General features: G+C 63.6%; 112 protein-coding genes and 3 tRNA genes (2 of these 115 cut by a window edge). 66 read left to right on the forward strand and 49 right to left on the reverse strand.

Annotated elements, in window-relative coordinates:
• The 7 genes from L6637_RS22650 to L6637_RS22680 form a co-directional block, all read right to left on the reverse strand.
• Positions 1-352 carry the 5' end (the start) of a non-canonical purine NTP pyrophosphatase gene (locus tag L6637_RS22650; protein WP_237864450.1) on the reverse strand. Its footprint begins 1,229 nt before the window's first position, so only the first 352 of its 1,581 coding nucleotides appear in the window; the start codon lies at positions 350-352; the stop codon falls past the left edge of the window.
• The gene (locus tag L6637_RS22655; RefSeq protein WP_276575763.1) at positions 349-1,323 is read right to left on the reverse strand and encodes a beta-ribofuranosylaminobenzene 5'-phosphate synthase family protein; all 975 of its coding nucleotides are present in this window, start codon (positions 1,321-1,323) and stop codon (positions 349-351) included. Before L6637_RS22655 ends, L6637_RS22650 begins: the two co-directional genes overlap by 4 nt.
• 9 nt (positions 1,324-1,332) lie before the next feature.
• Complete coding sequence (locus L6637_RS22660) at positions 1,333-2,088, reverse strand: hypothetical protein (protein WP_237864448.1); 756 nt, start codon at positions 2,086-2,088, stop codon at positions 1,333-1,335.
• Positions 2,089-2,163: 75 nt separating this feature from the next.
• Positions 2,164-5,139, reverse strand: a complete 2,976-nt coding sequence (gene uvrB, locus L6637_RS22665; protein WP_237864447.1) for an excinuclease ABC subunit UvrB — start codon at positions 5,137-5,139, stop codon at positions 2,164-2,166.
• A gap of 91 nt (positions 5,140-5,230) precedes the next feature.
• Complete coding sequence (locus L6637_RS22670; protein WP_237864446.1) at positions 5,231-5,461, reverse strand: hypothetical protein; 231 nt, start codon at positions 5,459-5,461, stop codon at positions 5,231-5,233.
• A gap of 59 nt (positions 5,462-5,520) precedes the next feature.
• The gene (locus tag L6637_RS22675; protein WP_194464357.1) at positions 5,521-5,748 is read right to left on the reverse strand and encodes a hypothetical protein; all 228 of its coding nucleotides are present in this window, start codon (positions 5,746-5,748) and stop codon (positions 5,521-5,523) included.
• A 173-nt stretch (positions 5,749-5,921) separates the two neighbouring features.
• Entirely contained in the window at positions 5,922-6,833 is a 912-nt protein-coding gene (locus tag L6637_RS22680; RefSeq protein WP_237864445.1) for a LysR substrate-binding domain-containing protein, read from the reverse strand.
• 182 nt (positions 6,834-7,015) lie between these two features.
• Between L6637_RS22680 and L6637_RS22685 the strand changes: the two genes are divergently transcribed.
• The 3 genes from L6637_RS22685 to L6637_RS22695 all read left to right on the forward strand — a co-directional run bounded on the left by L6637_RS22685 (position 7,016) and on the right by L6637_RS22695 (position 8,858).
• Positions 7,016-7,795 carry a TSUP family transporter gene (locus L6637_RS22685; RefSeq protein ID WP_237864444.1) on the forward strand — a complete coding sequence of 260 codons (780 nt, stop codon included), beginning with the start codon at positions 7,016-7,018 and terminating at the stop codon, positions 7,793-7,795.
• A complete protein-coding gene (locus L6637_RS22690; RefSeq protein WP_237864443.1) occupies positions 7,792-8,022 on the forward strand; it encodes a hypothetical protein in 231 nt (76 codons plus the stop codon). The genes L6637_RS22685 and L6637_RS22690 overlap by 4 nt, the downstream gene beginning before the upstream one ends.
• Positions 8,023-8,159: 137 nt before the next feature.
• The gene (locus L6637_RS22695) at positions 8,160-8,858 is read left to right on the forward strand and encodes a glutathione S-transferase family protein (protein ID WP_237864442.1); all 699 of its coding nucleotides are present in this window, start codon (positions 8,160-8,162) and stop codon (positions 8,856-8,858) included.
• A 78-nt stretch (positions 8,859-8,936) separates the two neighbouring features.
• Here the strand turns inward: L6637_RS22695 and L6637_RS22700 are convergent, their stop codons facing one another.
• Positions 8,937-9,137 (reverse strand): cysteine-rich CWC family protein, encoded by a 201-nt coding sequence (locus tag L6637_RS22700; protein ID WP_237864441.1) that lies wholly within the window; start codon positions 9,135-9,137, stop codon positions 8,937-8,939.
• A 114-nt stretch (positions 9,138-9,251) separates the two neighbouring features.
• Between L6637_RS22700 and L6637_RS22705 the strand changes: the two genes are divergently transcribed.
• From L6637_RS22705 to hmuQ, 3 genes are all read left to right on the forward strand, one after another.
• Positions 9,252-10,832: a DUF1800 domain-containing protein gene (locus tag L6637_RS22705; protein ID WP_237864440.1), complete on the forward strand. Its 1,581-nt coding sequence runs from the start codon at positions 9,252-9,254 to the stop codon at positions 10,830-10,832.
• Between the two features lie 2 nt (positions 10,833-10,834).
• Positions 10,835-12,052 carry a DUF1501 domain-containing protein gene (locus tag L6637_RS22710; protein ID WP_237871990.1) on the forward strand — a complete coding sequence of 406 codons (1,218 nt, stop codon included), beginning with the start codon at positions 10,835-10,837 and terminating at the stop codon, positions 12,050-12,052.
• 80 nt (positions 12,053-12,132) lie between these two features.
• Complete coding sequence (hmuQ, locus tag L6637_RS22715; RefSeq protein WP_237864438.1) at positions 12,133-12,456, forward strand: heme-degrading protein HmuQ; 324 nt, start codon at positions 12,133-12,135, stop codon at positions 12,454-12,456.
• Positions 12,457-12,474: 18 nt separating this feature from the next.
• On the opposite strand, the gene L6637_RS22720 is transcribed toward hmuQ, so the two are convergent.
• The 6 genes from L6637_RS22720 to L6637_RS22745 all read right to left on the reverse strand — a co-directional run bounded on the left by L6637_RS22720 (position 12,475) and on the right by L6637_RS22745 (position 16,368).
• Positions 12,475-13,416 carry an aldo/keto reductase gene (locus L6637_RS22720; RefSeq protein ID WP_237864437.1) on the reverse strand — a complete coding sequence of 314 codons (942 nt, stop codon included), beginning with the start codon at positions 13,414-13,416 and terminating at the stop codon, positions 12,475-12,477.
• 253 nt (positions 13,417-13,669) lie between these two features.
• Positions 13,670-14,125 (reverse strand): GNAT family N-acetyltransferase, encoded by a 456-nt coding sequence (locus tag L6637_RS22725; RefSeq protein WP_237864436.1) that lies wholly within the window; start codon positions 14,123-14,125, stop codon positions 13,670-13,672.
• A gap of 84 nt (positions 14,126-14,209) precedes the next feature.
• A complete protein-coding gene (locus tag L6637_RS22730; protein WP_237864435.1) occupies positions 14,210-15,022 on the reverse strand; it encodes a PAS domain-containing protein in 813 nt (270 codons plus the stop codon).
• Positions 15,023-15,152: 130 nt separating this feature from the next.
• A complete protein-coding gene (locus L6637_RS22735) occupies positions 15,153-15,311 on the reverse strand; it encodes a hypothetical protein (protein WP_237864434.1) in 159 nt (52 codons plus the stop codon).
• Positions 15,312-15,384: 73 nt separating this feature from the next.
• Entirely contained in the window at positions 15,385-15,561 is a 177-nt protein-coding gene (locus L6637_RS22740) for a hypothetical protein (protein ID WP_164933646.1), read from the reverse strand.
• A gap of 156 nt (positions 15,562-15,717) precedes the next feature.
• A complete protein-coding gene (locus L6637_RS22745) occupies positions 15,718-16,368 on the reverse strand; it encodes a glutathione S-transferase family protein (RefSeq protein ID WP_237864433.1) in 651 nt (216 codons plus the stop codon).
• Between the two features lie 546 nt (positions 16,369-16,914).
• Here L6637_RS22745 and L6637_RS22750 point away from each other — a divergent pair.
• The 8 genes from L6637_RS22750 to L6637_RS22785 all read left to right on the forward strand — a co-directional run bounded on the left by L6637_RS22750 (position 16,915) and on the right by L6637_RS22785 (position 25,659).
• Positions 16,915-18,117 carry a pyridoxal phosphate-dependent aminotransferase gene (locus tag L6637_RS22750; RefSeq protein WP_209960265.1) on the forward strand — a complete coding sequence of 401 codons (1,203 nt, stop codon included), beginning with the start codon at positions 16,915-16,917 and terminating at the stop codon, positions 18,115-18,117.
• Positions 18,118-18,280: 163 nt separating this feature from the next.
• Complete coding sequence (locus L6637_RS22755) at positions 18,281-18,763, forward strand: DUF992 domain-containing protein (protein ID WP_237864432.1); 483 nt, start codon at positions 18,281-18,283, stop codon at positions 18,761-18,763.
• Positions 18,764-18,951: 188 nt separating this feature from the next.
• Positions 18,952-21,000, forward strand: coding sequence for an elongation factor G (locus tag L6637_RS22760; protein ID WP_237864431.1), 2,049 nt, complete (start codon positions 18,952-18,954; stop codon positions 20,998-21,000).
• A gap of 155 nt (positions 21,001-21,155) precedes the next feature.
• Entirely contained in the window at positions 21,156-21,428 is a 273-nt protein-coding gene (locus L6637_RS22765) for a helix-turn-helix domain-containing protein (RefSeq protein WP_237864430.1), read from the forward strand.
• Positions 21,429-21,508: 80 nt separating this feature from the next.
• On the forward strand, positions 21,509-23,266 hold the full coding sequence (locus tag L6637_RS22770; RefSeq protein ID WP_237864429.1) for a SulP family inorganic anion transporter: 1,758 nt from the start codon (positions 21,509-21,511) through the stop codon (positions 23,264-23,266).
• A gap of 88 nt (positions 23,267-23,354) precedes the next feature.
• Positions 23,355-24,194, forward strand: a complete 840-nt coding sequence (locus L6637_RS22775) for a shikimate dehydrogenase (RefSeq protein WP_237864428.1) — start codon at positions 23,355-23,357, stop codon at positions 24,192-24,194.
• 55 nt (positions 24,195-24,249) lie between these two features.
• Complete coding sequence (locus L6637_RS22780) at positions 24,250-24,876, forward strand: hypothetical protein (protein WP_237864427.1); 627 nt, start codon at positions 24,250-24,252, stop codon at positions 24,874-24,876.
• A gap of 162 nt (positions 24,877-25,038) precedes the next feature.
• The gene (locus L6637_RS22785; RefSeq protein ID WP_377803110.1) at positions 25,039-25,659 is read left to right on the forward strand and encodes a single stranded DNA-binding domain-containing protein; all 621 of its coding nucleotides are present in this window, start codon (positions 25,039-25,041) and stop codon (positions 25,657-25,659) included.
• A gap of 122 nt (positions 25,660-25,781) precedes the next feature.
• On the opposite strand, the gene L6637_RS22790 is transcribed toward L6637_RS22785, so the two are convergent.
• Positions 25,782-26,918, reverse strand: a complete 1,137-nt coding sequence (locus tag L6637_RS22790) for an alpha-hydroxy acid oxidase (protein WP_237864426.1) — start codon at positions 26,916-26,918, stop codon at positions 25,782-25,784.
• Between the two features lie 104 nt (positions 26,919-27,022).
• Between L6637_RS22790 and L6637_RS22795 the strand changes: the two genes are divergently transcribed.
• The 13 genes from L6637_RS22795 to L6637_RS22855 all read left to right on the forward strand — a co-directional run bounded on the left by L6637_RS22795 (position 27,023) and on the right by L6637_RS22855 (position 42,064).
• Positions 27,023-27,190, forward strand: a complete 168-nt coding sequence (locus tag L6637_RS22795; RefSeq protein ID WP_237864425.1) for a hypothetical protein — start codon at positions 27,023-27,025, stop codon at positions 27,188-27,190.
• Between the two features lie 222 nt (positions 27,191-27,412).
• Positions 27,413-28,756 (forward strand): phosphoglucosamine mutase, encoded by a 1,344-nt coding sequence (gene glmM, locus L6637_RS22800; protein WP_237864424.1) that lies wholly within the window; start codon positions 27,413-27,415, stop codon positions 28,754-28,756.
• A 164-nt stretch (positions 28,757-28,920) separates the two neighbouring features.
• A complete protein-coding gene (locus L6637_RS22805) occupies positions 28,921-30,171 on the forward strand; it encodes an MFS transporter (protein WP_237864423.1) in 1,251 nt (416 codons plus the stop codon).
• A gap of 227 nt (positions 30,172-30,398) precedes the next feature.
• On the forward strand, positions 30,399-31,241 hold the full coding sequence (locus L6637_RS22810; RefSeq protein WP_237864422.1) for an outer membrane protein: 843 nt from the start codon (positions 30,399-30,401) through the stop codon (positions 31,239-31,241).
• A gap of 169 nt (positions 31,242-31,410) precedes the next feature.
• Positions 31,411-32,295 (forward strand): outer membrane protein, encoded by an 885-nt coding sequence (locus L6637_RS22815; RefSeq protein WP_237864421.1) that lies wholly within the window; start codon positions 31,411-31,413, stop codon positions 32,293-32,295.
• Between the two features lie 74 nt (positions 32,296-32,369).
• Positions 32,370-32,960, forward strand: a complete 591-nt coding sequence (locus tag L6637_RS22820) for a glutathione S-transferase family protein (RefSeq protein WP_237864420.1) — start codon at positions 32,370-32,372, stop codon at positions 32,958-32,960.
• Between the two features lie 17 nt (positions 32,961-32,977).
• Positions 32,978-33,442, forward strand: a complete 465-nt coding sequence (locus L6637_RS22825) for a GNAT family N-acetyltransferase (protein ID WP_237864419.1) — start codon at positions 32,978-32,980, stop codon at positions 33,440-33,442.
• Positions 33,443-33,600: 158 nt separating this feature from the next.
• Complete coding sequence (locus L6637_RS22830) at positions 33,601-33,807, forward strand: hypothetical protein (RefSeq protein ID WP_237864418.1); 207 nt, start codon at positions 33,601-33,603, stop codon at positions 33,805-33,807.
• A 79-nt stretch (positions 33,808-33,886) separates the two neighbouring features.
• Positions 33,887-35,059: a phosphoserine transaminase gene (locus L6637_RS22835; RefSeq protein ID WP_237864417.1), complete on the forward strand. Its 1,173-nt coding sequence runs from the start codon at positions 33,887-33,889 to the stop codon at positions 35,057-35,059.
• Positions 35,060-35,176: 117 nt separating this feature from the next.
• Positions 35,177-36,766, forward strand: coding sequence for a phosphoglycerate dehydrogenase (serA, locus tag L6637_RS22840; protein WP_237871993.1), 1,590 nt, complete (start codon positions 35,177-35,179; stop codon positions 36,764-36,766).
• A gap of 195 nt (positions 36,767-36,961) precedes the next feature.
• Complete coding sequence (locus tag L6637_RS22845) at positions 36,962-38,134, forward strand: thiolase family protein (RefSeq protein WP_237864415.1); 1,173 nt, start codon at positions 36,962-36,964, stop codon at positions 38,132-38,134.
• A gap of 275 nt (positions 38,135-38,409) precedes the next feature.
• Positions 38,410-39,960: an FAD-dependent monooxygenase gene (locus L6637_RS22850; RefSeq protein WP_237864414.1), complete on the forward strand. Its 1,551-nt coding sequence runs from the start codon at positions 38,410-38,412 to the stop codon at positions 39,958-39,960.
• 130 nt (positions 39,961-40,090) lie between these two features.
• Positions 40,091-42,064: a methyl-accepting chemotaxis protein gene (locus tag L6637_RS22855; protein WP_237871995.1), complete on the forward strand. Its 1,974-nt coding sequence runs from the start codon at positions 40,091-40,093 to the stop codon at positions 42,062-42,064.
• Here L6637_RS22855 and L6637_RS22860 read toward each other — a convergent pair.
• Positions 42,061-45,591 (reverse strand): PAS domain-containing sensor histidine kinase, encoded by a 3,531-nt coding sequence (locus L6637_RS22860; protein WP_237871997.1) that lies wholly within the window; start codon positions 45,589-45,591, stop codon positions 42,061-42,063. The two genes, L6637_RS22855 and L6637_RS22860, sit on opposite strands and share 4 nt — an antisense overlap.
• 303 nt (positions 45,592-45,894) lie before the next feature.
• Between L6637_RS22860 and L6637_RS22865 the strand changes: the two genes are divergently transcribed.
• The 3 genes from L6637_RS22865 (at position 45,895) to L6637_RS22875 (ending at position 47,742) form a co-directional block, all read left to right on the forward strand.
• Positions 45,895-46,275, forward strand: a complete 381-nt coding sequence (locus tag L6637_RS22865) for a phasin family protein (protein WP_237871999.1) — start codon at positions 45,895-45,897, stop codon at positions 46,273-46,275.
• A 580-nt stretch (positions 46,276-46,855) separates the two neighbouring features.
• On the forward strand, positions 46,856-47,287 hold the full coding sequence (locus tag L6637_RS22870) for a phasin (RefSeq protein WP_237864410.1): 432 nt from the start codon (positions 46,856-46,858) through the stop codon (positions 47,285-47,287).
• Positions 47,288-47,665: 378 nt separating this feature from the next.
• Positions 47,666-47,742 (forward strand) — tRNA-His (locus L6637_RS22875).
• Between the two features lie 89 nt (positions 47,743-47,831).
• Here L6637_RS22875 and L6637_RS22880 read toward each other — a convergent pair.
• Positions 47,832-48,215 (reverse strand): helix-turn-helix domain-containing protein, encoded by a 384-nt coding sequence (locus tag L6637_RS22880; protein WP_338076862.1) that lies wholly within the window; start codon positions 48,213-48,215, stop codon positions 47,832-47,834.
• Complete coding sequence (locus L6637_RS22885) at positions 48,215-48,511, reverse strand: type II toxin-antitoxin system HigB family toxin (RefSeq protein WP_237864658.1); 297 nt, start codon at positions 48,509-48,511, stop codon at positions 48,215-48,217. Before L6637_RS22885 ends, L6637_RS22880 begins: the two co-directional genes overlap by 1 nt.
• 204 nt (positions 48,512-48,715) lie before the next feature.
• Here L6637_RS22885 and L6637_RS22890 point away from each other — a divergent pair, with 204 nt between their 5' ends.
• Positions 48,716-49,600, forward strand: coding sequence for a hypothetical protein (locus L6637_RS22890; RefSeq protein WP_237872001.1), 885 nt, complete (start codon positions 48,716-48,718; stop codon positions 49,598-49,600).
• An 80-nt stretch (positions 49,601-49,680) separates the two neighbouring features.
• The gene (locus L6637_RS22895) at positions 49,681-50,205 is read left to right on the forward strand and encodes a hypothetical protein (RefSeq protein ID WP_237872003.1); all 525 of its coding nucleotides are present in this window, start codon (positions 49,681-49,683) and stop codon (positions 50,203-50,205) included.
• Positions 50,206-50,591: 386 nt separating this feature from the next.
• On the opposite strand, the gene L6637_RS22900 is transcribed toward L6637_RS22895, so the two are convergent.
• The 3 genes from L6637_RS22900 to L6637_RS22910 form a co-directional block, all read right to left on the reverse strand.
• Complete coding sequence (locus L6637_RS22900) at positions 50,592-50,870, reverse strand: hypothetical protein (protein WP_237872005.1); 279 nt, start codon at positions 50,868-50,870, stop codon at positions 50,592-50,594.
• 104 nt (positions 50,871-50,974) lie between these two features.
• The gene (locus L6637_RS22905; protein ID WP_237872007.1) at positions 50,975-51,826 is read right to left on the reverse strand and encodes a hypothetical protein; all 852 of its coding nucleotides are present in this window, start codon (positions 51,824-51,826) and stop codon (positions 50,975-50,977) included.
• A 237-nt stretch (positions 51,827-52,063) separates the two neighbouring features.
• Entirely contained in the window at positions 52,064-52,420 is a 357-nt protein-coding gene (locus L6637_RS22910; RefSeq protein ID WP_237872009.1) for a hypothetical protein, read from the reverse strand.
• Positions 52,421-52,660: 240 nt separating this feature from the next.
• Between L6637_RS22910 and tenA the strand changes: the two genes are divergently transcribed.
• Positions 52,661-53,335: a thiaminase II gene (gene tenA, locus L6637_RS22915; protein WP_237872137.1), complete on the forward strand. Its 675-nt coding sequence runs from the start codon at positions 52,661-52,663 to the stop codon at positions 53,333-53,335.
• A 15-nt stretch (positions 53,336-53,350) separates the two neighbouring features.
• On the opposite strand, the gene L6637_RS22920 is transcribed toward tenA, so the two are convergent.
• A complete protein-coding gene (locus L6637_RS22920; protein WP_237872011.1) occupies positions 53,351-54,304 on the reverse strand; it encodes an AEC family transporter in 954 nt (317 codons plus the stop codon).
• A 454-nt stretch (positions 54,305-54,758) separates the two neighbouring features.
• Here L6637_RS22920 and L6637_RS22925 point away from each other — a divergent pair, with 454 nt between their 5' ends.
• Entirely contained in the window at positions 54,759-55,115 is a 357-nt protein-coding gene (locus tag L6637_RS22925; protein ID WP_237872013.1) for a hypothetical protein, read from the forward strand.
• Between the two features lie 402 nt (positions 55,116-55,517).
• Positions 55,518-56,195, forward strand: a complete 678-nt coding sequence (locus L6637_RS22930) for a ParA family protein (RefSeq protein WP_148751612.1) — start codon at positions 55,518-55,520, stop codon at positions 56,193-56,195.
• 75 nt (positions 56,196-56,270) lie between these two features.
• Here the strand turns inward: L6637_RS22930 and L6637_RS22935 are convergent, their stop codons facing one another.
• From L6637_RS22935 to trxB, 5 genes are all read right to left on the reverse strand, one after another.
• Positions 56,271-56,438, reverse strand: a complete 168-nt coding sequence (locus L6637_RS22935) for a hypothetical protein (protein WP_237864402.1) — start codon at positions 56,436-56,438, stop codon at positions 56,271-56,273.
• 132 nt (positions 56,439-56,570) lie between these two features.
• On the reverse strand, positions 56,571-56,717 hold the full coding sequence (locus L6637_RS22940; protein ID WP_237864401.1) for a hypothetical protein: 147 nt from the start codon (positions 56,715-56,717) through the stop codon (positions 56,571-56,573).
• Positions 56,718-56,871: 154 nt separating this feature from the next.
• Positions 56,872-57,780 carry a 4-hydroxy-tetrahydrodipicolinate synthase family protein gene (locus tag L6637_RS22945; protein WP_237872015.1) on the reverse strand — a complete coding sequence of 303 codons (909 nt, stop codon included), beginning with the start codon at positions 57,778-57,780 and terminating at the stop codon, positions 56,872-56,874.
• Between the two features lie 446 nt (positions 57,781-58,226).
• A complete protein-coding gene (locus L6637_RS22950) occupies positions 58,227-59,150 on the reverse strand; it encodes a LysR family transcriptional regulator (RefSeq protein ID WP_177234815.1) in 924 nt (307 codons plus the stop codon).
• 5 nt (positions 59,151-59,155) lie between these two features.
• Positions 59,156-60,121 carry a thioredoxin-disulfide reductase gene (gene trxB / locus L6637_RS22955; protein WP_237864399.1) on the reverse strand — a complete coding sequence of 322 codons (966 nt, stop codon included), beginning with the start codon at positions 60,119-60,121 and terminating at the stop codon, positions 59,156-59,158.
• Between the two features lie 267 nt (positions 60,122-60,388).
• On the opposite strand from trxB, the gene L6637_RS22960 reads away from it, so the two are divergent.
• Positions 60,389-60,868 (forward strand): Lrp/AsnC family transcriptional regulator, encoded by a 480-nt coding sequence (locus tag L6637_RS22960; protein ID WP_057741909.1) that lies wholly within the window; start codon positions 60,389-60,391, stop codon positions 60,866-60,868.
• Between the two features lie 10 nt (positions 60,869-60,878).
• On the opposite strand, the gene L6637_RS22965 is transcribed toward L6637_RS22960, so the two are convergent.
• From L6637_RS22965 to L6637_RS22980, 4 genes are all read right to left on the reverse strand, one after another.
• Positions 60,879-61,274, reverse strand: coding sequence for a DoxX family protein (locus tag L6637_RS22965; protein WP_249798351.1), 396 nt, complete (start codon positions 61,272-61,274; stop codon positions 60,879-60,881).
• Between the two features lie 136 nt (positions 61,275-61,410).
• Positions 61,411-61,884, reverse strand: coding sequence for a transcription elongation factor GreA (gene greA, locus L6637_RS22970; RefSeq protein ID WP_018318257.1), 474 nt, complete (start codon positions 61,882-61,884; stop codon positions 61,411-61,413).
• A gap of 224 nt (positions 61,885-62,108) precedes the next feature.
• Positions 62,109-65,573, reverse strand: coding sequence for a carbamoyl-phosphate synthase large subunit (carB, locus tag L6637_RS22975; protein WP_237864398.1), 3,465 nt, complete (start codon positions 65,571-65,573; stop codon positions 62,109-62,111).
• Positions 65,574-65,715: 142 nt separating this feature from the next.
• Complete coding sequence (locus tag L6637_RS22980) at positions 65,716-66,885, reverse strand: MFS transporter (RefSeq protein ID WP_237872017.1); 1,170 nt, start codon at positions 66,883-66,885, stop codon at positions 65,716-65,718.
• Positions 66,886-66,999: 114 nt separating this feature from the next.
• Between L6637_RS22980 and L6637_RS22985 the strand changes: the two genes are divergently transcribed.
• Positions 67,000-67,371, forward strand: a complete 372-nt coding sequence (locus tag L6637_RS22985; protein WP_237864396.1) for an ArsR/SmtB family transcription factor — start codon at positions 67,000-67,002, stop codon at positions 67,369-67,371.
• A 98-nt stretch (positions 67,372-67,469) separates the two neighbouring features.
• Here the strand turns inward: L6637_RS22985 and L6637_RS22990 are convergent.
• Together L6637_RS22990 and L6637_RS22995 are read right to left on the reverse strand one after the other, a co-directional pair.
• Positions 67,470-67,545 (reverse strand) — tRNA-His (locus L6637_RS22990).
• A gap of 54 nt (positions 67,546-67,599) precedes the next feature.
• Positions 67,600-68,301, reverse strand: coding sequence for a class I SAM-dependent methyltransferase (locus tag L6637_RS22995; protein WP_237864395.1), 702 nt, complete (start codon positions 68,299-68,301; stop codon positions 67,600-67,602).
• A 104-nt stretch (positions 68,302-68,405) separates the two neighbouring features.
• Between L6637_RS22995 and L6637_RS23000 the strand changes: the two genes are divergently transcribed.
• Positions 68,406-68,930 (forward strand): Dps family protein, encoded by a 525-nt coding sequence (locus L6637_RS23000; protein ID WP_237864394.1) that lies wholly within the window; start codon positions 68,406-68,408, stop codon positions 68,928-68,930.
• A gap of 116 nt (positions 68,931-69,046) precedes the next feature.
• On the opposite strand, the gene L6637_RS23005 is transcribed toward L6637_RS23000, so the two are convergent.
• Complete coding sequence (locus L6637_RS23005; RefSeq protein WP_237872019.1) at positions 69,047-69,568, reverse strand: cupin domain-containing protein; 522 nt, start codon at positions 69,566-69,568, stop codon at positions 69,047-69,049.
• Between the two features lie 150 nt (positions 69,569-69,718).
• Between L6637_RS23005 and L6637_RS23010 the strand changes: the two genes are divergently transcribed.
• Positions 69,719-69,934 carry a hypothetical protein gene (locus tag L6637_RS23010; RefSeq protein ID WP_237864392.1) on the forward strand — a complete coding sequence of 72 codons (216 nt, stop codon included), beginning with the start codon at positions 69,719-69,721 and terminating at the stop codon, positions 69,932-69,934.
• A 44-nt stretch (positions 69,935-69,978) separates the two neighbouring features.
• Here the strand turns inward: L6637_RS23010 and carA are convergent, their stop codons facing one another.
• A complete protein-coding gene (gene carA / locus L6637_RS23015) occupies positions 69,979-71,169 on the reverse strand; it encodes a glutamine-hydrolyzing carbamoyl-phosphate synthase small subunit (RefSeq protein ID WP_237872021.1) in 1,191 nt (396 codons plus the stop codon).
• A gap of 229 nt (positions 71,170-71,398) precedes the next feature.
• Between carA and L6637_RS23020 the strand changes: the two genes are divergently transcribed.
• From L6637_RS23020 to L6637_RS23040, 5 genes are all read left to right on the forward strand, one after another.
• Positions 71,399-71,854, forward strand: a complete 456-nt coding sequence (locus L6637_RS23020) for a GatB/YqeY domain-containing protein (protein WP_237864390.1) — start codon at positions 71,399-71,401, stop codon at positions 71,852-71,854.
• 89 nt (positions 71,855-71,943) lie between these two features.
• The gene (locus tag L6637_RS23025) at positions 71,944-73,080 is read left to right on the forward strand and encodes an epoxide hydrolase family protein (protein ID WP_237872023.1); all 1,137 of its coding nucleotides are present in this window, start codon (positions 71,944-71,946) and stop codon (positions 73,078-73,080) included.
• Between the two features lie 3 nt (positions 73,081-73,083).
• A complete protein-coding gene (locus L6637_RS23030) occupies positions 73,084-74,694 on the forward strand; it encodes an acyl-CoA synthetase (RefSeq protein WP_237872025.1) in 1,611 nt (536 codons plus the stop codon).
• A 9-nt stretch (positions 74,695-74,703) separates the two neighbouring features.
• On the forward strand, positions 74,704-75,171 hold the full coding sequence (locus tag L6637_RS23035) for a MarR family winged helix-turn-helix transcriptional regulator (protein ID WP_237864387.1): 468 nt from the start codon (positions 74,704-74,706) through the stop codon (positions 75,169-75,171).
• Between the two features lie 88 nt (positions 75,172-75,259).
• Positions 75,260-75,700, forward strand: a complete 441-nt coding sequence (locus L6637_RS23040) for a hypothetical protein (RefSeq protein ID WP_237864386.1) — start codon at positions 75,260-75,262, stop codon at positions 75,698-75,700.
• On the opposite strand, the gene L6637_RS23045 is transcribed toward L6637_RS23040, so the two are convergent.
• Positions 75,697-77,928: an ATP-binding protein gene (locus L6637_RS23045; RefSeq protein WP_237864385.1), complete on the reverse strand. Its 2,232-nt coding sequence runs from the start codon at positions 77,926-77,928 to the stop codon at positions 75,697-75,699. The genes L6637_RS23040 and L6637_RS23045 overlap by 4 nt on opposite strands.
• A 228-nt stretch (positions 77,929-78,156) precedes the next feature.
• Between L6637_RS23045 and L6637_RS23050 the strand changes: the two genes are divergently transcribed.
• Together L6637_RS23050 and L6637_RS23055 are read left to right on the forward strand one after the other, a co-directional pair.
• Positions 78,157-78,930: a DUF2189 domain-containing protein gene (locus L6637_RS23050; RefSeq protein WP_237864384.1), complete on the forward strand. Its 774-nt coding sequence runs from the start codon at positions 78,157-78,159 to the stop codon at positions 78,928-78,930.
• 307 nt (positions 78,931-79,237) lie between these two features.
• Entirely contained in the window at positions 79,238-79,417 is a 180-nt protein-coding gene (locus tag L6637_RS23055) for a hypothetical protein (RefSeq protein ID WP_237872027.1), read from the forward strand.
• An 18-nt stretch (positions 79,418-79,435) separates the two neighbouring features.
• Here L6637_RS23055 and L6637_RS23060 read toward each other — a convergent pair whose 3' ends face one another.
• From L6637_RS23060 to L6637_RS23070, 3 genes are read right to left on the reverse strand one after another with little or no spacing between them, the layout of a single operon-like run.
• Positions 79,436-79,948, reverse strand: a complete 513-nt coding sequence (locus L6637_RS23060; RefSeq protein WP_237864382.1) for an SRPBCC family protein — start codon at positions 79,946-79,948, stop codon at positions 79,436-79,438.
• Entirely contained in the window at positions 79,945-80,415 is a 471-nt protein-coding gene (locus L6637_RS23065) for an SRPBCC family protein (protein ID WP_237864381.1), read from the reverse strand. Before L6637_RS23065 ends, L6637_RS23060 begins: the two co-directional genes overlap by 4 nt.
• Positions 80,408-80,722, reverse strand: a complete 315-nt coding sequence (locus L6637_RS23070; RefSeq protein WP_237864380.1) for an ArsR/SmtB family transcription factor — start codon at positions 80,720-80,722, stop codon at positions 80,408-80,410. The genes L6637_RS23065 and L6637_RS23070 overlap by 8 nt, the downstream gene beginning before the upstream one ends.
• Positions 80,723-80,839: 117 nt before the next feature.
• On the opposite strand from L6637_RS23070, the gene L6637_RS23075 reads away from it, so the two are divergent.
• Genes L6637_RS23075 through L6637_RS23085 form a run of 3 tightly spaced genes read left to right on the forward strand, consistent with a single transcriptional unit; the run spans position 80,840 to position 83,503 of the window.
• Complete coding sequence (locus L6637_RS23075; RefSeq protein ID WP_237864379.1) at positions 80,840-82,285, forward strand: LVIVD repeat-containing protein; 1,446 nt, start codon at positions 80,840-80,842, stop codon at positions 82,283-82,285.
• A gap of 2 nt (positions 82,286-82,287) precedes the next feature.
• On the forward strand, positions 82,288-82,833 hold the full coding sequence (locus L6637_RS23080) for a hypothetical protein (RefSeq protein WP_237864378.1): 546 nt from the start codon (positions 82,288-82,290) through the stop codon (positions 82,831-82,833).
• Positions 82,834-82,885: 52 nt separating this feature from the next.
• Positions 82,886-83,503 carry a LysE family translocator gene (locus tag L6637_RS23085; protein WP_237864655.1) on the forward strand — a complete coding sequence of 206 codons (618 nt, stop codon included), beginning with the start codon at positions 82,886-82,888 and terminating at the stop codon, positions 83,501-83,503.
• 47 nt (positions 83,504-83,550) lie between these two features.
• Here the strand turns inward: L6637_RS23085 and L6637_RS23090 are convergent, their stop codons facing one another.
• Positions 83,551-84,357 (reverse strand): N-formylglutamate amidohydrolase, encoded by an 807-nt coding sequence (locus L6637_RS23090; RefSeq protein WP_237864377.1) that lies wholly within the window; start codon positions 84,355-84,357, stop codon positions 83,551-83,553.
• Positions 84,358-84,448: 91 nt separating this feature from the next.
• On the opposite strand from L6637_RS23090, the gene L6637_RS23095 reads away from it, so the two are divergent.
• Complete coding sequence (locus tag L6637_RS23095; RefSeq protein WP_237864376.1) at positions 84,449-85,357, forward strand: transglutaminase family protein; 909 nt, start codon at positions 84,449-84,451, stop codon at positions 85,355-85,357.
• A gap of 76 nt (positions 85,358-85,433) precedes the next feature.
• Positions 85,434-85,832: a gamma-glutamylcyclotransferase family protein gene (locus L6637_RS23100; RefSeq protein ID WP_237864375.1), complete on the forward strand. Its 399-nt coding sequence runs from the start codon at positions 85,434-85,436 to the stop codon at positions 85,830-85,832.
• Here the strand turns inward: L6637_RS23100 and L6637_RS23105 are convergent.
• Positions 85,829-86,392, reverse strand: coding sequence for a chlorite dismutase family protein (locus tag L6637_RS23105; protein WP_237864374.1), 564 nt, complete (start codon positions 86,390-86,392; stop codon positions 85,829-85,831). The genes L6637_RS23100 and L6637_RS23105 overlap by 4 nt on opposite strands.
• A gap of 259 nt (positions 86,393-86,651) precedes the next feature.
• On the opposite strand from L6637_RS23105, the gene dnaG reads away from it, so the two are divergent.
• The 4 genes from dnaG to L6637_RS23125 all read left to right on the forward strand — a co-directional run bounded on the left by dnaG (position 86,652) and on the right by L6637_RS23125 (position 93,622).
• Positions 86,652-88,685, forward strand: coding sequence for a DNA primase (gene dnaG / locus L6637_RS23110; protein WP_237872139.1), 2,034 nt, complete (start codon positions 86,652-86,654; stop codon positions 88,683-88,685).
• A 370-nt stretch (positions 88,686-89,055) separates the two neighbouring features.
• Complete coding sequence (gene rpoD, locus L6637_RS23115) at positions 89,056-91,197, forward strand: RNA polymerase sigma factor RpoD (protein WP_237864373.1); 2,142 nt, start codon at positions 89,056-89,058, stop codon at positions 91,195-91,197.
• Positions 91,198-91,599: 402 nt separating this feature from the next.
• Positions 91,600-92,955: a hypothetical protein gene (locus tag L6637_RS23120; protein WP_237865943.1), complete on the forward strand. Its 1,356-nt coding sequence runs from the start codon at positions 91,600-91,602 to the stop codon at positions 92,953-92,955.
• A gap of 289 nt (positions 92,956-93,244) precedes the next feature.
• Positions 93,245-93,622 (forward strand): thiol-disulfide oxidoreductase DCC family protein, encoded by a 378-nt coding sequence (locus L6637_RS23125; protein ID WP_237865944.1) that lies wholly within the window; start codon positions 93,245-93,247, stop codon positions 93,620-93,622.
• A 276-nt stretch (positions 93,623-93,898) separates the two neighbouring features.
• Here the strand turns inward: L6637_RS23125 and L6637_RS23130 are convergent, their stop codons facing one another.
• The 4 genes from L6637_RS23130 to L6637_RS23145 form a co-directional block, all read right to left on the reverse strand.
• The gene (locus tag L6637_RS23130) at positions 93,899-94,135 is read right to left on the reverse strand and encodes a hypothetical protein (protein ID WP_237865945.1); all 237 of its coding nucleotides are present in this window, start codon (positions 94,133-94,135) and stop codon (positions 93,899-93,901) included.
• 446 nt (positions 94,136-94,581) lie between these two features.
• Positions 94,582-94,956, reverse strand: a complete 375-nt coding sequence (locus L6637_RS23135; protein ID WP_237865946.1) for a hypothetical protein — start codon at positions 94,954-94,956, stop codon at positions 94,582-94,584.
• A 132-nt stretch (positions 94,957-95,088) separates the two neighbouring features.
• Entirely contained in the window at positions 95,089-96,027 is a 939-nt protein-coding gene (locus L6637_RS23140; RefSeq protein ID WP_237865947.1) for an OmpA family protein, read from the reverse strand.
• A 111-nt stretch (positions 96,028-96,138) separates the two neighbouring features.
• A complete protein-coding gene (locus L6637_RS23145) occupies positions 96,139-96,678 on the reverse strand; it encodes a hypothetical protein (RefSeq protein WP_237865948.1) in 540 nt (179 codons plus the stop codon).
• Positions 96,679-97,062: 384 nt separating this feature from the next.
• On the opposite strand from L6637_RS23145, the gene L6637_RS23150 reads away from it, so the two are divergent.
• The gene (locus tag L6637_RS23150) at positions 97,063-97,869 is read left to right on the forward strand and encodes a lytic murein transglycosylase (protein WP_237865949.1); all 807 of its coding nucleotides are present in this window, start codon (positions 97,063-97,065) and stop codon (positions 97,867-97,869) included.
• A 130-nt stretch (positions 97,870-97,999) separates the two neighbouring features.
• Here the strand turns inward: L6637_RS23150 and L6637_RS23155 are convergent, their stop codons facing one another.
• Positions 98,000-98,851 (reverse strand): SDR family NAD(P)-dependent oxidoreductase, encoded by an 852-nt coding sequence (locus L6637_RS23155; protein WP_237865950.1) that lies wholly within the window; start codon positions 98,849-98,851, stop codon positions 98,000-98,002.
• A gap of 125 nt (positions 98,852-98,976) precedes the next feature.
• On the opposite strand from L6637_RS23155, the gene L6637_RS23160 reads away from it, so the two are divergent.
• From L6637_RS23160 to L6637_RS23175, 4 genes are all read left to right on the forward strand, one after another.
• Positions 98,977-99,351 (forward strand): response regulator, encoded by a 375-nt coding sequence (locus L6637_RS23160; protein WP_237865951.1) that lies wholly within the window; start codon positions 98,977-98,979, stop codon positions 99,349-99,351.
• Positions 99,352-99,408: 57 nt separating this feature from the next.
• The gene (locus L6637_RS23165) at positions 99,409-100,020 is read left to right on the forward strand and encodes a LysE family translocator (RefSeq protein WP_237865952.1); all 612 of its coding nucleotides are present in this window, start codon (positions 99,409-99,411) and stop codon (positions 100,018-100,020) included.
• A gap of 589 nt (positions 100,021-100,609) precedes the next feature.
• Positions 100,610-101,812 carry a GGDEF domain-containing protein gene (locus tag L6637_RS23170; RefSeq protein WP_237865953.1) on the forward strand — a complete coding sequence of 401 codons (1,203 nt, stop codon included), beginning with the start codon at positions 100,610-100,612 and terminating at the stop codon, positions 101,810-101,812.
• A 36-nt stretch (positions 101,813-101,848) separates the two neighbouring features.
• Positions 101,849-102,469 carry a peptidoglycan recognition protein family protein gene (locus L6637_RS23175; RefSeq protein WP_237865954.1) on the forward strand — a complete coding sequence of 207 codons (621 nt, stop codon included), beginning with the start codon at positions 101,849-101,851 and terminating at the stop codon, positions 102,467-102,469.
• A 10-nt stretch (positions 102,470-102,479) separates the two neighbouring features.
• Here L6637_RS23175 and L6637_RS23180 read toward each other — a convergent pair whose 3' ends face one another.
• From L6637_RS23180 to L6637_RS23190, 3 genes are all read right to left on the reverse strand, one after another.
• Positions 102,480-102,821 carry a hypothetical protein gene (locus L6637_RS23180; protein ID WP_237865955.1) on the reverse strand — a complete coding sequence of 114 codons (342 nt, stop codon included), beginning with the start codon at positions 102,819-102,821 and terminating at the stop codon, positions 102,480-102,482.
• Positions 102,822-103,004: 183 nt separating this feature from the next.
• Complete coding sequence (rpoH, locus tag L6637_RS23185) at positions 103,005-103,904, reverse strand: RNA polymerase sigma factor RpoH (RefSeq protein WP_100178250.1); 900 nt, start codon at positions 103,902-103,904, stop codon at positions 103,005-103,007.
• A 219-nt stretch (positions 103,905-104,123) separates the two neighbouring features.
• Positions 104,124-105,131: an RluA family pseudouridine synthase gene (locus L6637_RS23190; RefSeq protein WP_237865956.1), complete on the reverse strand. Its 1,008-nt coding sequence runs from the start codon at positions 105,129-105,131 to the stop codon at positions 104,124-104,126.
• Here L6637_RS23190 and L6637_RS23195 point away from each other — a divergent pair.
• The 6 genes from L6637_RS23195 to L6637_RS23220 all read left to right on the forward strand — a co-directional run.
• On the forward strand, positions 105,130-105,474 hold the full coding sequence (locus tag L6637_RS23195; RefSeq protein WP_237865957.1) for a hypothetical protein: 345 nt from the start codon (positions 105,130-105,132) through the stop codon (positions 105,472-105,474). The two genes, L6637_RS23190 and L6637_RS23195, sit on opposite strands and share 2 nt — an antisense overlap.
• A gap of 208 nt (positions 105,475-105,682) precedes the next feature.
• Positions 105,683-105,757 (forward strand) — tRNA-Glu (locus L6637_RS23200).
• Between the two features lie 159 nt (positions 105,758-105,916).
• Positions 105,917-108,310, forward strand: a complete 2,394-nt coding sequence (locus L6637_RS23205) for an ATP-binding protein (protein WP_237865958.1) — start codon at positions 105,917-105,919, stop codon at positions 108,308-108,310.
• A gap of 69 nt (positions 108,311-108,379) precedes the next feature.
• The gene (locus L6637_RS23210; protein ID WP_237865959.1) at positions 108,380-109,165 is read left to right on the forward strand and encodes a substrate-binding periplasmic protein; all 786 of its coding nucleotides are present in this window, start codon (positions 108,380-108,382) and stop codon (positions 109,163-109,165) included.
• Positions 109,166-109,362: 197 nt separating this feature from the next.
• On the forward strand, positions 109,363-110,328 hold the full coding sequence (locus L6637_RS23215) for a 3-oxoacyl-ACP synthase III family protein (protein WP_237865960.1): 966 nt from the start codon (positions 109,363-109,365) through the stop codon (positions 110,326-110,328).
• Positions 110,329-111,086 carry the 5' portion of an NAD-dependent epimerase/dehydratase family protein gene (locus L6637_RS23220; RefSeq protein ID WP_237865961.1) on the forward strand. Its footprint extends 217 nt past the window's final position, so 758 of the gene's 975 nt are visible here — the first part of the coding sequence; the start codon lies at positions 110,329-110,331; the stop codon falls past the right edge of the window.

Raw genomic sequence — 111,086 nt, forward strand, 5'->3', positions numbered from 1 at the left:
CTTGTTCAAACGTTACCTGCGGAAACCACTCCTTAACGGCGAGTCCTGGGAAGTCGTTTGGACCGCTGAATGCTTCGATCCTGACTGATGTATCTTCCACAAAGAAGATCGATCGAACGCCAAATTCTGCCTTCACCTGATCGATAGCGCGCGATAGGAGGCCAGTGGTTCCTAATTCGTAATCCTCGTTGTAGGGTTCTCGTTTGCCTCGAAAGTTTCGCAGCTCATATCCATGCCGCATGAAGAGGAGCCTAGCCTGCAAAAGCTTCTCCGTATTGGAAGTGTAAAAGAACACATTTAGCACGCGGTCGTACTCGAATGCATTTCCGTAGTGGGGTCGAGGACGTTTCATAGGGGAGTTACTCCGAAGCCGACATTGCAGCCCGGAAATGTGCCGAGATAGCTTAGGCCAAGTTTATTGGACGTCTCTTCAAGTAGACGCTCGCCGTTAGTGTCGCGATGAAAGATGCAATAAATCAGGGGTCCAAGGCTGCTCATGCCAACAGCAATGCTAGGCAGCGCTTGGAGTTTGCGAAAGGCGTCTTTTGTTCTGTTGGATTGGGCGCGAAGTTCTTCGCATTTGAAGCCCACTGTATGTATCTCATCCAACGAGAGCTTCATGAGTTGAATGTCAGCGGTCGCAAAAGCCGGTACGACTCCGTGGTAGAGTGACGACATCGTTAGCAGGGCTTGCTCGTCAGGAATTGGGGTCTTTTCCTGAAAAAAGCTGACCTCTTGAACTCCGTGGAAGGTGGTCTCGTCGGGTATGATAAGTCCAACGAGCCAGGATTCTGGAAAAAGCCATCTGGCAAGTACGGGAGGGGTCTCCACCGGAGCGCTCACGCTAGATGGGCTAAATCGCAAGCCTGGTTGTTTCGCGTGTCCCCCGTCCCAAATTACCCCGCCGGTGAAAAATAGGCTAACTCCGACGCCCGAGGCTCCTCCTCGACCCGAAAGCTTTTTGATTTGATCGTTGGTTAGATTCATCCTTTTCAATCGATCGACGGCAGTTATCAAGGACAGTAACAGCGAAGTCTTTGTTCCGAAGCCAACGTGCTGTGGCGGACTGCATTCCAAGTGGGCCGAGAAACCGCCCTTTGCGCGATCTGCCAGGTTTTTGGCAGTCTTGTTTATTTCGTCGAAGGCGAATTTGTCTAAATGGGAAACGCCGGTCAATGAGACGGTGGAAGCGTCCTCGACTCGCCAAATGGTGGGAGGTCCAGAGAGGGAGAATCCAATGCCGCAGAAACTTCGAGCGGAGACGCCTGCGAGGTCCACTAGCCCCATGTGAATTCGCGGCCGCGCTAGAATTTGTAAGCGCATATTGTGGGCCTAGCTCTGCGTAGGTCTGCTAAATTGATCGTTGGTCCAAAGCTGATCAAAGTGGTTTCGAAGTTGGTCGTAAAGAAAGCCTCCTCGCTTAACCAAGAGTGTCGGCATATTTCGGCTTTGATCAGCGATTAAATAGGGGCCCCAAAATATCTCGTCATCGACGCGAAAGATGTTGATCGATGGCAAGGCCATCAGTCGTCGAATCTGAAAATTCTTCTCGATCAAGCCGGAAGCTCTTTGAATAGCGGCCTCGAATGCCTCGACGTCTCGCCGTATGTCGCCGTCGTTATGGCCCTCCTCGCGATCTCGAATCGAGGCAATGCTATTCTCTGGTGAGGGAAATGTTGGATCGAGCAGCAGTATCCTGAATGTGGTCTTTAGCGAGAGCTCGCTGAACTTGTTGCCGTAATCCTCTCTAAAACTGGCCAATCCAAAGCCCAGAATGTCGACCTCTTTTGCGTTGCTGAGACGGGAGTGATACTCGTCGCGAATGCTGACCGAACGGGTTGCAAAAATTCGCTGCAAGCCTGCAGCGGAAATGAGGTCGAGCCTATCTTTCGTTTGCTGCGATGCCGCTACGTAGAGGAATAGGATTTCTCCCGCGATTCCGGCCGCGATTAACGATCCGCCGACCCCAAGGAAAACGTCCTTGTAGAGCGACTGTGGGCCGATCACCGTGAGAAAAATTCCCAAGGCGAGCATTGCAATATGACCGACAATCCAAAAAATGTTGGTCGGATTTAATCCCCACTTCATAGGCAACCCCCAAATTGCCCGAGGGTATACTAAAAGTAGAAGAGCTTGCTAGCGTCCAATTTGCGATAGTCTAGACTACCTCTTCTTCCACCCACCCCGTCGTCCCGGCATCCCGCCCGTCGACTTCGGCGCGGGCCCGAACTCCGGGCCTGACTGCCGTGAGTCCGTCGGCTGAATGATCCGGCTCGTGCTGCCGAACGGCTTTGCCGGCAGGTTCGGGCTCTCACGATACGGCAGCGATTCCGGGCCGTGCATCTCGTCGAGATGCGGCTTGTGCACTTTCGAGCCGCTGCCGCCGCCGCTCGCCTTCAGCGCGGAGCCCACGGTCTTTTTCTTCATCGCGCTGACCGGCAAATTGGCGGCATCGCCGTATTTCCTGGTGCCGGCATAGGCGCCGGCCTTGCCCGCCACAGTGCGCTGCTTGGCGGTGGGGTCGTCGACCACGGCGAGTTCGGTGGCGCGCAGGCGCTTGACTTCGTCGCGCAGGCGGGCGGCTTCCTCGAAGTTCAGATCGGCAGCGGCTTCGCGCATCCTTGTTTCGAGATCGGCGAGCACGGCTTCGAAATTATGGCCGATCGAGATGACGTCGTCGGTCATGTCGTGGCCGCCGACCTCGACCAGCACGTGGTCGCGCTCGTAGACGGAGTTGAGGATGTCGCCGATGTGCTTCTTCACGCTCTCCGGCGTGATGCCATGCTCCGTGTTGTACTCGACCTGTTTTTCGCGGCGGCGGTTGGTCTCGGCGATGGCGCGCTCCATCGATCCCGTCATCTGGTCGGCATAGAGGATCACCTTGCCGTCGACGTTGCGCGCGGCGCGGCCGATGGTCTGGATCAGCGAGGTCTCGCTGCGCAGAAAGCCTTCCTTGTCGGCATCGAGGATGGCGACCAGGGCGCATTCGGGAATGTCGAGGCCTTCGCGCAACAGGTTGATGCCCACCAGCGCGTCGAACGCGCCGAGGCGAAGATCCCTGATGATCTCGATGCGCTCGATGGTGTCGATATCGCTGTGCATGTAGCGGACGCGAATGCCCTGCTCATGCAGATATTCGGTGAGGTCCTCCGCCATGCGTTTTGTCAGTACTGTTATCAGCGAGCGATAGCCGGCCTGGGCTGTGGCGCGCACTTCGCCGACGAGATCGTCGACCTGGGTACGGGCTGGGCGGATATTGACCGGAGGATCAATAAGTCCGGTCGGGCGAATGACCTGCTCGACGAACACGCCGCCGCTCTCGTTCAGTTCCCAGGCGCCCGGCGTGGCCGACACCGCGACCGTCTGCGGCCGCATCATGTCCCACTCCTCGAAGCGCAGCGGGCGGTTGTCCATACAGGAGGGAAGACGGAAGCCGTATTCGGCCAGTGTCGCCTTGCGGCGGAAGTCGCCGCGGAACATGCCGCCGATCTGCGGCACCGTGACGTGGCTTTCGTCGGCGAACACCAGCGCGTTGTCGGGCACGTATTCGAACAGCGTCGGCGGCGGCTCGCCGGGCAGGCGCCCCGTGAGATAGCGCGAATAGTTCTCGATGCCGGCGCAGCTTCCCGTCGCTTCCATCATCTCGAGGTCGAACGTGGTGCGCTGCTCCAGCCGCTGCGCCTCCAGAAGGCGCCCCTGGTTGTTGAGCTGGTCGAGCCGCATCTTCAGCTCGGACTTGATCGACTTGATCGCCTGCACCAGCGTCGGGCGCGGCGTCACATAGTGCGAATTGGCGTACATCTTGATGAATTCGAGCTCGTCCTGCTTGTGGCCGGTGAGCGGATCGAATTCCTCGATATTCTCGATGGTGTCGCCGAACAAATTGACGCGCCAGGCGCGGTCTTCATAGTGCGCCGGAAAAATGTCGATGACGTCGCCGCGGACACGGAACGTGCCGCGGGTGAAATCGGCTTGCGTCCGCTTGTACTGAAGCGCGACGAGGTCGGCGATCAGCTGGCGCTGGTCGATGCGCTCGCCCTTCTTCAGCGCGAAGGTCATCGCGGTGTAGGTTTCGACCGAGCCGATACCGTAGATGCAGGACACCGAGGCGACGATGATGACGTCGTCGCGTTCGAGCAGCGCGCGCGTCGCCGAGTGGCGCATGCGGTCGATCTGCTCGTTGATCGAGGAGTCCTTTTCGATGTAGGTGTCCGTGCGCGGGACATAGGCTTCCGGCTGGTAGTAGTCGTAGTAGCTGACGAAATACTCGACTGCATTGTCCGGGAAGAAGCTCTTGAACTCGCCGTAGAGCTGGGCGGCGAGCGTCTTGTTCGGCGCCAGGATAATGGCGGGGCGCTGCGTCGCCTCGATCACCTTGGCCATGGTGTAGGTCTTGCCCGAGCCGGTGACGCCGAGCAGCACCTGCGAACGGTCGTTGCGCTCGATGCCCTCGACCAGCTCCTTGATCGCGGTCGGCTGGTCGCCGCGCGGCTCGTAGGCCGACTTGATCTCGAAGCGCACGCCGCCTTCGGACTTTTCCGGGCGCGGCGGCCGGTGTGGGGTCCACACTTTCGTGGAGCCGTCGTCCTTGCGGAACTCGGGGCGGCCCTCGCGGATCAGCGATTCCAGCGCGTCGGCCGTGGCCTTGACGCCGAGCGCCTCCATCTTGCTGCGCGGCGGCCGCGCCAGCGCCTCGGCATCGTCCTCCTCGGTGGGAAGGCCGAGCTGCCGCGCCAGTTCCGGATCGAGCGTCGGAATCGTCGCCGCAGTTCCGTAATTGGCCTGCGGCGCTTCTTCCAGCCCACTGGCCTCTCCGCTCCCTCCCCCCTTGTGGGGGAGGGTCGGGGAGAGGGGTAAGCCACGAGTCGCGCTGTTCGATGCCGCGTCCTGCGGAAACTCCTTCGGCGTCGACGCGCGCGCCCGATGCGCGGCGGCCTCGCCACCGGCACGGCGGTCGCGCGAATTGTCCGGCGGCGGCTGTAGCCCGGTGCCTGATCCAAGCCCGGCATCGCCGCGATTGATCGCGGGATTCAGCAGTTCGGCCAGCGCCGGCCCAATCGGCTGCACGTCAGGCCGATGTGCCTTCGAATTCGGAGCCTTGGTTTTCGGGGATTTTGGGGGAGCAGGTTTCTTCGCCATGTGGCGAATATGGGACGAGTCCGCCCTTCAGAAAAGGGCGAAGGCACGTCCTTGAGCAGGCTGCTGACAGCAGGTTGGCAGCAGCGCCGGATTACGCCGCCGGCAGCGGTCCGTCGCCGTCCACGACCGTCAGGCGCGGCTCGAGGATGTCGAGATGGATCCCGCCGCAATCGGTGCAGCGCATGGTCCAGTACTCACAGCCGGCGCGGCCGCCGATCACGCGGAGCACCGTGAGATCGCCGTCGCATTCCGGGCAAATGGCCAGCACCTTGCGCGAATAAATCCGCGGACGCCCACCGTCGTCGAATTCGATCACTGACATGAACCGGCGTTCCCCTGCTGTGCCGCGATGTCCTTCAGTCCTGTTGCCGTGTCGCCGGCCTATTCGTCGTCGCTGTCGTCGGCATGCCGGCGGAAGCGGTCGATGTGATGCTTGGCGTCTGCGATCGCAGCGTCGGGATCGGGCCAGGCGAAGCCGACCTCCATGGTCGGAAACAGCACGCCGTCGATGGCAAGCGGGCTCAAATCGGCGCGCCGGATACGGGCGTGCCACAGTCCCTTGCCAGCTTCGAAAGATTCGATGTCAAAGCCGTCGTAAAGGGTCGTCATTGGTAGTCCCCAAATGCTCAGATGTCGGAGGGTTAGAGGACCACGTTTGCGGATTTCGATCTGTGAAGCGGTTCACAAGCGGCCGGCTTTTTCAGCCGAACGGCTGATACGCCAAGGGATTTTCAAGCGACGCGGATACCGCTCGCGTCAAGAAAACGCATCAAAACAAGAATTTAGTTCCGTGCTGCGCGCCCCGACCGCCGCGGCCGGGCCGCGGGTTCCGCCGCCGCCCGCATGATCCAGCGGCGGAACGCGGCAAAATCGCGCTGCTCGGTCTGAAAGCTGCGGTAGAGCAGGTACCAGCGCATGCCCTTGGGCACCGAGAGGTCGAACGGCGCCACCAGGCGTCCGGCGGCGATGTCGTCGTCGATATAGGGCCGGATGCCCATGGCAATGCCGAGCCCGTCGGCGGCGGCCTGCAGCGCCTGGCCGTAGAACTGGAACTCGGGTCCGCGTGCATTGATGCGGGTGAGGCCCGCCGCCTTCAGCCAGATCGGCCAGTCCTCCGGCGAATGGGTGACGCGGATCAGGCCGGGCCCCTTGAGGTCGGCCGGCCGCTTCAGGCCGCTGGCGAGGCGGGGCACGCACACCGGCGTCAAATCGCCTGCGAACAGCGGCTCGGCGACGAGGCCCGGCCAGTCGCCGGTGCCGAGCTTGATGCCGCAGCTCCAGTCCTCTCCGAACGGCACCTCGGCGCCGCCGGTGGTGAAGCGCACCTCGATGTCGGGCTCTTCGCTGCGAAACTCCGACAGCCGCGGGATCAGCCAGCGCATCGCAAAGGTGTGGCCGACACCGATGGTGAGCACGCGCACGCTTGCAGGCGCCGTCACCTGCGCGGTGAGGCTGGCGAGCGCATCGAAGATCGGCGTCAGGCCGCTCTGGTAGGCGCGGCCCGCCTGCGTCAGCACGAGCTTGTTGGCCTTGCGTTCGAACAGCGCGACGCCGAGCCGCTCTTCCAACAGATGCACCATGCGGCTGACGGCGGCCGCCGACACGTTCAGCTCGATTCCGGCGGAGGCAAAGCTGCCGGTCCGGGCCGCCGCCTCGAATGCCTTGATGCCGTTGAGAAAGAGCAGCCGCCGCAAACGATGGACCCTCAGGAAAGCTGATGCCAGGCCAAGATAACTCAGTTTGCGCGAATGGGGCAAGCGAGGCAGAAATATCAGCGTAATTCATGCTGATTTGTTTCTTTCGCCTCTCCCCGCAAGCCGGGCGAGGGGGAATGTGCAGCTTGCGTCCCTCACCGTCCTAGCAGGAGCTTCCCCACGTGACGCCCATCATGATCGCTGCCCTTGGATTGCTGATGGTCGGCACCGCGTTCCTGTCGGGGCTGTTCGGCATGGCGGGCGGGCTGATCCTGATCGGCGTGCTGCTGGCCTTGATGCCGCTGCCGACGGCGATGGTGCTGCATGCGATCACGCAGATGGCCTCGAATGGCTGGCGCGCGTTGCTGTGGCGCGCGCATATCCGCTGGCGGCCGGTCGCGAATTACATGGTCGGCGCCGCCATCGCGCTCGGTGCGTGGTCGCTCACGCGCTACGTGCCTGACAAGCCGACGGCGCTTTTGATGCTGGGCGCCACGCCGTTCATGGCGCGGCTGCTGCCGAGGGATATCAAGCCAGACCCTGATCGCCTCTGGCAAGGCACCGTCTATGGCACGATCTGCATGGGCCTGATGCTGATGACGGGCGTCTCCGGGCCGCTGCTCGACACCTTCTTCCTCGGCGGCGATTTCGGCCGGCGCGAGAAGGTGGCGACCAAGGCGATGTGCCAGCTCGTCAGCCATTTCACCAAGCTGATCTATTTCGGCGGCATCATCGACCAGGCCGCCTCGCTCGATCCGGTTCTTGCCGGCGTCGCAATTCTCGCCTCGATGCTCGGCACCACGCTGGCGCGGCGCATTCTCGAAGCCATGACCGACCAGCAGTTCATCGCCTGGTCGAACAAGCTGATCACCACCATCGCCTGCTACTACATCGCCTATGGCGGCTGGCTGCTGGTTCGCACGCCGGTGCTGGCCGCTTTCGACAAGGGAGGTTTGCAATGAGCGAGACGGCCGACCCGCTGGTGCTAGATTTCGTCGAATGGATCGCGCGCGAGCCGCGCGCCTATGCCGAGGTGATCTCGACCTGGAAGACCTCGTGCCCGCGCCTCACCATCTGGGAGGACGCCGCCGATCGCGGCTTCGTCGCGCGCGAGACGCGGCCCGGCCTCGGCCTGGTCATCGCGGTGACGGAAGACGGCGAGAAGCTGCTGCGAACCAACGGGCGGTAGCGACACATCGTCATTGCGAGCGTCAGCGAAGCAATCCAGAATGCTTCCGCGGCGGCAGTCTGGATTGCTTCGTCGCACCTGTGCAAAATTGCCTCGCAATTTTGTCACGGGCTCCTCGCAATGACGGAACACCATTCATGTCGCTCAAGCTCTATGAACTCGTCGGCACTGATGCCTCGCGTCCCTTCAGCCCGTATTGCTGGCGCACGCGGATGGCGCTGGCGCATAAGGGGCTGACGGCGGAATCGCTGCCCTGGCGCTTCACCGAGAAGAGCGTGATCGCGCCGCACGGCTCGGAGCGTGTGCCGGTGCTGCTAGATCACGACAGGCCGGTGGTCGATTCCTGGGCGATCGCGAACTACCTCGAAGACAATTTTCCGGATCGTCCGTCGCTCTTCGGCGGCGCGGGCGGCCGCGCCATGGCGCGCATGATCAATGCGTGGGGCGACATCGCCATCGTCGGCGGCATCTTTCCGCTCATCATCGCCGACATCCCGAACAATCTCGCCGAGGTCGATGCCGCCTATTTCCGCCAATCGCGCGAAGCACGCTTCGGCGGCAAGAAGCTGGAAGAGATCATGGCGAGCCGCGACAGCGGCGTCGTCGCATTCCGCAAATCGCTGGAGATCATGCGGCAGACGTTCAAGACGCAAGCTTATCTCGGCGGAGCCGCGCCGAACTATGCCGATTACATCGTGTTTGGCGGTTTTCAATGGGCGCGCGTGGTGAGCCCGTTCAAGCTGATCGAGGCCGACGATCCCGTCTATGCCTGGCGCGAAAGACTGCTCGATGCATTCGACGGCATGGCGCGGAAGTCGCCGGGATTTGCGGTGTAGACTTCGTAGGGTGGGCAAAGGCGCAAAGCGCCGTGCCCACGCAATGGAATTGGTGGGCACGCTTTCGCTTTGCTCACCCTACGATACTGCCGTAGCCGCCTTCCGCAAGCACTCCCGGCACAAGCAATCCTCGCCCTTCACCGGCATCGGCAGCTTGGCCGTTTCCTCCGCGCACCAGCAATTGCCCGAGAGATCGCAGCCGAACTCGGCGCCGCATCGGGAACAGGCAAGGCGGCGCGGGGCCGGTTGCGGAATCGTGATTTCTTTCGGATTTGTCATGATTTACGTCGAAGCTTTGCCGTCATTTTCATGTCGGGTTCATCTGTCGCCGCAGTATATTAGGCGCCGCGCAGAGACCATGGAAGCGGTTGGCAAGGCGCGGAGGACAAATCGATGGCCCGCGATTCGCAAGCCGCTCTCGTCGCGCTGAACCGCTTCGGCTTCGGGCCGCGCGGCGGCGCATCCGGCGATCTCATCAATGCGGCCTCCGATCCCCGCGGCTTCGTGAAGGCGGAACTGGCGCGTCCCCTGGGCGCGCTGCTGGAGGCGCCCGGCCTGCAAGCGACGCCGCAACTCGGCCAGGCCGTGTTCGCCTATCAGGACCAGGTCAAGCAGGCGCGCGAGGCCGCCAAGGCCGCAACGCCGACCGAAGCGCCGGCGCCGCCGCCTGCGAACCAGAAGCCCGACAATCAATTACGGCGCAATCTCTCGCTCAACACGGTGGCGAGCGAGATATCAGGTCAGCAGGTGGCTGAGGCCAAATCTGCCGACAACAAGCCCGCCGACGGTGCGATGAAGCCCGACGCCATGCAGCCCAACGCTGCAGCACCACCGGCTGCAAAGCAGCCGCAGCAGCCCCTCAACGTGATCCAGAAGACGTTTCGCACCGAAGCGCTGGCGCGGTTGCAGCGCGCGATGCTGGTCGATTGCGGCTTCACCGAGCGCCTGGTGGTGTTCTGGTCAAATCATTTCTGCATCTCCGCGAGCAAGGGCGAGCTGGCGCGGATGTGGGCCGGCGCGTTCGAGCGCGAGGCGATCCGCCCGCACGTGCTCGGGCGCTTCGCCGACATGCTGAAGGCGGTCGAGCAGCATCCGGCGATGCTGTTCTTCCTCGACAACCAGCAATCGCTCGGACCGGATTCGCGCGCGGGCCAGAACCGCAAGCGCGGGCTGAACGAAAATCTCGCGCGCGAGATCATGGAGCTGCATACGCTCGGCGTCGGCGGCGGCTATACGCAGGAGGACGTCACCTCGCTTGCGCGCATCATCACCGGCTGGACCTTTGCCGGCCGCAAGGGGCAGCTCGGCGCGCCCGGCTCTTTCGCCTTCAATGCCAATGCGCATCAGCCCGGGCCGCAGGTGCTGCTTGGCAAGACCTACGAGGCCAATGGTCTGGCGCAGGGCGAGGCCGCGCTTGCCGACATCGCGCGCCATCCCTCGACCGCGAATTTCATCGCCACCAAATTCGTCAGGCATTTCGTTGCCGACGATCCGCCGCCGGCGCTGGTGGCGCGGCTGCGCGATGTCTTCGTCAGGACCGACGGCGACCTCAAGGCGCTGGCGACGGCTCTGGTCGATTCCGACGAAGCCTGGAAGGCGCCGCTTACCAAGATGCGCTCGCCTTACGACTTCCTGGTCGCGAGCGGGCGGCTGCTTGCGCGGGTGCCGGAGGATCCCGGTCTCTATCTGGGCAGTCTGAACCTGCTCGGCCAGCCGCTGTGGACGCCGGCCGGACCCAACGGCTTCCCCGACACGGCTGCGGCGTGGGCCGCGCCCGAGGGCATGAAGCTCCGGCTCGACATCGCCTCGCAGATGGGTGCACGGCTCGGGCCCAACATCGATCCGCTCGACCTTCTTGAATTCGCGGCCGCCGACGCGGCATCCGTCGAAACGCGCAAAACCATCGAGCGCGCGGAATCGCGCCAGCAGGCCCTGGCGCTGCTGTTGATGTCGCCGGAAATCCAGAGGAGATGATGATGATCGACTGCGTCGAAAACCGGCTCCTCACCTCGCGCCGCGGTCTTCTGCTCGGCGGCGCCGCTTTCGCGGCCTGGGCTTACCTGCCGAAATTCGCGCGCGCCGCCGACGGGCGCGACCCGCGCCTGGTCGTGGTGATCCTGCGCGGTGCCCTCGACGGGCTCGCAACCGTCGCGCCGCTCGGCGACCCCGACTATGCCGCCCTGCACGGCTCGATCGCGCTTACGGCGGACGGTGCGCATCCTGCGACCAGGCTGGACGGCTTCTTCGCGCTGCATCCGGCGATGCCGGAATTTGCGCGCATGTACCGCGACCAGCATGCCGCGGTGATCCACGCGGTCTCGACGCCTTATCGTGACCGCTCGCATTTCGACGGACAGGACGTGCTCGAGAGCGGCTATGCCGGACCGGGCCGCGTGCAGTCGGGCTGGCTCAATCGCGCGCTCGAAGCGCTGCCGCGCGGCGAGCGCGTGTCGAGCGGGCTAGCTGTCGGCCCCACCACGCCGCTGGTGCTGCGCGGCGCGGCACCGACCGTCGGCTGGGCGCCGGTCGCGCTGCCGCAGGCCGATGACGACACCGCGATGCGGCTGGTCGATCTCTACCGTCATCGCGATCCCGCGCTCGCCTCGGCGCTGACGCAGGGACTGCAGCTCGAGAAGGCTGCAAGCGGCGACGACATGAAGCCGAAGCCCGGCAACCAGGTCGCGCAGATGCGGCAGGTCGCGCGTGGCGCGGCCAAGCTGATGGCTGCCGATGACGGTCCGCGCATCGCAGCGCTCGCCTTCGACGGCTGGGATACGCACGCGAACGAAGGCGGCCCAGTGGGGCGCCTCGCCTTCCTGCTCGGCGGTTTCGATAGTGCGCTGGCCGAATTCGAAAGCGGCCTCGGCGATCGCTGGCGCGACACCGTCGTCGTCGTCGCCACTGAATTCGGCCGCACCGCGCGCATCAACGGCACCGACGGCACCGATCACGGCACCGGCACCATCGCGCTGCTCGCCGGCGGCGCGGTGAAAGGTGGACGCGTCATCTCCGACTGGCCCGGCCTCAAGCCCGCCAATCTCTACGAAGGCCGCGACCTCAAGCCGACCACCGATTTGCGCTCCGTCATCAAGGGCGTGCTGCAAGGCCAGTTCGGCCTGTCGGATCAGGTGCTGGCCCAGACCGTGTTCCCGGATAGCGCCAGCGCAAGGCCGATGAAGGGATTGGTGGCTTGACAGCCGCCGCCGTCATGCTGCGCCTTGCGGCGCGTCGCGGAATGTCGACATGATTGCCTGAGCATCAGGAGACCTCGCCCATGTACATCGCCATGAACCGCTTCCGCGTCACCAAGGGATCGGAAGCCGCCTTCGAGCAGGTCTGGCTGTCGCGCGACACGCACCTGGACAAGGTGCCCGGCTTCGTCGAATTCCATCTGCTGCGCGGGCCCGAGCTCGAGGACCACACGCTGTATGCGTCGCACACCGTGTGGGCGAACCACGCGGCGTTCGACGCCTGGACCAAGTCGGAAGCGTTTCGCGCGGCGCATGCCCGCGCCGGCGACAACAAGCCGCTCTACCTCGGTCATCCCCAGTTCGAGGGTTTTGAGGTGATGCAGACGGTCGGACGCGGCGCCAAATAGCGCGCCGTACCCGGAACGTCAGCCCTTCGTAATCTTGTCGATCTCGGCGAGATCCTCGGCCGTGAGCTGCCAGGCGATCGCCTTGACGTTCTGCTCGACCTGCTCGACGCGGGTGGCGCCGGCGATCACGCTCGACACTTGCGGACGCCCGGCAAGCCAGGAGAAGGCGAGCTCGAGCATCGAATGGCCGCGCGCCCCGGCAAAGGCCTGAAGCTTTTGGACGACGTCCTCGTTGCGCGGCGTGACATAGCGGTCGCGCAGCGCCGGCACCTTGCCGAAGCGCGTGTCGGCGGGCGCTGTTGCGCCGCGCTGATACTTGCCGGTGAGCAGGCCGCTCGCCAGCGGGAAGAACGGCAACAGGCCGAGCTTGTACTCCTGCGCGGCGGGCAGCAGATCCTTCTCGATGTCGCGGACCACGAGACTGTATTCGTCCTGCGCCGAGACGAAGCGGCTGACATTCATCGCGCGCGCGGTGAACTCGGCTTCCGCGATCCGCCACGCCGGAAAGTTGGAATGGCCGATGTAGCGGACCTTGCCCTGGCGGACGAGATCGTCGAGCGCGCGCAGCGTCTCGTCCAGCGGCGTCAGCGGATCGTAATCATGCTGCTGGTAGAGATCGATGTAGTCGGTCTTGAGCCGTGTCAGGCTGGCCTCGACCGCGCTCATGATGTAGCGGCGCGAAGCGCCCTGCTTGGTGCCGTCGGTCGCCATGGGCTTGGAATATTTGGTGGCGAGCACGATGTCCTTGCGGCGGTCGCCGAGCACCGTGCCCAGCACCGTCTCCGAGCCGCCCATGCCGGCATAGATGTCGGCGGTATCGAACAGCGTGATGCCGAGGTCGATCGCCCGATGGATCACCCTGCGCGAGGTTTCCAGATCGGTGCGCTGGCCGAAATTGTTGCAGCCGAGCCCGACCGCGGACACGCGCAGGCCGGAGCCGCCGAGATTACGAATTTCCATGGGAGATCCTGTCAGACGAGAGCAGGCGGCCATTGTGACCGCGGTGCACTGCAGCGGCAAGCGCCTGCCTGCGTTGCAGCCATGCCGATAGGGAGCGGCAGGCAAAAAAATGCGGCCCCTGTCAGACGCGGCGACTGACGGGGACCGCTTGGGCGCTTGATCGGTGACGGGGGGCCTGATCAGACGCAGCTACACCCTAATCCCGGTGTGTTACGCGCCGGTGACAGCTGGAGTTATCCACAGGCCCGAAAAATCAGAAGATCTTGCGATAGACGATGAAGCCGGAGCGTTCCGCGACCTTGTCGTACAGGCTCTGCGCGGTGGTGTTGGTCTCGTGCGTCTGCCAGTAGACGCGCGGCGAGCCCGCGAGTTTTGCGCGCTCGTAGACGCCGTAGATCAACGCCGAGGCGACGCCCTTGCCGCGCGCGGCCTCCAGCGTGAACAGGTCCTGCAGATAGCACGATGGCTCGATCGCGGTGGTGCTGCGGTGGAACAGATAGTTGGTTATGCCCAGCAGCTTGCCGTCGCTCTCGGCGACCAATCCATGCACCGGCTCATAGGCATCGAAGAAGCGCTGCCAGGTCATTGCAGTAATTGCCGGCGCAAGCGCGGTCGGACCGGAGCGGCCGTAGAAGGCGTTGTAGCCGTCCCACAGCGGCAGCCATTGATCGTAGTCCTGCCGGGTGACGAAGCGAATGGTGAGCGACATCTGGGAAATCCGCGGGTCGATGATGCGATGAGGCATCCTTCATACGGGATGATGGCGGTGCGGATCAATCGTGCTGCCAGGCGATCACTCCGCGACGCGCAAATAGCGGATCAGCTTGCGTCCGGTGGGATCGCGCAGCGAGCGATAGTAATCGGCGCGGGCGGGCGCGTCGGTGTGGCGCACGAGGTCGGTGACCGGCGTGTAGCTCAGCATGCGGCCGCCATCGGGCAGCGCGGCGCAGACGAAGCGCAGCACCTCGCCATTGCGCAAGGCGATATTGATCGGCGTGGCGTCGCCGGTCCGCACCATCTCCATGCGCTGCGCGATGAAGACGCCGAGCTCGTCCTCCGGCAATTCGAACGCGCCGGTGTCGCGGCCGTGATACATCAGCGCGATGAAGGGCGGCTTGTCGTCGGCCATCTCGTCCGGCAGCGCGAAATAATCGCGGAATGCGCGGTTGATGAATTCGGCACGGGTCTCGGCGTCGAGCAGCACGATGCCGATATCGACCTGGTCGAGCGCGGCCGATAGCCGCCCTGCGGTGGCGTGGTTGCGTCGCTCGGCCGCGAAGGCATCGAGTAGCCGCTCGCGCATCAATCCGGTGATGGCCGCGGTGCCGGTGGTCGTCAGCGCGAGCAGGCAAAGCTCCACAAGATCGCTTGCGGCAAAGCCTGGCGCGGTGCGATGGCTGAGCGCGAGCAGCACGGCGCCGATCACGGCGATGATGGCGCTGCCGAGTGCGGATGCAAAGCCGGAGAGCGAACCGGCCAACGCCACGATGCCAACGAACAGCGGCGCAAGCGAGAGAGCGGCAGCATGGCGATCGAGCAGGATCGCCAGCAATGCGATCGCTGCCGTCAGCACGGGACCGGACATGGCACGCCATCCGAACCGCATGGGGCCTCGCTCATTCCTCCCTGAACGAGATAAGGCCGTCAGACTGTCCCATGGTTGCACAAGCGCAATCCGGTTTCGCGCAATGCGCTTAAGCGGCGCTTGCGGGCGTGCGCAAAGCTTTCGGATGATTTTAGACCAAATGCGCGTGCTCGATGCGCTGCTGCAGCGCGGGCGCGTTCAGGGTCGATGTCCCCGGACTCCTGCGGGTGCCGACGAAAATCAACAGTGACGCCGCGACCAGGATGGCCGCCGTCAGGGTGATTGCAACGATGACCACAGGCGATTTCATCGGCGTCCCGTCACGATGCCGTCAGGCGCGGGGCCGCGCGGCACCTTGAAGACATTCCGCGATGAAACGGGGATCAGACCGGTAGACCCATCGCCATGGTCGCCTTGGTCGACAGCACTGTCAGGGTGACGATCAGGCAAAGCGAGACGGCGGCGACGGCGAGCGAGGCCGCAACCGCGTTGGTCAGCCGGGAAGACGAGACGGTATCGGTTTGGCCCTGAAAGCCGACCGTGCCGGACGCCCGCATCATGGGTCTAAATCCTTCAACGTGCGAGCGAATCACCCGCGACGCCGAACAATCTCACAATTTCAACCGGCAATATTGGGGCGGCAATTGCGACGAACATGGCGGGATTTGGGCAAAGGTTAACGCCATGCCCGCTATTTCTTAACGCTCCCCTGGTTTTCAGGCCCCGGCGGCGATGCTGGCGGGGTCGTCGATGTCGGCGGGACGCCAATCCATAGCGACGAAGCCGGGCGCGGCCTCGACGCGCTTCAGCCAGTCCCGGATCGCCGGGAAGGGTTGAAGGTCGAAGTCGCAGCGGTCGGCGAGATGGGTGTAGCCGTACAGCGCGATGTCGGCGACTGTGAGCTGGCGGGCGGCGAAATAGTCGCTGGTCTTGAGGTGGTTCTCCATCACCTGGAGCGCGCCATAGCCGCGCTCCATCCAGTCCTCCAGCGCGTGGGTCTGCAGGTCGCGGCCGCCCTTGACCAGCGACAGCCAGAAATAGGCGGCGCCGATGTTCGGCTCGAGCGCGTGCTGCTCGAAGAACATCCATTGCAGCGCCTCGGCGCGATCGATCCGGTTCTCCGGCGCGAGCGGCGTGCCGACGGCGACATACCAGAGGATGGCGTTGGACTCGGCGAGATAGCGGCTGTCGCCGACCTCGAGCAGCGGCACTTGTCCGGACGGATTCTTTGCCAGGAAGTCCGGCGTCTTGCTCTCGCCGCGCAGAATGTCCACCTCGATCGCTTCGTAAGGTACGTTCAGCAGCGCCAGCGCAAGGCGGACCTTGTAGCTGTTGCCCGAACGTTGCATCGAATAGAGTTTGTACATTCTGGGAGGTCGATTCCGAAGGATGGGCAAAGGACGAAAAGGCGCAGCGCTTGTTGCCCCGCACCGCGGCTAAACAATGATGCCGATGCGAATCCGCCGCAAGGGCTCGGCAATAGAAAAACTCGAAAACCCTACCGCACTGCAACGGCAGGAAAGATCATGTTCGCGCGGCGCTGCAAATCAGGTCACGCTTGCGTCAACATGCACGACTCATCGCATCGCGCAATCGTGGTGCAAAGCGGGTGATGGGGCACGACCTCGCTCCGCGCTAACCGCGGGTCTCGCGCGTCAGGACGCCGTCAGTCTTGTGGCGCCTGCGCGGCTCCAAAATTGCTCCGAGGACAAGCCTTTTCGGATATGAGGGGTTTGCCCGGCAAAGTTGCGGAAAATTGCGAAAATCGAGGCCTCGGCCGCGCGAAATTCGTAAACTTTCCGGAGATCGGACCGAAGTTTCTTGCGGTGCAGCGGCACACGTTTTAGGGTGTCTCCATTCCCACAATCAGAGTCGTGAGCCAAAGGGTTCACGACGCTTGTCAGGAGATGACGATGTCCTTCCTTGCCGCTGCGCTCGACCGTGTGAAGCCGTCCGCGACCATCGCGGTCACGGATAAAGCACGCGCGCTGAAAGCGGCGGGCCGCAACGTCATCGGCCTCGGCGCCGGCGAGCCCGACTTCGACACACCCGCCAACATCAAGCTGGCGGCGATCCGCGCCATCGAAGCCGGCAAGACCAAGTACACCGCGGTCGACGGCATCCCCGAGCTGAAGGACGCGATCATCGCGAAGTTTCAGCGCGAGAACGGCGTCGCCTACAAGCCGAACCAGATCATCGTCGGCACCGGCGGCAAGCAGGTGCTCTACAACGCGCTGATGGCGACCATCAATCCGGGCGACGAGGTGATCATCCCCGCGCCGTACTGGGTCAGCTATCCTGAAATGGTGGCGCTCGCCGGCGGTGAGCCGGTGCCGGTTGTCTGCACCGCGGCGACCGGTTTCAAGCTCGGAGCCGAGGCGCTCGAGCGCGCGATCACGCCGAAGACCAAATGGGTGATCCTGTGCTCGCCGTCGAACCCGACTGGCGCGGCCTATACGCGTGCCGAGCTGAAGGCGCTCACCGATGTCCTCGTCAAGCATCCGCATGTCTGGGTGATGACCGACGACATGTACGAGCATCTCGTCTATGACGACTTCCAGTTCACCACCGTCGCGCAGGTCGAGCCCAGCCTTTACGATCGCACGCTCACCGTGAACGGCGTGTCGAAAGCCTATTGCATGACCGGCTGGCGCATCGGCTACGCCGGCGGCCCGGCCCAGCTCATCAAGGCGATGTCGACCATCCAGTCGCAATCGACCTCGAACCCGTGCTCGATCGCGCAATGGGCTTCGGTGGAAGCGCTGAACGGTCCACAGGATTTCATCCCCGCCAACAACAAGGTGTTCAAGGAGCGCCGCGACCTCGTCGTCTCCATGCTCAACCAGGCCAACGGCATCGAGTGCCCGCGCCCCGAGGGTGCGTTCTACGTCTATCCGTCCTGCGCCGGTACGATCGGCAAGAAAGCGCCGTCGGGCAATGTGATTGGAAACGACGAGCAGTTCGTCACCGAGCTGCTGGAGACCGAAGGCGTTGCCGTCGTGCAAGGTTCCGCCTTTGGCCTCGGTCCGGCATTCCGCATCTCCTACGCCACCAAGACCTCGGACCTCGAGGATGCCTGCAAACGCATCCAGCGCTTTTGCGGCAATCTCCGCTAAGCTTGCAGGTACGATCCGGTATGAAAGGGCCCGCGCAAAGCGGGCCCTTTTTCTTTCACATCCGCGCGATCTGGCACGCCTACAACTATTGTGGCATAGAACGCCGAGCGGTTTCCTGCCGCTCCCTCCCTGCTCGCATCACATTCATCGCCGGAGACATTTCATGCGCCGCTCACTCCTTCTCGCCGGGCTCACCGCAGCGAGCCTCGTTGCCTCCGTCGTGGGCGCCAGCGCACAGTCGTCACGGCTGGTGCAGGTCGGCGTGCTCGAATGCCGCGGCGGCGCCAGCATCGGCTTCGTGGTGGGATCGGTCACCAATCTCGGCTGCGTGTTGCGCGTCGATGGCATGCCCGAGGATCGCTACGTCGCGACGATCCGCAAAGTGGGAATCGATCTCGGCATCACCCAGGAGACGGCGCTCGCCTGGGGCGTATTCGCGCCGGTCAACCGGCTCGGCCCCGGCGATCTCTCCGGCAATTACGCGGGCGCGCAGGGCAGCGCCTCGGTCGGCGTCGGCCTCGGCGGCAACGTGCTGGTCGGCGGCTCCAACAATTCGATCGCGCTTCAGCCGCTCAGCGTGCAGGGCCAGGTCGGCCTCAACGTCGCGGCCGGACTCGAAAGCCTGGAACTCCGTCCGGGCCGTTAAGTCGCGCCAGCGGAGGTGTTGCGTTCACCTCTCCCGCTGGGGAGAGGTGGAACACCAACCGCTAAGCCTTGATCGAACTAACGACGCACCGCAGCGACGTTTGACGCTTGCCAAATCTCGGGGACGGGCAGAGCATCTGCGTTTGCCGACCCAATCATGGGCCGAGCTCCAACCAAGGAGGCGGCGAAATGGGACAAGACGTCAGAAGTCCCCGAGGTCCACGGTGCATTGCGCTGGTGGGCCCTTTCCAATCAGGTAAAACCACACTGCTCGAAGCGATCCTGGCGCGGACGGGCGCAATCCCACGCGCCGGCAGCGTCGACGCCGGTACGTCGGTGGGCGACGCCACACCTGAGGCCCGTCATCACAAGATGACCGTCGGGCTCACTGCTGCCACCACGAGTTTCATGGGCGACAGCTATACCTTCCTGGATTGTCCCGGTTCCGTCGAGTTCGCCCATGACATGCGCGCCGCGCTTCCCGCGGTCGACGCCGCCATCGTGGTCTGCGAGGCCGACGAGAAGAAGCTGCCGCAGCTTCAGATCATCCTGCGTGAGCTGGAGGAGCTGAAGATCCCGCGTTTCCTGTTCCTCAACAAGATCGACCGCGCCAACAAGCGCATCCGCGAGTCGCTCGCAATGCTCCAGCCCGCCTCGCGCGTGCCGCTGGTGCTGCGCCAGATTCCGATCTGGAAGGGCGAGCTGATCGAGGGCTTTGTCGATCTCGCGCTGGAACGTGCGTTCATCTATCGCGAGCACAAGGCCTCCGAAGTCATTGCGCTCGACGGCGGCAATCTCGATCGCGAGAAGGAGGCCCGCTTCTCGATGCTGGAGAAGCTCGCCGATCATGACGACGCGCTGATGGAGCAATTGCTGGAGGACATCCAGCCGCCGCGCGATGCGGTGTTCGATGACCTCGCCCGCGAATTGCGGGATGGGCTGATCTGTCCTGTGCTGCTGGGTGCGGCCGCGCGAGAAAACGGCGTGTTGCGTCTGATGAAGGCGTTGCGTCACGAGGCGCCTGATATCACCGAGACCGCAAAACGTCTTGGTGCGCCGGAAAGCAAGGACGCGCTCGGCTTCGTCTTCAAGACGCTGCATTCGCAGCACGGCGGCAAGCTGTCGCTGACGCGGTTGCTCGCCGGCCATCTCGACGACGGCGCCACGCTGCAATCCTCCTCCGGCGGTGCGAGCCGCATCTCCGGCATTCTCGCCGTCAGCGGCGCTTACGACAGCAAGCGTGCATCGGCCGAAGCCGGCGACACCGTTGCGCTCGCCAAGCTCGACGCAGTCAAGACCGGCGACACCGTCTCGAGCGGCAAGACCGCGCCGGCTGCGCTGAAAGCCTCGGAGCCGACGCCGCCGGTGCTTGCCATCTCGGTTGCGGCCACCGACCGCAAGGACGATGTCAAGCTCGGCCAGGCCTTGATGCGATTGCACGAGGAGGATCCGTCCCTCGTCATCGTGCAGAATGCCCAGACCCACGACACCGTGCTGTGGGGACAGGGCGAGATGCACCTGCGTGTCGCCAGCGAGCGGTTGAGCGACCGCTTCGGCGTCAAGATCACCTCGCATCCGCCCGCGATCGGTTACCAGGAGACCATCCGCAAACCGATCACCCAGCGCGGCCGCCACAAGAAGCAGTCCGGCGGTCACGGCCAGTTCGGCGATGTCGTGCTCGACATCAGGCCGCTGCCGCGCGGCGAGGGCTTCAAGTTCGCCGAGAAGGTCGTCGGCGGCGCGGTGCCGCGCAATTATATTGGCGCGGTGGAAGAGGGCGTCGTCGACGGGCTCGCCCGCGGCCCGCTCGGCTTCCCCGTCACCGATTTGCAGGTGACGCTGACGGACGGCTCCTATCACAGCGTCGATTCCTCCGACCTTGCCTTCCGCACGGCAGCGCGCGTCGGGCTCAACGAGGGTCTGCCGCAGTGCCAGTCGGTCTTGCTGGAGCCGATTCACGTGGTCGAGATCGTCTGTCCGACCGATGCCACCGCCAAGATCAACGCGATCCTGTCGGCGCGGCGCGGCCAGATTCTCGGCTTCGACACCCGCGACGGCTGGAGCGGCTGGGACTGCGTCCGCGCTATGATGCCGGAAGCCGAGATCGGCGAACTGATCGTCGAACTCCGTTCCGCCACGGCCGGCGCCGGCAGCTTCACGCGCCAGTTCGACCACATGGCCGAAGTCACCGGCCGCGCCGCCGACCAGATCATCGCCGCGCATCAGCACGCGGCGTGACACCCCTACCGAAGTAAGGATCACCCCTCTCTCCGTCCCTCTCCCCGCAAAAAAAGCGCGGAGAGGGAGTGTTTTTGCTTGACTATATTTGATGTATTTTACATCATTGTATATGTTCAAGATATCACTTATAAGCGTTGATACGTGAGGCCGAGGTGATCACGTCATTTCAGATGCGGGCAGCCCGGGCGCTGCTCGGCATTGACCAGAAAACCTTGGCGGAACTCGCAGGCGTTTCGCTGCCGACCATCCAGCGGATGGAGGCGAGCACCGGCAACGTTCGCGGCGTCGTTGAGACCTTGATGAAGGTCGTCGAGGCGTTCGACCGGGCCGGCGTCGAGCTGATCGGCGAGCAGGCGCGCAGCGAAAGCGGCGGACGTGGCGTTCGGCTCAAGGAACCTGGGCCGCCGCGTCTGGTGGGAGCGTGATCCCGCGATGATCATGCTCGAGAGCAGGTTGAACTAGCGCATCGTTGCGGCCCGCACGATGCATCGGAGCGTTGTGGGGCATGAGCATCACAGGCGAACACGCAGGCAAGCTGCAACAGCTTCGTCGACCGACCTTTACCGAACTCTATCTGCCGAAGCTCGTGACCGTGTGGCGCGAGGGCTATGGCTTGGCGGATCTCCGCGCCGATGTGTTCGCAGGCCTTACCGTCGCGATCGTCGCGCTGCCGCTGTCGATGGCAATCGCGATCGCCTCGGGCGTCACGCCGGACCGCGGCCTCTACACCGCGGTGGTTGGCGGCTTCATCGCGTCGCTGCTCGGCGGCAGCCGGTTCCAGATCGGTGGACCGGCCGGCGCCTTCATTGTGCTGGTTGCAGCGACCGCCGATCGACACGGCGTCGACGGCGTCATCCTCGCCACCCTGATGGCGGGGCTTTTCCTGATCGCCGCCGGCTTCCTGCGCATCGGCACCTATATCAAGTTCATTCCCTATCCCGTGACGGTCGGCTTCACGGCCGGCATCGCCGTGATCATCTTCGCAAGCCAGCTCCGCGATCTCTCAGGGATCACGCTGGCGGGCAAGGAGCCCAGCGAATTCGTTTCGAAACTCGCGGCGCTGGCCGGAGGCCTGCACACCGTCAATCCGTCGGCGCTTGTAGTCGCACTCGTCAGCATTGGCATCATCGCTTTCTTGCGGCGCTGGCGGCCGTCCTGGCCCGGCATCCTGATCGCAGTCGTGCTCGCGGCGATCGCGAGCGCCGTGCTGTCGCTGCCGGTCGAGACCGTCGGATCGCGCTTTGGCGGCATTCCGCGCGAATTGCCGTTCCCGGCACTGCCGGCATTTTCGCTTGCGAAGGCACAGGCGGTGCTGCCGGATGCGATCGCGTTCGCGCTGCTGGCCGCGATTGAATCGCTGCTTTCCGCGGTGGTCGCCGACGGCATGACCGGACGCCGACACCGCTCCAATTGCGAGCTCGTCGCGCAAGGCGCGGCCAATATCGGCTCGGCGCTGTTCGGCGGCATCTGCGTCACCGGCCTGATCGCGCGCACCGCGACCAACATCCGCGCCGGCGCACGGGGGCCGCTGGCGGGCATGCTGCATTCCGTCTTCCTGCTGCTGTTCATGCTGATCGCGGCTCCGCTCGCAAGCTACATCCCGCTGGCCGCGCTCGCCGCCGTGCTGGTGGTGGTGGCCTGGACCATGGCGGAGAAGCACGAATTCGCCACGCTCCTGCGCTCGTCCTGGGGCGACGCCGTCGTGCTGCTCGCAACCTTCCTGCTCACGATCTTCCGCGACCTGACCGAAGGCATTCTGGTCGGATTCGCGCTCGGCGCGGTGTTGTTCATTCATCGCATGTCGGAGATGACTGATATCGAGGAGCGCGCGCCGCTGGTGGCCGCCGACCGTCCCGATGACGGCAATGGCGAGCGCGTTCCTTACGATCCCGCGCTTGCGGTCGATCGCGACGTGCTGGTCTATCGCATCACCGGCGCGTTCTTCTTCGGCGCGGCCGCGGCAATCGGCAACGTGCTCGACGGCGTCGCCGACACGCGCAAGGGCATCGTGGTCGATTTCGCCGCGGTGCCGTTCCTGGATTCGACCGCGGCAAACGTGCTCGGCCGCGTCGCCGCCAAGGCGCACCGCCAGGGCATCAGGCTGTTCATCACCGGCGCCTCACCCGCCGTCCGACGTGCGCTGCTCACCCACGGCGTCACGCCGCCTCGCGCGCGCTATCGCGCAACCATCGAGCGCGCGGTCGCCGATATCAAGGGCGTGCGAGGTGCAGTTGCCCCCGTCGCCGACGAGACCGTGAGCTAGCAGCCTGATCATCACTGTGGCGCCGGCGCGCTTGACAGGACCGGCCGGACGCGAAATGGATCGCCCTCGAACACGACCCGAGGGAAGGATGACCACGCCCAAGGCTCCCGCAGCCTGTTTGATCGGATGGCCGGCCGCGCATTCGCGCTCGCCGCTGATCCATCATTATTGGCTGCGCACGCTCGGCATCGAAGGCGGCTATGTCATCGAGGCCGTGCCGCCGGATGATTTGCGCGATTTCGTGCTTCGGCTGTCGCTGCGCGGCTTTGTCGGCGCCAATGTCACCATTCCGCACAAGGTCGGCGTGCTCGAACTGTCGACCCCCGATGCGCGCGCCAAGGCCGTGGGCGCCGCCAACACGCTGTGGTTCGAAGACGGCGAACTGCGTTCGACCAATACCGATGTCGAGGGCTTTCTCGGCAATCTCGACGCCAGCGCGCCTGGCTGGGACAAGGCCGGGGAGGCGCTGGTGCTGGGGGCGGGCGGCTCCTCGCGCGCGGTCGTGTTCGGCCTGCTCGAACGCGGCTTCACCAATGTCCATCTTGCCAACCGCACCCTGGCGCACGCCGAGGCCCTTGCGACGCAGTTCGGACCGAACGTGCTTCCGCTGGCCTGGGATGGGATCAGCGACGTCCTGCCGCGGGCCAAGCTTCTCGTGAACACGACCTCGCTCGGCATGCATGGCCAGCCTGCGCTCGCGGTCGATGTGGCGCGGCTGCCGGAAGCCGCCGTCGTCGCCGACCTCGTCTATGTTCCCCTGGTGACGCCGTTGCTCGCGGCCGCCAGGGCCCGCGGGCTGAGGACCGCCGATGGGCTCGGCATGCTCCTGCACCAGGCGGTGCGCGGCTTCGAGCTCTGGTTCGGCCAGCGGCCTGAAGTGACCGCCGAGCTCCGCGCGCTGGTCGAGGCCGATCTCACAAAGACTTGAGAGAATAGTGCGTCGTCTCCGGCGTTCTATCCCGCGGGGACAATCGGAGACATCAATGACGATCCAACGTGCCAATTTCACGCGCCCGCTCATCGCCGTCGCGATGGTGGCTGCTTCAACCTTTGCCGCCGTGGCGCAAAAGGCGCCGGTGCCGACCCGCGTTCGCGGCACGATCGAGAGCGTCGACGGCGACACGCTGCAGGTCAAGTCGCGCAGCGGCGAGGACGTCAAGCTGCATATCGCCTCCGACGCACGCGTCGTCGGCGTCACCAAGATCTCGCTGGCCGACATCAAGGTCGGCTCCTTCGTCGGCGCCACCACCGTGCCGGGGCCGGATGGCGGCAACAATGCCGTCGAGGTGCACGTGTTTCCGGAGAGCATGCGCGGCACCGGCGAGGGCTCGCGGCCCTATGATCTCAAGCCCAATTCCAGCATGACCAACGCCACGGTGTCGGAGAGCGTGGTCGGCAATGACGGCCATACGCTGCTGGTGAAGTACAAGGACGGCGAGAAGAAGGTGTTCGTCTCCGATATGACACCGGTCGTGACCTTCGTTCCCGGCGACAAATCGGAACTCAAAGCCGGCGCCCAGGTCATCGCCTTCATGAAGCAATTACCCGACGGCTCGTTCGAAACCAACCGCGTCAGCGTCGGCCGTGACGGCCTGACCCCGCCGATGTGAATCGGGCGAGCATGATCCGGAAAAGTGTGCAGCGGTTTTCCCTCGCGACAAACGCGGAACGCGTTTGCGCGGAGATCATGCTCAAAAAATTGAGGGAATAGCGGCGGTCAGACGGGGTTTGCCGTGTGATCGTCGCAAACCCTGAAGGGGACAATCATGGAAATGCTGAACAACTGGATGCCGCGCACCGTCGCGGCTGCGTTCGTCGCCTGTATTCTGACATCAGCGGTCTCGGCGCAGCAGGCGCCGACCGTCCGCATCCGCGGCACCATCGAGAGCGTCGACGGCAACATGCTCGGCATCAAGACGCGCGAGGGCAGCGATGTGAAGGTGAAGATGACCGACAACGTCGCCGTCTTCGCCGTGGTTAAGACGGAGCTCTCCGAGATCAAGGAAGGCTCCTATATCGGCGTCACCGCCATGCCCGAGCCCGACGGCACCCAGAAGGCCATTGCCGTCCACATCTTTCCGGAGAACCAGCGCGGCGTCGCCGAGGGCTTCCGTCCCTGGGACGCCCGCGCCAATTCCACCATGACCAACGCCACCGTGGCGCAGACGGTGAAGGGCACCGACGGCCAGAACATCACGGTGAAATACAAGGACGGCGAAAAGAAAGTCGTGGTGCCGCCTGACACTCCGATCGTCACCTTCGTCGCCAGCGACAAGTCGGAAGTGAAGCCGGGCGCCAAGCTGATCATTTTCGGCGCGGCGAAGAAGGACGACGGCACGCTGGAAGCCAACCGGGTGAATGTCGGCCGCGACGGCGTGACGCCGCCGATGTGAGCGAGCACTGAACTTGTAGGGTGGGCAAAGGCGCACTTGCGCCGTGCCCACCATCCTTATCTATTACGCGGAGTTGGTGGGCACGCTTCGCTTTGCCCGCCCTACCGCACCGCCGTTGCGTCTCACACCGCAATCACGTGATCGTCGATCTCGTCGATCCGGTTGACGCCGCACAGGCCCATCGTGGTCAGCAACTCTTTCTGGATGATGTCGATTGCCTTGGCGACGCCGGCCTGGCCGCCGGCGCCCAGGCCATACGCATAAGCGCGGCCGATCATGCACGACTTGGCACCGAGCGCGAGCGCGCGCATCACGTCCTGGCCGGAGCGGATGCCGCCGTCGAACATGATCTCCATCTTGTCGCCGACCGCGTCCGCGATCTCGGGCAGCACCTCGATCGACGACGGCGCGCCGTCGAGCTGGCGACCGCCATGGTTCGACACCACCAGCGCCTGCGCGCCGGTCTTGGCGGCTTCCTCGGCGTCCTCGACGTCGAGAATGCCCTTGATGATGAGCTTGCCCGGCCAGATGCTGCGGACCCACTCGACGTCCTTCCAGTTCAACGACGTGTCGAACTGCGAAGCGGTCCACTCGGCGAGGCGGTTGAGATCCTCGGTGTTCTTCACGTGACCGGCGATGTTGCCGAAGGTGCGGCGCTTGCCCTGCAGCACACCCGAGACCCAGGCCGGCTTGCTGGCGAAATCCAGGAGCTTCGACAGCGACCATTCGGGAGGCACCGTCATGCCGTTCTTGATGTCGGCGTGGCGCTGGCCGATCACCTGCAGATCGACGGTCAGCACCAGCGCGCTGCATTTGGCCGCCATCGCGCGCTGGATCAGGTCCTTGATGAAGCCGCGGTCTCTCATCACGTAGAGCTGGAACCAGAACGGCTTGTCGACGGCGCCCGCGATGTCCTCGATCGAGCAGATCGACATCGTCGATTGGGTGAACGGGATGCCGGCGGCCTGTGCCGCGCGACAAGCGTGAATCTCGCCGTCGCCATGTTGCATGCCGAGCAGGCCGACAGGGGCGAGCATCAGCGGCATGGTCGAGGGCTCGCCGAGGATCGTGGTCGAGGTGTCGCGCCTGGAGACGTCGACCAGGATGCGCTGGCGGAACTTGATCTGCTGCATGTCCTCGCGATTGGCGCGCAGCGTTTCCTCGGCATAGGAGCCGCGGTCGCAATAGTCGAAGAATGCCTTCGGCACGCGGCGCTTATGCAGCGCGCGTAGATCGTCGATACAGGTAATATGCTTCATGAACGTTCCCCGGCCCGTCTTGTCTTGGGAGTCTTGCGTCGGAAGATTTAGAGGTCATCTAGCATGGTTGGATGCACAGCCAAATCGTTTGCGAGGAGGGCGCCATGACCAAGCCGCACCCGGGGCCTTCGCCTGATAAGATCAAGGAGAAGCAGGCCCTCGACGACGCGCTCGAAGAGGGCCTCGAGGAGACCTTCCCAGCCTCCGATCCCGTCAACGTCACCCAGCCGGCGCCGAGCCGCGAGGACGGTCATGTGAAGCGGAAGGGGTGAGGAGGGTTCCGCCCCATTCCGGCGCCAAAACCGGAAATATAATGTTAACAGTCAGTTACCGGGAACAGGAGTTCCCGGTTCCGTAATGATTCATCATATTTTTTGAAGCCAATTTAGCCGTCCAGGCATTATAAGACCCCCAGCAAATCAGGGATACGGGGCCTGTTCGGGCACCCGGAGGTTGTCGTGGGGATCCCTGGTTGTTGCGCGTGGGGGACGATGATGAGCCGCAAATATTTCGGGACGGACGGGATCCGGGGCCGCGCCAACGGACTGATCACGCCGGAGCTCGCGCTCAAGGTCGGCCAGGCCGCCGGCCTTGCGTTTCAGCGCGGTGACCACCGCCACCGGGTCGTGATCGGCAAGGACACGCGGCTGTCAGGCTACATGATCGAATACGCGATGGTCGCGGGCTTCACCTCGGTCGGCATGGACGTGCTGCTGGTCGGCCCGATGCCGACGCCGGCGGTGGCGATGCTGACCAAGTCGATGCGCGCCGATCTCGGCGTCATGATCTCGGCCTCGCACAATCTGTTCGAGGACAACGGCATCAAGCTGTTCGGCCCGCAGGGTTTTAAACTTTCCGACGACGTCGAGAAGCAGATCGAGCAGCTGCTCGACGAGCCGATCGAGAAGCGGCTGGCGCAGAGCGCGAGCCTCGGCCGTGCCCGCCGTATCGACGGCGTGCATGATCGCTACATCGAATTCGCCAAGCGCACGCTGCCGCGCGATCTCTCGCTCGAGGGCCTTCGTGTCGTGATCGATTGCGCCAACGGCGCCGCCTACAAGGTGGTGCCGGAAGCGCTGTGGGAATTGGGCGCCGACGTGGTGCCGATCGGCGTCGAGCCAGACGGTTTCAACATCAACAAGGATTGCGGCTCGACCTCGCCGGAGGCGCTGTCGAAGAAGGTGCGCGAGATGCGCGCCGACATCGGCATTGCGCTCGATGGCGACGCCGATCGCGTCATCCTGGTCGACGAGCGCGGCCATGTCGTCGACGGCGACCAGCTGCTGGCGGTGATCGCGCAGAGCTGGAAGGAAGACGGCCGCCTCTCGCGTCCCGGCATCGTCGCCACCGTGATGTCCAATCTTGGCCTCGAGCGCTTCCTGAAAGGGCACGGGCTCGATCTCGTGCGCACGCCGGTCGGCGACCGCTACGTGCTCGAGCAGATGCTGAGCGGCGGCTACAATCTCGGCGGCGAGCAGTCCGGCCACATCATCCTGTCCGACTACGCCACCACAGGCGACGGCTTTGTCGCCGCGCTGCAGGTGCTCGCGGTGGTGCAGAAGCTGCGCCGCCCGGTCTCCGAGGTCTGCCACCGCTTCGATCCGCTGCCGCAGATCCTCAAGAACGTCCGCCACAAGGGCGGCAAGCCGCTCGACGATTCCGACGTCAAGTCGGCGATCTCCGACGGCGAGAAGCGCCTCAACGGCCATGGCCGTTTGCTGATCCGCTCCTCCGGCACCGAGCCCGTGATCCGCGTCATGGGCGAAGGCGAGGACCGCATCCTGGTCGAGGACGTCGTCGACACCATCGTCTCGGCGCTGGGCCAGGCCGCGGCGTAGCGGCCTTTCAAACGCGACTGGGGTGGGGTGATCTCACCCCACGATTCCGGACCGGTGGAGAGGGGCCGCGCATCCCAGCCATTTGCGATTGGCAGTGGCCTGTCCGCCGCCATCATCGTACCTAGCAACTCGTGGCAGTCTGCCGCGCCTGCCGGGATGCTGAATTGAACAAGCCTGTCGTCGTCTCAGAGGAAACGCTGACCGAGCCCGTCGTCGTCAGCGACGTCGCTCCCGCTGCCGCCAAAGCCGCGGGGCCGGCTTATATCGTGCTCGCCGGCATCAGCTTCTCGCACTTCCTCAACGACACCATGCAGTCGCTGATCGCCTCGGTGTATCCGATCCTGAAGGACACCTACGCGCTCGACTTCGCGCAGATCGGCATGATCACGCTGGCGTTCCAGTTCACGGCCTCGCTGCTGCAGCCGGTGGTCGGCCACTACACCGACAAGAAAGCGCAGCCTTACTCGCTCTCGATCGGGATGGCCTCGACCTTCTTTGGCCTGCTTCTGCTGAGTGCCGCGCACCAATATCTCGTCATCCTCGTCGCCGCCGCGCTGGTCGGTCTCGGCTCGGCGGTGTTTCACCCGGAATCGGCGCGCATCGCGCGGCTCGCCTCCGGCGGGCGCTATGGCTTTGCGCAATCGGTGTTTCAACTCGGCGGCAGTTTCGGCACCTCGATGGGGCCGGTGCTCGCCGCCCTCATCGTGGTGCCGTTCGGGCAGGGCAGCATCGCCTGGTTCTCCTCGATCGCGTTTCTTGCGATCGTCATCCTCTGGCGCATCGGCCGCTGGTACGCGCCGCAGATCACGACCAAGAAGGCCGCGCCGCTTCAGGCTCATCCCGATGCGCCGAGCTCACGCCGCGTCGCCGTTGCGCTCATCGTGCTCGTCGCGCTGCTGTTCTCGAAGCAGCTCTACGTCTCGAGCCTGTCGAGCTATTACATCTTCTATCTGATCGACCGTTTCGGCGTGTCGACGCAGACAGCGCAGATCTATCTCTTCATCTTTCTCGCCGCCAACGCGGTCGGCGCGTTCTTCGGCGGTCCCTTAGGCGATCGCTTTGGCCGCAAGATCGTGATCTGGATCTCGATCCTGGGCGCGCTGCCGTTCACGCTGGCGCTGCCCTATGCCGGTCTTTACGCGAGTGCGGTGCTGTCTGTGATCATCGGCCTGATCATCTCCTCGACGACGTCGTCGATCATCGTGTTCGCGCAGGAGCTGGTGCCGCACCGCTTCGGCATGATCTCGGGCGTGTTCTTCGGCGTCGCCTTCGGCATTGGCGGCCTGGGCGCCGCCGTGCTCGGCAAGCTCGCCGATCACACCTCCATCGCCTTCGTCTACCAGGTCTGCGCCTATCTGCCGGCGATCGGGCTGCTTGCGGTATTCCTGCCCAAGCTGCCGCAGCACAGGCGTTAACAAACCTTCTTTCGCTGCGCTGCGGCTTCATCAATCGTTAGCAATTGCGGCGCTCACCTGCCGCATTTTTGCAACGCTTGCGCCGCATCCACGTGTGCGCTCAGAAAAAATCAACCTTAAAAATTAGGGTTAAGTGGCGCTTAAGCATTTGCTGCCATCGTCCGCCTGTGAGTTTCCAGAACGTGAGGCATCTGCATTTTGTCTCACCGGCCATAAGGACGAAGCCAATGCGTAGCGTTAAGTCTCTCCTTGCCGCGGGTGCGGCATCACTGATCTCGTCGATGGCGTTTGCCGCCGATATGCCGATCGCGGCTCCGCCCCCCATGTACGCGCCGCCCGCCCCGCCCGCCGATTTCGGCGGCTGGTATCTGCGCGGCGACGTCGGCATGACCAACCAGAGCGCCAAGAGCATCGACGGCAACGTCGCGCCCGGGTTTACGAAGACCACGCAGGGTCTCGGCTTCGACTCGTCCCCGCTGTTCGACGTCGGTGTCGGCTATCGCTTCAACAACTGGTTCCGCACGGACGTGATCGGCCAGTACCGTGGCAAGGCCAATCTGCATGGTGCAGACCAGGTCATTGGGCCCGGCTTCGTCGGTTCCGACAACTACAGCGGCAGCAAGTCCGAGTGGGTCGTCATGGCCAACGCCTATGTCGATCTCGGCACCTGGTGGTGCATCACCCCGTTCATCGGTGCCGGTGTCGGCGGCTCCTACAACAAGATCAGCGGCTTCCGTGACGACGGGATTGCGTATCTCGCCGCGCTCACCCCGACCCCGAGTGCCAGCGTCGCTTACTTCGCCGACAACGGAAAATGGAACCTCGCCTGGGCCGCCCACGCCGGTCTTGCCTACAAGGTCAACCCCGGCTTCACCGTCGAACTGGCCTACAGCTACATGAACCTCGGCGACGCGGCGCCCGGCAACTTCCGCCTGTTCGACAACAGCGCGTCCGGCCCGACCTCGATCAAGCTCAGGGATCTGACCTCGCACGACGTGAAGCTCGGCGTGCGTTGGGATCTCAGCAGCCCGCCGGCTTACGTGCCGCCGCCGCTCGTCACCAAGGGCTGATCGCAAGCCTCAATCGCTTAACGTCTCTTAACGGCGCGGGATCATCCCGCGCCGTTTTGCTTTGCATTTTTTTCATGGCGCGCGGCGGCGAAAACGTCAGACGCAACCATTGGTTAAGGTTAACGAGCCATGATCACGCTGAAAAGTTCGAGTTCGATGGAGCGTTGCAATGCGTAGGCTTTGGTTGGTGGCGGCGGTGTTCGGATCTGTGTCCGCCGCACACGCGGCCGACATGCCGGATCTGCCCGTCCTGCGCGGCGGCTTCACCGACGGTCTGTCCAAGACGACCCACAATTGGGACGGCGCCTATGTCGGCGTCAACGGCGGCTACACGACCGACGCGACCGATTTCAGCCAAAGCGTGGTCGGTCTGACCAACTTCATCTTCCGCGACAGCGTGCTGCAGCAGCCGACTGCGAGTTGGTCGCTCATGAACAAGACCAACACGCAGAGCACGAATTTCGGTGCTTTCGTCGGCCGCAACTGGCAATGGTACGATGCGATCATGGGTCTCGAGGGCACGTACAGTTATTTCAACAATCTCGCCACGTCGACGACTGGCTCGAACTCGCTCGTCATCACCAATCCGGCCGGCGACAATCCGCCCACGGGCACGACCGACAATTATAACGTGACTTTGACCGGCACTGCTGCAGCGAAGGTCAAGGACATGATCTCGCTCCGCGGTCGTGTGGGCTGGGACGGCGGCGACTTCATGCCGTATGCGTTCTTCGGCGCTGCCGTCGGACGAATGGACGTCTCCCGCACGGTCACGAGCAACGTGACGCTGACCCAGGTCGTGACGACCACGGGTGTTGGTGGCGCCACATCGACCACGAGCACGACCTATGATGTGCCTTCGCAATCGCAAACTCAGAGCCAGCACCGGACCAACGCCTTCGCGGTGGGCTGGACCGCGGGTCTCGGCGTCGAATATTGCATCTGGGACGGTCTGTTCGCCCGCGTCGAATACGAATATGTGAGATTCTCGCCGGTCATGAACACCTCGGTGACGCTGAACAATGCGCGCGTCGGGCTCGGCTACAAGTTCTGACACGGCCTCGCTGCGTCGCGGTTGACAGGTTCGCTGCGGCCTGATGCTCTGTCGCCTCTTATGGGGCGGCGGCAATGCAGATTTACGGCGACAGCAATTCCGGCAATTGCCTGAAGGTGAAATGGGTGTGCGATCGTCTCGCATTGCCCTATCGCTGGATCGAGACCGACACGCGCAAGGGCGAGACGCGCACGCCGCAATTTTTGGCGATGAACGGCGCCGGCCAGGTGCCGACCGTGGCCTTCGACGACGGCCGCACGCTCGCGCAGTCCAACGCCATCATCCGCTATCTCGCCCGCGATAGCGCACTCATTCCGCGCGACGCCTTTGCCGCCGCCAAGATGGACGAATGGCTGTTCTGGGAGCAGTACAGCCACGAGCCCTATATCGCGGTGTGCCGTTTCCAGATGATCTATCTCGGCAAGTCAGTCTCCGAGCTCGATCCTGACAAGGTCAAGCGCGGCTATGTGGCGCTTGACCGCATGGAGGCGCATCTTGCCGCGAGCCGCTTCTTTGCCGGTGAGGAGGTTTCGCTCGCGGACGTCTCGCTGCTCGCCTATACGCGTGTCGCGCATGAAGGCGGCTTCGATCTCGACCGTTATGCGGCCATCCGCCGCTGGGTCGGCGAGGCCGAGGCGTTTCTCGGCCTTCCGTCTGCGCGCTGAGCCCGGAGCGTTCGTCGATGAATGACAAGTCAGTTTCCATCCGCCCCGCACGCCGCGAGGACGTCGCGGCGATGATCGCCATGCTCGCCGATGATCATCTCGGCCGCGCCCGCGAGCGGTTGGCGAATCCGTTGCCCGAGATCTATTACGAAGCGTTCGAACGGGTCGAACGCAACCCCAATCTCCAGCTTGTGGTCGCCGAGAGCGAGGGCAGGGTGGTCGGCTGCCTGCAACTCGCACTTCTGCCTGGCATCAGCTCGCAAGGTGGCATCCGCGGATTGCTCGAAGATGTCCGCGTCGCCTCTGATTGCCGCAGCCGCGGCATCGGCGAAAAGCTGGTGCAATGGGCGGTCGCCGAAGCCAAGGCACGCGGCTGTGTTCTGGTTGAATTGCTGACGCATTCGAGCCGCGTCGATGCGCAGCGCTTCTACAAGCGGCTCGGATTTTCGGCCAGTCATGTCGGCATGACTGTGCGGTTTTGATGCAGCTCGCAATGACCATTGTGCGATCAACGAAATCCGATCGCGCGTTCGTTCATCTTAACAGCTGATAAACTAACCCTTGGTCGTTCACGTGGATCGAGGAACGAACGGTGCTACGCCCGCGTCGGACACCGGGCTCGGTCGGTTCGGGGATTTCAATGACAAGCTATTCCATGATCAAGGTCGGCAACGATTACGTTGTGCAGGCCAATGACAAATGCATTTTGAAAGTCGGCAGCCGCCGCCGCGCTGCGCAATTGATCAGCGAGGCCACGGACTTGCTGAACGCGCTGGCGCCTGTCGTATCCCCAGATATTGCCCCGGACGAACCATCACTCCCCCGTGAGGCTCCTGAACTTTCTTGACTGACCTTCCCGATTCCCGTATCAGCCGCGGCGGGACACCTCCCCCCAACGGGAGGCTTACTATCTGGAAGGGTAGATCATGACTGTAGCGAAGCCCGCTTCGCGGCCGACCGTGCCGCATTTCTCCTCCGGCCCCTGCGCCAAGCGCCCCGGCTGGAACGCCCAAAATCTCAAAGACGCAGCGCTCGGCCGTTCGCATCGCGCGAAGGTCGGCAAGACCAAGCTCAAGCTCGCGATCGATCTGACGCGCGAAGTGCTTGAAGTCCCGGCCGATTATCGCATCGGCATCGTGCCGGCGTCCGATACCGGCGCGGTCGAGATGGCGCTGTGGTCGCTGCTCGGGGCGCGGCCCGTCACCACGCTCGCCTGGGAATCCTTCGGCGAGGGCTGGGTCAGCGATATCGTCAAGGAATTGAAGCTCAAGGACGTCACCAAGCTCAACGCTGCTTATGGTGAGATTCCCGACCTTTCCAAGGTCGATCCCAAGAGCGACGTCGTCTTCACCTGGAATGGCACCACCTCAGGCGTCCGCGTGCCGAACGCCGATTGGATCAGCGCGACCCGCGAAGGCCTGACCATTTGCGACGCCACCTCGGCCGCGTTTGCGCAGCCGCTCGACTGGGCCAAGCTCGATGTCGTCACCTTCTCCTGGCAGAAAGCGCTCGGCGGTGAAGCCGCGCACGGCATGCTGATCCTGTCGCCCCGCGCGGTGGAACGGCTCGAGACCTACAAGCCGGCCTGGCCGCTGCCGAAGATCTTCCGCATGACCAAGGGCGGCAAGATCAACGAAGGCATCTTCGTCGGCGAGACCATCAACACGCCGTCGATGCTCTGCGTCGAGGATTATCTCGATGCGCTGAACTGGGCCAAGTCGATCGGCGGCCTCAAGGCGCTGATCGCGCGCGCCGACGCCAACACCAAGGTGCTGGCCGACTGGAAGGCGAAGACGCCGTGGATCGACTTCCTGGCCAAGGACGCGGCGATCCGTTCCAACACCTCGGTGTGCCTGAAGTTCACCGATCCCGCGATCACATCGCTCTCCGACGACGCACAGGCCGAGTTCTCCAAGAAGCTCGTCGCCCTCGTCGAGAAGGAAGGTGCCGGCTATGACTTCGCGTATTATCGCGACGCGCCGGCGGGGCTGCGGATCTGGTGCGGGGCCACCGTCGAGGCCAGGGACGTCGAGCTGCTGACGCAGTGGATCGACTGGGCCTTCGCCGAGACCAAGGCGCAGCTCGCCAAGGCAGCGTAAGCTTTCTTTCTTCGCCTCTTCCCGTTCTTGCGGGGAGAGGCAGAATTCGCTCCCAGACATCACCCTATTCCGGTCGAACGCCGTCCCTTCCATCGGGGAAGGTAGAGGATCATTCCCATGACCAAGCCCAAAGTTCTCATTTCCGACGCGCTCTCGCCCGCCGCCGTGCAGATCTTCAAAGACCGCGGCGTCGAGGTCGACTTCCAGCCCAATCTCGGCAAGGACAAGGACAAGCTCGCCGAGATCATCTGCAATTACGACGGCCTTGCGATCCGCTCCGCGACCAAGGCGACCGCCAAGATCCTGGAGAAGGCGACCAACCTCAAGGTGATTGGCCGCGCCGGCATCGGCGTCGACAATGTCGAGATTCCCGCCGCAACGGCCAAGGGCATCATCGTGATGAACACGCCGTTCGGCAATTCCATCACGACCGCCGAGCACGCGATTACGCTCATGCTGGCACTGGCCCGCGAGATCCCGCAGGCCGACGCCTCGACCCAGGCCGGCAAATGGGAGAAGAACCGCTTCATGGGCGTCGAGATCACCGGCAAGGTGCTCGGCGTCGTCGGCTGCGGCAATATCGGCTCGATCGTTGCCGACCGCGCCCTCGGCCTGCGCATGAAGGTGGTCGCGTTCGATCCGTTCCTGTCGCCCGAGCGCGCCAAGGACATCGGCGTGGAGAAGGTCGAGCTCGATGACCTCCTGAAGCGCGCCGACTTCATCACGCTGCACACGCCGCTGACCGAGAAGACCAAGAACATCATCGACGCGGCCGCGATCGCCAAGATGAAGAAGGGCGTGCGCCTGATCAACTGTGCCCGCGGCGGTCTTGTCGACGAGCAGGCCGTGGTCGATGCGCTCAATTCCAAGCATATCGCCGGCGCCGCCTTCGACGTCTTCGTCGAGGAGCCTGCGAACACCAACGTGCTGTTCGGCCATCCCAACGTGATCTGCACGCCGCATCTCGGCGCCTCCACCACGGAAGCGCAGGAGAACGTCGCGCTGCAGGTCGCCGAGCAGATGTCGGACTATTTGCTCACCGGCGCGATCTCCAACGCGGTGAACTTCCCCTCGATCACGGCGGAAGAAGCGCCGAAGCTGAAGCCGTTCATTGCGCTTGCCGAGAAGCTCGGCTCGTTCGCCGGTCAGCTCACCGAGTCAGGCATCCTCAAGGTCGAGATCACCTATGAGGGCCACGTCGCCGAGATGAAGATCAAGGCGATCACCTCCGCAGTCTTGTCCGGCCTGCTTCGCCCGATGCTGGGCGAGGTCAACGTGGTGTCCGCGCCTGTTGTCGCCAAGGAGCGCGGCATGGTCGTGGACGAGATCGTCCGCGCCGCCCAGAGCGACTATGAGAGCCTGATCACCGTGACGGTCGCGACCGAACGCCAGGAGCGCTCGGTCTCCGGTACCGTCTATCATGACGGCAAGCCGCGCCTGGTCGACATCAAGGGCATCCGCGTCGACGCCGAGTTCGGCAAGTCGATGATCTACGTCACCAACGAGGACAAGCCGGGCTTCATCGGTAGCTTCGCCGGCCTCCTGGGCGACGCCAAGCTCAACATCGCGACCTTCCATCTCGGCCGCGTCGAGCAGGGCGGCGACGCCATTGCGCTGGTCGAGGTCGACGGCGCGGTGCCGGCGGACGTCCTCGCCAAGGTGCAGGCACTGCCGCAGGTCAAGCAGGTCAAGGCGCTGAGGTTCTGAGGCCTCCGCTGCGCGCGCGCCCCACGGAATGACGAACATCATATATTCCGACGTGCGGAACAACGCCGCCCTTCTCGCGAGGGGCGGCGTTTTTGTTGATGCAACGCGGTGCTTTATTTCTCCCGCGATCCCCAAACTTTGTGTACCAATGGCGGTCACGACGCTCCGTACAATCGTTCGAAAAGGGAGAAAACAATGCGTGAAGCCGTCATCGTTTCCTATGCGCGCACGGGCCTCGCGAAATCCGGCCGCGGCGGGTTCAACATCACGCCGCCGATGTCGCTCGCGGCTCATGCCATCCACCACGCGGTCGACCGCGCCGGCGTCGACAAGGATTACGTCGAGGATTGCTATCTCGGCAATTGCGCCCATGGCGCGCCGAACATCGGCCGTCAGGCCGCGCTGCTCGCCGGCTTGCCGAAGAGCACCGGCGGCGTCTCGGTGAACCGCTTCTGCTCCTCAGGCCTGCAGACCATCGCGATGGCCGCCAACTCGATCCGCTCCGACGGCGCCGACTGCATCGTCGCCGGCGGCGTCGAGAGCATCTCGATTCCGGGCGGCGGCACGCCGAAGGAATCGATCGATCCTGAATTGCTCAAGACCGCGCCCGACATTTTCATGGCGATGATCGACACCGCCGACATCGTTGCCGAGCGCTACAAGCTTAGCCGCGAATACCAGGACGAATATTCGCTGGAATCGCAGCGCCGCATGGCGGCCGCGCAGCAGGCCGGCAAGTTCAGGGACGAAATCGTCCCGATGAAGACCAGGATGAAAGTCGTCGACAAGGCCACCAAGGCCGAGAGCATCGTGGACTATGTCGTCGACCGCGACGAGTGCAATCGCCCGGAGACCACGCTCGAAGGTCTCGCCAAGCTCGAGCCGGTGAAGGGCCCCGGCAAGTACGTCACCGCCGGCAATGCCAGCCAGCTCTCCGACGGCGCCGCCGCCGTGGTGCTGATGGAAGCCAAGGATGCCGAGAAGCGCGGCCTCAAGCCGCTCGGCCGCTTCGTCGCATGGGCCGCCGCGGGCTGCGAGCCCGACGAGATGGGCATCGGCCCGATCTTCGCCGTGCCGAAGCTGTTGAAGCGTCACGGCCTGAAGATCGACGACATCGATCTCTGGGAGCTCAACGAGGCCTTTGCCAGCCAGTGCCTCTATTCGCGCGACAAGCTCGGTATCGATCCCGAGAAGTACAACGTCAACGGCGGCTCGATCGCGATCGGCCATCCTTTCGGCATGACCGGCGCCCGTCTCACTGGTCATCTGCTGCAGGAAGGCGCCCGCCGCAAGGCCAAGTGGGGCGTCGTCACCATGTGCATCGGCGGCGGCCAGGGCGGCGCCGGCCTGTTCGAGATCTACAGCTGATCCGACGCGCAAGAATATGAAAGGCACGGCGCCGCAAGCGCCGTGCCTTTTTCGTTGCGCATCCATCCTCACGAAACTATATACGCCCCGTCGGAAAAGGCAGATTTGGTCTGGTCAGCCCAAATCCTTTCGGTGACGAAAGCTCTGGTCTTTGGCCTTGTGCACGAGATCCCCACGACGAACAGCGGGCGCCATTTGGGCGCTCAATCGTTCGTCCGTGTGATCCTCGAAGCTCTGGGAACGCTCCGGTCGAACATCGACTCCAGGAGCGTCTCATGCAAACCCAATCCACTGATATCTATGACGTCATCATTGCCGGTGCCGGCCCTGTCGGCCTGTTTCTCGCCTGCGAATTGCGGCTCGCAGGTCGCTCGGTGCTCGTGCTCGAGCAAGCGCAAGATCCGCATTCGGCGCTGAAGCAGCTCCCGTTCGGCCTGCGTGGCCTGTCTGTCACGACGACCGAGGCCTTTCACCGGCGCGGCTTGCTCGACGAGATCGTCGCCGCGCAGCGCGCAAAGTCAGGCGCGATCAAGAGTGTCGCGCACTGGATGCAGCAGACGCGACGGCCCGCCGGTCACTTCGCCGGCATCCAGTTCTTCGAGGACGATGTCGATGCCACGAAATGGTCCTGGCGCCTGCCGACGCTGGCCGAAGCCGGCGTCGCGGTCGACATGGACACGCTCGAAACCGTATTGGCCGTGCGCGCATGCAGCCTGGGCGTCGACATCCTCAGGGGATTTGGCGTCGCCGCCATTGCCGCCTCGGACGACGACGTCACCGTGCAGGCGGCCGGCGCGACGTTTCGCGGACGTTGGCTGGTCGGCTGCGATGGCGGCCGCAGCATAGTGCGCAAGGCCTGCGGATTCGATTTCGTCGGCACCGACCCTGAATTCACCGGCTATTCCATCGACGTCGAGCTCGCCGATCCGGAGAAACTCAAGCCAGGCCGCAATTACACGTCGACGGGCATGTACACTTATGCGGTATCAGGCACGATCGCGATGGTCGATTTCGACGGCGGCCTGTTCCACCGGAGCGCGCCTGTTGCGCGCGAGCATGTGCAAGACGTGCTGCGCCGCGTCTCCTGCACGGACGTCACCATTACAAGCCTTCGCTTTGCCGCGACCTGGACCGACCGCGCCCGCCAGGTGACGGCCTATCGCAAGAGACGCGTGCTGCTCGCGGGCGATGCCGCGCACATCCATTCGCCGCTGGGCGGGCAGGGGCTCAATCTCGGTCTCGGCGATGCCATGAACCTCGGCTGGAAGCTGGCCGCGACGATCTCCGGCCACGCGCCGAGCAATCTCCTCGATAGCTATTCGCGGGAGCGACATCCCGTCGGCGCACAAATCCTCGATTGGTCGCGCGCGCAGGTCGCGATCATGCGGCCGACGCCTGCGACCCGCGCGCTCCAGGCGGTCATCCGCGATCTGATCGCAACCGGCGATGGCGCGACCTATTTCGCCGAACGCATCCGCGGCGTTGCGCTCCGCTACGATCTCGACGGCCGCCATCCGCTCGTCGGGCGCAGTGTTCCCGATTTCGAACTCTCTGACGGCACGACGGTCGGAGAAAATCTCAGAGAGGCGAAAGGGCTCTTGCTGGACTTCGACATGCGCCAATCGCTTCAAGCGCTTGCGAGCGGCTGGAGCGACCGGATTGCGTATCTTGCGGGCGCGCCGCGGGATCGGCTGGGCCTGAGCGCGGTGCTGGTGCGTCCCGATGGCTTTGTCGCCTGGGCCAGCGACGGCGCGCCCGATGATGACGACGCCGCCCAAGCCGCGTCGCGCTGGTTCGGCGAACCCCCGACGCGCGGATGTCCTTGAGTCTTGTTATGCACTCCGGCGTGCATTTTGTCATAATACACGTAGTCCTACGTGCCCGCAAATTAACGGAAGTTTTTATGCATTAGCGCCTCATAAACCGCATCTGTCACCAACCGGCTTTGCGATCACGATGCGGCTTTTCTCTCTGCGACTCACTCACAAGATTATTGCGATCGGCGTCATTGGCGTCGTCGGCGTCGCCCTGATCGGCGGCATTCATCTCTACGGCGAGCGCGCGATGGGAATCTCGCGCGACGCCGCCGAGAAAGCGCGCACCGTCTTCGAGCTGAACAGCAGGATCGCGGTCGAGCTGCTGGAGGCGCGCCGCGCCGAGAAGGATTTCCTGCTGCGCAGCGACCCCGCCCGCGCGCAGCGCCAGGTCGAGATCTCGCGGCAGGTCGCGCTGGACATCGAGACGCTGCGCGGCAAGATCGTGGCGCTCGGCAAGCCCGAGCTGGCGCAGAAGATCGACGCGATGAACGCGTCGCTGAAGACCTATCAGGCGCACTTCGCCGCAGTGGTCGAGGAGCGGCAGCGCCTCGGGCTGGACGAGAATTCAGGCCTCGAAGGCCGCCTGCGCGGTTCCGTCCACGAGATCGAAAGCAAGGTCGATCAGTTGCACGATGCCCCGCTCAAGGTGATCATGCTGATGATGCGCCGGCATGAGAAGGATTTCATGCTGCGTCGCGACGCCAAATATGGCGGCGAGATGAAGAAGCGCGCATCCGAATTCCTCGCCGGTATCGATGCCGGCGCGATTCCCGATGCCGCGAAGGCCGAGCTGCGGCAGAAGCTCTCCGACTATCAGCGCGACTTTTCCGCCTGGATGGAGACCGCGCTCAAGCTCGCGAGCGAGTTGAAGGCGATGTCGGAGGCGTTCTCGACCGTCGAGCCCGTCATCGAGCAGGTCTCGAAATCGGTCGACAGCATCCGCCTCGAAGCCGACAAGCAGAACGACGCCGAGCGCGAGGGCATCCAGTTCTGGATCGCCATTGCCATCGCGCTGATCGCGGCGGGCGTGCTCGGCCTCGGTGCCTTCATCGGCCGTTCGGTCGCAAAGCCGCTGTCGGCGATGCGGGCGGCGATGATCGAGCTCGCCAACGGCAATTTCGCCGTCGTGCTGCCCGGCCTCGGCCGTCCCGACGAGATCGGCGAGATCGCGCAGGCCGTCGAGACCTTCAAGATCAACGCCGAGCAGAAGGCGCGCGAGGAGGCGGAGGAGAAGGCGCGGCAGGACAAGCTCGCCGCCGAGCGGCGCCGCGCCGACATGATCAGGATGGCCGACGATTTCGAGGGCGCGATCGGCGAGATCGTCGAGACGGTGTCCTCGGCCGCAACCGAGCTCGAGGCATCGGCAACATCGCTGACGACGACCGCGGGCCGGTCGACCGAGCTCGCCGCGCTGGTCGAGGCCGCCTCGGAAGAGGCCGCCACCAACGTGCAGTCGGTGGCCTCAGCCGCAGAAGAGCTGACCGCCTCCGTCAACGAGATCAGCCGCCAGGTGCAGGCCTCCGCGCGCATCGCCGGCGAGGCGGTCAGCCAGGCCGGCCACACCAACGATCGCGTCGGCGAATTGTCGAAGGCGGCGGCCCGCATCGGCGATGTCGTCGAGCTCATCAATGCGATCGCAGGCCAGACCAATCTCCTGGCGCTGAACGCCACCATCGAGGCCGCGCGTGCAGGCGAGGCCGGGCGCGGCTTTGCGGTGGTCGCTTCGGAAGTGAAGGCGCTCGCCGAGCAGACCGCGAAGGCGACAGGCGAGATCGGTCAGCAGATCGCGAGCATCCAGGGCGCGACCAACGAGTCCGTCGATGCGATCAGGACCATCGGCGGCACCATCGAGCGGCTGTCCGAGATCTCCTCCACCATCGCGGCCGCGGTCGAGCAGCAGGGCGCCGCAACCGGCGAGATCTCGCGCAACGTGCAGAGTGCGGCGGCCGGCACCACGCAGGTCAGCGCCAATATCAGCAATGTCCGGCAGGGCGCGACCGAGACCGGCTCGGCCTCCGCGCAAGTGCTCTCCGCAGCGCAATCGCTCTCGAGCGACAGCAACCGCCTCAAATTCGAGGTCGGCAAGTTCCTCGATACGGTGCGCGCGGCTTAGGCCCGCGCCGTCGCCGGCGCGAAGGTCACCTCGATCAGCGTGCCCTGGCCGGCGCTCTTGATGTTGAACTGGGCGCGGTTGGCTTCGACGAGCGCTTTCGTCAGCGACAGGCTGAGCGCGGAATTGTCCGCGGCATCGCCGGGCGGCGGCGTGCGGAACGGCTCCATCGCGGCGGCGACTTCCTGGTCGCTGAGGCCGTGGCCGGTATCCCTGATGCGAAGCGCCACCTCGCCGCGGTCGTTGAGCGCGGTGGAGACGATTACCTGGCCGCCGGCGCTGGCAAGCCGGATCGAGTTCGAGATCAGGTTCATCGTCACCTGCCGCAGCGCGCGCGCATCCGCCGCCACCTGCGGCAGCGCATGCGCGAGCGAGGTGCGGATGATGATGCGCTCGCGATTGGCCTGCGGCTGCATCACGGTGACACAGGCCTCGACCATGTCGTTGAGGTTGAGATTGGCAAAGCTGAGATCGAGCTTGCCGGTCTCGATCCGCGACAGCTCCAGGAGATCGTCGATGATGGTGATCACCCGCTCGCCGGAGGCGCGGATGTCCTTCATGTATTCGCCGTAGCGCTCGTTGCCCAGCGAACCAAATCGTTCGGAGATCATCACCTCCGCAAAGCCGATGATGGCGTTGAGCGGCGTGCGGATCTCGTGGCTGATCCGCGCCAGCATGTCGGCCTTGGCATTGGCTGCGCCGTCGACCAGGCGCCGCGCCTTCGTCAGCTCGCTCTCGCCCTTCTTGGCCTGCGACAGGTCGCGGAACACGGCGAAGAAGTTCGGGCCGTCGGGCCGGGTGCGGCCCATGATCATCGCCAGCGGCAGCACGCCGCCCTTCTTCTCGCGGCCCAGCACTTCGCGGCCGTGATCGAGCAGGCTTGCGATATCCTGGCTCTTCAGGCTCTCGAGATAGTCGAGCACGATCTGCTGGCTCTCCGGCGCGAACAGCGTCAGCAAATTCAGCTGCATCAGCGCCTCGCCGTCATAGCCGAACAGCGCCTCGGCGCTGCGGTTGCAGGCGTGGATATTGCCTTCGGCATCGAACATCACGATGCCCTCGGCGGTGGTGTCGAGGATCGCGGCGAGATCTTCCGCGTCGGCATCGCCGACATCAGGCTCGGGCGCGAACAGCACGGGCTCGTCGACGTCGGTCTCGGTGGCAACGGGTGGCGCGGCCACCGGTGCCACGACGACCGGCGCGGCGACGACAGCATGCGGCAGCGCGCAGATCAGCGCATGCGCGCTGGCGCCGTCCCAGTCGATCGTGTGCAGATGCGCTTCGGTCGTCGCCAGTGGCTGCTCGCCATTGGGAAGTGCAGCGCTGATCGTCACCGGCGTGCCGGATTGCGATGTGCTGCTCGCGGCGGAAACGCCCGGCTCGACATAGAGCGCATCGAGCCCGCCGGCATCTTCCAGCGCACCAAGGCTGGCATAGCCCATGCGGTTGAGGAACGCGGCATTGGCGTAGAGCAGGCGATCGAGCCGGTAGATCAGTATCCCTGAGGGAATGAGATCCAGCAGCGCGCGGTCGCGCGAGCTGTGGCCATAGGCGGGCGGTGCGGGCTCGCTCAGCCATTCGGCCGCGGCCGGCGGCGCCTCGAGCTCCGAGATCAACGGCTCCGATATCTCAGGTTCTTGCGGCATCGCCGCGTCAGGCGCGATCTCGTCCGCCGGCGGCTCGGCGCTATCAGAGGCGATCTGCTCACGCTCGCGTTCGAGCCGCTCGGACAATTGCCGCGCCAGCTCGTTGAACGCGCTGTTCTCGACCGGCGTCAGCGTCGGCGATCTCTGGTCGGCTGATGACCTGAGGTCATTAGCTGACCTGGGATCACCCGGTGCGCGGAATGGCACGACATTCGGAGGCGTTTCCACTGGCGTTTCCGGCTCGGTTGGGTGTGAATTCGCTTCGGTGAAAAGTGCGGGCGGTTCGGATTCGATTGCGGCGGGCGGCTCAGGCTCAGGCGGCGGCTCGACCGGCGGAGGCGGCGCCTCCGTCTCCACCTTGGCCTCCGGTTCAGGCTCAGGCTCAGGCTCGACCACATCGGCCGACAGGCCCTGTGCAGCGACCGGCTCGCTGAACAATTCATATCGCCTGAGCGCATCGAGCCGGTTCAGCCCGTCGAGATCGCGGCAGACGCCAAAACCCTTGAAGCCGGCAAAGTTGCGCGCGCGGTCATAGACCGGCAGGCCGGCCAGCTCGACCGGCAGATGCTCGCCGCCATCGGCCGGCCAGTTCACGGTGATGCCGGCCCAGGTGTCGTGGCTTTCAAGCGCCTGCGCGACGCGGCCGTCAGGATCCAGCGCAAATTCCTCTGATATCTCGCGCCAGGGCCGGCCGAAGCCGGCCGCGGTGTGCGCGCCCATCAGGCGGATGATTTCGTCCGAGCCCAGCACAAAGCGGCCCTGCGCATCCATCTGCCACAGGAAGCGCAGCGGATGCTGGCGCGGTGTCTCAGCAGGGGCAGACCGCGTCTCCGCGTGTCCGGGCGGCTCGACCATGGCGCTCGTGATCGGCGCCGGTTGCGGCGGCACGATGGCTGCGGGCGGGTTTTCAACGATAGTTTCCGGCGCGGCTTCGATCGGTTGCGCGATGGTTTCGGGCGCGGGTGCTTCAGCGTCCTTCACGGCGTCCTGGATCGAGACGATCTCCGTCGCCGCGTGTGCTTCCGGCTCGGGCGTCGCGGCGAGCGGCGGTGCCGGCGTCTCGTCCGGCTCAGTAAACGGATCGAACATTGCGATCCCGGCATCGGGCCCGTGCGCCGGCGCTGTTGCGACGGGCGGCGCGGGCTCAGCCACTGGTTCGGGAGCATGCTCCATCTCAGGCGCCGCGACCTGCGCGCTATGTTGCACGCTCTCCGCCGCAGGCTCAGCATGCGCCACCGTCGGCTCGATCAGCGCAACCAGCCCGACATCGGCGCCGACGCCGACCCGCTGCAGCACCATCTTGCCGATGCCAACAGGCAACTCGGCGCGGCCCTTCGCCAGCGCCTCGTTGCGCGCCTGGTCGAGGCCGGCCTCGCCGAGATCGCGAAAGCCGAGCAGGGAGCGCGCCGCTTCGCTGGCGCCGGCGAACATGCCGTCAGGTGCGAATGCCGCCATCGGCATTGTCGCGCCGTCGACGAGACGATGCAGCCGCTCGACCAGCGGCATGCTGCGCGAAGCGCCGTTCATCGCGCTGACGAGCACGCCGGAAGAGCCATCGGAAAAGTCGAGCCGCGCGCAGGCGCAGGTCATCAGCGTGCCGAGCCCGGCGCCGAAGCCGCGCATCCGCTCCAGCCTCACGCTGCCGCCGCCCGGCAGCCGGTGTGCGAGACGGACGATCTGGCGGCGATGGCCGTCGGCGGGGCCGAAGGTCTTTTGCGCGAGAGCAGCCGCGTTAGCCGCGCCGAAGAATTTGGCGCCGACCGCATTGGCCCACAGCACGCGCGAACCATCGGGCGACCACAGCCACGCCGGCAGGGGGGACGTCGCGTGCACGGACAGCCTGGGATCGCCGACGCCCCGCAACTGGAAATCCGAATTCGTCATCCGACCGGCTTCAACTCTTCGCGCCACGCTTCACGTCAGGTCCGCCGGGAATGGCAGCCTTAAGAAAGGGTTACTATCGCCCGCAGGCGCGGGCAGGTCCACGCCCGGACCTTAACGGGGGCGTCCTAAAGCCGCGATAACCTTAATGTGGCCGAACCCGCAAGACGCCCGATCGTTGCATCCGCAGGATTCGCGAGGAGCCGGCGTCATCTAGGCAATACCGTCCAGGTTTACCCTCACGCCGGGCGAGGGGACCGGCCGAAACGGCCGGCAAACCAGCAAGCACGACCAGGAGCAGCAGGCATGACCGATCAGTCCAATGGGCATTTCGAGATTCCGCCGGAGATGCGGAACATGGCGGAATCGAGCTTCAAACAGGCCCGCGACGCCTTCGAGAAACTGCTCGCCAATGCGGAGGCCGCCGCCGGCACGATGGAAGAGCGCGGCGCCTCGATGCGCGCCGGCGCCAAGGACATCGGCGCCCGCGCCCTCGCCTTCGCCGAGACCAATGTGCAGGCCTCGCTGAACTACGCCCAGTCGCTGGCCCACGCGAGGGATCTCACCGAGGTGATGCGGCTGCACGGCGACTACGTCCAGTCCCAGATGAAGACCTTGGCCGAGCAAGCCGGCGAAATCGGCCAGCTCGTCAGCCGCACCGCCATGGATGCGACGAAGAGGCATTGAGTGGGTGAGGCCCTCTGCGCACCCCAACGAAGGTCTGTTCCCTCCCCCCTTGTGGGGGAGGGCTAGGGAGAGGGGTAGCCCAGCAAAGACTGCCCGTTGCTGACGACGGCCGGCGGGTGCCCCACCGACAGAATCCCCGTGTGGCACCCCCCTCCCTGACCCTCCCCCACAAGGGGGGAGGGAACGGAGAGACCGCCGTTTTTCTCCGTCATTCCGGGGCGCGCGTAGCGCGAGCCCGGAATCCATCCGGCAGCGAGGGCGGCAGAGGAATGGATTCTCAGATGCGCAATTGCGCACCATAGGTCGCGCTCCGCGGAATGACTTGCGTACCTCAACCCCCGGTTCCCCATCTCCCGGAACTTCACCCCTAAGATTAAATTTTCGCAGCGCACCTCCGGATCACATTGCGCCGCACAATGTTGACATGTTAGTGAGCCACAGTACTGGCGCTGGACGAGCCGTCTTGTAGTTCTGCGTATCCAGTCTTCGTACCCGCCATTCAAAGAAGAAACGGCCCCGGTTGGCCCGGCGGGCGCGCCAGAAGGCTCACTCCATTTTTTCTTTAGCGTGAGGGACCAACATGACAGGTGCGACTGATCCGTTTTCTGCCTCGATCATCCCGTTCGAGGTTCCCGAGCAGGTGCGCGCATTCGCCGAAAAGGGCGTTTCGCAGGCCCGCGAGAACTACGCCAAGTTCAAGGACGCGGCTGAGACCCACAACGGCACCATCGAGGCCGTGTTCGCCTCCGCCCAGAAGGGTGCGAACGAGTACACCGCCAAGCTGATGGAATTCGCCAAGGCCAACACCACGGCCCACATGGATTTCACCCAAGAGCTGCTCGGCATGAAGTCGCCGACCGATGCGTTCCAGCTCTGGACCGGCCACGCCAAGACCCAGCTCGAGACCTTGCAGGCCCAGGCCAAGGAGCTGTTCGAGATCGCCCAGCGTTCCGCCAGTGCGACCGCCGAGCCGATCAAGGCCTCCGCCTCGAAGTTCTACCCCGCCGCCTGATCTCAACGGCGGATCGATCCAATTAAGAAACCCGGGCCTAGGGCCCGGGTTTTTCTTCACCTCTCCCGCAGGGAGAGGTCGGATTGCATCGAAGATGCAATCCGGGTGAGGGGTTCTGCTCTCACTGGGTGCCGCGCCCCCTCACCCGGATCGCTCCGGCGCGCAATTGCGCGCCAAGCAATCCGACCTCTCCCCTGCGGGGGAGAGGTGAATCACCGAAAGCCGGCCGAAATCCGAAGGATTTATCGCGCCGAAGAGCGCCAAATAACGGGTTTTGCGGCCTTGCCAAAAACCCCCGTTGCACCTAGTTTCCGCCCCGTCCAGCCCCCTTAGGCAGCAGGCCTTTTCAGGCAGCCCCAAGGCGCGGCTCGCAAGGATGCAGTTGTAGCTCAGTTGGTTAGAGCGCCTGTCTGTGGAACAGGAGGTCGGTGGTTCGAGCCCACCCAACTGTACCAGCGCTGTATCTTCGAAGCGATCGAGCTGAAACCTACGTCGATAGTCGCGGGCACGCGCGCACAAACCCCTGCTGGCCGGGCAGAAGGGACTACGCCTGAGCCTTGGCCAATTCATACGGGGAGGCGAGTAGCGCAATGGGTATATGCCATTCAGCGCTGATTGTGCGGATCATATCGAGCGTCAACGGGCGCACGCGATTCAGGATCTCGGACGCGCGATTCCGTCCGATGAGTTCGCTGAGGCCAGCCTGGGTTTTTCCCATGGATTGAATCGCGAACTCCAGGACCTCCACTGGATCGACATGCGGAATTTCGAAGTGCGCGTCCTCGTACTGTCGGACGAGAGTTGCGAGCACCTCGAACCTGTCGCTCTCAGGCGTGCCGATTGCTGGCTGAGCCTCGAAATAACGAGTCACCTCGCCAATCGCCCAGTTGTAGTCATCTTCGTTATGGAGAGGCCGAACATCCATCATCACACCGTCTCCGCATCTATCTTGTCGTAGTCGTCGTGCGTACCGACGAACTTGATGAGCGCGGTTTTGTGCAGGTACGCAAAGTGGGCGATGAGGCGGTACTTATTTCCACCAATGTCGAAGATAGCTCTGTTGTCTCCGACAAAGTCCACATTCGCACCGAACGCCCTCTTCAAATCCGCGGGCGAGCCCCAAGTCCCCCTGGAAACGACTTGATACCAGGTGCTGAGAGGCTTCTCGGCGTCTGGATGTCGCTCCCAAAAGTCCCTTAGCGCCTTCCTGGCTATTACGTTCATCGCCATAACATGTTCCCAAAATGGGATCAAATCAATATTCCCAGAACGGGAACAAACTCTGGCCCATTCCGCCTGAATTTGACCGGCCCCAACGAGTTTCGGGCCCGTGTGCGGGCGGTCTTTGCAATTTTAGGAAGCTCGTAGGATGGGTTGAGCCCTTGCGAAACCCATCTCTTCTTAGCCGCCGTTCTTCGTAAGCGCGATATGATGCCTCAGCGACGGCAGCTTCCGCCCCGCCAGATTTACCCTGAAGGGAGCATCCACCCGGAACGAAGTTACGACAGCACGCTTTCAAGATCTGACGTTACGACGAAACAGGTTAGATGGGTTCGCAAGGGCTCAACCCATCCTACGCGCTCAGCGGATCGCCCGAATTTTTTGGCTCTTTTTTGGCTCGTCGAAGCAAAGCGCTTTGAAGGAAGGAATTTCTGCGAGCGCATGTATGCTGCCTATGCCAGCAGAAGCGGATACTTCTGGCGAGCGGGAATTTGCATGGACTTGTGGGGAATTATCGGCGGTCTCGGCGTCGGGGGACTGCTCGGCACGATCGCCACTCAGTGGGCGATCGGCCAGCGCGAGCAAGCCGCGCGACGTGTCGCCTTCAAAAAACAGCAGCTCGAAGAGTTCTACGGCCCGCTGCTCGCGGCGCACAAGGAGATCAGGGCGCGAAGCGAACTGCGCGTGAAGCTGCAGAACGCGCTCGACGGCCAGCATAGTGAGGCGATGTTGGAGGCAGCAGCGTCAGGTGGCGGCGCGGGGCGGGACGATCGGATCAACGCGGCAACCGATACCCACGTGCCGGCGATTCTCACCAACATTCAGGACGAGGGGCAGACGTTCCGCGACGTGCTGATGCCGCGCTACCGCAGCATGATCGACATTTTTCGCGACAAGATGTGGCTCGCCGAGCCGGAGACGCGCGACTACTTCGGCCAGCTCGTTGAGTTCGTCGATGTATGGGACAAGATCCTGGACAACAAGCTGCCCCGCTCGGTCGCGCCCGCGATCAGCCACACCGAGGCAAACTTGGCGCCGTTCTACACGCACCTTCAGGAGGTACACGATCGGCTTCGCCGCGAGATCAGTTGATATCGCCAGCCAACAGCACCGGCCGACACCAAACCGCCACAAACCGGCCCACGATTCCAGCGTCCGCAAAGGAGGCTCCGATGCCGCTTGCCGTGCTTGTCGAAGGTTTGGAAAGTAACCCGATCGTCCTGCTCGACCCTATCCTGTTGAAAGGCGAAGACTTGCCGGGACAGCTCGACGCTGCACTGGACGCGTATAATGCGGCGCACGTTGTGAGCAGGGCTACCAGTGCGCTCCTGTGGTACGACGACAGGCCGAACCAGACCTTCGAATACTTCCGCGACGAACGAGCGGTGAGAGCGCAGAGATTCCGCGAGACGATCTCTCTAACGGGCTTTCACACCTGCTCCAGCGGCCGGCGATACTGGTACTACGGAAAGTGCGTCGGGTGGTTGCCCGGAAAACGTACTTACTGGGAGGCTCGCCTCTTTCATCACGACAAGAAATTCGTGTTTGATGGTCCGCTCACCAGCCTGGATGTACTCGCCAAGTTCGATGGAGAATTTCTTGGCATGGACCTTGATGTGGGAATGCTGAAGGCACTCGCGGAGCCGCAGCTCTTTGAGGCTATCGAGGACTGGGACCGCAAGCTTGAGGTGAAGTAGCGGCAAAAAAAGAAAAGGCACCCTGTTTCCAGAGTGCCTTCCCTTTAGAACAGCCGTGTCAGTAAGGCCACCATCGAAGCGAGATGCAGATTGCATCCGAAACCGAGACGGTAAGTCTTACCGCAGGGCTCACTGGCTTCGAGATAGAGAAAGACGCCCATAGGCACCTCCTTCATCTCTCCGCACGAGGGTCCCTTTCGGTACGTGCCTTCGTGCAGGTTAGGCCAGCAGTCGGGGATTTTTTGTTGAGTGCACTGGTGATCCCCAACACGCTGCACGTATTTCAGTATTCGCTAACACCATAGAAAAACTTTACGGCGAATCCGGGGCGGAAACGGTTAGCGCTTGGTCAAGCGAGCAAAGGCGGACGAAGCATTGGCGTTGAGCTATCTGGTGTTGAACAAGCGTTTGACGGACTTGCTGAGCCCGGCGCCGAGCGCATCAGCAAGCCTCGTGGCTGAAGTGAAGATGATGATGCCGCCCGGCACAGTGATAAAAAGCAGTGGCGAGTGTTCGGGCGCGACGCTCCAGCCCATGTAAGTGCCGATCCACACGGGCAAGTTGGTAGAGGTCACCAAGCCCTTGAGCGTGATGTGAAAGGGCGGTGAGCGTTCTATGACGATAGGTTGGTTGATGACGTGTTCAACGATGTCCGTGTTTTTCATCGAACGTTCCGGACGTGATTACGGTGACAGTGCACAGAATTCCCTGTCGTGCCGGTCACGGTTATTCGTTATTGGCCATGCAGCCGAACACCTGGGCGATCTCATCACCCACTTACGACCGACATCTCGCCCGTATCCAAACCGATCCGCACAGAGGTGCCGGCCGGCCGCATCTCTCCAGCGATTGCGAATGGTTCGGCGAGCTGTGAGACGACGGTGCCGCCCATTACCTCGAAGCTCCCGCTGTTCAACGGCACACCGCGAAGGACGATCGTCTGGCCGTGTCCCGAGCGGATGCGCACCAGCCGCCCGTCACTGGCAACCTCCAGCGTGACTCCGACTGGGGCCGTCGTGTCCAGCATCGGGATGTAGGCTTCGCTCGCCGAGAGAAGAAAGCTCCAGGGCTCCACGTCGTTGCCGCGCCGGATCGTCGTCTGGTCTGGCAGCTTCAGCCCGAGCAGCTCGTGCGGCGCACCGAGCGTGAAGCGGTGGAGTATACCGGCCTTGTCGAACAGAACGCCGCCGAAGCGGTCGTTTGCGTAGGGTCCACCCTTGCATGGCAATCCGTCGATGATTTGATAGCCGTGGAGATCGCCTCCCCAATGCGTGACGTCATTGCCCTGTCTCTTCCACGGCTTGAGCGTTCCCGTGAGCCGCATGCCGAGGATCTCGATCACGTGCGGCAGCTCGATCAATACGACGATGGAATGCGCCTTGTCGGCGAACTGGATCTTGCTGCCGGCCGGTAAAGGTAAATCAGCGATGGTCTCGCCGATCTCGAGAGTGCGCCAGTATTTTTTTGCGTCGTAGCTCTGGTAAAGATACAGGGCGCCGGCCGCGGGAAATGGCAATGTCAGAAAGGCGGCGCAAGCGATCAATACAAAGCGCAGTCCGCCGATCCAGGGCGAGCCATACCAGGCCGAAAATGCCAACGCGAACGCCAGCGGTATGGTCACGAACCAATTGTTGACGACGGCATATCCGAACAGAAGCGGCCATGGCAGGCGCAAGATCCGTCTCCGTCCGTTCCATCATCGACCGAGCGCAAGATAGCGGGCGCTGTGCCATCAGCAACGCGCGCATGCAGCCAATTTGTCGACGACAGATCAGTCCCGGTTCAAGCGTGATTGCCGGATCGAGAACCCTAAACTCCCGATCCTCCCGACCACGCGCAAACGCTGGCTAAATCCGATTTACCCACCTTCGCCACGATCGCCAACAATTCGCACCAGCTCCACGTCGAGCTTCAGCCCAGGCGATTGCTTCGCAAATCCCGTGCACAACGTCGACGAGCCATCCACCGACCGCCCCGACACCACGACGTCGATTTCATCCAGTCCAAAGACCCCGGGCGGCCCCGGCGATACGCGTCGGGCGGAAAGGCTGGCTTTGAAGTGCTCGCCCTGCTGCGTCCAGTGTCCCGCATAAGCAAAGGTGGAATCGCCGCCGGCGAGTGTCCCGTCAGGGCCGAACTCGACCACACCAGCGCCTTCGCCGACCGGCGTCTTGAACCAAACGGAATATCTGCCCGGGGTGATCACGCGAGCCACCACAGATGCGGTCTTCCGGCCGAGTTGAGCCAGACTAAAATGGCTATCGCGTGGCGCGCGGAGGTCCTGCTGCGCCTGCAGGGACTCCGGTGACAGTGCACCAAACGCTCGACGCGGGGAGTGCCCTGTCCGGAACGCATTTCAATGCCAGTTTCGTGCGCGGCACCGTAGCTCCTCAGGTAGCAATGCGATATCGGTAGCGAGCCAAAGACGTTCTTGGCAAGCCAGGCGGGAAAGATCGTGAGTTTCTTCGAGCGTCTCAAGACGGAAGCATCCGCTGAGTGGCGGGCCTACACCGAGCATCCCTTCACGAACGGGTTGGCAGACGGCTCGCTCCCCGAAGCGGCGTTCCGTCACTACCTCGTTCAGGATTATCTGTTCCTCATCGAGTTTGCCCGCGCCTACGCGCTCGCGGTCTACAAGTCGCCCAGACTTGCCGACATGCGTGAAGCCGCGGCCGGCCTGTCGGCCATCCTCGATGTCGAGATGGACCTGCATGTGAAGCTCTGCGCCGGCTGGGGTCTATCCCCTGATGACCTTGAACAGGCCCCGCCGGCGGCCGAGATGCTGGCCTATACACGCTACGTGTTAGATGCGGGAATGCGCGGCGATCTGCTGGCGCTCAAGGTGGCGCTTGCTCCTTGCGTGATCGGCTACGCGGAGATCGCAACGCGGCTCGCCTCGCTCCCCCTCGCGGACGCACCGACGAACGCCTATCGCGTCTGGATCGCCGAGTACGCCGGCGCGCCGTACCAGGAGGTCGCTGCCAAAGCGCGGGCGCATATGGAGCATCTTGCCGATCTCTACGCCACGCCGGCCCGCGAGGCCGAGCTGATTGCGATCTTCAAGGAAGCCACCCGGCTCGAGGCAGACTTCTGGGAGATGGCTTGGCGCGTGGGCCCAAGTGCTGAATAGCGGTTTCGGTAGTCGTCAGCCACCTAACCTCACCCCCGCCACCACCATCACCACCACCGGCAGCGTCACCGCCGCCAGCAGCGTGCACAGCGCCACCGCGCCCGAGACCGGGTTCACCATCCGCTGATACTGAACCGCGAAGATGTACGCATTCGCGCCTGTCGGCATCGCCGCGAACAGCACGACGACGCCCGTTACGATTGGCGGCAGGTTCAAGAGCTTGGCCAGTGCGAACGCCACCGCCGGCATCGCCAGCAGTTTGAGTGCGCTGATCGCGGCGACGCTTCCCATCTCGCCCTTCACCTCGAAGCGGAACAGGGTGATGCCGAGCGCGATCAGGGCGGCCGGCGATCCCGCCTGCGCGAGCAGCTCGATCGTCTTGTCGACGACGGGGTTGAGGCCGAGGCCGGTGAAGCGCCAGATCACGCCGAAGCCGATCCCCAGCATCAGCGGATTTTTTGCAAGATCCGCAAGGATCGGCCAGATCACCGAGAGCACGGAGCCCGTGCGCTTGCGGCTGACCAGCTCCATCTGCAGGATGCCGCACAGCCAGAGCAGCGGCGTGTTCACCGACAGGATCAGCGACATCGGGCCCGCGGCCTCGTTGCCGAGCGCGGAGAGCACCAGCGGAATTCCTAACATCACGATGTTGCCGTAGACCGAGCCGATCGCGAACACGACGCCGTCCTCGCGGTCCTCGCGCCGCTCGCGGATCAGCGCGGAGATCAGAAGCGCCGCGATCCAGGTGATGGCGAGCGCGCCGTAATAGGCGCCCCACATCCTGTAAGGGCTGACGTCGGGGAATTCCGAGACGACGATGGTGCGGAACAGCAGCGCGGGGATCGCGATGCTGAAGGCGAATTCGGAGATGCCCTTGTGCGCGCCCTCGGAGACGAAGCGAAACAGCACCGACGCATAGCCGGCCGCGATCAACGCAAACACCGGCGCGACGATCAACACGGTGGCCATGCGGTCCTCCCCCTCACGGGGATTTCGGCCGACCACCCCACGCGCCTCTCGATGCTGCCATCATGCCGGTGTTTTGCCCGACAAGTCAAAGGAAAATTCGTAAAATCCGTAAATTGCGGGAATTGGCGAGGCGGCCCAGGGGCCTGGCTACTGTGCATGGGGTTGTTTTGGAGTTTGAGGGAGGGGCCGCCCCACCCACCGCTGTCATCCCCCGCGAAAGCGGGGGATCCAGTACGCCGCGGCCCTTCGGCTCCATCACAACCGCCTCGGGGTACTGGATCGCCCGGTCCAGTGCGCAATTGCGCACAAGGCCGGGCGATGACAGCGGAGAAGCCAGCAAGCCCTCGCCCCTGTTGCCGAGACCGCACAGGTCCGAGCTTTCGCCTCGGCCCTCGTTGCCAACCAACGCCCGTTCACCCACACTCCCGGCCTGTTCGACATTTTGGGGGGACCGATGCCGGTATCTCGCGTCACGACGTCCAAGGCTACCAAGTCGATGGCTGCTGCGAGCCTCTCGCTCGCCCTCGCCGTTCTGGTCCAACCGGGCATTGGCCTTGCCTACACGCCCGAGCAGCAGCAGGCCTGCTCGCCGGATGCGATGCGGCTGTGCGGCGAGTTCGTGCCGAACGTCGATGCCATCACCGCCTGCATGGTCCAGAAGAAGGCGCAGCTGTCGCCGCAATGCGCAGTGTTCTTCCGCCGCGGACCGGAGCCAAGCGAGGTCCGCGCCGGCGCGCCCGTCAACATCAAGCCGGTCGCCGCCAAGAAGGCCAAGCCGAAGGCGAAGAAGAAAAAGACCGACGACGGCTAGGCGCGTTCCCTTCGCGAAACCCCGTCATGCCCCGCGCGTCATAGTGACGCGAGGGCGACACCAGCCACGCGACAGCCACCGGACTCGTTTTGTTCGCGCAAAGCCGGCGCGCCGGCTTGCAGCAATTCCCATCGCCTCTGCTGAAAAAAGCGCCGCCACGCTTTGCGCGGCGAGGTTGTGGCGCTGTTTTTCCCGCGGGAGTGCTTGAAAAGCCTCGGGATTGCCGGCGCGAACAGCTGATCATGTCTGTTCATGTCATCAGTCGCGCAAGGCAGTGTGACTCAAAAGCCAACACGTCTTGTTATTCCGTTGCGCCTCGTCGACTGCCGATAAATTTTTCTTTCACGAATCAGCGCGGTGATTCATTTTCGCGACCTGGGGTCAATCTGGGAGGCCAGAGGTATGAACGTTATTGTTTTTGCATCGCGTAAAGGCGGCTCGGGCAAGAGTACCCTGGCTGCACATCTCGCTGCGCAGATCAAGCAGAGCAAGCAGGTGATGCTGGTGGATGCGGATCCGCAAGGTTCGCTGACGCTGTGGCACAAGCTGCGGGGCACCAACGAGCCGCCGATCAAGGCGGCCGTGAACTCGGTCAGCGGCATCGTCTCCGCGGCCAAGCGCGACGGTTACGAGTGGGTGCTGATCGACACGCCGCCGAATCTCTCGGCCGTGGTCGACGACGCCATCAAGAACGCGACGATGGTGGTCATCCCGGCACGCCCCGGCGTCTTCGACGTCAACGCGGTGCAGGAAACCATCCAGATGTGCCGCGCGGCGCGCAAGCCCTACGCGGTCGTGCTCAACGGCGCTCCGGCACGTCGCGACGAATCCGAAAGCCCGATCGTCACCATCGCCCGCGAGGCGCTGGCCAAGTTCCGCGCTCCGGTATGGGGCGGTCAGATCACCAATCGTTCGGATTTGTTGATGGCACTCAGCCACGGCGAAGGCGCGCGTGAGTATCAGGCCGAGAGCCGTGCGGCCCAGGAAATTGCAAGACTGTGGGCGGCGATCGAGCGTTCAGTGAAAGCTATTCGCGGCACGGCGTCGGCGTCAGGCGCAATGCACAAGCAGGCGGCATAATTTCATTCAATCATTCCCCGGACGACAAACGCGCAGGGTCCTGCGCGTTTTGCGTTTTCAGTGATGATGACGACGTTACGCGACCATCAGCATGTAGAACACGATCACCGGCGACAGCGTCAGGATCACCGACCAGACGCCGACGGCCCAGAGAATGTCTCCGGTGGAAAAGCCCTGCTGTTCAGAGTCGTCGAAGCTTTGCGCGGCGCCGTAATGCGGCACCATATCGTTCTGATTGTTCAAGATCGCCCCCGCGATTTCTTCGCTTATGGGGACAACGATACGCGGGATGTTTTAAAATTCCGGCTCAGCGCCACGCTCGCATTTTGAGCGCATTTGCCACCACGCATTAACCATCGCCGCGGTCTTGGCTCGTCAGGCGAGCCAGACCCGGAACAGCAGCACCGGCATCAGGCCGAGCATCACCGCCCAGAAGCCGAACGACGATACCACCAGGATTCCCTGCAAGAGATCGGCAGGCGCGAACATTTCCGCCGCGGTCGGGCGAACGCGTTGGCCCATGGTCATTCCCCCTTGTGAAAGACGTCGATGGGGGAACGATAGGCGCCATTGCGTAAACGAGACGTGGATGCGCCATGCGGCAGCTGCGAAGAGCGTTGGTGTGCGGTTAACCACGGGCGCCTCTCCCCACGCGCGGGGAGAGGCGAACGAGGAGCTACGCTGCGACCTTGACCCGCCGCTCGATCTCGCGATCGAGCGCGGCGGCGAGCTCGCTGCTGACTTCTACCATCGGCAGGCGCACCTCGGGGCTGTCGATCAGGCCCGTCCGCCACAGCCAGTACTTCGCCGGCGCCGGGCTCGGTTCGGTGAACAACAGCCGCGTCAGCTCCGCGACCTCCTGCCAGTGCGCCTCTGCCGCACCTTGGTTGCCTTGCTTCAGCTCGCTGTAAACGGCAGCGAAGGTCGCGGTCTCGATATGGGCAGACAGCAGGATGCCGCCGTCGGCGCCGTCGCCGAGCGCCTCGAAGTAATTCGCGTCCTCGCCGGTCAGCACGCGAAAGCTCTTCGGCCGGTCGCGCAGCAGCGCGATCGACTGCTCGCGGCTCGCGCCACAATCCTTCAAGCCCACGATGTTGGGATGCTCGGCGAGCCGCAGCATGGTCTGGTTGGTGATGCCGACGGCGCAGCGATAGGGAATGTTGTAGAGCGCAAGCGGCCAGGCGGCGTGATCGGCCAGCGCCTCGAAATGCGCAACGATCCCGCGCTGTGACGGCCGCACGTAATAGGGGCTCGCGATCAGATAGAAGTCGATCGGCCAGTCCGCGGTCTCGTCCAGCCGCTCCTTCATCCGCGAGGTGTCCACGCCTGAGAGCCCGAGGCCGATCGGAACGTTGCGGCGGCCGGTCGCCATCTCGTCGCGGACGATGGCAACGAGGTGTTCGAGCTCGGCCTCGCGCAGCGTCATGCCTTCGCCTGAGGTCGCCCCCAGGATGAAGCCGTCGATGCTTTGCGCGGCGTAGTGTCGCGTCAGCCGCCGCAGCGAGATCTCGTCGAGACGACCGCTCCGAAACGGCGTCACCAGCGGCAGCCACAGCCCATGCATATGGGTTCGCAAATCAGTCATGTTCTTATCTCCTTCTCGAGGATGAGCCTGAGACGGAGGGCACATGAAAAAACCCCGTCCAGGTGGCGGGGTTTTCGGGATTGGCTCGCGATGACGAAGTCAGCTAGCGCGCGCAAAAATCCGAGGTCCCCGGATGGGGGCCTTTTTTCGAGACGATTGCGCACGACTTCGTGATCATTTGGAAATGATGCGGGGAACGCCCAAAACTGTCAATACACGCGGAGGGCGAAGGTCTGATTGGGCAGAAAAAAAGCCGGACCCGAAGGCCCGGCTTAGGTATTGGCCACGTGAGGCCGACACAATCACCTTCCAAGAGGGATTACTGAACTCCCGCGCCACTGGAGGAGGGGGACAAATGCGCAACGCGAAGGCTCAGCGTAAAAACATTATGGGCTTGACCCGCGCCATGCAGCAACCGTCGAGGTCGCATGTCAGACATGCGGAAATCAGGACGGCCAGCGCTGCGCCTTGCTCACCACGAAGTCGCGGAACACCTGCACGCGCGCGACCGTCTTCAGCTCTTCCGGATAGACAAAATAAGTGTCGAGCTGGATCGAATCCGATTCGCCAAACAGTTGTACGAGGCGGCTCTGTTCTTCGATCAGATAATCCGGCAGCGCGGCGATACCGAGACCCTGCTGACAGGCGCGCACCAGGCCCAGGATGTTGTTGACCCTGAAATAGGCTTCGCGCGGACCCGAGCCATTGCGGCCGGCTTCGACCAGCCAGTTGCGGTTCTGCAGATGCGGCGCGAAGTTGCCGTCGGCCAGCGTGATGATGCGGTGGGAGTCGAGCTCCTCCAGGGTGCGCGGCGTGCCGAAGCGCTTGATGTAGTCGGGCGAGCAATAGGCGTGGAAGCCCATCGCAAAAAGCTTGCGCTGGATGAGATCCGGCTGTGTCGGCTTGCGGGTGCGGATCGCAACGTCCGCCTCGCGCATCGACAGATCCAGTTCCTCGTCGGTGACGATCAGCGAGATCCGGATCTCCGGGTAGAGTGCGGTGAACTCGCCGAGCCGCGGGATCAGCCAGTTGATGCCGACGCCGGGCGTGGTGGTGATCTTGAGATCGCCGCTCGGCCGCTCACGGCTGTCGGTCAGTTTCGCGCGCGCCGCCTGCAGCTGCATGAACACGTCATGCGCGGTGCGGAACAACAGGTCGCCCTGCTCGGTGAGGATCAGGCCGCGCGCATGACGGTGAAACAGCGAGACCGAGAGCTCCTGTTCCAGCGCCGAGACCTGGCGTGACACCGCCGATTGCGACAGGCCGAGCTGTTCTCCCGCATGCGTGAAGCTGCCCGCTTCCGCCGCCGCGTGAAACACCTTCAGCTTGTCCCAGTCCATATCCGTAAATCCGTCGCGTGTTCGGGGCATGATCGTTATTCCGCTGCCGCGCGCTCGCTGGCGCGCAGGGCCAAGAAACGTTCGGCCTCGAGCGCTGCCATGCAGCCGAGGCCTGCGGCCGTCACGGCCTGGCGATAGGTTTCGTCGGCGACGTCGCCGGCCGCGAACAGGCCGGGCACGGAGGTCGCTGTCGAGTTCGGGGCGACCTCGACATAGCCCGACGGTTTCAGCTTGACCGCGTCTTTCACTAGCTCCGTTGCCGGCGCGTGGCCGATGGCGACGAACACGCCGTCGGTCTTCACATCCGTCAGCGCGCCGGTCTTGACGTTCTTGAGCCTGATATGGGTGACCTTGTTGGGGTTCTCGGTGCCGCAGATCTCGTCGACGGCGGAGTCCCAGATCACCCTGATCTTCGGATGCTTGAACAGGCGCTCCTGCAGGATGCGCTCGGCGCGGAAGTGGTCGCGGCGATGCACGATGGTGACCTGTGAGGCATGGTTGGTCAGGTACAGCGCTTCCTCGACCGCGGTATTGCCGCCGCCGACCACCACAACCTCCTTGTTGCGGTAGAAGAAGCCGTCGCAGGTGGCGCAAGCCGAAACGCCGCCGCCCTGGAATTTTTGTTCCGAGGGCAGCCCGAGCCAGCGCGCCTGGGCACCGGTGGCGAGGATCACGGTGTCGGCGAGATAGACATCGCCGGAGTCGCAGGTGAGGCGGAACGGTCGCTGCGAGGTGTCGAGCTTGATCACCAAATCGGTGACAATCCTGGTGCCGACATGCACTGCCTGCTTTTCCATCTGTTCCATCAGCCAGGGACCCTGGATCACGTCGGCGAAGCCCGGATAGTTCTCGACGTCGGTGGTGATGGTGAGCTGGCCGCCGGCCTGCATGCCCTGGATCAGGATCGGCTCGAGCATCGCGCGCGCGGCGTAGATCGCGGCGGTGTAGCCGGCGGGGCCGGAGCCAATGATGACGACCTTTGCATGAACAGGAGCGGACATATTTGCGGACGCCTTTCACGGGGGATTTGCAGCGCGGGCGCGGAACGTGCCGGGAGGCCTCGCGGAGGCGCTGAAATATCAGAGCTAATCTAAGCGTTCTGGTGAGCTATGCAAGAATTGCATTCCCTGTCGGCGGATTTTTCCAACAAGGAACAAAAGTCGATTGCGCTGCACGCGCAATAAAATTGCTCATTTGGCACAGACTGGGCTATGAGGATTGCGACAGACCCACCCAATACCGCCGATAAAGCCAGGAGTTCCAATCACGTGTCGCGGAACCTAGACGAGATCGACCTCAAGATTCTGTCCGAAATCCAGGCCGACGGTCGAATCACCAATGTCGAGCTCGCCAAACGGGTCGGTATTTCGCCCCCGCCCTGTCTGCGCCGGGTCCGGGCGCTGGAGGAGGAGGGTTACATCCACGGCTACCGCGGGCTGCTGGATGCGCGAAAGCTCGGTTTCGACGTCACCGTGTTCGCCGCCGTGCACCTCTCCAGCCAGGCGGAAGCGGATTTGCGCGCCTTCGAGGAGTTCGTCCGCGCCGAGCCGCTGGTGCGGGAATGCTGGATGCTGTCCGGAGAGGTCGATTTCATCCTGAAATGCGTCGCCCCCGATATGGCGACCTTCCAGGACTTTGTGACGCACCTGACCGCGGCGCCGCACGTTCGCAACGTGCGCACGTCATTGGTGCTGCACAATTCGAAATACGAGGCGGCGGTGCCACTCGACGTGAAGGGGCGGCGGTAAAAACGAAAAGTTACCGCCGCAGCGCATCCACGCTGATCGGACCGCTTCCGGCGGCCGCGAGGAAGAGGCACGCGAAGCACAGCACGATCGCCAGCGCGCCGTCGTTGACGACGGGAAAGAAGCTGTGCGGCATGTGCTCGATGAAATAGGCGAAAGCCATCTCACCGGACAGGATGAAGGCCGCCGGTCGCGTGAAGAGGCCGATCATCAAGAGGCCGCCAGCTACGAATTCGAACATGCCGGCAATACCCCAGAGCGACAACGGCGTGACGTCGGCAAACATCTCCACCGGCGGAAACTTGAACAGCTTGGCGACGCCATAGTGAAAGAACATTAGCCCAGCGACGAAGCGGAAGAGGCTAAGCAGATAAGGCTGGCTTCGCGCAGCGATGCGATCGATGTCCATCATGTCCTCCCGTGCTCGAACGGCAGCGCCGAGCATGACGGAGGACGGTGCAGTTCACAATCGCGCCCTGGACACGTTGCGAAACAGAAAAGCCGCGCAATTCGCGCGGCTTTTCAGGCAGTCTTTGCGAAGTGGATTACCGCCACTCCACCTTGGTGATCTCGTAGGCCTTGGCGCCTCCGGGGGCGTTGACCTCGACGGTCGAGCCCTTCTTCTTGCCGATCAGCGCGCGTGCCAGCGGCGAGGTGATGGAGATGCGGCCCTTCTTGGCGTCGGCCTCGACCTCGCCGACGATCTGCCACACCGTCTTCTTCTCGGTGTCCTCGTCGACCAGCGTCACGGTGGCGCCGAACTTGATGGTGTCGCCGGAGAGCTTGGAAATGTCGATGATGTCGGCCCGCGCAAGCTTGTCCTCGAGCTCGGCGATGCGGCCTTCATTATGGGACTGCTCTTCCTTCGCGGCATGGTATTCCGCATTTTCGGAGAGGTCGCCGTGGGAGCGCGCTTCCGCAATATGCTCGATGATGCGCGGACGGTCCTCGGACTGGCGCTTCTTCAATTCTTCCCCGAGCGCGGCAAAGCCGCTCGCAGTCATCGGAACCTTTTCCATCTCTTCTCTCGTCTTCCAGTCGCGCGCCCGCCAAAAACGGAGGGCGCTGCAACCCTGATTCGTCAGTGCTTTCCGGACCTGAACACACCGCCACCGGAACGTTAAGTGGGCTGGCGCCGGAACAAAACAACCACATGGCCGGACAGTTCCTCCGGCCATTGTGGCTTGATGGCCAATCACTTAGCCCAAGGCTTACCCCTCAGGGCCGTGCCTTCCGCGCGCGATCAGGTTTCCGAAAAGTAGCTCTGCAGGGTCCGAACCTCAAGGTCCCCGCCCAGATAGGCGCGGATGCCCTGCGCGGCCGCCACGGCCCCGGAAAGAGTGGTGTAATACGGCACTTTATGCAAGAGGGCCGCGCGCCGCAGCGAACGGCTGTCGGCGAGCGCCTGCGGGCCTTCGGTGGTGTTGAGGACGAGCTGGACGTCGCCATTGGTGATGGCATCGACGATGTGTGGCCGCCCCTCCAGCACCTTGTTCACCTTCTCCGCCGGGATGCCCTGATCGGTCAGGAAGCGCGCCGTCCCTGAGGTCGCCAGCACCTTGAAGCCAAGCGAATGCAGCTGGCGCACGGCTTCGGCGATACGAACCTTGTCGCTCTCGCGTACCGAGACGAACACCGTGCCCTTGCGCGGCACCCGCGTGCCGCCGCCAAGCTGGCTCTTCGCGAATGCCACCGCGAAGGAGCGGTCGATGCCCATGACCTCGCCGGTCGAGCGCATCTCCGGACCCAGCACCGTGTCGACGCCGGGGAAGCGGGCGAATGGGAAGACCGATTCCTTCACGCCGACATGCTTGAAGTCCGCCTTCTTCAGCTTGAAGTCGGCAAGCTTCTCGCCGGCCATGATGCGCGCGGCGATCTTGGCGACCGGCGTGCCGACCACCTTGGCCACGAACGGCACCGTGCGCGAGGCGCGCGGATTGACCTCGAGCACGTAGATATCGCCGTCCTTGATGGCGTATTGCACGTTCATCAGGCCGACGACGTCGAGGCCGAGCGCGAGCTCGCGGGTCTGCCGCTCCAGCTCCGCGATCATCTTGCTGTCGAGCGAGTGCGGCGGCAGCGAGCAGGCGCTATCGCCGGAGTGAATGCCGGCTTCCTCGATGTGCTCCATGATACCGACGATGAAGGTGTCCTTGCCGTCGCAGAGGCAGTCGACGTCGATCTCGGTGGCATCGGACAGATAGCGATCGAACAGCAGCGGGTTCTTGCCGAGCACGGTGTTGATCTGTCCGGTCTTGTCGTTCGGGTAGCGCGCCTTGACGTCAGCAGGCACCAGCTCCGGCAGCGTGCCGAGCAGATAGTCGTTGAGCTGGTTCTCCTCGCGGATGATCTGCATCGCGCGGCCGCCGAGCACGTAGGACGGGCGCACCACCAGCGGCAGACCGAGATCGGCGGAGACGAGGCGAGCCTGCTCGACCGAATAAGCGATGCCGTTCTTCGGCTGCTTCAGGCGGAGCTTGTCGAGCACGCGCTTGAAACGGTCGCGGTCCTCGGCGAGGTCGATGGCGTCGGGCGAGGTGCCGAGGATCGGTACTTCGGCTGCTTCCAGCGCACGAGCAAGCTTCAGCGGGGTCTGGCCGCCGAACTGCACGATCACGCCATGCAGCGTGCCGTTGCTGCGCTCCTTGGCGATGATCTCGAGCACATCCTCGGCGGTGAGCGGTTCGAAATAGAGCCGGTCGGCGGTGTCGTAGTCGGTCGACACCGTTTCCGGATTGCAGTTGACCATGATGGATTCGTAGCCGGCGTCATGCAGCGCGAAGCAGGCGTGACAGCAGCAATAATCGAACTCGATGCCCTGGCCGATACGGTTCGGGCCGCCGCCGAGGATGATGACCTTCTTTTTGTCCGAGGGCGTGCTTTCGTCGGCGGCACTGCCCGCGAACGGCGACTCGTAGGTCGAGTACATGTAGGCCGTGGGGGACGCGAATTCGGCGGCGCAGGTGTCGATACGCTTGTAGACCGGACGGACGCCGAGCGCGTGGCGCTTGGCGGTGACTTCGGCCTCGGTCATTTGGGCGAGCACCGCGAGGCGCGCGTCCGAGAAGCCGAGGGCCTTGAGGGTCCGCATGCCGAAGGCATTGCCGGGCAGGCCGTGCTTCCTGACCTTCTCTTCCATGTCGACGATGCCGCGCATCTCGCCGAGGAACCACGGATCGATCTTGCAGGAGTTGAAGATATCCTCGTTCGACCAGCCGAGCCGCATGGCCTGCGCGACCTGCAGCAGGCGGTTCGGCGTCGGCGTGCCGAGGGCTGCGCGGATCGCGTTCTTGTCGTCGTCCTGGCCGAGGCCTTCGATCTCGATCTCGTCGAGCCCGGTGAGTCCGGTCTCGAGCCCGCGCAGCGCCTTCTGCAGGCTCTCCTGGAAGGTGCGGCCGATCGCCATGACTTCGCCGACCGACTTCATTGAGGTCGTCAGCGTGGAGGAGGCGCCGGGGAATTTCTCGAAGGCGAAACGCGGGATCTTGGTCACCACGTAGTCAATCGTCGGCTCGAACGAGGCCGGCGTCGCACCGCCGGTGATGTCGTTGGCGATCTCATCGAGCGTGTAGCCGACGGCGAGCTTGGCTGCGACCTTGGCGATCGGGAAGCCGGTGGCCTTCGAGGCCAGCGCCGACGAGCGCGACACGCGCGGATTCATCTCGATCACGACCATGCGGCCGTCTTCGGGATTGACGCCGAACTGCACGTTGGAGCCGCCGGTCTCGACGCCGATCTCGCGCAGCACCGCCAGCGAGGCGTCGCGCATGATCTGGTATTCCTTGTCCGTCAGCGTCAGCGCTGGCGCGACCGTGATGGAGTCGCCGGTGTGCACGCCCATCGGATCGAAATTCTCGATCGAGCAAACGATGATGCAATTGTCCTTTTTGTCGCGCACCACCTCCATCTCGAATTCTTTCCAGCCGAGGACGGATTCCTCGATCAGGACTTCGTTGGTGGGGGACGCATCAAGACCGCGCTCGATGATGTCGAGGAACTCTTCCTTGTTGTAGGCGATGCCGCCGCCGGTGCCGCCCATGGTGAAGGACGGGCGGATGATCGCGGGCAGGCCGATCTCGGACAGCGCCATCATGGCCTGGCCGAAAGCGTATTCCTGGTAGCGCTTGCGGCGATCGCTCTCGCCGAGCGTCCATTGCCGATCGAGCTCCTCGAGCGCCGCACCCGACAGCTTCTCGCGTTCGGCGTGGTACTTGTCGCGGAACGACTTCTTCAACTCGGAGGCATTGGCGAGACGCGACTTCGGCGTCTCGAGCCCGATCTTGGTCATGGCTTCGCGGAACAGCTGGCGATCCTCGGCCTTGTCGATGGCGTCGGCGGTGGCGCCGATCATCTCGACGTCGAACTTCTCCAGCGTGCCCTGCCGGCGCAGCGACAGCGCGCAGTTCAGCGCGGTCTGGCCGCCCATGGTCGGCAGCAGCGCGAAGCCGCCGGGAATAGCGTGACGTTCCTTCTCGATGATCTTGGCGACGATCTCGGGCGTGATCGGCTCGATATAGGTCGCATCGGCCAATTCCGGGTCGGTCATGATCGTGGCCGGATTGGAATTGACGAGGACGATACGGTAGCCCTCTTCCTTCAGCGTCTTCACCGCTTGCGTGCCCGAATAGTCGAACTCGCAGGCCTGGCCGATCACGATGGGACCGGCGCCGATGATCAGGATGGTCGAGATGTCGGTTCGTTTAGGCATCACCGCTCGCGGGCTGGAAACTGGGCACAAAAAAAGGGCGCGCTTGCCGCGCGTCCCCTTGTGCGAGAGCGCGGGGTCTTCCCTCGCGCGCGGGTGGGTCTTAGACCAGTTTTCGGGGCGGCGAAACCCCGAAAAACGCCCATCAACCGGCAATTTTGACCGGTTTTGGCCGCGCCTGCCAGCCACGGGCGAGATGCACCAGAAGCGAGGCCGCGACGCTCGATCCGCCGATCCAGCCGAGGTCATCAGGCGAGAGGGTGGCCAGCACCGCGCCACCCAGCGCCCCACCGATGGCAAAGCCGAGATACATCGCCGATGCGTTCAGCGAGAGCGCGATCATCGAGGCCTGGGGTTCAATTCGGATGATGCTGGCGATCTGGGCCGGATAGAACGCCCAGCCGGACAGGCCCCAGAGAAAGATCGCGCCCAGCACCGCGTAATGTGCCTGTCCGGGCAAGAGCTTCAGGACCAGCGAATGCAGGATCAGCGCGCTCGCCATGCCGGCGAGCCCGAGCGCGGCGGTGGTCATCGTTCCAAGCCGGTCGGCCAGGACGCCGCCGAGCATGTTCCCGATTGCGGCAGCGCCGCCAAACACCAGCAGGGCAAGGCTGATTTGCGAGGCATCGAAGCCGAGGCCGCGCAGCGGGACCGCGAAATAGGTGAACACTGTGAAGCCGCCGAGCGCCCATAGAATCGTGATGGCGAGCGCAATCACGACATTGCTGTGACGCGCCACCGCCAGCCGTTCGCTGAGCGAAGCCGTGTTCCGCGGCAGGCCGCGGGGCAGGCCGAGCAACAGGCCGGCAAGCGCGACCGCGCTGATGACGGCGACCATGGCAAAAGTTGCGCGCCAGCCGAGCAGGCTGCCGACGAGGTTGCCCAGGGGGACGCCGATGACGGTCGCGACCGTGAGGCCCGAGGTGACCAAGGCGACCGCGCGGCCGCGCCGTTCCGGCGAGGCGACCGCCACGGACACAGCCAGCGCTGTCGGCATGCACAGCCCGGAGCCCAGGGCCATCAGCATGCGCGAGGCGAGCAGCAGGGCGTAGTTGGAGGCCGCCATCGCCGCGAGGTTTCCGGCGATAAAGGTCGTCAGCGCGAGTGCCAGCACTGTGCGGCGGTCAACGTTGTTCAGGGTCACCGCGAGGATCGGCGAACCCACGGCGTAGGTGAGAGCGTACGCGGTGACCAATTGGCCGGCAGCCGAGACCGAAATCGAGAGGTCGTTGGCAATCACGGGCAAAAGTCCAGCAATTACAAAACCTTCTGTACCGATCGCAAAGGCCCCCAGGGCCAGCCAGAACACGCTCATGGTTCGAATTCCCTATGTTCAATGTTTATTGAACTATCGAATAAGCTGATTTGAGAGTCAATTGGTTCAAGAACTATTGAACATTGGGCCAGCATCGCTATGATTCCCCGCATCATGAGCCGCACGCCGCCCCATCCCACGCGAGAGCAGATCGAGCTGCCGCTGGTTCTGGATTGCCTGAGCGATCCGATCCGGCTCGCGATCGTTTATCAGCTCGCCCAGCAGGAACGTGTCAGCAGCGAGCTCTGCTGCGGCGACTTCAACGGCCTCGCCGGCAAGTCGAACCTCACCTATCACTTCGCGAAGCTGCGCGATTGCGGGCTGATGCAGACGCGCGTCGCAGGCACGAACCGCTTCATGCGGCTGCGTCGCGAGGATCTCGATGCGCGCTTTCCGGGCCTGCTCGATGCCGTGCTCAAGTCAGCGGCGAAGGATGCGGACCGGCTTCAGCTTGTTGCGGAGTGTGATGTGGTTGAGGCGGACTAGTCTGTCTGCGCCACGCCCGGCTTCGCCCTTCGGGCTTCGCCGCGGCAGCCTTCGCTACGATGGGCTTGCCGAGCCGAAGCGGCGTCAGCCGCGAAGGCTGGAGACCCGGCCTGGATTTGAACCAGGATGAAGAGCAATGCACCGCTCTCGCGTAGACGCTTCCGCCACCGGGCCGCGGCGATCATTGCCGATCGAGGTGCGACAAGCCACCTCAGGTGGTGGTTATGCTTAACGCACCAGCGGAGGCCGGGCGATGAAGGTCATGCGCCAGCGGTTGTGGCCGATATTGGTGTTGGCACGCTGGCTGGCAAAGCCCGCCGCTTTCAGCTTGGCCGTGATCTCGTCCTCACTGTAGCGCTGCAATCCGATGCGCGACCGCAAATGACGGTAATCCGACAGCGCAGTGCTGACGAGCCCGATCAGCGCATCCTTCAGGAAGCCGTGACGAAGTCCGAACGACAGCAGTGCCGCCACGTCCCTGAACATGCCGACGTGCGGCTGGAGAATATCGCCGAGCACCAGCTTGCCTGATGGCTTCAGGATCCGCCTCACATTGCGGAGCGCGGCATCGAGCTCCTCGGATGTCATGTATTGCGCGACCGAGTTCATCACGACGAGGTCGATCGACTGGTCCTGCATCTTGCTGACGTCGTCGAGCGAGCGGACGCGGATCCTGGTGTCGGGCGCAAACCGTGCGATCAGCCGGCCGCGCACACCGGGCGCGGGCTCGGCCAGAATCAGCTGGCCACAGGCTGACGCCACCTGGCTGGCCGAGAGCGCCTCGCCGCAGGCATAGTCGAGCACCGTCGCATCGGGCGAGGTGATGTAGCCGATGATGTCCCGCGCGATGATCTGGAAGTGCAAATCGCGATGCAACTTGCTGACATAGATCGTGTGCGTCGAGTCGTAATAATCGATCCAATCGTCCATGATATCCCGCCCGGGGGTTCCTGTCCGGGAACCGCGCTGCCTGCCTTGCGTTAGGGGTGCGACGGCGCGCCGTCAATGTCCGCGTCCTAACAGGAAGGTTTCCCGTGAGCAAAGCCCCCAACAAGGTCTCGCCCGATCTCGACACCCCCACTGATCTGCAGCCCCAGGCGGTCAACAAGGTTTCCGAGGCGCTCAACGTGCTTCTGGCCGATGCGTTCGCGCTGTACCTCAAGACCAAGAATTTCCACTGGCACATCAGCGGCCGGCATTTCCGGGACTATCATCTCTTGCTGGACGAGCAGTCCGACCAGATCTTCGCCACCACCGACCAGCTCGCCGAGCGCGTCCGCAAGATCGGCGGCACCACGCTGAAGTCGATCGGCCAGGTCGCAAAGCTCCAGACCATCAAGGACAATAACGAGGACTATGTCCCGCCGCGCGAGATGCTGCGCGAGCTGATGCAGGACAACAAGCACGTCGCCGCTAGCATGCGCAAGGCGCATGAGGTCTGCGACGACGCCGGTGATGTCGCCAGCGCCAGCATCCTCGAAGTCTTCATCGACGAGACCGAGCGGCGGACGTGGTTCTTGTTCGAAGCCACGCGGCAGGAGGGCGGCAACGAGGCGTAAGGGCACAAGTGCCGTAGGGTGGATTAGCCGAAGGCGTAATCCACCACGTCTGTTTCAACGGGAAAGGAAGAGGTGGATTACGCTTCGCTAATCCACCCTGCGTACCTTCGTTGCCGCTACCGCCACAACCGCATCAAGGCGCCGTGCCTTCCCGTCACCGGATCGGCCGGCGGCCGCGCAACGTTTGGAATCGTCTTCAGCGCCTTGGCATGGTTCTCGGGCGTTGCCCGCGTGATCTCCATCTTCGATCCCGGCGGATAGGCGCCGATCACGCAGAAATCATCGCTCGCTGTGATGCACTGATGCCCTGTGCCGGCCGGCAGGATCGCGATGTCGCCCGCTTTGATCTCCAGCTCCTGGCCATAGTCCCCACCGAATCGAACGCGGGCACGGCCGCGCGCGACGCCGAGCACCTCATGCACCGTCGCGTGGTAATGCAGATAATCGTAGACGCCGTTGCGCCATGTGCCGCCCCAATTGTTCGTCTCGAACAGGTTTTCGATGGCCTGTTCAGGCTGCTTTGGATCGAGCGTCACCGCGCCCTGGTAGATGAGGAAGGGAAGAATGTTGTTCGGCACGAGCCCGTCGTCCTCGAAGACGATGGCGAGCGGCTCGGCATAGTCGCGGACGACCGACATGGATGGGCTCCCGGGAGCATTGGACGAGGAGTCAAGACAGCGCGAGCGCCCTTTGTTCCTGTCGTCAGTCCATACGCTGGCTTGACGGAGATCAAGGCGCCAGTCGCCGTTCGAAGGCACGCAATTCCGGGAGAAATTGGATGGAACGCCATGTACGCATCCGACGTTGCGCAGCGTCATTTTTCGGCGGCCCTCGATGAGGCCGAGACCTCAGGTCTCGGTCACGAAGCCGTCTGTCGCGCCTTGCTCAATCTCGTGATCTCGAAATATCTGGAGACGAGGTCCGTCACCGATATCAAGGCCGAGCTGCGCTTCATCGCCGAGAATTGCGATCCTGACACGGACTTCATGTTCATGCGTCCGTGACGGCGCCATAGCCGGCGGTTTCGTCCGCCGGCGTCCTTGGGTCTTTACGCGCTCTTCTTCTGCCGCATCAGATCGGCAAAGCGCTGGAACAGATAGTGCGAGTCGCGCGGGCCCGGTGAGGCCTCCGGGTGATACTGCACCGAGAACACCGGCTTGCCGTCGAGCTGGATGCCGCAATTGGATCCATCGAACAGCGAGATGTGGGTCTGGGTCGCGCCCTTTGGCAACGTCGTCTCGTCCACGGCAAAGCCGTGGTTCATCGAGGTGATCTCGACCTTGCCGGTGGTCTCGTCCTTGACGGGATGATTGGCGCCGTGATGGCCCTGATGCATCTTCTTCGTCTTGGCGCCGACGGCGAGGCCGAGCATCTGGTGACCCAGGCAAATGCCGAAGGTCGGCGTGCCCGACTTGATCACGTCCCGGATCACAGGCACCGCGTATTTGCCGGTGGCGGCCGGATCGCCCGGACCGTTGGACAGGAACACGCCGTCCGGCTTCATCGCCAGAATGTCTTCAGATGACGTCGTCGCCGGCACCACCGTCACCTTGCAGCCGACGCCGGCGAGCAGGCGCAGAATGTTGCGCTTGATGCCGTAATCGATCGCGACGACGTTGAACTCGGCCTTGTCCTGACGGCCAAAACCCTTGTCCCACAGCCAGGGCGTTTCGTCCCAGGTGAAGCGCTGGGCGGAGGTGACCATCGGCACGAGGTCCATGCCCTCGAGGCCGGGCCATTCGCGCGCTTCTTCCTTCAGGCCGTGCAGATCAAACTCGCCGTTCTTGGCGTGCGCGATCACGGCATTGGGCATGCCCTTGCTGCGGATCAGCGCGGTCAGCGCCCGCGTGTCGATGCCGGAAAGGCCGATGATGCCGCGTGCCTTCAGCCAGGCGTCGAGATGCTTGGTGGCGCGGTAGTTCGAGGGGGCGGTGATCGCGGTGCGCAGGATCACGCCGCGCGCGCCTGGCGTCGCGGCCATGTTCACCGTCTCGATGTCTTCCTCGTTGGTACCGACATTGCCGATATGCGGGAAGGTGAAGGTGATGAGCTGGCCGGCATAGGAGGGATCGGTGAGGATTTCCTCATAGCCGGTCATCGCGGTGTTGAAGCAGACTTCACCGACGGCGTGGCCTTCGGCGCCGAGACCAAAGCCTTCAAGCACCGTGCCATCGGCGAGCACGAGGAGCGCGGTCGGTTTATGGTCCGGCCAGGCGGGATCGTTGTCATGTTGTGTCATGAGCCCGCTTCATAAGCCCCCAACTCGCGCCCGTCAAAGCGGGAAACGCCGGATTCACATGCGTTTTTGCATATTTGACAGGTCTCTTCAGGGACTTAGGGTGAGTCCTGAAATTTTGCGCCGTTTTGGCCATCAGGCGGGAAACAATGAACCCCCCGTGACAGGTCCGCTATGGCCTCTTTCCCGCGAACGGCTTAGATCAGGGCCGAAGATTGAGAGGACGACGATCATGCTGCGCGACGACATCAACAATGCGGTCAAGGAGGCCATGAAGGCCAAGGAGGAGCGCAAGCTCTCCACGCTGCGCATGGTCAACTCGACCATCAAGAACGCCGACATCGACGCCCGCGGCCAGGGCAAGCCGCCGCTGTCCGACCCCGATCTGCTGGCCGTGCTGCAGAAGATGATCAAGCAGCGGCAGGAGGCCGTCGAGCTCTACGACAAGGGCGGCCGCGCCGAGCTGGCCGCGCAGGAGCGCGAGGAGATCGCGGTGATCTCGGCCTATCTGCCGAAGCAGATGTCGGACGACGAGGTCAAGAAGGCGATCTCGGATGCCATCGCTGAGACCGGCGCTGCCGGCATGAAGGACATGGGCAAGGTGATCGCGGTGCTGCGCGCGAAGTACGCAGGACAGATGGATTTCGGCAAGGCCAGCGGCCTCGTGAAGGCCGCGCTGTCGGGCTAGCTGCTCCCCCTCGAGGGGAGGATGGGCACCTTTGTCGCGGTTGAGATCCGGTCTACTCTCTCCTGATAGACAAAATCGGGAGCCAACCGATGACCGCCATCAGACCCTTCCGCATCGCCATCAGCGACGACATTCTCGCCGATCTCAAATCGCGCCTCGCCCGCACGCGCTGGCCCGAGGCCGAGCTGGTCGATGACTGGAGCCAGGGCGCGCCGCTGAAATGGATCCAGGAGATATGCGCCTACTGGGCGAACGGTTACGACTGGCGCGCACGTGAGGCAAAGCTCAACCGCTTCGACCAGTTCACCACCGGGATCGACGGGCTCGACATCCACTTCCTGCATGTCCGTTCGAAGGAAGCGGGCGCGCTGCCGCTGATCATCACCCACGGCTGGCCCGGCTCGATCGTGGAATTCCAGAAGGTGATCGCGCCGCTCACCGATCCGGCTGCGCATGGCGGCAATCCCGCCGACGCCTTCCATGTGATCTGTCCTTCCTTGCCGGGCTTCGGCTTCTCTGCAAAACCCAAGACCACTGGCTGGGGCGTCGACCGCATCGCCGCAACCTGGGCCAAGCTGATGGATCGGCTGGGTTATACGCGCTACGGCGCGCAAGGCGGCGACTGGGGCTCGGCGGTGACGACCTCGCTCGGCGCACAGGATGCGGAGCATTGCGCCGGCATCCACGTCACGCTCGCCTTCAACGCCGCGCCGAAGGTCGATGGCGATCCGACGCCGGAGGAGAAGCGCGCGCTGGCCGGTCTCAAGCATTACGTCGATCTGGACTCCGGCTATTCAAAACAGCAATCGACGCGGCCGCAGACGCTTGGCTATGGCCTCACGGATTCGCCGAGCGGGCAGGCCGCCTGGATCCTGGAAAAATTCTGGGCCTGGACCGATTGCAACGGCCACCCCGAGAACATTTTCGACAAGGACGAGCTGCTCGACAACGTCATGCTCTACTGGACGACGGAGACGGCGACCTCGTCGGCGCGGCTCTACTGGGAGAGTTTTGGCAAGCGCCGCACGACGCCCAAGGTGACCGTGCCAACCGGTGTCGCCGTGTTTCCCAAGGAGATCATCACGCCGGTGCGGCGCTGGATGGAGCCGAATTTTCCAGATATCACGCATTGGAGCGAGATGGAGAAGGGCGGGCACTTTGCGGCTTTCGAGCAGCCCGAGCTGTTCGTGCGCGATATCAGAAAATTCTTCGCGACGGTGCGCTGAGTCATGCTGACCGAAGACGCAACCTACGACGAGCTCTATCGTAACTTCCGCTGGAACATCCCGGCGCGCTTCAACATCGCGGAGGCGTGCTGCGATCGCCATGCCGACGGCACCGGCCGGCTGGCGCTTGTTTATGTCGACGAGGTTGGTGCCACCACGCGCACCTCTTTCGACGAGGTCGCGGAGATGTCGCGCCGCTTCGCCAATGTGCTGAAGGCGGACGGGCTTTCGCGTGGCGATCGCGTCGCGGTGTTCCAGTCGCAGTCGCTGGAGCTGCCGATCGCGCATTTGGCGGCGTTCCGCTCCGGGCTGATCTCGATCCCGCTGTTCACGCTGTTCGGCGAGGATGCGCTGGAATTCCGACTGTCGAATTCGCAAGCGAAGGCGATCATCGCGGACGAGGCAGGCTGGGAGAAGCTCACAAAGATCCGCGAACGGCTGCCTTATCTGCAGGACATCTACGTCACGAGCGGCGCCGTGCACGCCGGCGCGAAACCGTTCTGGTCGGCAATCGAAACCGCGTCCGAGGATTTTGCCAATGTCGACACCTCCGCCGACGATCCCGCGCTGATCATCTACACCTCGGGCACCACAGGTAATCCGAAGGGCGCGCTGCATGCGCATCGCGTCGTGCTCGGCCATTTGCCCAACGTCGAGATGTGTCACAACTTCCTGCCGCGTCCCGGCGACCTGATGTGGACGCCGGCAGACTGGGCCTGGATCGGCGGCCTCATCAACGGCCTGTTCGCCTTCTGGTATCACGGCATTCCGCTGGTCGGACATCGCGCGCGAAAATTCGAGCCGCAGGCGGCGATGCAGATGATGGCCGATCTCGGCGTCCGCAACGTCTTCCTGCCGCCGACCGCGCTGAAGCTGATGCGGCAGGCGGGCGTCAAACATCCCGGCGTCAAGCTGCGCAGTATTTTCACCGGCGGTGAATCGCTCGGCGGCGAGCTGCTCGGCTGGGTGCGGGACACCTTTGGCATCGATGCGCACGAAGTGTTCGGCCAGACCGAGTGCAATCTCGTGATCGGCAGCAACGCCCATCTGTTTCCGATCCGGCCCGGTTCGATGGGCAAGGCGACGCCGGGGTTCGACGTCCGTATCGTCAACGACAAGGGCGAGGAGCAGCCGCGCGGCCAGCGCGGCATTATCGGCGTTCGCCAGCCATGCCCCGTGACCATGCTCGAATACTGGCGTAACCCGGACGCGACGGCGAAGAAGTACGCCGGGGAATTCCTGCTGACCGGCGATCTCGGCGTGCAGGATGACGACGGCTATTTCTGGTATGTCAGCCGCGAGGACGACGTCATCACCACGGCCGGCTATCGCGTCGGTCCGTCCGAGATCGAGCATACGTTGATGAAGCATCCTTCGGTGGCGATGGCTGCGGTGGTCGGCATTCCCGATCCGATCCGCACCGAATCGATCAAGGCCTGGATCGTGCTGCGCCCGGGCTTTGCCGCTGATGATGCGCTCGCGCGCGAAATCCAGGAGTTCGTCAAGGTGCAGCTCGCGGCCCACGAATATCCGCGTTACGTGGAATTCGCGGAGACCCTGCCAATGACGGCGACGGGAAAGGTGCTGCGGCGCGAACTGCGGGCAAGAGGTTAGCTTCCGACAATGCCGAAGACGTCTCACGCCGCGGGGCTGCACCGCGCCTCACTTGCGAAGCTCGATGATCTCGATGCGGCGCTGGAGCTCATGTATTATGGCTGGCGCGGGATGACGCTGGAGGCCGACGACTATCTGGCAAAGCAGGGCCTGTCGCGCTCGCACCATCGCATTCTCTACGTGGTGGCGCGCCGGCCGGATATCGCCATCGGGTCGCTGATCGAGATCCTCGGCATTTCCAAGCAGGCGCTGAACCGGCCGCTCACTCTGTTGCTGGAACGCAAGCTGCTGACGTCGCAGCGGTCGCCCGAGCAGCATCGCTCGAAACTGTTGCGTCTGACGGCTGCGGGGCAGCGCATCGAGCAAACGGCCTCGGGGCATGAGCGCGAGGTCATGCGCAAGGCATTTGATCGCGTCGGCGCCCGCGGCGCGGCGGCCTGGATGGCCGTCATGAAGACGATCGCCGACAATAACTGATCGGCTTTCAGGTCAATAGTGTTGACATGAAAGGTAAGCTTTGCCAATTTCCTCGTGAGCCGGAAGAGGCTTGTGTTGGAAAATGATCATGCACCTTTCGGATTTCGTCCTGCTGCTCAACACGCTGTGGTTCGGTGGCGCTTTCATCCAGTTCAGTATCGCGCAAACGAACACGTTGAAGATCCTGCTGCCTCGGGAAGAGCGCAGCAATCCGATCGCGCCGACGCTGGCGGCCAGCGTAGCTTTCCTCGGCGGGATGAATCTGCCGATCGGTCTACTCTCGTTCTATTTGCTGGCGGCGCGTCCGTCGTTCTTCCAGCCGGTCGAAGCGCAGCTTGCGCTGTTTCTGTTCTTCGCCGCCTGCCATTTCAGCCAATTCGCCTATAATCTTCCCGTGCTGATGCGCGGCGGACGCGTCGGGGTGGCTTACTGGCCGGTGCTGAAAGGCCCGATGCTCAGGATCTTCGTCATCGATGCAACGCTGTTTGCGGCCAATCTCGGCGTCGCGCTGCTGCTCATATCTCGTTAGCGCGATGGCGCCGACAACGCGGACCGCAGCATCGCGGCGAGGTCCTGCCGCTTGAACGGTTTTGTCAGAATGCGGGCGTCGATCCCGTCGGGAGTCTTGACCGGAGTCTGGCTGTAGCCGGAGGTGAACAGCACTTTGAGGTCAGGCCGCAGCGCTGTAGCTTGCCGCGCCAGTTCCGGTCCGAACATGCCGCCGGGCATCACGACATCCGTGAACAGCAGATGGATGTCGCCGGGCTCGCGCAGGACATCCAGCGCCGTGGGCCCGTTCGACGTCGCGATGACACGGTAGCCGAGCGTCCGCAGCTCGCTCTCGACATAGGCGCGCACCATATCGTCGTCTTCGACCACGAGAATGGTCCCGCTTGCCTCGGGTGGGAGGATCGGTTCCGCGGGAGCCGGCTCCTCGTTCGGCGCCGAAGCGATACGTGGGAAGAACAGCCTGACGACGCTGCCTTCCCTGGGCTCGGACTGGAGCTGCACGAGTCCGCCGGACTGTTGCGCAAACCCGTAGACCATGCTCAGGCCGAGGCCTGTGCCCTTGCCGACCTCCTTGGTGGTGAAGAACGGCTCGAACGCGCGGTTCGCGACATCAGCTGCCATGCCGCAGCCGGTGTCGGTTACGGCCACCATGACGTAATCGCCGGGCCGCGGCTCGCCGTCGACGTCGAGTTCGGACGAACCGAGCGAAATATTGCGCACCTCGACCGTCAGTCTGCCGCCGTCGGGCATGGCATCGCGCGCGTTGAGCACGAGGTTGAGCAAGGCGGTTGCGAGCTGGCTTGGATCGACGCTGGCCGGCCACAGATCGGCGCCGAAGGCGAAGCTGCATTCGATGTGCTCGCCGAGCGACCGGCGCAGCAACTGCTCCATGCCGACGACCTTCTCGGCGATGTCGATCTCGCGCGGTCTTAAGGGCTGCTTGCGCGCGAAGGCGAGCAGGCTTCGCGTCAGGTCGGAGCCGCGCTCGGCCGCCGTCGCGATATCGCTCGCGATCTGGTGCAGTTCCTTGTTGTCCGCCAGCCTGTCGGCGAGATGCTCGGAGTTGCCGAGGATGACGGTCAAGAGATTGTTGAAGTCATGCGCCACACCGCCGGTGAGCTGGCCCATGGCCTCCATCTTCTGGGACTGGCTGAGCTTGTGGCTCAGGTCGGCGATGGCGGCGCGCTGCTGCTCGAGCGACTCCGCGGTGTCGTTGAGCAGCATCATCAATCCGCCGAGTTCCCCGCGCGGATGCGGCGGCGGAATGCGTGCGCTGAGATCGCCGAGCCCCAGCCGCTTCGCCATCGTGGCGAGCCGGCCGACCTGGCGTCCGACGCTGACGGTTGCGAGGATCCAGACGCCGGCGAGCAGCAGCAGCGAGGCCACCGCGAGGATCGCCAGATCCTCGTAGAGCCGGCGGTTCGCCGCCGCGACCAGTCCGTCCTTGGAGCGTCCAACGATAATATAAAGGCCGGCCTTGCGGATCGACGGCGAGCGGGCGACAGCCCAGACCTGCGTGTGGCCCGTGCGATCGGTGACCTCGCGAGATGCCGCACCATCGGGCGACGACGCCGCAAAGCGAAACAGATCGGAGCCGGCGATCGACGCGCCGACCGGATCGCTCCAGCCGCCGCCCTTGGGGGCGACCAGCACCGTACCCTTGCTGTCGACGAACAGGATCTCCTTCTCGGCGAGCAACCGCCTGTCGTGAAACTCCGCGAACTTGTTCAGGTTGAACGAGGCGAGCAGGACGAATTTCAGCGCGCCGGCGTCAGAGCGCGCCGGATAGGCAATCTGGAGGACCGACAGTCCGGTCAGGCGGCCGAACACCGGCTCCAGCGCGACGGTACCTTGCGAGACCTTCGCCTGCCTGAAATAGGCACGATCATTCAGATCGAGCGTGCGGTTGCTGCGGAGCGAGTCGCAGAACAGGCTGCCGTCCGGATTAATCGTCAAGATTCCCGTGAACTGCGGATACTCCTCGCGCACATCGGACAGAAACGCAGAGCACGCCGCCTTGTCGCTTGTGTCGAGATCGCGGGCGCGGGCAAGGCCATAGTCAAGCTGGGCAGTGCCCTGGATCTTCTCGTCGAGATCGCTGGCAATGTCGTCGGCTGAAGCGACGAGATTGGCCAGCGCAGCGTTGATCTCGCTGGTCCGGTTCTGCACGAAGCGCAAGCCGACGAGGCTCGCCGGCACCAGCATGGCCGCGATGACGAGGATCAGTAACCGGGTACGCAGGCTCATCGATCTGCCGGTCCGCTGTTGGAGGTACAATTTGCGGCACGATCGTCTGCCCCGTCCATAGGCGTCGGTGCGAAATATAGTACCGAAGGCTAAAGATTTTGCCACCGGCGCGTTGCGGTGTCGCTGGCGACCTCCCGCTATCAGGCATCAAGTTGCGCCCGCGCGCAGTGACGCTAATATTGCGCCCTGCGCGCGGCAAAAGATCGCGCCGATGAGCGGAGGAAGCTGATGTCCATCTCGGGCAAGGTCGATCCGGTGGTGCGTCCTGTTGCGGCGACCGACATCGCCGAGTCGCTGGTCGAGGGCCTGCGCGATTTCCAGGCGCTGCCGATTTACGGGCTCTGCTTCGGCGCGCTCTACGCCGCCGGCGGCATCACCATCATGCTCTGCCTCACCGCCTTCGGCATGGTCTATCTCGTCTATCCGCTGGCGGCCGGTTTTGCCCTGATCGGGCCCTTCGTCGCGATCGGCCTTTATGAGGTGAGCCGCCGCCGCGAGCGCGGCGAGCCCGTCTCTTTCGGCGCGATCTGGTCGGCGATCCGCTCGCGCAGCGAAATCGGATGGATGGCCTTCGTCACGCTGTTCGTGTTCGTGATCTGGATGTACCAGGTGCGGCTGTTGATCGCATTGTTGCTGGGCCTGCACGCCTCGTTCTCGAGCTTGCAGGAATTCATGACGGTGGTGCTGACCACCAACGAGGGCTTGCTGTTCCTCGCGATCGGCAATGCGGTCGGCGCGGCGTTGTCGTTGATCCTGTTTTCACTGACCGTGGTGTCGTTTCCGCTGCTGCTCGATCGCGAGGTCGATTTCGTCACCGCGATGGTGACGAGCGTGCGCGCGGTGGTGACGAGCCCGCTGCCGATGATCGGCTGGGCCGCTGTCATCGTGATCCTGCTGATCGTGTCGGCGCTGCCGTATTTCCTCGGCCTGGTGGTGACGCTGCCGGTGCTCGGGCATGCGACATGGCATCTCTATCGGCGGCTGGTGGTGCCGGTGGCATAAAAGAGGCGCCGGACGCAACGGAAACGGGCTATTCGTCCGTTTCGCCGGCGTTATTCGACTGACAGAGCATTCGGCGCTGCAAAAGCCCGGGGCGGGGCGAGAAAACGATAGCTAATTGCTGTGATTGCGCGCACGGTGCGCCAATGTCGGAAAGAACAGCCGTCTTTGCGCGCACGCGACGCGACGAATATGCGCGGGCAATGTGAACAAACTCATCCTTCACACCCGTGGATGCTGCTGATCACGACGGATGCCTGAAAGATTTCACTGCAGTTCGATGTGAACGAACGCCAACCGAAAGCACCTGATGCAAACTCTCTCCCCACGGCACGTCAAGACAGAAGAAGCGCTCCGGCTCGGCGTGGAGTCGGGCTGGTACGCAATCAAGGTCAGCGGGACCTTCGTCTTGGGCCCGCACGACTCCGAAGCGGATTGCCATCGCAAGATCGACGAGATTCATCCACCGCCGGTGAAGAAGAAGCGATGAGGCCGCAGATTCTGGCCACTACGGCGTCTTGATCCCCATCGCCTTCAGCGCCGCCAGCATCCGTGCCGGCGGTGCTGTCTTGATCTGCGGCGCCTTTCCTGTCTCCAGCAGGCTCTTCAGCCCCGACAGGATCGCCGGCCAGCCGGCGCGGCCGCCGGAGAGGATGTCGTCGCTGAGATCGCGATCGTGGCGTTCGCTCATGATGAGACGGACGGCTTCTCCGGCTTGCTCGATCTCGTAGGTCACGAGCGTGGTGCCGAGCTTGGCGACGAGGTCGGGCCAGTTGACGTTCCATGTCACCGTCAGCTTCCTCGGCGGATCGTATTCGAAGACTTCACCAGAAATGTGCTCCGAGCCGTCAGGCGCGCGCACGACAAACGTGCCGCCGAGCTTCGGCTGCATCTCCACGGCGAAGCCCGAAAAATACTTTCGGCTGAATTCGGCCGAGGTGAGGGCCTCCCACACCTTCTCCGGCGTCGAGGCGATGTAGATGGTGTAGACCGTGAGGGGCTTGAACTGGTCGAGATTCATTTTGCGTCGAATCCCTTGTTGAGGGCTGCGCGCGTGATGTTGAGCAGCTTGCCGGTCTCGAGCAGGCTCTTGAGCTGCGACAGAATGGCCGGCCAGCCGTTGGAGACGGCGCCGAGATATTTGCCGCCCTCGATGAAGCCATCATGCAGCACGGTCAAACGCACGACCGGTCCGAAGGGTTCGATGGTGAAGACGACGCGCGAGATCGGCTCGCCGCGCAGTTCTTCATATTTCAGATGCTTGAAGCTGTAGGACAGCCGTCGCGGCGGATCGGCCTCGAGGATTTCGCCTGAATCGGTGACCTCGCCGTCCAGCGAAAGCGCAAAGGGCGAGCCGACCTTCCAGTCGGAGCGGACCTCGGCGCCGAACCAATATTGCCTGGTGAACTCGCTTGACGTCAGCGCCTGCCACAGCTTTTCCGGCGTGGTCTCGATGTAGGTGACATAGACGAATTGTGGCTTACTCATCACGCTTCTCCAGCTGGCGTTTCAATTCGCCGAGTGCGGCGAGCTTGCCGCGCTCGAATTTCCTGATCCAGCGCTCGCCGATCTGGTGGATCGGCACCGGGTTGAGATAGTGCAGCTTCTCGCGGCCATGCTTGATGGTCGTGACCAGATTGGCCTCTTCCAGAATGACCAGGTGTTTCGTCACGGCTTGGCGCGTCATCGCGAGGCCTTCGCAAAGCTCGTTTAGCGTCTGGCCGTTCCTGGCGTGAAGCCGGTCCAGCAGCGACCGTCGCGATGTGTCGGCGAGCGCTTTGAAGACTTCATCCATGGCGGCGATATTAGGCAACCAAATGGTTGCCTGTCAAGATGGTGTCTTTGGCGCGTGCGATCGGCTGTGCTAACCTTGACGCTCAGCCAACGCAGATTGGTTCCGGGGAGGACCTTGATGTTCCGTTGCGTCTTGACTGCTGCCGCCCTCGTCTTTTTCGCCGGCAGCACTTTTGTTCACGCCCAGAAGCAGACGATCGGCGCGCCGCCTGAGGCGTCGAACATGAAGCTCGTCGGCAGCAACGATCTTCAGGGGCGCAGCGCCTATCAGCCGACCATCCATCATCAGGGCGACCGCTGGATCGCCTATATCGGTCATCATGGCGGCACCGATGACGTGCTGGCGCCTGTCAATCCGATGACCGGCAAGGCGGAGCCGAACGGGACCTCGATCATCGACGTCACCGATCCCGCGCATCCCAAATATCTCAGGCACCTGCCGGGGCAGGAGGGCAAATATGAATCCGGCGGCGCGCAGATGGTGCGCGTGTGCGACGGCAAGACCTTGCCGAAGGGCGATCCCAACGCGGTCTACATGTTGCGCACCTTCGGCAGCCAGGCGCATGAGATCTGGAACGTCGCCGATCCCGCCAACCCCGCGCTGATCACGCGCCTCGGCGGCTTGAAGGACACGCACAAGAGCTGGTGGGAATGCGACACCGGCATTGCCTATCTCGTCTCGGGCGCGCCGGACTGGCGCACGCGGCGCATGACGCAGATCTACGATCTCTCGGATCCGGCGCATCCGCAAAAGATCCGCGACTTTGGCCTGCCCGGCCAGGAGCCCGGGTCGACCGGCGCGGTGCCGACCGAATTGCACGGACCGATCTCGACCGGGCCGAACGGCAACCGCGTCTATTTCGGCTATGGCACCAACAAGGGCGGCATCCTGCAGATCGTCGATCGCGAGAAGCTGCTGACGGGGCCGAAGGAGCCGACGCCCGACAATCTGCGCTTTCCCGAGATATCGCGGCTGCCGATGTCCGCCTTCAACGGCGCGCACACGACGTTTCCGATGCTCGATATGCCCGTCGCTGAGTTTGCCGAGGACAAGGACGGCAAGACGCGCGACATCGTCATGATCGTGGATGAGGCGATCCTCAACGAATGCGGCGAGGCCAGGCAGATGGTGTGGTTCGCCGACGTCACCACCGAGACGCGGCCGATGATGATCTCGAGCTACACCGTGCCGGAGGCCAGCGGACAGTTCTGCCAGCGCGGCGGCCGTTTCGGCTCGCATTCGTCGAATGAGAGCATGGCGCCGGTCTATTACAAGAAGATGGCTTTCATCGCCTTCTTCAACGCCGGCGTTCGCGCGCTCGACATCCGCGATCCCTATCATCCCAAGGAAGTCGGCTATTTCATCCCGGCGATCACGCAGGCGACCGACAAGCGCTGCATTCCCGTGGAGGGCGGCGAGCGCTGCAAGGTCGCGATCCAAACCAACAATGTCGAGACCGACGATCGCGGCTACATCTACATCGTCGATCGTGCCAACACCGGCCTGCACATCCTCGAACTGGCCGGAGCGGCGCGGGCCGTCGCCGGCTTGCCGAAGAATTGACGATGCGGCGCGCGGCGGCGATTGCGGCCACCCTGATGGCGCTCTGCGCGTCAGGTGTCGGTGCCTATCAGCTTGCGCCGTCGTCTGCGCCGCCATCTGCCCGATGGCGCGAGATCGCCTGGCCGTTCCCGCGCGACGGCTGGCCCGCTGGGCGTGCGTTCCACTGCGAGGGAGGGGCTTGCGACGGCGCCGAGCTCTACGTTCGCGCCAAACGCGGCTTTTGCAATTGCGACAGCGGTGTCGCCGATGACGACGAGGTCGATCGCGTCGCCGATATCGATCTGATCACCCCGCGCTTTAGCGCGACTGCGCCGGGTGAAGTCGTGCATGTCGGCGAGATGCACGGCCGTGCGCGGCGCTATGATCTTGCGATCCTTGACGGCACTAGCCGCGCCGCGGTCGGTGTTGCGCTCTCGCGGCGCTGCGATCTCTTCGTTGCGGCGGCGCAGGGGCGGGGTAATGCCAACGCGATGCAGCGTGCGGCGCTCGCTTTTCTCGAGACCCGGGAGATGAAAGCGTGGGTCGTCGCTGCGCTGGACGGAAACTAGTTGTCATGCATTAATACCCGCAAACACCGCCATCAGCAGAGTTCTCCCCATGATGTCCATGCAAGCCTATCTCGCTTTCATCGCCGCCTGCATTGCGCTCGCGCTGCTGCCGGGGCCGATCGTGACCCTCGTTATCGCCAACGGCCTGCGCCATGGCACGCGTGCCGCGCTGACCAACATTCTCGGCGTGCAGATGGGGCTGTTGATCGTGATAGGCATCCTTGCCGTCGGCCTCACCACGCTGATGGCGACGATGGGCTATTGGTTCAACTGGGTGCGCTTTGCGGGCGCGGCCTATCTGGTCTGGCTCGGCATCAAGCTGATCCGCTCTCCGGTGCAGGGCGTCGACGCGGACGCGCCGCCGCCTCCCCCTCGCGGCGGCTTTCTTTTGCAGGGCTTTGTCGTGGCGTTGTCGAACCCGAAGCTGCTGGTGTTCTTCGGTGCGTTCATTCCGCAATTCATGGACATGAGCAAGGATCATTTGTCGCAGGTCCTGGTGCTCGGCATCACCTTCATGGTGCTGGCCGGCCTGACCGACGGAATCTACGCGCTGCTTGCCGGCCAGGTCCGCGGCTTCTTCTCGGCGCGCCGCACCCGCCTGGTGTCGCGCGTCTCTGGCGGCTTCATGATCGGCGGCGGCATCTGGCTGGCGCTGATCCGGGCCAAGTAAGCTTGAACCTTCGCCGCGCTCGCGCTGTTCGTGGCGAGGCGCGGCGGCTAGCCGACCAGCAGCGCCGGCTTCAACTCCACCTCGATCTCCGCGAAGATCCGCGCCAGCCGCTCGGCCCATTGCTGCTGGCCGGATTGGTCCGCGATCAGGTCCTGGCGGATCTCGATGCCGGTGTTGACGAGACCGCGCGCCTCGCCATGGACGGGGATGGTGTAGTCGCTGAGATCGCTCACCGCATAGGGCTCGTTGTCGCCGACGACGAGATCGCCCTCAGAGCGCAAGTGCTTCAGCAGCAGCTGCGGCAGCACCTTGTCGCGATTGTAGAGCGCGCCGATGTGCCAGGGCCGCGCAACGCCGGCATAGACGGGCGTGAAGCTGTGCAGCGACACCAGCACCGTCGGCTGCTTCGCGTGGATCCGGCTGTCGATCACCGCGTCGATGCGCTGATGATAGGGCTCGAAGATCTCGCGCCGCCGTGCCGCGCGTTCACCGTCCGAGATGCCTTCGTTGCGCGGGATCGCGGTCGCTTCGGAAATGACGGGGATCGAGCTCGCCACGCCGGGCGAGCGGTTGCAGTCGATCACGAGCCGCGAATAGCGCTGCGCGATCAGATGCGCGTTAAGCATGTTTGCGAGCCGCTCCGCGACGCCGGCGATGCCGATGTCCCAGGCGATGTGCCTGACAAGCTCGTCTTCCGATACACCGAGATCGCCGAGCGCACGCGGCAGAATGCGGCCGTAATGGTCCGATGTGAGCAGAAAGGGCGATGTCCCCTCTGCATTCACCTCATGCACTGGCGGAATATCGTCGTCGCCAAGGAGTTGATCCGTCGCCCCGGCTGTGTTGAAAGCCATCCTGATTGCCTATCGAAAAAGCAGTCGCCCCGGACATTGGGCAACAAGCGTTAATATCAGGTCTGCCCAACATCACCATGATCTCCCGACGATGCCGCTGCTGACGATTCATCACAAGACCGAATATCGCTACGTCAGTCCCGTGGCCTTCGGCGAACACAGATTCATGCTGCGTCCGAGCGATGGCCATGATCTGCGCGTGCTCGCCTCCAGGCTCGATATCTCGCCGCAGCCGATGTCGCTGCGCTGGATCCACGACGTGTTTGGCAATTCGGTCGCGATCGCCGATTTCGACGCGCGCGCCGATCGCCTGATCTTCGACTGGCGCGTCACCGTCGAGCACAATCCGGTCGACGAGTTCGCGCTGACGCCCGACGATCCCGCCTACTTCTATCCCTTCGTCTATGACGACGCGGAATTGCCCGATCTCGTCCAGTACATCACGCCGCAATACCCCGATGCCGAGGGCAAGGTCGCGGCCTGGGTGCGCGGTTTTCTCGACGAGAATGCACTTTCGCCAACCTTCGATATCCTCAGCCGCATCACGCATGCGATCCGCGAGCAGTTCAAATACCAAAGGCGTCACGAGCCCGGCACGCAGGCGCCGTCCGATACCTTGCGGCGAGGCACCGGCACCTGCCGCGACTATGCGCTGTTCATGATCGAGGCGCTGCGCCGGCTAGGCATCGCCGCTCGCTTCGTCTCCGGCTATGTCTTCGTCCCCGAGGACATCGCCCAGCACCATGTCGGCGGCGGCTCGACCCATGCCTGGGTGCAGGTGTACTTGCCGAGCGCGGGCTGGATCGAGTTCGATCCGACCAACGGCATCGTCGGCACCCGCGACCTCATCCGCGTTGCGGTCGCGCGCGATCCGCGCCAGGCCATTCCGCTGCACGGCATCTATATCGGCACCCAGGATGCGTTCGACGTCATGGACGTCAGCGTCAGGGTGGTTTCGGCCGAGGAGCGCGGCGAGGAGTTGGAAGCGGAGGTCGTGTAGACACCCACGGCCTTCGCCGCGACGACAGCGAATGTACAGCTCTGTCACTCCACAACATTGCCAGCTATAGAGCCTCATGACCTCCGATCGTCTCTTCGTCTACGGCACCCTGATGCGCGGCTTCGACCATCCGATGGCGCGGCTGTTGGCGCAGCATGCGGATTTTCTGGGCGAGGCGACGTGCCGGGGCCGGCTGGTGCTGGTGAAGCATTATCCGGGATTGCTGCTGTCCGAGGTATCCTCGGACGTCGTGCATGGCGAGCTCTTCCGCTTGCGCGCCGGCGATGAGCTCCTGCGCGAGCTCGACATGTATGAGGCCTGTGGCGAGGGTTTTCCGGAGCCGACGGAGTATCTGCGCCGGCTGGTCGACGTAACAGGCGCGGATGGCGCGACCGCGCCGGCCTGGACCTATGTCTACAACTGGCCGGTGACGAACCTGCCGCACATCGAATCCGGCCGCTTCCTGGACCACTAGGCCGACAGCACTTCCTTCACCACGCGCACGTCCACCTCGCGCTCGACATAGCTCCATTCTTCGGTCTGCCTGAGCATCCCCACCAGCTCCTCGAACAGCGAGGCGTGCGCGGGCGCGAATTCGAACCAGGCCAGGAAATCGAAGGGCTCGCCGAGGTCGCGGCAGTGATAGAGCTGGCGCGCGATGGCGGGCAGGAAGCGCATGCTGCTCGCAATGTGGTGCGACTTGTCTTCAAAAATCCTGCGCCGCTCTTCCTGCGTCAGATCCCACCAGGCCTGCGATTTGCGGATCGGGATCAGCGCTGCGGAAGTCGCCTCCAGCCGGCCGAGACCGGCCTGCACCGCGGCGAGCTGCTGCTGCTCGGGCCGTTCGGTGTAGCGCAAATTGCTCGGCACGCCGACCAGGCGCCAGGCATTGCGCGAGGGCACCAGCGGCAGCGCGACGGCGTCGCCGTCGGTTACCGACAGCGCCGGCATGAAGGGCAGGGGCTCGCCCGTCACAGGCGATATCGAGGTCACGCGCCAACCCCCGCTCTGGCCGCCCCGAAAGGTCCTGAACATGGCCTATGGAAGCGTGGAACCGGGCGGGGTTCAAGCTTTTCCCGTCATTCCAGCGCGCCACTTGGCGCGAGCCCGGAATCCATTGTGCCGCGGAAATGCTGGGAGGAATGGATTCCGGGCTCGCGCTCCGCGCGCCCCGGAATGACCGAGGGGGCTGTGAACAGCGCGCATAATCCCGACAAACCTGACTTTTACGTCCCCCGCACCTATATCCCTGATCCCTTCGCCCGACTCACCCGGTTCGCGCTACACCATGGCCATGCGCTTCACGCCCCAATTCCTCGACGAGCTTCGTGCCCGGCTTTCGGTCTCCGAAGTCGTGGGCAAGCGCGTCAAGTTGAAGAAGGCGGGGCGGGAGTGGAAGGGGCTGTCGCCGTTCCAGCAGGAGAAGACGCCGTCCTTCTACGTCAACGACCAGAAGGGTTTTTACCACGACTTCTCCTCCGGCAAGCACGGCGACATCATCACCTTCGTGATGGAGACCGACGGTCTGCCGTTTGCCGAAGCCGTCGAGCGGCTCGCCAGCATGGCGGGCCTGCCGCTGCCGGCCGTGACGCCCAACGCGGCGCGCGAGGAGCAGCGGCGCCGCTCGCTCCATGACGTCATGGAGCTCGCCGCAAAGTATTTTTCGGAGACTCTGGCCTCGCGCCTCGGCGCCAAGGCGCGTGGCTATCTCGCCGACCGCGCCATCTCGCCGGCGACGCAATTGCAGTTCCGCCTCGGCTATGCCTCGTCCGAACGCTTCGCGCTGAAGGAGCATCTCGGCAAGCTCGGTGTCTCCGTCGAGGACATGGTCGAGACCGGCCTCTTGATCGGCGGCGACGACATTCCCGTGCCTTACGATCGCTTCCGCGATCGCGTGATGTTTCCGATCACGGATCTGCGCGGCCGCGTCATCGCCTTCGGCGGACGCGCGCTGGAGAAGGACGTTCCGGCAAAGTACCTGAACTCGCCGGAGACGCCGCTCTTCCACAAGGGCGACAATCTCTACAATCACCAGACCGCGCGCAAAGCCACCCATGACGGCGCATCGCTGGTCGTGGTCGAAGGCTATGTCGACGTCATCGCCATGGTCACCGCGGGCTTTGCAGGCGCGGTCGCGCCGCTCGGCACCGCGCTCACCGAGAGCCAGCTGGCGCTGCTCTGGAAGATGGCGGACGAGCCGATCCTCTGCTTCGACGGCGACCGCGCCGGCCAGAAGGCGGCTTATCGTGCTGCGGACCTTGCCTTGCCATTTCTCGCGCCCGGCAAGAGCCTGCGTTTCGCGCTGCTGCCGGAAGGGCAGGATCCCGACGATCTCGTGCGCTCCGGCGGACGCGGCGCGATGGAAGAGGTGATCGCGGCGGCCCGTCCGCTCGCCGACATGCTCTGGTCGCGCGAGCTCGAAGGCGGCAATTTTGCCACGCCCGAGCGCCGCGCCGCGCTGGAAGCGCGCATCAAGGAATTGTCCAACGGCATCCGCGACGAGGTGGTGCGGCGCTACTACCGCAACGAATTCGTCGAGCGCCTGCAGCGCACCTTCTCGCCTGACGGCGGCCGCGGCGGCTTCGCTAACAGGGGCAATTTCGGCCAAGGGGGTGGTGGCCGCCCCTTCCAGCCCCGCGGCGGGCAGGCGAATCGATTCGGTGGCCAAGGATTCGGGCAAGGATTCGGGCAAGGATTTGGGGGCGGCCGCCGCGGCCCGCCGGGTCCGGCCCCGCTGCCATCAGGCCCCTACAAGGCGGCGAGCCCCCAGCTGGCGGCGAGCCCGATCATGCGCGGACAGCGCAGCGCCATCTCCCGCCGGGAGGCCCTGATCCTGCAATGCCTGATCAATCACCCCTGGCTGCTGGATGATCACCTTGAGGAAGTGGCCGCACTCGAGCTGGCCCACCCCGAGGCCCACAAGCTCAGGGCCGGCATCATCGCCGCTTTCGCCAACGACCATCACCACTCGCCGGACCCCGGCGAGCAGGCCGAGAAGATGCGGTCCGATATCGTAAAAGGTGGATTTTCACAGCTTCTTCAAAGGGTTGAGGGCGGCATCACCACCGCGGCGGTGTGGGGCGCCCGCGAGGGCGCCGCGAGGGACGACGTTCTTGCCACCTGGCATCAACTCGTTGCCTTGCATCGGCAGTACCATTCACTACTTAGAGAGCTGAAGGACGCCGAGCTGGCCTTGGGGGAGGACCCCAGCGAGGCCAATTTAGCGTGGCTGCGTGACGTCAAGGCTCGGATAGGAGAGGTCGACGGTACCGAGGCCCTGATCGAGGGTTTTGGCGAGCTGTCGGGCCGGTTCCAGAAGAGCGTGTGATGAAAGAATCATGCGGACGGACGTCGCTGGCACCGCTAAAAGACTCGCCAAATCCGAGGTTTGGCGGCAAAAACAGGGTTAATCGAGGCTTAACGGTCTTGTAGCACTTTGGCCTCGCGGCCGCAGGCAGAACAGACGCGTCAGGAATGAATCCGCGCAACAGCTGTTGGCACTTCACCTGCATCCGCCGCGACAAAGAGGCTCACGAAGCGTTAGGCAAATCCGGCGAGAGAAAGGTCGGGGTGGCGAGATCTGTGCGCGCCGCCCTTTCCGTGTCGAGATCTGGCGAAGCGAGAGCGTCGAGCAACAGGTTCAAGTGATTTCACGCGGGCGCGCGCACGTCTGCATGAAACGCGTTTAGGAGCAATGGATGGCCACCAAGGCAAAGACGCTGCAGGCGAAGGACAAGGAAAAGGACGACAAGGCAGCGGACGCGCCGGAGAAGGACTCCCAGGACGCGCCGTCGCCGTTGCTCGATCTGTCCGATGCGGCAGTGAAGAAGATGATCAAGCAGGCCAAGAAGCGCGGCTTCGTGACCTTCGATCAGCTCAACGAAGTTTTGCCGTCCGACCAGACCTCGCCGGAGCAGATCGAGGACATCATGTCCATGCTCTCCGACATGGGCATCAACGTCACCGAAGCCGACGATAGCGAAGGCGAAGAGGACAAGGACGAGGGCGGCGAGGACGAGACCGATAACGAGCTCGTCGAGGTCACGCAAAAGGCCGTCACCGAGGTCAAGAAGAGCGAACCCGGCGAACGTACCGACGATCCCGTGCGCATGTATCTGCGCGAGATGGGCACCGTCGAGCTGCTCTCCCGCGAGGGCGAAATCGCCATCGCCAAGCGCATCGAGGCCGGCCGCGAAGCGATGATCGCGGGCCTCTGCGAAAGCCCGCTGACCTTCCAGGCCATCATCATCTGGCGCGACGAACTCAACGAAGGCAAGATCTTCCTTCGCGACATCATCGATCTCGAGGCGACCTATGCCGGTCCCGACGCCAAGGCCGGCATGAACAATGCGATGATCGCTGGTCCCAATGGCGAGAACGGCGAAGCGCCGGCCGAAGGCCAGGCTGCCGCTGCCGTCGGTGCGCCCGCGCATGTCGCGCCGCCCGCGGCGCCGCCGGCGCCGACCCCGTTCCGTGCCGCGCCTGCCGGCGGCAATGTCGGCGAGGCCGAGAAGGATCCTGCGGAGTCTGCCGCCGAAGCCGACATGGACGAGGACGACGAGTTCGAGAACCAGATGTCGCTCGCGGCCATCGAGGCCGAGCTCAAGCCGAAGGTCGTCGAGATCTTCGACAAGATCGCCGACAGCTACAAGAAGCTGCGCAAGCTTCAGGAGCAGGACATCCAGAACCAGCTCCAGAACGAGTCGCTCTCGCCGCATCAGGAGCGCAAGTACAAGAAGCTGAAGGACGAGATCATCGTCGAGGTGAAGTCGCTGCGCCTCAACCAGGCCCGTATCGACAGCCTCGTCGAGCAGCTCTACGACATCAACAAGCGCCTCGTCTCGCATGAGGGCCGCCTGATGCGCCTCGCCGACAGCCACGGCGTCGCCCGCGAAGACTTCCTGCGCAACTACACCGGCTCCGAGCTCGATCCGCGCTGGCTCAACCGCGTCTCGAAACTCTCGGCCAAGGGCTGGAAGAATTTCGTCCATCACGAGAAGGACCGGATCAAGGACCTCCGCCACGAGGTGCATCAGCTCGCCGCGCTGACGGGCCTCGAGATCGTCGAGTTCCGCAAGATCGTGCACTCCGTGCAGAAGGGCGAGCGCGAAGCCCGCCAGGCCAAGAAGGAGATGGTGGAAGCCAACCTCCGTCTCGTGATCTCGATCGCCAAGAAATACACCAACCGCGGCCTGCAATTCCTCGACCTGATCCAGGAAGGCAATATCGGCCTGATGAAGGCGGTCGATAAGTTCGAATACCGCCGCGGCTACAAGTTCTCGACCTACGCGACGTGGTGGATCCGGCAGGCGATCACCCGTTCGATCGCCGACCAGGCCCGCACCATCCGCATCCCCGTGCACATGATCGAGACGATCAACAAGATCGTGCGCACGAGCCGTCAGATGCTGAACGAGATCGGCCGCGAGCCGACCCCGGAAGAGCTCGCCGAAAAGCTCGGCATGCCCTTGGAGAAGGTCCGCAAGGTCCTCAAGATCGCCAAGGAGCCGCTCTCGCTCGAAACCCCCGTCGGTGACGAAGAGGATTCACACCTCGGCGATTTCATCGAGGACAAGAACGCGATCCTCCCCATCGACGCCGCGATCCAGTCGAACCTGCGCGAAACCACCACGCGCGTGCTCGCTTCCCTCACCCCGCGCGAAGAGCGCGTCCTGCGCATGCGCTTCGGCATCGGCATGAACACCGACCACACGCTGGAAGAAGTCGGCCAGCAGTTCTCGGTGACGAGAGAGCGTATCCGTCAGATCGAAGCAAAGGCGCTGCGGAAGCTGAAGCATCCGTCGCGGTCGCGGAAGCTGCGGAGCTTCTTGGATAATTGATCCGGATTATTATGCCGGGGCTTAACCTCGGTTTTATGTAGACGAAACGGCGGGCCCAAAGCCCGCCGTTTTCTTTTTCTGGATAGGGAATTTGCGTGGCTCGAACTAGGGCGTGTACTCATGAACCCGTGCCGCAGTTGGGGTGCGGATGAGGTCCGCTGTACTCCTGATAGCGGCGCAAAACCGGACCTCACCGGAGGTCCGAGTTGGGCCAATAGGCGACATGGGGCGCTCTTGGCGGCTGAACCGCGATCCGCTTTCTAGTCTTTTGCAGGGTCTCTTGCGAGGAAAGATCTAGAGGATGCATTAACACTCCAAAGCAATCCTCCTAGAGTCTTTAAGATCGACTTGGCAAACATCGTCTAGGCTGACGGCAGGAGTCGGCCTACAGGGTCCCCAAAAATGCGTCGATGGTTTCCGCTGATTAAGTTTGTTGGCGACATCAGCATCTCCACCGCCATTGTTGCGGCGGGATTGGTCGGTGCTTGGAGATTCGTAAGCACGCTCGGCGAGTTTTTCGCCGTGCTTCTCCTCTTCGGGAACCCAATCGGTCTTGTCCTTGTTGCTGCGCCATTCGTCATTGTGCTGATTCCTCTTCCTGCTTTTGGTCTCGCAAGGGCGCGGTATGGTCTTGTCCTCGGCCCCATCCTTTCTTTGGTGATAACGTATGGCTTTCACTCAAGGGAAATAAAGCAGGAGGACGATGTTTTAGAGCAAAAGAGGGCTGCTTTCGCGAAACTGGCATCCGGGACCGCCGAGCCCGTGGGCGTGGACCACACGCTTCTCGCCGTCGACGGCGATGTGAGTTCGTGCGATGAGGCCTGCATCAAGGTCCTCGCTACATCAAATCACACACTTGCGACAAGAAGCAGCCGCGATAGGGATCGTACTTGGACGCTCTATGCGCAGGCTGAGGGACCCGCGTGCCTTGCCAAGGAGAATGCCAAGCTCACTCTCGAATTCCTTTTGCGCGGTTTTCCAGACAAGTGCGCAACTCAAACGTCGATCCCTGGTTTCGAAGACGGCCTCCTCCTGCGCGCCATCCGGTCGAATAATCCGGGCTACCGGTTAACGCCCGACGCGCCTGAAGGGTTTACCGGCGGCATATACGAGTCCTTTGAACGAATCGACGGCCGTGACCATCTGCTGGCGCGCTATATCGACGGCAGCTTCGAAAGCAAATTGGATCGCTTCCCGCTTTGGAAAAGGCCGCCGGCCATCAAGGTCGGAGCGCCGATCGACCGAATGTCCTTCCTGGCAAGGGCCATCGGGAAGGACGTCAGCTATCTCAGGCAGCCCAACGCCCCCTTTCCGTTCGACGAAGTATTCGCCGGGATCGAGAAATTTTTCGACCAGAAAGAGAAGATTGACGCGAATACGTTCCGCTACGCTAGGTGGGCCTGGCTACAGATCGCTGCAAATGCATCGCGGCCGCAAACCCGGCTTCTGAAAGAGCGCATGCTTCGATTGTTTGCCAGTCACGATCCGTTTCAAATCGAGCTGGCAATCGAAGCTATCTCTTTCATGCGGCTGGACGAGCGTACCTTCCCAGATGATGTGATGCTCGATCTGGTGTTTGCTCCGATAAACAGAGAAGCGACAGTCTCGCTTCTCGAAAAGCAACTCGATCGACAATTTTCTCCGGGGCGGCCCCCTCCGACTGACGAGGTCCGCGAACGGGCGAAAGCTCATTTGAACGACCCGAACCTCAAGACCTGGCAATCGCACATCCTGACTCAGATTAGCCTGCTCCAGTAAAAAAGATGCCATGGTGAATTCTTTTCCAGGTCCGCTTTGGGTCACAAGCGGTAATGCTCTGACTGATCAGAAGATTTCCGCTTGGCCCTCAGAAGCTGACATCTTCGCCTTTATGAGTACAGGCCGTAAGCGAAGAGACCGCTATTCGTTTCGTCGAAATCGATATGACTCATCCAAGCCGGCGGCCGTATCGTGATCTACGCGTTTCTTCTTCGCCCCAACCCGCTCGATACGCTCAATTCCTATCTGGCTTTCTCTCGGACTATACTTCCGAGCGAAAGGCGCATCGATGCCTACCCATCTCACCGTCTACTACAACACCCGCTGCCCGGTCTGTGACGCCGGCATCGACTGGCAGCGCAACAAGCTGTTGGCGTTGGTGCGCAGCGGTGCTGTCGACTTCAAGGACATCAACGAGCAGCCCGATGCGCTGGCGCAATTTGGCGTCTCGCTCGACGACATCAGGCGCCGCCTGCATGCGACCGACGAGTCCGGCCGGCTCATTGTCGGTGCTGACGTCGCGATCGCACTGTGGAGGCTGACGCCGGGCGAGGGGTGGCTTGCGGCGCTATCAGGCAATCGCGTGGCGTTGCCGTTCACGCGGTTTGTCTACGACCGTTTTGCCGATCTGCTGTTTGCCTGGAACAAATGGTACGGGCGCTGGTGAGCGTTTGGCTGGAGCATTGTGGCTTTGGATTGAATTGATTGGCCGCGGACTCTGACACCTCTCCCCAGCGGGGAGAGGTCGATTTGCGCCTCGCGATGCGAAGCATCGTAGAGTGCAAATCGGGTGAGGGGGTGCAGCACACGGTGAGACCGTAAACCCTCACCCGGCGCGCGGGACGATGCTTCGCATCGCCCGGGACGCGCCGACCTCTCCCAAGGGAGAGGTGAACTCCCGATGCCGCACCAGTTCAGCCCAATCTCGTCGAGCCGCGGCTACCTACTTCTTCTTCGCCCCAACGCGATCGAGGCTCTTGATCTCCATCGGCGGTCGCCCGCTCTTTTCCGCGATCTCGCGGTCCTGCTCCATGATGAAGCTGCGCGCGGGTTCGTCGCCGTCGAGGCCGCCGAGCAGCTCTGCGGGCACGCGCCGGTTGGAGCGTTGGGAGCCGTCTTCGTAGACGACGTTGAAGAAGGCGAATTCGCCTTTCGGGTTGGTTCCGGGTTTCTTGGCCATGGCGGCTTGTCGTCGATCAGGGCGCCGCAGTCAAATGACTTCGCGCAGATGTCGACATCCTTCGCGACCAGAATACCGGCCGTATCCGCTGGTGGTGCCTGTTTTCGGGATGCAGCTAGCCGATGCCCGCGTGCGGCCCATCACCTCAATAAACGGCGGGCCGATAAGCCCGCCGTTTATTGGTCTTCAGCGTCGCCCGGGGCTGGCAGGGCGACAACTTGAGATAGAAGGCTATCCCTCGCGCTCCACGATGGCAAGGCAAATCGTGATAGCGATGATGTCGCAGCCAGCGCATCAGATATGCAGACGGTGTCATCAGCGGGTTCCCGCGATCGCGAAAAGCAGATGCTTGGATTATCGAAATAGTTTGTTCATCTTGCAGGCTCTCGCAACGCAACGAGAGCTGGCACCGATGCAAGGGAATGCGCTCATGAAAATAACATGAGTTAGTTGCTCCGACCTTGCGATGCGCCATTCATGTTCGGCCCTGCGCGCCGCGGCAGCTTCTGCATGGCCAATTGCGATGTGGCTCCGCCATTGCCACCGCCTCCGTCATCGTCCGGCTTGCGGCCCTGCGCCATGATCGCGCTGCCCATCGCGGCGGAACCGAAGGTGATGACGAACGAGGCGAGCAGCAACACCAGTCCGATGCCGGGCGCGCGATCAGCGAAGATCAGCTCGCGCAGATGTCCGGGGTTGAGCCACAGCAATCCGCCGACGAGGAGAACGGCCGCGCAGGCGCCGATCGCAAGGTTGATGGCGAGCAGGCGGAGAAGCGGGACGCGCAGCAGGGAAGGGCGGATTGATTTGTCGTTGGGCATTGATGGCTGCCTCATGCTGGCCGCAACCTGAGGGGCGATGGCATGATCATGATACGCGCGCACTGCGGGAGGCGCGCTAACTTAATCATCCCACATCGCCTGCACCACGATGTTGATGCGCATCAAACGCCCTTACGGCGCCACCAGCTCCACGCGCCGGTTCAGCGCGCGGCCGGCCTCCGTCGCATTGGAGCCGACCGGTGCCAGCAAGCCGACGCCGGCGGTGCGTAGCCGTGTCTGCGCGATGCGAAAGCTCTTCACCAGCTCGGCGGCGACCGCCTCGGCGCGGCGCTTCGAAAGGTCGAGATTGTAGTCATAGGCGCCCTGACTGTCGGTGTGGCCGACGATGAAGACGCTCAGCTGCGGCTGGCTGGTCAGCAGCTTTGCGATCTGCTCCAGCGTCGGGCGGCTCTCCGGCTTCAGCACCGCCTTGTCGGTGTCGAAATAAATGCCGTAGAGCGCGATGTGGCCGGTCTCGCCAAGACCCTTCGCCATTGCGGCGGCATCGACCATCTTGTTCGCGATCGCCCCGAGCTCGGCGACGGTGACCTGCGCGGTGATATCCTGGTTGTTCTGGCTGACGATGACGCTGGCCCAGGTCTCGCGCCCGCCCTCGGTCTTGCGGCCGGCGTAATAGCGGTAGTTGAAGCCGTCGACCCACATCTGCGGGACCGGCAGCGTGTCGATGCTTTCGGTGAAGGGAATGGCGCCGCAGGCGTCGGTGTCGCAGGCGAGCAGTGTCTCGAAGCCGGCCTTCGCCAGCTGTGTCTCGAAATTCCTGGAGACTTCGAGGATCGACGGGCCCGGATTGGTGCGATAGGCGATACGGACGATGCGGCCCTCCAGCCGCCGCGCATCGGTCGGCTGGCCGTCCTTGAAGGCGGCCGCCTGCATCCGCGTCGCGTCAAAGTCCTTCACCACGTAAGCCGTGGCGACGCTGCCGGCGAAGCGGCCAATGCCGGGATAGTCGCGCGCGCCCGGCACATCGCGGGTCTGGGCGGACGCCGGGGCCTGGAGGGAGAGCAGGGCGGCAAGGACAAGCGATCCGAGGATGTGTTTCGGCGCGGGCATCGGCACTCTCTATGGGTTCAAGGGAAGGGGGGCGCAGAGGTTAGTCGCGCGCACCGCGCCGCCGGTTCTCCCCGGCGGCCATCCGCTTGCCGATAGCCGAAAAAAGCGCCCTCACGCCGCCGGAGCGATCCGGTCGTCCGGCTTGGTCTGCTGCATCTGCTGACGCGCCATCATGTCCTGCCAAAGCGTGGCGATGCTGGCCTGCGTCTGCGGCGCGATCAGGCAATGGCCCTCATTGTCGAAGCCGCAGAACCGCGCGGACGGGTCTTTCCGGACCACGGTCAGCGCCTGGTTGATCATTTCGAGACAGGTCATGACCTGTTCGATCTGCTGCAGCCGCGTGTGGTGCAGGATGTCCATGAGGCGGAACGTCATCACCGCAGGCTGACCGTAGGTGATGCCGGGCCGGCCGAACTCGAACAGCACGTTCACCGCCGGGAAGGTGCCGCGGATGTGCTCGAGCACGCCGGCGACATCGTCCACGCTGCAGGCGACCAGATGGGCGGTTTGAGCTGGTGCGGCGACAGGCGGTCGCGGCGCAAGTCCTGCCGAATTAAGTCCGAGCGAATTGATCACCTCCTGCTCGATCCATTGCCGCACCGGTGCGGGTGCGTTGCGGATCTGATCTGCGGTCAGGGTAATTCCGGTCATGGGCTGGTCTCCTGGGCTGCTCTTCTGAGCAGGACGCTGCTGTTTGTTCCAGTCTATGAACGAGGGCATGAGGCATGTTGATGCGGATCAAACGGACAGCCTTGGCGCTGTTCGCTTTCGACAGGCGCTTCGCGGGCGGCCGCCAACGCCCGAAGTCTGCGATGCTGGCACTATACCCCTGTTTTGCCCGACGGGTCAATTGTAATTCGGAAAAACAAAATACACGGTTGGCGCTTCTACTGTGCATGGGGTTGTTTTCGGTTTTTGTTCGGCGCTGTCAGGCGCGGACTTCAGCCATGATCGGTTCCGCGGTCGCTTTGACGCGAATCCAGTTCCCGGGCATGATCGCCTTCCGTTTCGCGCCACTGCAGAGGACCCCTTCGTATGTTGAGACCGCTTCTCGCCGCCGCCTTCCTTGTCACGCTGGCCGGCGGGTCGGCTGAGGCCGCGCGCTGCGGCGGCGACTTCAACAGCTTCGTCGCCAGCATGAGCGCCGAAGCGCAAGCAGCCGGCGTCTCGGCGGGCGTGACCAGCGCGGCATTCGGCGGCATCACCCAGGATGGCGCCGTGCTCGCCTTCGACCGGCGCCAGCGCTACACCTTCAACAAGAGCTTCGAGCAGTACGTCTCGACCCGCGTCGGCCCCGGCCGCATCAATGGCGGCCGTGCATTGCTGCAGCGCCATGCCGCGCTGCTCTCGCGCATCGAGCAGCAGTTCGGCGTGCCGCGGCAGATCCTGGTCGCGATCTGGGGCCTGGAGAGCGATTTCGGCAAGGGCGACATGGGCAAGCTGCCGGTGATCCGCACGCTGGCGACGCTCGCGCATGATTGCCGCCGCACCGAGCTGTTCCAGGGCGAGCTGCTCGCCGCCCTGAAGATCGTGCAGCGCGGCGACCTGCCCTTGCGCGACCTCATCGGCGCCTATGCCGGCGAGATCGGCCAGACCCAGTTCCTGCCGTCGTCCTACATCAAATACGGTGTCGATTTCGACGGCGACGGCCATGTCGACCTCCGCCACAGCGTCGCCGACGTGCTCGCCTCGACCGCGAACCTCCTGCACTCGAACGGCTTCAAGATGGGCCAGCCCTATGACGAAGGCTCGGCCAATTTCGAGGCGATGCGCGAGTGGAACAGGGCCGTGATCTATCGCAAGACGATCGGGTATTTTGCCGATCAGCTGGTGGGGCGGTGACCGCATACTCGGTGTCATCGCCCGGCTTGACCGGGCGATCCAGTACGCCGAGGCGGATGTGGTTGAATCGATAGGCCGCGGCGTACTGGATGCCCCGGTCAAGCCGGGGCATGACAGCGTGTGAGGGACGCTACTGCGGCCCCGACGACTTCGCCGCTCCCTTTGCCATCTTCTCCAGCCGCCGCTGCAACGGCGCCCAATAGGTGCCCGGGCGAAAGCGCTGCAGGATGTCCATGAACCTGGCGTCGTTGCCGATCAGGATGCGCGGCTCGTTTTTCTCGATGCCCCTGATGATGCGCAGCGCCGCATCCTTCGGCGTCGTTCGCGCCGCGCTCTCGAACCGGTCGATCATCTGCGCGCGGCGTGCATTGTCGGTGACGCCAACCCCGGTGCGCGATGAGCGCGCGATCGAGGTGGCGACACCGCCGGGATGAACCACCGAGAGCCGCACCGGGCTGCCCGCGACCGCAAGCTCGTGCCGCACGCTCTCGGAAAAGCCGCGCACCGCGAACTTGGCGGCCGCATAGGCCGATTGTCCCGGCGGCGCGATGATGCCGAAGATCGAGGAGATGTTGACGATATGCGCCTCCGGCCTTGCCTTCAGATGCGGCAGAAAGGCGCGGGTGCCGTGCACCACGCCCCAGAAATTGATGTCGAACAGCCAGTCCATCTGCGCCTGGTCGATCTCCTCGAATGTCCCCATCAGCGCCACGCCGGCATTGTTGATGACGATGTTGAGCGCGGGATGCGCAGCGATCGCCTCGCGCGCGAATTGCGCGATGTCGTCGGGTTCGCCGACATCGACGCGATGCACGCTGATCTTGCGCTGTGCGCCGATCTCGGCAGCGAGCGCTTTCAGCCCGGCCTCGTCGCGATCGGCGAGCGCGAGGTCGCAACCGCGGCTGGCGAGTTCAATTGCAAGTGCGCGGCCGATGCCGCTTGCCGCTCCGGTGATGGCGGCGGCGCCGCGAATCGCAGTCATGGGTGGCTCCCTCGATCCAATCTGGAACTTCAATGTACATATTTTCAGTATGGAACCGAACCATATCGCCTCTCGCTTCCTTAACTCACCTGACACGAAGCGGATGCGAGCATTGGAGCAGCCAGATGGTACAGGCCCAGCCATATCGAGCGACCGCGTTGATCGTTGAGGACGATGCCTTGCAGCGGGAGATGCTCTGTCTCCTGCTCGAGGAGAGTGGCTACCAGGTCATCCAGTGCGAGAGTGCGGAAGCCGCCGAGCGTGTGCTGGACAAGAACGCCAGCGCGCTCTGCCTGATGCTGACCGACGTGCAGCTGGCCGGTCGCATGAACGGCGTCGAGCTGGCGCACGTCGCCAAGGATCGCAATCCGAAGCTCGACGTCGTCGTCACCTCCGGCCGCCCCCTGGCGCAGGCCTTGCCCGACGGCGCAAAATTCTGGGCCAAGCCCTGGGCGCCGCTGGACGTGTTGCGCGAAGCCGAGATCGCCCAGCTGAACTGAGGCGCGCTGACCGTGTCGTGACTTCTCGGCAAGCGGGCGGGGTGGTAGGGACAGGACATGTCCTGGTCCTTCCTGCTCACCTCGCTCATCGTCGTCGCCTCGCCCGGCACCGGCGTCCTCTACACCCTGGCTGCGGCACTCACCCGCGGCTCGCGCGCCAGTGTGGCGGCGGCCTTCGGCTGCACGCTCGGGATCGTGCCGCACATGGTCGCGGCGATGCTCGGGCTTGCCGCCGTGCTCCATACCAGCGCGCTCGCCTTTGCCGCGCTGAAATGGTGTGGCGTCGCCTATCTGCTCTATATGTCCTGGCAGGCGCTGCGGGAGACGGGGGCGCTTGCGGTCGACGGCGAGATCAAGGAGCGCTCGAGCGGCCGGGTCATCGTCACCGGCTTCCTGATCAACATCCTCAACCCAAAGCTCTCGATCTTCTTCCTCGCCTTCCTGCCGCAGTTCATCGCGGTGGACGAGGCGCATGTGCTGGGGCGGATGCTGGAATTGAGCGGCGCCTTCATGGCGATGACCTTTGTGGTGTTCGTCATCTACGGCCTCTGCGCCGCCTCCGTGCGCGAGCGCGTCATCTCCCGTCCCGGCGTGATGGCCTGGCTGCGCCGCTCCTTTGCGGCGGGCTTCGCCCTGCTGGGTGCCAAGCTGGCCTTCGCCGAGCGTTAGGCAATAAAAAAGCGGGCCTCGCGCCCGCCATCTTCAAACTCTCTTAGCCTTACCGACGCCCGGGCGGAGCGTGCTCCACCCGGGCAAAGAACATCCGCGCTACTTCTTCTTCGCGGCCTTCTTGGCCTTTTTCTTCGTCGCCTTCTTCGCCTTCTTCGCTTTCTTAGCCATAGGATCCTCTTAGGGGTTAATGGTGAAACGCGACACGAGGATCGCTCGGCGGAGGGCCAGCCTCGCAACATCCTCGATGACAAACTCAGCAGATTCGCGCGTCCATGCCCCGCGCTGTCACATCTGTGTCATTACGTTATCCACAGCCCAGATGCATTTTCAGGTGATTTTGGCCCGCGAATCCGCCTCGCGGTCGGCTCCGACGCGATCGCGCATCGACGCCGGCGGCGTGCCTAACGATCCGATAACCGAGACGCGGCGTTCATGAATCCAAAACCAAGGGCGCGCTTTCGAAGATCGCAGTGAGGTTCCGTTAAGTGCAACCCGCGCATGATCTTCCGCAAGAACACGGGGACGGGGTCATGGACGAACTTCTGCAGGGGACAGGGGGCGGGACGCTGCGCGTATCGCGGACGCCATGCTGAACGTACCGACGCTTTGGACGGTCTTCGTCGTCAACTTCCTGGCGCTGGGCCTGATCTGGGCCTACGTGACGCGTTCGTATCCGAAATTCGAAGCCGCGCGCTACTGGATGGCGTCAGCTTTCCTCGGGGCTTTCGGCGCGATGACGGCCCTGATCCACCTGTTTGTCGATTCTCCAATTCCACTTCTGTTCGCGGGCGCCGGCATCATTGCGGCGAGTTGCTTCTCGGCGATGGGCATTCAGCGCTTCTATGATCGCCCGGTCCATCTGCGCCTCATGGTCGGGACGGCAGTTGTCAGCGTCGCCGGTGTCGTGCTGTTCAAGATCGGCTTCAACCAGCTGCAGCTGCGTATGCTGAGCTACACGATCGGCCAGGGCCTGCCGCTGGTGTTGTCGCTGCGTCTGTTGCTGTCGCCGCCGGAAGGCCGCGTCAGCCCCGGCGCGCGGCTGTCCGGCATCGTCATCCTCATCATCATCGCTGTCTTCGTGGCACGCGCGGTCGGCAATTCGCTCGGCGGCGACTTTTCGGCGATAGCCGGCACTCAGGCCCATGGGGTCATGTTGCTCGGGCTTCTATTTCTGTCGATGACACTCAATTTCGGCTTCCTGCTGATGGCGATGGATCGCCTCCGCAACGAGGTCGCCGACCTTGCGCTGCTTGACGATCTTACCGGCGTCGCCAACCGCCGCCATTTGTTGCAGCGGCTGTCCGAGGAATGCGCCCGTTCGGAGCGCAGCGGCGAGCCGTTCTCGCTGCTGGTGATCGATCTCGACGGCTTCAAGACCATCAACGACACCTATGGCCACGCCGCAGGTGACGCCTGCCTCCAGCACTTCACCCTGATGGCGCAGACGCGCTTGCGGCCGGGCGATATGCTTGCCCGGACCGGTGGTGACGAGTTCTGTGTCGTGCTGCCGTCCTCGTCCTTGCGCGAGGGCGCACTGATTGCTCGCCGCATCCTTGAGGTCTGCCGTCAGGATGCCGCCGGTTGTTCCGGCAACGACATCCCGATCGCGATCTCGATCGGCGTTGCGGAATGGGATCGCGGCGTCGGCCAATTCCCCGACAGGCTGATCGCCCACGCCGACCATGCCCTCTATGCCGCCAAGAAGAACGGCAAGAACGATTTTGCGATCTATGATCAGGCCCCGCCGCTCTCGCCCGAGCCGATCGAACCCGCGCGCAAATTCGCGTAGATCCTGCTACGCTGGGGTCCGTTGTTGGATCCTGTGATGATATCTCGCCTCGTTGCAGCGGTTCTCGCCGCACTCCTGATCGTCCCCGCCGCCGCCATGGATGCCGAGCTCGCAAGGCTCGCGCGCAGCACTGGCACGCCCGATATTCCCGGCCTGAAGATCGTCTGGCTGGCACCGTGGGGCGATGTCGCGAGCGCCCATGCCTGGCGCAACATCATCGTGCACCAGACCGAAGGGCCGACGGGCTCGGCGCGCGGTGGCGCGCAGGAGCAGTTCAAGAATCCCACCCGGCGCGGCGTGATGGTCTGGGTCGAGACCGACGGTACGGTTTACTGGTCGGTCGCGGACAATCTGGTGCCGACCCATACCGACGGCGCCAACCGCAACGACAACAAATACGTCGACAACAGCACGACCTATCATCAGGTCGTGCGCGACAATTCGATCGGCGTCGAATTCGCCGGCAACTATCCCGATGTCACGATCGGTCCGACCGAAGCGCAGGTCGCGGCCTGGAAGATCCTGGTCCAGGTCCTGCGCGCGCGCTACGGCATCCCGCTCGATCACGTCTATGCCCATAACTGGATCGACTTCAAGGATGCCCGCTATTGCGAAGGCTGCTGGCTCGCGACGCTGGCAAGGATTTGGGGGGAGTGACGAGCGCGGCCTACACCGGCTGCGACATCCAGCCGAACAGCCGCCGGATCAATCCCGGCCGCTCAGGCAATTCGGGCGGGCCGTCCGCGGCCAGCACGCGGTTGAGGAAGAAATCCAGAAACACCATGTCGTTCGGCTCGGTGACGGTGAATTCCTCCTCGCCGAAGTAGACGCTGTAATTGAAGAAGAACGGACCCATGATCGGGATCGTCGCGGTCGAGGCATAGTCCTTGGAGATGACGAACTCGCTGGGATCGAGCCCGTGGTCGCGCATGGCCTGCTCGACCTGCGGCAGCTTGCGCATGAACTGGGCCGAGAAGCCGCCGACGGTGGATTGCAGGATGATTGACACGGTGCGTGTCCGTTTTCTGATTGTCCAATCATCTTTGGTCGCTTGACCCGTCACAGGCGTTCAAGATGTCGCGCCGGCATCTCTCGCAACCATGCTGCGGCTTACACAACAAAAAAGCCGGCGTTGCCGCCGGCTTTTGGTGTCTTGTCGATCCGCCAATTCGCGGACCGCGAAAAGCCGCGCTTAGTGCGCGGCTTCCAGCGCGGCCTGTTCGGCCCTTGCGATCGTGCCCTTGACCGCGGACTGCACCTTCTCGAAGGCGCGGACCTCGATCTGGCGGACGCGCTCGCGCGACACGCCGAACTCGGCGGCAAGGTCTTCCAGCGTCATCGGCTCATCGGCGAGGCGGCGCGCCTCGAAGATGCGGCGTTCGCGCGGGTTGAGCACGCCCATGGCGCCATTCAGCGCGTCACGGCGGTGATCATATTCCTCGTGCTCCGCCATCATGGCTTCCTGGTTGGGCGTATTGTCGACCAGCCAGTCCTGCCATTCGCCGGCTTCGCCGTCGTCCCGGATCGGTGCGTTGAGCGACGCATCGCCACCGAGGCGGCGGTTCATGTCGATCACGTCCTGATCGGTGACGCCGAGGCGCTTGGCAATGATCTTCACCTGATCGGGGCGGAGATCGCCCTCGTCCAGCGCGTTGATCTTGCTCTTCGCCTTGCGCAGGTTGAAGAACAGCTTCTTCTGGTTCGCGGTGGTGCCCATCTTCACGAGCGACCAGGAACGCAGGATGTACTCTTGAATCGACGCCTTGATCCACCACATCGCGTAGGTGGCGAGACGGAAGCCCTTCTCGGGCTCGAAACGCTTCACCGCCTGCATCAGGCCGACGTTGCCTTCCGAGACGACCTCGGAGATCGGCAAGCCGTAGCCGCGATAGCCCATGGCGATCTTGGCGACGAGCCGGAGATGGCTGGTGACGAGTTGATGCGCCGCGTCGCGATCGTCATGCTCGCGCCAACGCTTGGCGAGCATGTATTCCTGCTGGGGTTCCAGCATCGGGAACTTGCGGATCTCGGCGAGGTAGCGAGATAGGCCGGATTCTCCATTGAGGACCGGCAGAGCAGCGGTACGGGCCATGGTTAGCCCCTCCAAAGGTTCAGGCCCCCGATAGCGGCGGGCCAGGCAGACGACCGCTTGGTTAAAGCCGGCCGTAGCTGCGATGTTCCACGTTGGTCACTTCCAACGCAGGCGCAATATACCCCATCGGGGGTCAAAAAGGGAAGGATTGCTGACGTCACGTCCCCGTGTGGCAGCTATAACTTTTTGTAAGGTAAGGCCTTTCTCAAAGCCCCTGCGTCATAGCGCCGCTTTCAGAGCGCTCTCAAGGAGAAGCAAATCCTCCGGCAGACCCGCCTCCCAGTGAAGAAGTTCTCCGGTCCTAGGGTGCTCCAATACCAGCAAATAGGCATGCAGAGCCTGCCGCCCAAGGGCCGTCAAAGCGGCCTGCGAGTCGGGCCCGAGCTGGTTCGCTTTGGTCTTGAAATGGGGGCCATAGACCGCATCCCCCATCAGGGGGTGGCCGATATGGGCGAGGTGGACGCGGATCTGGTGGGTGCGCCCGGTCTCGAGCTCGCAGGCGAGCAGGGAGGCCACCGGCTTGCCGTCGCGCCCGTTAAAGCTCTCCAGCAGCTCCCAATGCGTGACCGCCTCGCGGCCGCCCTGGCGCACGGCCATCTTTTCCCGCGCATGCGGATGGCGGTCGATCGGCGCATCGACTGTGCCGCGATGCCGGCCCGGCAGCCCCCAGGCGAAGGCCATATAACCGCGCCGCATCGGTCCGGTGCGGCCGTGATCGGCGAATTGGGCGGTAAGCGAGGCGTGCGCGAGGTCGTTCTTGGCGACCACCATCAGCCCGGTCGTGTCCTTGTCGAGCCGGTGCACGATGCCGGGCCGGCGCACTCCGCCGATGCCCGACAGCGAGTTGCCGCAATGGGCAATCAGCGCGTTGACCAGCGTCCCGGTCTCGTGCCCGGCCGCGGGGTGCACAACCAGGCCTTTGGGCTTGTTGATGACGATGATGTCGTCGTCCTCGAACACGATATCCAGCGCGATATCCTCGCCCTTGGGCTCGGGCGGGGCCGCCTCCGGCACGTCGATTCTGATCGTATCGCCTGAGGCGACGTGATAAGCGGGGTCGCGGATCTCGGCGTCCTTGAGGCTCACCGCGCCCGCCAGAATCAGGGCTTTCAGCCTTGACCGCGACAGCTCCGGCAGGCGCGACGCCAGCACGCGGTCGAGCCGGGCCGAGCCCTCGTCGCCTTCGACCACGACTTCCAACCTCTGCGCTGAACCTGAGCTTTCCATGACGACGTCTGATACCGCTGTTCCCGAACCGACCCCCGAGCAGGCCGCGCTGTTCGCGCGGGTGCGACGGATGATGCTGATCGCGGGGTTGACCACGGCGCTGGCTGTCTGCGCCGTCCTGATCGCGGTGGGCTACCGCCTTTTCAAGTCGGAGGGAAGAGCGCCCGAGCCCACGGGCGACGTCATCGCGACCTTGCCGAAAGGCGCCAAGATCGTCTCCACGGGCGTTGCCGGCGATCGCCTCGTGGTGACCTTGGATATCGGCGGGGTCACCGAGATCCGCACCTTCGACGCCCACACCCTTAGGCCGGCCGGAAAGCTGAAATTTGCCAATGAGCCGTAGGGCCGGCCTCCGCGGTCGTCCTGGCGAAAGCCAGGACCGATAACCACAGGCGGGCATAGTTGCGGAGACTAGGAGTTAACCCTGCGCGTCACAATTGTCCCCTGGGTGATGGGTCCTGGCTTTCGCCAGGACGACGCTGCGGAGACATTTGAAACCCGCAATCTCACCTTGCCGTAGGCAAAATTCGCGGCTATGTCCTCTCCCTCACGCTCCCTTCGTCTAGCGGTTAGGACGCGGCCCTCTCAAGGCTGAAACAGGGGTTCGATTCCCCTAGGGAGCGCCATTCGCACCATATTGCACGGTCAAATTGCCGTTCGGGTGCGCGGGTTTCCGATGAGACCTGGTTGATTTCACACTCCGCTGATCGTTGACTTGCCACACCGAATCCCGAGGCGCAGATTGCGCTCCGCGGTTTCCGTCCATGTTTCGGGGGGAATGGTACTTGGACAAGGGCGAAAATGATCTCAATGGTCGCTACGTCATTGAGCCCGTTGCCGCGAAGGGGGATTTGCAGGCCATCGGATCGTCGCTCGCATCTGACTCGCTTGGCTTCCGCGCGGCCGAGATCCTCGACAGACTCCGCAGCGGTATCGGTTTCCGCCTGCTGGCCGCCGTGCTGCTGTTCAGCTCGCTCGTCACGCTGACGCTGACCGCGCTTCAACTTTACCTCGACTACGATCACGAGGTCGGTGTCATCGAGACGCGTCTCGACGAGATCGGCCGAAGCTACCTTGCGAGCCTGGGCGAGAGCCTTTGGGCGCTTGACCAGCACCAGCTCCAGCTTCAGCTCAACGGCATCCAGCGCCTGCCCGGTATCCGCGCGGTCGAGATCCGCGAGGTCATCGATCGTCCGGATCCGATCCACATCTCCGTCGGCGACCGCAGCGCGCGCGCCAGCATCGCCCGCGATTATCCGCTCGATTACATGGTTCGCGGCACCAAGCGTCCGATCGGGATCCTTTATGTCGAAGCGACGCTCACCGAGGTCTACCAGCATCTGCTGAACCGGACGCTCGTCATCCTCGCGAGCCAGGCGGCCAAGACGTTTCTTGTCTCGCTCTTCATCCTCTACATCTTTCACGTCCTCGTCACCCGTCACCTCGTCACCATTGCCGCCTTTGTCGGAAGCTACAATCTTGCACGGCCGCCGCCGCCGTTGCAGCTGAGCAGGAGGGGTCCCGACAAGCCCGACGAGCTCGACCAGGTCGCGGATGCATTCAATGAGTTGTGCGCCAATTTGCAGCGCGCTTATGGCGATCTGCAGCAAGTGAACGCGCAGCTTCAGCAGGACCTCTTTGTGCGCCAGAAGGCCGAGCAGGACGCCCAGTTGAGCGAGCAGCGCTTTCGCGATTACGCGGAGACGGCATCGGACTGGTTCTGGGAAACCGGACCGGATCATCATTTCACCTATATTTCGGAAAGACTGGATGCCTTCGGGATCGATCGAGCCGCGTTGATCGGCACGAGCCGCATCGACACCGCGATCAACAGCGGCGCCGAGCCGGAGAAATGGCGCGAGCATGAGGCGGTGCTGGAACGCCACGAGCCGTTCCGCAATTTCGAGTACACAAGGCGCGATCTGGCTGGTCGGCTGCGCCATGTCAGCATCAGCGGGCGACCCGTATTCGCACCCGACGGTCGCTTCCTCGGATATCGCGGCACCGGCACCGACCTCACCGAGCAGCACGAGACCACCGAGAGGTTGCGCCAGTCCCAGAAGATGGACGCGATCGGCCAGCTCACCGGCGGTGTCGCTCATGACTTCAACAATGTCCTGACGGTCATCACCGGTACCATCGAGATCATCCAGGAAGGCGTGGCCGACCGGCCTGAACTCGCCGCGATCGCCCACCTCATCGACGAGGCGGCCGTGCGCGGCGCCGAGATCACATCGCAGCTTCTGACCTTCGCGCGCCGCCAGCCGTTGCAGCCGCGCGAGGTCGACATCAATGAACTGGTGCTCGACGTCTGCAAGCTGCTCAAGCCGATGCTCGGTGAGCACATCGAGATCGACACGTTGCTCGCGAGCGATGCGTGGTCTGCGCTGGCCGACCCGTCGCAGCTTTCGGCGGCGATCGTCAATCTCGCGATCAATGCAAGGGATGCCATGCCCGGCGGCGGCAAGCTGGTGCTCGAAAGCGCCAATGTGGTCATCGACGACGCCGCTGCGTTCGATGACGGGGTGCGCGCCGGAGATTTCGTGATGATCGCGATCACCGACACCGGCCAGGGAATTCCACCCGATATCATCGATCGGGTGTTCGAGCCTTTCTTCACGACCAAAGGGGTCGGCCGCGGCACCGGGCTGGGGCTCGCGATGGTCTACGGGTTTGCCAGGCAGACCGGCGGCGCCGTGAAGATCGAAAGCGAACAGGGGCGGGGCACCGTGGTCAGGCTTTATCTGCCACGCTCGGAGATCCGGGCCCCGGTGAAATCGGCATCCGCTCCGGCCATCGCTGCGATCGGCGGCCAGGAAACCATCCTGGTGGTCGAGGATGATCCGCTGGTGCAAGGCTATGTGATCGCCCAGCTCGGCGGCCTCGGCTACAAGACCCTGATCGCCAGCGACGCGGAGGCGGCGTTGGCGCTGGTCGACCAGGGCGCCGAGTTCGATCTTCTGTTCACCGACGTGGTCATGCCGGGCGGAATGAACGGGCGCGAACTGGCCGAAGCCGTGCTCGAGAGTCGCCCGGGGATGAAAGTGCTCTACACATCGGGCTACACCGATGAGTTCGTCCATGACGGACGCCTCGACACCGGCGTCGCCCTGCTGCGCAAGCCATACCGAAGGGCGGACCTCGCGCAGATGATCCGTGAGGTCCTCTCGGCAAAATGATGCGCAAGATCTTGAGCAAGATCCTTTGAATGCCTGCGAGGCCAAGTACCGAATTTGCGAGAGCGCTTCATGTCATCCTCTCATTCCTATGCATCCGAGGGCGGCTTGCGGAACTGCGGATCGTGTTTCCTGTTCGCGGCTCTCCTGCTGCTGGCGGTGTTGCCTCATCCTCTCCGCGCGGAGCCATTGCGTCCGTTCGTGATGGTGACGGACCAGCCGGAAACCACATACGAAGGCAAATGGCAGCGGCTTGCCTACCAGGAGGCGTTCAGGCGGCTCGGCGTTCCGCTCGAGGTCGAGCTGATGCCGACGCAGCGGGTGAGCGCGATGGTCGATTCCGGCGCCGTTGACGGGCAGTTCATGCGCGTTCCCGCCTACGGGGAGACGCACCCCGACCAAGTGCGGGTCGACGAGTCGATCTACGAGGTGAGGTTTGCAATCTGGGCCAGCAATCCGGCGCTGACCTTGCCGCGTTTGGAGGATCTGACCGCGACGAACTGGATCGGCGTCTATCGACGCGGCGTCGAGCTGTGCCAGCGCTCGCTCTCGTCCCTGGTGCCGGAGACGCGCCTGACCAGCATCGCGACCGAATATGACGGGTTGCGCATGCTGCTAAGCGGCCGCGTCGATTTTTTTTGCGAGATCGATGCCGCGCTCCAGAGCGCCCTGTATTCGCCCGAATTCAAGGGCGTCACCTCGGTGCGGCCGCTGCTGACGATCGGCGACCGGGTCGTGCTCTATCCATATCTGTACAAGACCAATGCCGACCTCGCGCCCCGCCTGGCTGCCGTTCTGCAGGAGATGAAGGCGGAGGGCCTGCTGGAACGGTACAAGCAGGAAGCGCGCGAGAAGTGATGGCAGAGAGTCATTTGATCGCTTGGATGGTCGTCGCCTCAGAATGATAACGGCTGCGTGGCTGCGATCATGCGCAAACCCGCGCGATCGGCCTTTCTCGCGTGGCAACCGCCGTGCGCATCCGGTAGTTTAAGGCGCTTTCCACGGGAATCAGAGGGGCCATGACGCCGATTGCGTTCAGCTTGCGCGGAACGGGGATGAGCCTTCCCAGTCAAAAAGTCAGCTCGGCCGCCCTTGATTGCGAGCTGGGAAAGCCGGACGGATGGCTCGAGGCGAATTGCGGCGTCAGGGAGCGGTTCGTTTGCGAGGCCGAGACGCAGGACGAGCTCGCGGCCAGTGCTGCCCGGGTCGCGCTCGGCGAAGCCGGTATCGCGCCGTCTGCGATCGACCTCCTGATCTTCGCCAGCGCCGTTCCCAAATATTCCATTCCCATTACCGCACCGCTGATCGCGCGGCATCTCGGCATTCCATCTGGTGCCTGTTCGACGCTCGACGTGAACTCGACCTGCCTCAGCTTCCTGTCCGGCTTCGACATGGCGACGCTGATGATCGCTACCGGGCGCTATCGCTGTGCCCTGGTCGTCTCGTCCGAGATGGCCTCGCGGGCGTTGCCGTGGCAGACCGATCCGGTCACCGCCGGATTGTTCGGCGATGGCGCCGCGGCCGCCGTGCTGGTCCGGCCCGATCAGGGCGAGGCAAGCCATGTCAGGGCCGTCAGGTTCGAGGTTCATCACGAAGGCTACGAGGTCTGCTCGCTGGCATCGGGCGGGACGGGGATCGACTTCGCGCGCGAGCCGGAGCGCTTTGCAGCGGGGCGCTTCTTCCAGATGAACGGCCGCGAGTTGTTCAAGCTGACCGCGGCCAAGTTTCCCGGCTTCGTCGACCAGCTACTCGAGAGTGCGGGCTGGACACGGGAGAGCGTCGATCTCGTCGTGCCGCATCAGGCCAGCCCGTTTGCGCTAGCCCACCTCGTCAAACGCTGCGGCTTTCCGCGCGACAAGGTCATCGATATCGTCGCCACCCATGGCAATCAGGTGGCCGCGTCGATCCCGACTGCGCTGCATGTTGCGCGGCAGCGGCAACGCATCATCAGGGGATCGCGCATCATCATGCTCGGCACCTCCGCCGGCGTGTCGTTCGGCGGCATTGCGATCGAGATCTAGATGTCGCGAATATTGGTGACCGGAGCGGGTGGGTTCCTCGGCCGTCGCGTGGCTTGCCATCTGGCTGCGCGCGGCCGTGAGGTGATCGCGCTCGGCCGGTCCGACTCGCTACGGGACGTTCTGCGCGGCGAGCGGATCACCGTAGAGACCTGCGATCTCGCCGATGCTGCATCATTGTCCGCGCTCGAGCTCGGGGATGTCGACGCAATCGTTCATTGCGCCGGCCTATCGTCGAATTGGGGACCGCGGCGTGATTTCGAGCGCAACAATGTCACGGCAACGGCCAATCTGCTGGCGCAGGCGCAAAAATGGCGCGCGGCGCATGTCGTCTATGTCTCATCGTCCAGCGTCTACTTCCGTTTTCGTGACGGGCTTGGTGTCAGCGAGGGATCTGCCCTCCCTGCACCCATCAATCATTATGCCTGGAGCAAGGCTGCCGCTGAGCAGCTGGTTCGCTCCACGTCCGATCTGTCCTGGACCATCGTCCGTCCGCGCGGGATCTACGGGGCGGGCGACAAGGCGTTGCTGCCCCGCCTCCTGCGCGCAGCAAAACGCAGGCCGTTGCCGTCCTTCAACGGTGGGCGCGCAGTAATCGATCTCACTCATGTCGACGATGTCGTGGCTGCGATCGCCTGCATTCTCGATGTCAAGGACAAGGCGTCAGGCGCGATCTACAATGTTTCCGGCGGTGAGGCGGTTTCGATCCGCGACATCATTACCCGCAGCGCTGCGCTCGCAGGCGTCGATGTGCGCTGGCG

The sequence above is a fragment of the Bradyrhizobium zhengyangense genome (assembly GCF_022012435.1).
In the GTDB taxonomy this organism is placed as follows: Bacteria; Pseudomonadota; Alphaproteobacteria; order Rhizobiales; family Xanthobacteraceae; genus Bradyrhizobium; species Bradyrhizobium zhengyangense.

Excerpts from the sequence above, each read along its gene's own strand:
- L6637_RS22785 (WP_377803110.1), top strand. The coding sequence starts at position 25,039 with ATGCTGAACAACTGGATGCCGCGCACCGTCGCGGCTGCGTTCGTCGCC.
- carA (WP_237872021.1), bottom strand. The coding sequence starts at position 71,169 with ATGACACAACATGACAACGATCCCGCCTGGCCGGACCATAAACCGACC.
- L6637_RS23170 (WP_237865953.1), top strand. The coding sequence starts at position 100,610 with ATGCTGAACGTACCGACGCTTTGGACGGTCTTCGTCGTCAACTTCCTG.
- L6637_RS23140 (WP_237865947.1), bottom strand. The coding sequence starts at position 96,027 with ATGCCCGCGCCGAAACACATCCTCGGATCGCTTGTCCTTGCCGCCCTG.
- L6637_RS23040 (WP_237864386.1), top strand. The coding sequence starts at position 75,260 with ATGCACCTTTCGGATTTCGTCCTGCTGCTCAACACGCTGTGGTTCGGT.
- L6637_RS23100 (WP_237864375.1), top strand. The coding sequence starts at position 85,434 with ATGACCTCCGATCGTCTCTTCGTCTACGGCACCCTGATGCGCGGCTTC.
- L6637_RS23175 (WP_237865954.1), top strand. The coding sequence starts at position 101,849 with ATGATATCTCGCCTCGTTGCAGCGGTTCTCGCCGCACTCCTGATCGTC.
- L6637_RS23005 (WP_237872019.1), bottom strand. The coding sequence starts at position 69,568 with ATGTCGGTCGTCCGCGACTATGCCGAGCCGCTCGCCATCGTCTTCGAG.
- L6637_RS22750 (WP_209960265.1), top strand. The coding sequence starts at position 16,915 with ATGTCCTTCCTTGCCGCTGCGCTCGACCGTGTGAAGCCGTCCGCGACC.
- L6637_RS22720 (WP_237864437.1), bottom strand. The coding sequence starts at position 13,416 with ATGGAAATTCGTAATCTCGGCGGCTCCGGCCTGCGCGTGTCCGCGGTC.
- L6637_RS22725 (WP_237864436.1), bottom strand. The coding sequence starts at position 14,125 with ATGTCGCTCACCATTCGCTTCGTCACCCGGCAGGACTACGATCAATGG.
- L6637_RS22950 (WP_177234815.1), bottom strand. The coding sequence starts at position 59,150 with ATGCCCCGAACACGCGACGGATTTACGGATATGGACTGGGACAAGCTG.
- L6637_RS23020 (WP_237864390.1), top strand. The coding sequence starts at position 71,399 with ATGCTGCGCGACGACATCAACAATGCGGTCAAGGAGGCCATGAAGGCC.
- L6637_RS22870 (WP_237864410.1), top strand. The coding sequence starts at position 46,856 with ATGACAGGTGCGACTGATCCGTTTTCTGCCTCGATCATCCCGTTCGAG.
- L6637_RS23025 (WP_237872023.1), top strand. The coding sequence starts at position 71,944 with ATGACCGCCATCAGACCCTTCCGCATCGCCATCAGCGACGACATTCTC.
- L6637_RS23080 (WP_237864378.1), top strand. The coding sequence starts at position 82,288 with ATGCGGCGCGCGGCGGCGATTGCGGCCACCCTGATGGCGCTCTGCGCG.
- L6637_RS22925 (WP_237872013.1), top strand. The coding sequence starts at position 54,759 with ATGCCGGTATCTCGCGTCACGACGTCCAAGGCTACCAAGTCGATGGCT.
- L6637_RS22660 (WP_237864448.1), bottom strand. The coding sequence starts at position 2,088 with ATGAAGTGGGGATTAAATCCGACCAACATTTTTTGGATTGTCGGTCAT.
- L6637_RS22965 (WP_249798351.1), bottom strand. The coding sequence starts at position 61,274 with ATGGACATCGATCGCATCGCTGCGCGAAGCCAGCCTTATCTGCTTAGC.
- L6637_RS22850 (WP_237864414.1), top strand. The coding sequence starts at position 38,410 with ATGCAAACCCAATCCACTGATATCTATGACGTCATCATTGCCGGTGCC.
- L6637_RS23135 (WP_237865946.1), bottom strand. The coding sequence starts at position 94,956 with ATGCCCAACGACAAATCAATCCGCCCTTCCCTGCTGCGCGTCCCGCTT.
- L6637_RS22865 (WP_237871999.1), top strand. The coding sequence starts at position 45,895 with ATGACCGATCAGTCCAATGGGCATTTCGAGATTCCGCCGGAGATGCGG.
- L6637_RS22810 (WP_237864422.1), top strand. The coding sequence starts at position 30,399 with ATGCGTAGCGTTAAGTCTCTCCTTGCCGCGGGTGCGGCATCACTGATC.
- L6637_RS23120 (WP_237865943.1), top strand. The coding sequence starts at position 91,600 with ATGCGTCGATGGTTTCCGCTGATTAAGTTTGTTGGCGACATCAGCATC.
- L6637_RS22745 (WP_237864433.1), bottom strand. The coding sequence starts at position 16,368 with ATGTACAAACTCTATTCGATGCAACGTTCGGGCAACAGCTACAAGGTC.
- L6637_RS22835 (WP_237864417.1), top strand. The coding sequence starts at position 33,887 with ATGACTGTAGCGAAGCCCGCTTCGCGGCCGACCGTGCCGCATTTCTCC.
- L6637_RS23085 (WP_237864655.1), top strand. The coding sequence starts at position 82,886 with ATGTCCATGCAAGCCTATCTCGCTTTCATCGCCGCCTGCATTGCGCTC.
- L6637_RS23215 (WP_237865960.1), top strand. The coding sequence starts at position 109,363 with ATGAGCCTTCCCAGTCAAAAAGTCAGCTCGGCCGCCCTTGATTGCGAG.
- L6637_RS23055 (WP_237872027.1), top strand. The coding sequence starts at position 79,238 with ATGCAAACTCTCTCCCCACGGCACGTCAAGACAGAAGAAGCGCTCCGG.
- L6637_RS22885 (WP_237864658.1), bottom strand. The coding sequence starts at position 48,511 with ATGAACGTAATAGCCAGGAAGGCGCTAAGGGACTTTTGGGAGCGACAT.
- L6637_RS23160 (WP_237865951.1), top strand. The coding sequence starts at position 98,977 with ATGGTACAGGCCCAGCCATATCGAGCGACCGCGTTGATCGTTGAGGAC.
- L6637_RS22900 (WP_237872005.1), bottom strand. The coding sequence starts at position 50,870 with ATGAAAAACACGGACATCGTTGAACACGTCATCAACCAACCTATCGTC.
- L6637_RS22730 (WP_237864435.1), bottom strand. The coding sequence starts at position 15,022 with ATGCGGTTCGGATGGCGTGCCATGTCCGGTCCCGTGCTGACGGCAGCG.
- L6637_RS22945 (WP_237872015.1), bottom strand. The coding sequence starts at position 57,780 with ATGACTGATTTGCGAACCCATATGCATGGGCTGTGGCTGCCGCTGGTG.
- L6637_RS23150 (WP_237865949.1), top strand. The coding sequence starts at position 97,063 with ATGTTGAGACCGCTTCTCGCCGCCGCCTTCCTTGTCACGCTGGCCGGC.
- L6637_RS23105 (WP_237864374.1), bottom strand. The coding sequence starts at position 86,392 with ATGTTCAGGACCTTTCGGGGCGGCCAGAGCGGGGGTTGGCGCGTGACC.
- L6637_RS23035 (WP_237864387.1), top strand. The coding sequence starts at position 74,704 with ATGCCGAAGACGTCTCACGCCGCGGGGCTGCACCGCGCCTCACTTGCG.
- L6637_RS22740 (WP_164933646.1), bottom strand. The coding sequence starts at position 15,561 with ATGATGCGGGCGTCCGGCACGGTCGGCTTTCAGGGCCAAACCGATACC.
- dnaG (WP_237872139.1), top strand. The coding sequence starts at position 86,652 with ATGCGCTTCACGCCCCAATTCCTCGACGAGCTTCGTGCCCGGCTTTCG.
- L6637_RS22655 (WP_276575763.1), bottom strand. The coding sequence starts at position 1,323 with ATGCGCTTACAAATTCTAGCGCGGCCGCGAATTCACATGGGGCTAGTG.
- rpoD (WP_237864373.1), top strand. The coding sequence starts at position 89,056 with ATGGCCACCAAGGCAAAGACGCTGCAGGCGAAGGACAAGGAAAAGGAC.
- L6637_RS23155 (WP_237865950.1), bottom strand. The coding sequence starts at position 98,851 with ATGACTGCGATTCGCGGCGCCGCCGCCATCACCGGAGCGGCAAGCGGC.
- L6637_RS23030 (WP_237872025.1), top strand. The coding sequence starts at position 73,084 with ATGCTGACCGAAGACGCAACCTACGACGAGCTCTATCGTAACTTCCGC.
- L6637_RS22755 (WP_237864432.1), top strand. The coding sequence starts at position 18,281 with ATGCGCCGCTCACTCCTTCTCGCCGGGCTCACCGCAGCGAGCCTCGTT.
- L6637_RS23130 (WP_237865945.1), bottom strand. The coding sequence starts at position 94,135 with ATGGCCAAGAAACCCGGAACCAACCCGAAAGGCGAATTCGCCTTCTTC.
- L6637_RS22710 (WP_237871990.1), top strand. The coding sequence starts at position 10,835 with ATGATCGACTGCGTCGAAAACCGGCTCCTCACCTCGCGCCGCGGTCTT.
- L6637_RS22930 (WP_148751612.1), top strand. The coding sequence starts at position 55,518 with ATGAACGTTATTGTTTTTGCATCGCGTAAAGGCGGCTCGGGCAAGAGT.
- L6637_RS23075 (WP_237864379.1), top strand. The coding sequence starts at position 80,840 with ATGTTCCGTTGCGTCTTGACTGCTGCCGCCCTCGTCTTTTTCGCCGGC.
- L6637_RS23010 (WP_237864392.1), top strand. The coding sequence starts at position 69,719 with ATGTACGCATCCGACGTTGCGCAGCGTCATTTTTCGGCGGCCCTCGAT.
- L6637_RS22780 (WP_237864427.1), top strand. The coding sequence starts at position 24,250 with ATGACGATCCAACGTGCCAATTTCACGCGCCCGCTCATCGCCGTCGCG.
- L6637_RS22855 (WP_237871995.1), top strand. The coding sequence starts at position 40,091 with ATGCGGCTTTTCTCTCTGCGACTCACTCACAAGATTATTGCGATCGGC.
- trxB (WP_237864399.1), bottom strand. The coding sequence starts at position 60,121 with ATGTCCGCTCCTGTTCATGCAAAGGTCGTCATCATTGGCTCCGGCCCC.
- L6637_RS22815 (WP_237864421.1), top strand. The coding sequence starts at position 31,411 with ATGCGTAGGCTTTGGTTGGTGGCGGCGGTGTTCGGATCTGTGTCCGCC.
- L6637_RS23050 (WP_237864384.1), top strand. The coding sequence starts at position 78,157 with ATGTCCATCTCGGGCAAGGTCGATCCGGTGGTGCGTCCTGTTGCGGCG.
- L6637_RS23190 (WP_237865956.1), bottom strand. The coding sequence starts at position 105,131 with ATGGAAAGCTCAGGTTCAGCGCAGAGGTTGGAAGTCGTGGTCGAAGGC.
- L6637_RS23145 (WP_237865948.1), bottom strand. The coding sequence starts at position 96,678 with ATGACCGGAATTACCCTGACCGCAGATCAGATCCGCAACGCACCCGCA.
- L6637_RS22695 (WP_237864442.1), top strand. The coding sequence starts at position 8,160 with ATGTCGCTCAAGCTCTATGAACTCGTCGGCACTGATGCCTCGCGTCCC.
- L6637_RS22675 (WP_194464357.1), bottom strand. The coding sequence starts at position 5,748 with ATGACGACCCTTTACGACGGCTTTGACATCGAATCTTTCGAAGCTGGC.
- L6637_RS22820 (WP_237864420.1), top strand. The coding sequence starts at position 32,370 with ATGCAGATTTACGGCGACAGCAATTCCGGCAATTGCCTGAAGGTGAAA.
- L6637_RS22760 (WP_237864431.1), top strand. The coding sequence starts at position 18,952 with ATGGGACAAGACGTCAGAAGTCCCCGAGGTCCACGGTGCATTGCGCTG.
- L6637_RS22690 (WP_237864443.1), top strand. The coding sequence starts at position 7,792 with ATGAGCGAGACGGCCGACCCGCTGGTGCTAGATTTCGTCGAATGGATC.
- L6637_RS23045 (WP_237864385.1), bottom strand. The coding sequence starts at position 77,928 with ATGAGCCTGCGTACCCGGTTACTGATCCTCGTCATCGCGGCCATGCTG.
- L6637_RS22825 (WP_237864419.1), top strand. The coding sequence starts at position 32,978 with ATGAATGACAAGTCAGTTTCCATCCGCCCCGCACGCCGCGAGGACGTC.
- L6637_RS23210 (WP_237865959.1), top strand. The coding sequence starts at position 108,380 with ATGTCATCCTCTCATTCCTATGCATCCGAGGGCGGCTTGCGGAACTGC.
- L6637_RS23165 (WP_237865952.1), top strand. The coding sequence starts at position 99,409 with ATGTCCTGGTCCTTCCTGCTCACCTCGCTCATCGTCGTCGCCTCGCCC.
- L6637_RS22980 (WP_237872017.1), bottom strand. The coding sequence starts at position 66,885 with ATGAGCGTGTTCTGGCTGGCCCTGGGGGCCTTTGCGATCGGTACAGAA.
- L6637_RS22845 (WP_237864415.1), top strand. The coding sequence starts at position 36,962 with ATGCGTGAAGCCGTCATCGTTTCCTATGCGCGCACGGGCCTCGCGAAA.
- L6637_RS23070 (WP_237864380.1), bottom strand. The coding sequence starts at position 80,722 with ATGGATGAAGTCTTCAAAGCGCTCGCCGACACATCGCGACGGTCGCTG.
- serA (WP_237871993.1), top strand. The coding sequence starts at position 35,177 with ATGACCAAGCCCAAAGTTCTCATTTCCGACGCGCTCTCGCCCGCCGCC.
- L6637_RS22795 (WP_237864425.1), top strand. The coding sequence starts at position 27,023 with ATGACCAAGCCGCACCCGGGGCCTTCGCCTGATAAGATCAAGGAGAAG.
- L6637_RS22890 (WP_237872001.1), top strand. The coding sequence starts at position 48,716 with ATGATGCCTCAGCGACGGCAGCTTCCGCCCCGCCAGATTTACCCTGAA.
- L6637_RS22985 (WP_237864396.1), top strand. The coding sequence starts at position 67,000 with ATGAGCCGCACGCCGCCCCATCCCACGCGAGAGCAGATCGAGCTGCCG.
- L6637_RS22700 (WP_237864441.1), bottom strand. The coding sequence starts at position 9,137 with ATGACAAATCCGAAAGAAATCACGATTCCGCAACCGGCCCCGCGCCGC.
- L6637_RS23095 (WP_237864376.1), top strand. The coding sequence starts at position 84,449 with ATGCCGCTGCTGACGATTCATCACAAGACCGAATATCGCTACGTCAGT.
- L6637_RS22920 (WP_237872011.1), bottom strand. The coding sequence starts at position 54,304 with ATGGCCACCGTGTTGATCGTCGCGCCGGTGTTTGCGTTGATCGCGGCC.
- L6637_RS22705 (WP_237864440.1), top strand. The coding sequence starts at position 9,252 with ATGGCCCGCGATTCGCAAGCCGCTCTCGTCGCGCTGAACCGCTTCGGC.
- L6637_RS22775 (WP_237864428.1), top strand. The coding sequence starts at position 23,355 with ATGACCACGCCCAAGGCTCCCGCAGCCTGTTTGATCGGATGGCCGGCC.
- L6637_RS23195 (WP_237865957.1), top strand. The coding sequence starts at position 105,130 with ATGACGACGTCTGATACCGCTGTTCCCGAACCGACCCCCGAGCAGGCC.
- L6637_RS22995 (WP_237864395.1), bottom strand. The coding sequence starts at position 68,301 with ATGGACGATTGGATCGATTATTACGACTCGACGCACACGATCTATGTC.
- carB (WP_237864398.1), bottom strand. The coding sequence starts at position 65,573 with ATGCCTAAACGAACCGACATCTCGACCATCCTGATCATCGGCGCCGGT.
- L6637_RS22770 (WP_237864429.1), top strand. The coding sequence starts at position 21,509 with ATGAGCATCACAGGCGAACACGCAGGCAAGCTGCAACAGCTTCGTCGA.
- L6637_RS22895 (WP_237872003.1), top strand. The coding sequence starts at position 49,681 with ATGCCGCTTGCCGTGCTTGTCGAAGGTTTGGAAAGTAACCCGATCGTC.
- glmM (WP_237864424.1), top strand. The coding sequence starts at position 27,413 with ATGAGCCGCAAATATTTCGGGACGGACGGGATCCGGGGCCGCGCCAAC.
- L6637_RS23065 (WP_237864381.1), bottom strand. The coding sequence starts at position 80,415 with ATGAGTAAGCCACAATTCGTCTATGTCACCTACATCGAGACCACGCCG.
- L6637_RS22735 (WP_237864434.1), bottom strand. The coding sequence starts at position 15,311 with ATGAAATCGCCTGTGGTCATCGTTGCAATCACCCTGACGGCGGCCATC.
- L6637_RS23060 (WP_237864382.1), bottom strand. The coding sequence starts at position 79,948 with ATGAATCTCGACCAGTTCAAGCCCCTCACGGTCTACACCATCTACATC.
- uvrB (WP_237864447.1), bottom strand. The coding sequence starts at position 5,139 with ATGGCGAAGAAACCTGCTCCCCCAAAATCCCCGAAAACCAAGGCTCCG.
- L6637_RS22830 (WP_237864418.1), top strand. The coding sequence starts at position 33,601 with ATGACAAGCTATTCCATGATCAAGGTCGGCAACGATTACGTTGTGCAG.
- L6637_RS22860 (WP_237871997.1), bottom strand. The coding sequence starts at position 45,591 with ATGACGAATTCGGATTTCCAGTTGCGGGGCGTCGGCGATCCCAGGCTG.
- hmuQ (WP_237864438.1), top strand. The coding sequence starts at position 12,133 with ATGTACATCGCCATGAACCGCTTCCGCGTCACCAAGGGATCGGAAGCC.
- L6637_RS22940 (WP_237864401.1), bottom strand. The coding sequence starts at position 56,717 with ATGGGCCAACGCGTTCGCCCGACCGCGGCGGAAATGTTCGCGCCTGCC.
- L6637_RS23125 (WP_237865944.1), top strand. The coding sequence starts at position 93,245 with ATGCCTACCCATCTCACCGTCTACTACAACACCCGCTGCCCGGTCTGT.
- L6637_RS22790 (WP_237864426.1), bottom strand. The coding sequence starts at position 26,918 with ATGAAGCATATTACCTGTATCGACGATCTACGCGCGCTGCATAAGCGC.
- L6637_RS22670 (WP_237864446.1), bottom strand. The coding sequence starts at position 5,461 with ATGTCAGTGATCGAATTCGACGACGGTGGGCGTCCGCGGATTTATTCG.
- L6637_RS22880 (WP_338076862.1), bottom strand. The coding sequence starts at position 48,215 with ATGATGGATGTTCGGCCTCTCCATAACGAAGATGACTACAACTGGGCG.
- rpoH (WP_100178250.1), bottom strand. The coding sequence starts at position 103,904 with ATGGCCCGTACCGCTGCTCTGCCGGTCCTCAATGGAGAATCCGGCCTA.
- L6637_RS23090 (WP_237864377.1), bottom strand. The coding sequence starts at position 84,357 with ATGGCTTTCAACACAGCCGGGGCGACGGATCAACTCCTTGGCGACGAC.
- greA (WP_018318257.1), bottom strand. The coding sequence starts at position 61,884 with ATGGAAAAGGTTCCGATGACTGCGAGCGGCTTTGCCGCGCTCGGGGAA.